Source organism: Blastococcus sp. SYSU D00813 (genome assembly GCF_054050735.1).
In genome coordinates, this window is the sequence record NZ_JBJGZX010000003.1 from 1 (window position 1) to 114,109 (window position 114,109).

Here is a 114,109-nt window from a genome sequence, read left to right on the forward strand (position 1 = left end):
CCCCACCCACGCACCCCCCCCCCCCCCCCCCCCCCCCCCCCCCCCGCCCCCCCCCCCCCCCCCCCCCCCCCCCCCCCCCCCCCCCCCCCCCCCCTCCGCTCAGCCGCGCAGCTCGGGGAAGTCGGTGTCCTTGAACTCGGCGCCGCTGCCGGCCGGCGCGAGCTGCTCCTCGCGCTCCCGCAGCTCGACCCGGCGGATCTTGCCCGAGATCGTCTTGGGCAGCTCCGCGAACTCCAGCCGGCGGACCCGCAGGTAGGGCGCCAGCCGCTCGCGGGCGTGCCGGAGCACCGCCAGGGCGGTGTCGGCGGTCGGCTCCCAGCCCGGCGCCAGGGTGACGTACGCCTTGGGGACGGCGGCGCGCACCGGGTCGGGCACCGGGACGACGGCCGCCTCCACGACCGCCGGGTGCTCGATCAGCACGCTCTCCAGCTCGAACGGGCTGATCTTGTAGTCGCTGGCCTTGAAGACGTCGTCGGTGCGCCCGACGTAGGTGATGTAGCCCTCGGCGTCGCGGGTCGCGACGTCGCCGGTGTGGTAGTACCCGCCGGCCATCGCCTCGGCCGCCCGCTCGGGGTCGCCCTGGTACCCGGTCATCAGGCTCAGCGGCCGCTGCGCCAGGTCCAGGCAGATCTCGCCCTCGTCGCCCGGCTCGCCGCTGACCGGGTCGACGAGCACGACCGGCACGCCGGGCAGCGCCCGGCCCATCGACCCCGGCTTCACCACCGAGCCCGGGGTGTTGCCGACCGACGCCGTCGTCTCGGTCTGGCCGTAGCCGTCGCGCAGGGTGAGCCCCCACGCCCGGCGCACCTGCTCGATCACCTCGGGGTTGAGCGGCTCCCCGGCGGCGACGACCTCGCGCAGCGAGCCCGCGCCGCCGGACAGGTCGGCCTGGATGAGCATCCGCCAGACGGTCGGCGGCGCGCAGAAGGTCGTGATGCCGGCCGAGCGGATCCGGTCGAGCATCGCCGGCGCGTCGAAGCGCCGGTAGTCCTGGAGGTACACCGTCGCCTCGGCCGCCCACGGGGCGAAGAAGCAGCTCCACGCGTGCTTGGCCCAGCCGGGCGAGCTGATGTTGAGGTGCACGTCGCCGGGGCGCAGGCCCAGCCAGTACATCGTCGACAGGTGCCCGACCGGGTAACTGACCTGCGTGTGCTCCACGAGCTTGGGCCGGCTGGTGGTGCCGCTGGTGAAGTACAGGAGCAGCGGGTCGGTCGCCGTCGTCCCCGGGTGGCCGGGCGGCTCGTCGGGCGCGCCGGCCGCGTCGGCGTAGGAGGCCCAGCCGTCGGCCGCGCCGCCCACGACGATCCGCCCGTAGTCGCCGGGGACGTCGGCGAACTTCGCCGTGTCCGCCGCGTTGGCGACGACGTGCCGGGCCCCGCCGCGGCCGATGCGGTCGGCGAGGTCGGCCGGACCCAGGGCCGTGGTGGTCGGCATGATCACCGCGCCGAGCTTCATCACGGCGAGCATCGACTCCCACAGCTCGACCTGGTTGCCGAGCATGAGGACGACGCGGTCGCCCTTGCACACCCCGCGGTCGCGCAGCCACGCGGCCACCTGGTCCGACCGGCGGGCCAGCGTGTCGAACGACCAGCTGCCCTCGCTGCCGTCCTCCCCGGCGATGACCAGCCCCGGCCGGTCGACGCCGCGGGCGATGACGTCGAACCAGTCGACGGCCCAGTTGAACGGGCCCTCGACCTCCGGCCAGCGGAACTCCGCGACCGCCTTCTCGTGGTCCCCGCTGAGCCCCAGCAACTGGTCTCGGGCGGCGCGGTAGCGGGCGGTGGCCGGGCTGTCGGGCATCGGTGCGGGTCCCCTCTCGTCGTCCCCGCATCCTGGGCAGCGGCCCGACCGGCCCGCCACCCCCGATCGCGCCGGGCCCCGGCCACCGTTGCACCGACGTTGCACGCCCGGACACCGGCGGCCCCCAGGGCGCCCGTGCTGCACTAGCGTGACCCGGGTCACTCGGCCGCCGTTGCGGGAGGGAGCTGCCGTGTCCGTCCCGGCCGCCGCCCGGCCCGACGACCGCGACGTGCTGCGCGCCGCGGTCCGCCAGGTGCACGCGCGGTCGGGGATGGGCGTCGTCTTCGGCGGTCCGGTGCGGGCCGACCGTGACGGCGCGGCGATCCGCATCGGCGAGCTGCTCGGCGCCCGGACGCAGCACCTGCGCGGCCTGGAGGTGCGGGCGGGCGCGGGGCTGGGCGGCCGGGTGATCGCCGAGGGCCGGCCGGCGGGGGTGGAGCACTACGAGCGCGCCCTCGACATCACGCACGAGTACGACGGCCCGGTGCTGGCCGAGGGGCTGTGCACGGTGGTCGCCGTCCCGGTGCTGGTGGCCGGCCGGCCCCGCGCCGTCGTCTACGCGGCCTCGCGCGAGCGCGGCTCGGTCGGCGACCGGGTCCGCGACGCGCTGGCCCGCTCGGCGCGGCGCATGGCCGCCGAGCTCGCCGTCCGCGACGAGGTGGACCGGCGGGTGGCGCTGCTCGCCGCGGCGTCCACCGGGCCGCGGGAGCACGAGGACCCGGCGCGCTGGGAGGAGGTGCGGGCGGTGCACGCCGACCTCCGGCTGGCCGCCCAGGCCACCGCCGACGAGGCGCTGCGGGAGCGCCTGCTCGACGCGTGCACGCGGCTGGCCGCCGTCGGCGCCCGGTCGGAGCCGGCCGCCGAGCAGCCGCCGGTGCACCTGTCCGCCCGCGAGCTCGACGTCCTGGCGCAGGTGGCGCTGGGCTGCAGCAACCGCGAGGCCGCCGCCCGGCTCTCGCTGCGGCCGGAGACGGTGAAGAGCTACCTCAGCGCGGCGATGGCCAAGCTGGACGCGCACACGAGGCTGGAGGCCGTGGTGCACGCCCGCCGGGCCGGCCTGCTCCCCTGAGACGGGCCGTTCAGCCGAGCAGCCGGGTGAGCGCCGGGCCGAGGTCGCGGATCGAGCGGACCATCTCCGCCGTCCCCCCGCCGCGGGCGGCCAGCGAGCGGGCCGCCGCCTCGGCCTCCGGGGTGGGGAGGGGGCACAGCACGTGCAGCCGGTCGATGCCGCCCAGCGCCGTCTCCGGCGGGTCGCCGGTGGTGTGCAGGCAGTCCGACAGGAGGACGGCGACCCGCTCGTCGGCCACCGCGGGCAGCAGCTGACCGCGGACCGCCCGCAGCGCCGCGGCGAGGTCGGTCATGCCGTGGCCGCGCAGGGTGACCAGGTGCTGCACGAGGTCCTCGGGCGCCCGCCGCTGCCCGTGCCGCTGCACCACGTCGACCTCGCGGCCGAAGGTGAGCACGCTGGTCTGCAGCCGCTCGTCGGCGGTCAGCACCACCCCCGCGGCGGCGACCGCGGCGATGGCCACCCCGAGGCCGGTCATCGAGCCGGAGGTGTCCACCGCCAGGCACACCGCACGGCGGGCGCCGGTCCAGGTGCGGGTGACCAGGTCCTCCGGCGCCAGGGCCCGGCCGGGGTCCCAGCGGTCCAGGGTGCGGTCGAGGTCCAGGTCGCCGTCCCCCCGGCGGTCGGGCACCAGCCGGCGGGTGCCCCGGGTCCGCGTCCGGCCCACGCGGCCGACCTGCACGAACACCCGGGCGGCCACCCGCTGGGCGGCCGCCCGCAGCTCCCGGTCGGTGGCCAGCGTCAGGTCGGTGAGCAGGGCCGCGGCGGCGTCGGCGTCCTGCGCCATCAGCGACGAGAACGCGTCCTCGTCGAACTCGCCGACCTCCGGGCTGACCTCGGCGAAGGCCTCGTGCCGGGCGGCCATCTCCCGCCGGCCGGTCTGCCGGCGGGCGCCGCCGCTGCGCCGGTCGCGGCGCAGGGACGACGCGGACTCCGGGCCCGCCTGCTCGGCAGGCGGGCCCTCACCTTTTCCCGAGGCTCCCGGGGGCTCCTGGTCGCCACCGCCGGGCGGCTCGCCGGCCTCGGGCGGCGCACCGTCCTCCGGCCAGATCTCGTCGAGCAGGTCGTCGACGACCGCCTCGGGGGTGCGCTCGACGCCGTCGGCGACCCGGATCCGCCCCGACAGCGCGGCGTGCGCGGCGTCGCGGGCGGTCTCCCGGGCGCCGGCGGCGAACAGGTGGCCGATGCCGCGCATCTCGAGCAGCCCGCCGAGCAGCAGCACCAGGTCGATGGCGCCGCGCACGGAGGACCCCATGCGCACGTCGCGGTGCTCGCGGCTGGCCCGGACCAGGCGGACGGCGAGCGCGGTCAGGTCGGCGGGGGCGGCGGTGACGGCACCGGTGATGGAGCGCTCGGCCTGCTCGTCCTGGTAGCCGAGGACCACCCGGCACATCCGGTCGGCGATGGCCTGGCCGACACGGGCGGTGCCGATGGCGTCGAAGGGGTTCATCGCCGCGATCAGCCGGAAGCCGGCGGCCGCGCGCACGTGACCCAGGCGCGGCACGGTGATCTCGCCCTCGGTGAGCACGGTGATGAGGACGTTGAGCGTCTCCTCGGGGATCCGGTTGAGCTCCTCGAGGTAGAGCAGGCCCGAGCCGCGCATCGCCGTCAGCAGCGGGCCGTCGGTGAAGCTCTCGGGCACGTAGCCGCCGGCGAGGACGGCGGCCGGGTCGTACTGGCCGATCAGCCGGGCCGGGGTGAGCTCGGCGTTGCCCTCGACGAAGACGACCTCCTGGCCGACGTCGGCGGCGATCGCCCGCAGCAGCGTCGACTTGCCCGTGCCCGGCGGCCCCTCGAGGACGACGTGCCGGTTGGTGCGCAGCGCGACGGTGAGCACCTCGCGCTCCCGGCGCAGGCCGATGACCGGGTGCGGCGGGGTGTCCGGCGTCGTGCCGGGTGGTGCCTGGGTCACGCGACCCCTCTCCTGCTCGGCGAGATCTGCACACTCGGGGTCTTCCGGGCTCCGAGAGGCCCGAGTGTGCAGATCTCGCGGGTGCCGACGGCGCGGGACCTCAGGCGGGTGCGCCCTCCAGCGGCGGGGTGTCGAAGAGGACGACGCCGCGGATGTTCTTCCCGTCCACCAGGTCCTTGTACCCCTGGTTGACCTCGTCGAGCGTGTAGGTCTGGGTGATCAGCTCGTCGAGCTTGAGGTCCCCGGACTGGTACAGCTCGACCATCTTCGGGATGTCGTGGAACGGGTCGCCGGAGCCGAACAGGCTGCCCTTCACCGTCTTCTCGAACAGGGTGAGCATCGCGCTGTTGAGCTCGATGTTGTTCTTGGTCGGGTCGGCCAACCCGGTGATGACGGCGACGCCGCCCTTGCGGATGGTGTTGACCGCGTCGCCGACGACCTTCGCGTCGACCACGCCGACGGTGATGATGGCCTTGTCCGCGCCGACCCCGCGGGTGAGCTGCTGGACGAGCTCGTGGGCCTCCTCGGCGGTCTCGCAGCTGTGCGTGGCGCCGAGCTGCTCGGCGGCCTCCCGCTTGTTGGGCAGCGGGTCCACGGCGACGACGTTGCGCGCCCCGGCCAGCGCCGCGCCCTGCACGCTGTTGATGCCGATCCCGCCGATCCCGTAGACCACGATGGTGTCGCCGGCCTCGGTCGCCGCGGCGTGCACCGCCGAGCCCCAGCCGGTGGGGACGCCGCACCCGATCAGCACGACCTTGTCCAGCGGCAGGTCGGAGTCGACCTTGACCGCGGAGTTCTCGCTGATGACGGCGCGCTCGCTGAACGTGCCGAGCATGCACATGCCGCCGTAGTCGTTGCCCTGCTCGTCGTGGAACCGGTAGGTGCCGTCGGGGAGCATCCCGTCGAGGATGGTCGCGCCCTGGTCGCAGAGGTTGGACTTGCCGGTGGAGCACCAGCGGCAGTGGCCGCAGACCGGCAGGAACGAGCAGATGACGTGGTCGCCGGGCTGCAGGCGGGTGACGCCCGGGCCCACCTTCTCGATGATCCCGGCGCCCTCGTGGCCGCCCACGATCGGGAACCGCGGCACGATGTCGCCGTGCCGCAGGTGCTCGTCGGAGTGGCACAGCCCGGCCGCGACGAAGCGGATGAGCACCTCGCCGGCCTTGGGTTCGTCGAGTTCCAGCTCGGTGATCTCGAACGGCTGCCCGACGTCGCGGAGTACCGCTGCCCTGGTCTTCATCGACCCTCCAGTCCCCGGCCGCCAGCGCGCGCCGGACGTGCTACACGGACGAGACCGGACGGTGCTGCTCGTGGAGCGCCCGACCGGGTGAGGGCCATCCTGCGGACGGGGGTGTGACCGCAGCCACCCCCGGACGGGGGGAGGCTGCCGCTCGCCCGGTCGGGCGAGCGACCTGGGCAGGGCGGAACGCGACCGGCCAGTATCCGGGCGTGCCGACGTCCTGCCGCTTCCCGACGTGACCTCGCCGACCGGGTGGGACGTCTCCTCGCCCCGTGCCGTCACCACGCCCGTCGACGTCCCGCCGCGGCAGCCGACCCTGGAGTGGACGCGGCCTCCCGCCGCCACGCACGTCGCTCCCCCGCCGGCCGAGCCGCTCCCGCCGGAGGACCGGCCGCGTGCCCAGGCCGGCCGGCTGGCGCCTGTGGTCGGGGCCGCCCTGGTCTCGGCCGCGACGGTGTGGGCCCTCATGACGGTGGGGCCGCTCGCCGGCGACCGCGCCGCCGGCCCGGCACAGGACGTCGCGAAGGCCGAGCCGGAGCGGACCGACACCGGCTGGCAGCCCCTCGCCGTCAGCGGCGGCTTCGTCGTGACCGGCGACGGCGCGCGCTACCGCGTGGTCGACGGCATCTGCTACCTGCAGGTCCACCTGCGCGACCCCGACGGCATCTGGGCGGCCAACGCCCCCATCGCGATGCTGCCGGCGGCAGCGCGGCCGGCCTGGAACCACGACTTCGTCGCCAGCCGCGACGGCGTGCCCTACAGCGAGGTGGGGGTGTACGACGACGGGCAGGTGCTGATGAGCCGTCCGGGGGACGGCGTCGTCGGCTGGCTCACCGTGTCGGCGTCCTTCCCCGTCGGGCACTGAGCCGGCCCGGGGGTCAGCCGCCGAGGTCGCCCAGGTCGAGGAAGTCGGCCGGGGGGACGACCGGCTCGACCGCGCCGAAGGCGCTGAACCGGGTCGAGCCCAGCCCCGGCGTCGTCATCTGGAGCGGGTAGGGCGTGCCCTCGGCCGCGATCGACAGGACGCTGCCGTCGGAGGACTCCACCTGCCACACCGGCTCGCCGTCCAGCTCCCCGGCGGTCACCTGCTCGGCGACGGTCGCCACGGTGGGCGACCGGATCTCGGCGGCGAGGACGGCGAGCGTCATCTCCTCCGCTCCCAGCAGGGGGTCCGGCGGGGTGAGCACCCAGGTGTCGGCCATCGAGTCGACCAGGGAGCCGGGCAGGCCCTGCTCCTCCCAGAACGAGGCCTCCGCCCGCAGGTAGAGGTCGCCGCCGCTGAGCAGCAGGCGCATCCACCGGCCGTCGACCACCATCTCGGCGTCGACGTCCGCACCCTGCAGGCGCATGTCGACGTCGGCCTTGCCCCCGCCCACGCCGACCGAGCCCTGCACGCGGACCGACCCCGCGGACTCCAGGGCGTCGGCGGCCGCGCCGGCCAGCGCGGGCCCCGACAGCTCGCCCGCCGCCGGGACGCTCGGCGTCGCCTCGGCGGCGGGGGACGCCTGCCCCGTCACGACGGTGGTCCCGCAGGCGCTCAGCAGGAGGGTGCAGAGCCCGGCGAGGGCGAGAGCACGCACGCGCACGGCTCCTCGTTCTCGGGTCGTCGCTCGCGGGCCGGTCAGCCCGCGAGCTCGCTGAGGTCGACGTAGTCCGCCGGCGGGGTGATCAGCGTGCTCTCACCGAACTCGCTGAAACGCACCACGCCGGCCTCGGCGCCCGTCCGGGTCATCTGCAGGAGGAGGGGGTCGCCCTCGGCGGCCACGTGCATGACCGCGCCCTCGGAGTCGCGGATCTCCCACACCGGCTCGCCGTCGAGGCTGGTGGCGACGACGTCCTCGGCCACGGTCACCCCGTCGGAGGGGGCCCTCAGCTCCTGGGCCAGGGCGGCGACCGAGAACTCGTCGAACCCGCTCCCCTCCTCGGCCGGGGACATGACCCACACGCCGCCCAGGCGTGCAGCCATCACCGCGGGTGCTCCCTGCGCCGCCCAGAACTCCTCAGGCGCCTGCATGTAGACGGCGCCGTCGAGGGCGACGATCTGGACGACCTGCCCGTCGAAGGTGAAGGTCCCGGCGACGTCGGCCCCCTGCAGGCGGAGGTCCACCTCGGCCTGCCCCGGCTCGATCGTCATCGAACCCTGCAGGCGCACCGCGCCGGCCCGCTCCAGCGCGTCGGCAGCCGCCGCAGCGACCTCCGGGCCGGACAGGTCGGCGGCCGACCGGGCGGCGTCCGAGCTGCTGGCGGCCGCGTCCGGCGTGGAGGTGGCCGGACCGCCGCCGGAGTCGTCTCCCCCGCACGCCGTGAGCAGGAGTGCGGTGAGGCCGGCCAGAGCCGCGGCACGGACGTGCATGGGGGTTCCGTTCGTCGAGGGGAGAGCCGGCCGGAGCCGGTCCCTCCCTCATCGGCAGCCGGCCGCCGTCGCGTGACCCGCCCGTCCCGGTTCCCGGTCAGGTCCTCCGCGGGGCCGGCCGCACGGCGTCCCCGGCCCGCGCGGGGTCGAGCGGGACGGCGCTGGTGAGCACGGCCGGTCCGACCCGCAGCACGCCGTCCGACAGCGCCGCGCAGCGGACCCCGCCGCGGCCGCGCATGCCGCGGTGCGCGCCGGGTGCCAGGACGACGTCCATCCAGGCGCACGGGTTGGCGGGCCGGCCGCCGCGCAGCCGGACGGCGCCCTCGCCGCAGTCGAGCGCGAACTCCACCCCGCGCAGGGCCTCCACCTCCGCGCCGCGCAGGACGACCGTGCGGCGGGCCAGCAGCGGGTCGAACGGCGGCACGCCGAGCTCGGCCGCCAGCGACTCCAGCGACTCGACGGCCAGCACGGTCAGCGCGGCGTCGCGGTGGGCCGGCTTCCCGGCGTAGCGGTCGCCGACGACGCCGTACCCGGCGCGCACCTCGGCCCGGGTCACCCGGTCGGCGGCCTGCGCGGGCACGGCGCCGGACGGCCGCCCGTCGTAGCGGTGCACCGGCGAGACGACCAGCCCGAGGACCTCGACGTCGTACCGGAGGGGGAGGTCTCCCGGGACGTCCGCGGGCGACGTGCTCCCGGCGAGGTGGCTCAGCGTTCGGCCGTCTTGTGGATCGGGCCCTCGACGCCGGTCAGCCGCTCCCCGGTGCCGCCCCAACGGCCGGCGATGATCTCCGCGGCGATCGAGACGGCGGTCTCCTCGGGCGTGCGGGCGCCCAGGTCCAGCCCGATCGGCGAGGAGAGCCGGGCCAGCTCGGCGTCGGTCATGCCCGCCTCGCGCAACCGGGCCATCCGCTCGTCGTGGGTGCGCCGCGAGCCCATCGCCCCGACGTAGGCCACCGGCAGCCGCAGCGCGACCTCCAGCAGCGGCACGTCGAACTTCGGGTCGTGGGTGAGCACGCACAGCACCGTGCGCTCGTCGATCCGGCCGGCGTCGACCTCCTCCTGCAGGTACCGGTGCGGCCAGTCGACGACGACCTCGTGCGCGTCGGGGAACCGCTTGGCGGTGGCGAACACCGGCCGGGCGTCGCACACGGTGACCCGGTAGCCGAGGAAGGCACCGACCCGCGCGACCGCCGCCGCGAAGTCGATCGCGCCGAAGACCACCATCCGCGCGGCGGGGGCGAAGGAGTTGACGAACAGGGTGAGGTCGTCGCCGCGGCGCTCGCCGTCGTGGCCCACGTGCAGCAGGCCGGTGCGGCCGGCGGCGAGCATGCCCCGGGCGTCGGCGGCCACGGCGTCGTCCAGCCGCTGCAGGCCGAGGGTGCCCGAGGCGCGGTCGGGCCACAGGACCAGCCGCTTGCCCAGCCGGTCCTCCGGCCCCTTCACGCAGGTGACGACGGCGACCGGCTCGTGCCGGCCGACCGACGCGGCGATCTCCCCCAGCTCGGGGAACGACTCCCGCGACACCTGCTCGACGAACACGTCGAGGATGCCGCCGCAGGTCAGCCCGACGGCGAACGCGTCGTCGTCGCTGACGCCGTAGCGCTCCAGCGTGGGGACGCCGGACTCGACGACGTCGCGGGCCTCCTCGTAGACCGCGCCCTCGACGCAGCCGCCCGAGACGCTGCCGACCGCCGTCCCGTCCGGGCCGACCAGCATCGAGGCGCCGGCCGGGCGCGGCGCCGAGCGCCAGGTGGCCACGACGGTCCCCATGCCGACCGTCTCCCCCGCCTGCCACCAGCCGACCAGGTCGTCGAGCACGTCACGCATCTACGCCTCCTCCAGTGGAGTGCAGGAGCGCAGGAGACCTGCGCTGTGGCACTCCGCACAACACCTCAACACCGCTGGATCACTCCCGTCAGCTCCTCGAACGCGGCCAGGCTGTGCCCGGCCACGAACGCGTCGAGCGACGGCAGCGCCGCCTGCATGCCGCCGGTCAGCGGCTCGTACCCCTCGCGGCCCTTGTGCGGGTTGACCCACACGACCGCGTGCGCGAGCCGCCGCAACCGCGCCATCTGCTCGGCGAGCAGCTCGGTGCCGCCGCGCTCCCAGCCGTCGCTGCACACGACGACGACCGCGCCGCGGGCGGTGCCGCGCTGCCCCCACCGGTCGAGGAAGGCCTTGAGGACCTCGCCCAGCCGGGTGCCGCCGGACCAGTCCGGGATCGCCGCCCCGCTGGCGGCCAGCGCCTTGTCCGGGTCGCGCAGCCGCAGCTCGCGGGTCACCCGCGTGAGCCGGGTGCCGATCGTGAACACCTCGGTCGCCGCCGGGTGGGCACGCACCGCCGCGTGGGCGTACCGCAGCAGCGCGTCGGCGTAGGGGCTCATGGAGCCGGAGACGTCGACGAGGAGGACGACGCGGCGCGGGCGGGGCCGGGCGCGCCGGTGCAGCAGCCGGGTGACCTCCCCGCCGTCGCGCAGCGCCCGCCGCACCGTGCGCGAGGCGTGCACCGAGCCGTGCGCGCTGGGCCGCCGCCGGCGGGAGGCGCGCATCGGCGAGGCCGGCCGCAGCAGCGTGAACAGCCGGCGCAGCTCCTCGCGCTCGGCCACGGTGAGCTCGGCGACGTCCCGGTGCCGCAGCACCTCGTCGGCGCTGGCCTGCCCGGCGACGTCGGAGGGCTCGTCGTCCTCCCCCTCGCCCGTGCCGGCCTCGAGCGGAGCGGACACGGCCACGACCGGCTTCGGGGTCGCCGCCGACGACCGCGCCCGCGGCGCCTCGCCGCCGAAGTACGCGGCGAAGGCGGCGTCGTAGCGGTCCAGGTCGTCCGGCCCGCCGCACAGGGTCAGCCGGCCGGCCCAGTACACGTCCGTGGCGTCGAGGACGTCGAGCGCGCCGACCGCCTCCAGCATCGCCTCGACGCGGTCCGGGGACGCGGCCACGCCGGCGACCCGCAGGGTGCGGGCGAAGCCGAGGACGGTGGCGACGACGTCCCGCGGCGGCGTCGCGCCCGCGGCCGCCGCCTCAGTTCCCACCGAAGAGCGCTCCGCGGGCCAGGGAGTGCACCCGGTCGGTGTCCTCCCGGTACTTGAGCACCGCGCCCAGGGTCCGGGCCGCCAGGTCCGGGTCGAGCTCCCGCGCGCCCAGGGCGTGCAGGGCGCTGGCCCAGTCCATCGCCTCGGCGACGCCCGGCGGCTTGAGCAGGTCGAGCCCGCGCAGCTTCGCCGTCGCCCCCGCCACCTCGCGCGCCAGCCGCTCGGTGACCTCCGGCAGGCGGGTCCGCAGGATCGCCACCTCGCGGTCGAAGTCGGGGTGCTGCAGCCAGTGGTAGAGGCAGCGGCGCTTGAGCGCGTCGTGCACCTCGCGGGTGCGGTTGGAGGTGAGCACGACCAGCGGCGGCACCTCCGCCCGGACCGTGCCCAGCTCCGGGATGGAGATGGTGAAGTCCGACAGCACCTCGAGCAGGAACGCCTCGAACTCGTCGTCGGCGCGGTCGACCTCGTCGACCAGCAGCACGCTCGGGGAGTCCTCCAGCGCCTGCAGCAGCGGGCGGGCCAGCAGGAAGCGCCGGTCGTAGAGCGATGCCTCCAGTGCCTGCGTGTCGCCGGTCGCGTGCGCGGCCTCGGCGGCGCGCAGGTGCAGCAGCTGCCGGCCGAAGTCCCAGTCGTAGAGCGCCTGGCTGGCCTCGAGGCCCTCGTAGCACTGCAGGCGGTACAGCGGGCGGCCCGTCACCTCGGCCAGCGCGCGGGCCAGCGCGGTCTTGCCCACCCCCGCCTCCCCCTCCAGGAACAGGGGACGGCGCATGACCAGCGCCAGGTACGCCGCGGTGGCCAGCCCCTCGTCGGGGAGGTAGCCGGTGGCGCGCAGCGCGTCGGCCAGCGCGTCGGGGTCGGCGAACCCCGTCGGCGACGCCGCCGGCGGCACGGTGGTCTCTGTCACGCCGCCGAGCATCCCACCTCGCGCCCGGGCCGGGTCGCCGCCCGTCAGGGCACGATGGCGGCATGCCCGACCCGCGATCCGGCGACGACCTGCGCGCCTTCGTCGACGCCGCCCCCAGCCCGTTCCACGCCGTCGCCGAGATGGCGCGCCGGCTCACCGCGGCCGGGTTCACCGAGCTCGCCGAGGGCGACCCCTGGGAGCCGGCACCGGGCGACCAGCGCTTCGTCGTCCGGCACGGCAGCCTCATCGCCTTCCGGGTGGGCAGCGCACCGCCGGCCGAGGCGGGGCTGCGCATGGTCGGCGCGCACACCGACTCGCCGACGTTCCGCGTGCGGCCCCGGCCCGACGTCCGGCAGGCCGGCTACCGGATGGTCGGCGTCGAGCCCTACGGCGGCGGCCTCTGGCACACCTGGCTGGACCGGGAGCTCACCGTCGCCGGCCGGGTGGTGCTGCGCGGCGGCGCCCAGGCGCTGGTCCGCCTGCCGGGCGCGCCGCTGCGGCTGCCCTCGCTGGCCATCCACCTCGACCGCGGCGTGCGCGACGGGCTGAAGCTCGACCCGCAGCGCGAGCTGGTGCCGGTGTGGTCGGCCGACCTCGCCGACACGGCCGACCTCAGCGCGGCCGTGGCGGAGGCCGCGGGCGTGGCTCCCGGCGACGTGCTGGCCCAGGACCTCGTGCTGGCCGACACGCAGCCCGCGGGCGTCACCGGCGCCGACGGCACCTGGGTCGCCGCACCGCGGCTGGACAACCTGGCCAGCTGCCACGCCGGCGTGACCGCGCTGGTCGCCGCGCCGGCCGGGCCGCGCACCCAGCTGCTCGTGGCCAACGACCACGAGGAGGTGGGCAGCGGGTCCATGTCGGGGGCACGCGGCAGCTTCCTCGAGGACGTCGTCGCCCGGCTGGTGGCCGCCGGCGGAGCCGGGGACGCGCAGGCGATGCCCCGGGCGCTGGCGCGGTCGCGGCTGGTGTCGGCCGACATGGCGCACGCCGTCCACCCCACCCGGTACGACCGGCACGAGCCGGCCCACCAGCCGCGGCTGGGCGGCGGCACCGTGGTCAAGGTCAACGCCAACCAGGCCTACGCGACCGACGCGGCGGGCGCCGCCTGGTTCGCGGAGCGGTGCGCGGAGGCGGAGGTGCCGTTCCAGTACTTCGTCTCCCGGGCCGACCTGCCGTGCGGCAGCACCATCGGCCCGCTGACCGCCACCCGGCTGGGCGTCCCCACCGTCGACGTCGGCGCGCCGATGCTGGGCATGCACTCCTGCCGCGAGCTGGCCTCGGCCCTCGACGTCCCCCTGTACGCCGACGCGCTCACCGCCTGCCTGGCCGACTGAACCCGCCACCGGACGGCAAACGGCCCCACTCCCGACGGGAGTGGGGCCGTTCGGCGGTGCGGGGAGGGTCAGCCGATGCGGCCGTCCCGGTCGCGGTCGAGGACGGTGTCGCCGCCCTCCATCTCGATCTGCTCCTTGCGGACGTTCTCGCTCACCGTCTCCTGGTCGGTCACGGTGGTCTTGTCGAGGCGGACGCGCTCGACCGGCACGGCCTCCTTCTGCACGACCGGACGCTCCGCGTGCAGCGTGACCTCGTGCTCCTCCTCGGAGATGGCCGGGCCGTCCATCGCGTTGCCGATGTTGGCGTCGGTGATCGGCTCGCGCTCGAGCCGGACCTCCTCGTGGGAGACCGGCACGGTCTCGGTCACGTTCTCGGAGACGACGTACTTGCGCAGCCGGGCGCGGCCGACCTCCTCGCTGCGGGTGCCGACCGACAGCCGCTCCTCGGAGCGGGTCATCGCGTTGTCGGTGGTGGGGCCGGAGGTGTCGTGGCCGACGGTGCCGCGCTCGTCGTACCCCGCCGTGCCCGTGGTGGCCATGCCGGAGGTGGCCATGCCGGAGGTCGTCTCCGTGCCGGTCGCCATGCCGGCCGTCTGCGTGGTCGTCTGCGTGGTCGTGGTGTCGGTCATCCCGGTGCCCGCCGTGCCGGTGTCCAGGCCGTAGTACCGGTACAGCTCCTGCTCCTCCTGCGGGGACAGGTGGCCGTCGGTGTCGATCTTGGGGGCGTCCTTCACCCGGTCCTTGCTCACGGGGACGCGGACGCCGTCGTCGGTCAGGTCGGCGTTGCGGATCGGGACGAAGGACTCCTTCGTGCCGAACAGGCCGGTGCGTACCGTCACCCACTCCGGCTGCCCGGTCTCGTCGTCGAGGTAGACCTCGGACGCCGAGCCGATCTTGCTGCCGGTCTCGTCGTAGACGTCCTGGCCGATCACTCGGCTGATGCTCTCGGTGCCGATCATGTGTGTGTCGCTCCCATCAGCTGGTCTCGCGGAATCGGTGAAGCGTTCGACACCGGGGGTTGCCACCCCGGGGACCACGAAACGGGAACGGCTTGATCGACACGCCCGGCACCGGCGTGTCGCCGGCCGCGCCGACGCGGCCGGCCCGTCCGCGGACGTCCGTCCGTACTGGTCAGCGCGCCAGCGGACCGCGGAACCAGACGCGGGGCGAGAAGTCCAACTCGATCGACTACTCTGCGTCACCTGAGCGCGACCCGGGCGTGTCCCAGGCCACTCCCCGGCGCGTCGCCCCGTCCCCGGCGGGCGTCCTGCACAGACTCGGTCCGTGCCACCTCGCTCCCCCTACGACGACCTGGTCCACCCACGGACGGTGAAGAAGCCCGCGCCCCAGGTGGAGGCCGAGCGCGACCTCGTCGTCGAGGACCCGAGCTCCGGGTTCGTCGGCGCCGTCGTCCGCTGCGAGAAGGACGTCGTCCACCTCGAGGACCGGAACGGCCGCGTCCGCGCCTACCCCCTCGGGCCGGGCTTCTGGGTCGACGGGCGCCCCGTCGTCCTCGTCCGGCCCAAGCCGGCCGCGCCGGTGACGCCCACCCGCAGCGCGTCCGGGTCGACCTACGTGGCCGGGGCGCGGGCGCGGGTCGCGCGCGAGGGCCGCATCTACGTCGAGGGCAAGCACGACGCCGAGCTCGTCGAGAAGGTGTGGGGCCACGACCTGCGCATCGAGGGCGTCGTCGTCGAGCCGCTGCACGGCGTCGACGACCTGCCCGGCATCGTGCGCGACTTCCGCCCGTCGGCGGGCCGGCGGCTCGGCGTCCTGGTCGACCACCTGGTGACGGGGTCGAAGGAGTCGCGGATCGCCGGGCAGGTGACCGGCGCGCACGCGCTCGTCGTCGGCCACCCGTTCATCGACATCTGGCAGGCGGTGAAGCCGCAGGTCGTCGGCATCCGCGCGTGGCCGACGGTCCCGAGGGGCGAGGACTGGAAGACCGGCGTCTGCCGCCGGCTGGGCTGGGAGGACGACACCGGTTACGTGTGGGCGCAGCGCGTCCTCGCCCGGGTGCGCACCTGGACCGATCTCGAGCCGGCCCTGATCGGCCGCGTCGAGGAACTGATCGACTTCGTCACGCTGGACTGAGCGGGGTCGCCCGGTGACGGTCTCCGCCACCGGGCGGCTCCGACGACTCAGCGGGGCACGTAGTCGAACGTGTCCGGGTCCGGGCCGGTGCGCTCGTTGCGGTCGAGCGCGGTGATGGCGGTCATCGCGTCCTGGTCGAGCTCGAAGTCGAAGAGCGCGAAGTTCTCCTCCATGCGGCTGCGCGTGACCGACTTGGGGAAGACGACGTCGCCGCGCTGCACGTGCCAGCGCAGCACGACCTGCGCCGGCGTCCGCCCGTAGCGCTCGGCCACCTGCACGATCGCCGGGTCGTCGAGCACCTTGCCCTGGGCGATCGGCGACCAGGCCTCGGTGACGATCTCGTGGTCGGCGCCGAAGGAGCGCAGGTCGTCCTGGACCAGGTAGGGGTGCACCTCGATCTGGTTCACCGCCGGCCGGATCCCGCCCTCGGCGAAGACCCGGCGCAGGTGGTGGGCGTTGAAGTTGGAGACGCCGATCGCCCGGCACCGGCCGCTGGCGTAGATCTCCTCCATCGCCTTCCACGTCTCGACGTAGTCGACGTCGATGGTCGGCAGCGGCCAGTGGACGAGGAACAGGTCCAGGGAGTCGAGGCCGAGGTCGGCCAGCGTCTGGTCGAAGGCGCGCAGGGCGTCGTCGCGGCGGTGGAACCCGTTGTTCAGCTTGCTGGTCACGAAGACCTCGCCGCGGTCGATGCCCGACCGGCGGACGGCCTCGCCGACCTCCTTCTCGTTGCCGTACATCTCGGCCGTGTCGATGTGCCGGTAGCCGATCTCCAGCGCGGCCGTGACCGCCTCGACGGTCTGGTCCGGCGGGATCTGGTACACGCCGAAGCCGAGCTGCGGGATCTCGACGCCGTTGTTCAGGCGGATGGTGGGCACGGTTGCCACGGGAGTTCCTCTCGGGATCGCGGTGGAGCGCGCGAACCGGTCGCGCACGTCCTTCCGCTCGGCCGCTACCCCGCGGCCCCGTGCTCAACCGGCGCCGGAGGTGAGGCCTGCGGCACCCCGGCGCGCTGCCGGAGCAGCGGCGCCCCGGCCAGGGCGAGCAGCGCCGCCAGGGCGGCGCCGAGCGCGGGGACGGCGAACGCGTCCTCCGCACCCCAGGCGTCCACGGCCGCGCCGGCCAGGGCCGAGCCCGCCGTCACGCCGATGGTGAGGCCGGTGATCGTCCAGGCCAGCGACTCGGTGAGGACGCCGGGCGCGACGCGGGACTCGACCAGCGACGTGCCGGCCACCAGCACGGGGGCGATGGTGAGCCCGGCGAGGAACCCGCAGCCGATGAGCACCGGCAGCGACCCCACGCCCCACAGCGGCTGCGCGGCCAGCCCGAACGCGACCGCCGTCCCGACCAGGCGGGCCGCCAGCGTGCCCGGCACCCGGACGACGCCGTAGACCAGGCCGGCCACCAGGCTGCCGCCGGCGAACACCGCCAGCGCCGCGCCGGAGAGGGCCGGGACGCCGAGGTCCTCGGCGAAGCCGACGACGACGACGTCCAGGGAGCCGAAGACCACGCCGACGGCCACGTACGTGACGACGACGACCAGGAGCGCCGGCGTCAGCACCGACCGCCACCGGCGCCGCGCCCCGGCCTCGACCGGCGTGGGCGGCGGCTCGGTCTCGCGCTGCGTGGCCAGCCACAGTCCCCCGACGACGCCGGAGACGATGCCGGTGAGGAACCCGACCGGCGGGGCGATCAGCGTGGCCAGGAGGGTGACCAGCGGCGGGCCGAGGACGAAGGTGACCTCGTCGGCGACCGCCTCGAAGGCGAAGGCGGTGTGCCGCCCGCCGGGGTCCAGCGCCGCCGACCACCGGGCGCGGACGAGCGAGCCGATGTTCGGGCCGCTCGCGCCGGTGGCCGCGGCCAGGACGAACCACGACCAGGTGGGCGCGTCGGCGACGACGGCCGCGACGAAGGCGACGCCGGTGACGGCGAAGGCGGCCATGGCCATCCGCAGCACCCGACCCTGGCCGCGGCGGTCCATGGCGCGTCCCCACTGGGGTCCGGCCAGGCCGTAGCAGAGCGCCAGCACGCCGGAGACGGCGCCGGCGAGGCCGTAGCTGCCGGTCTCGCCCTCCACGAGGAGCACGGCGCCGAGGCCGAGCATCGGGGCGGGGAGGCGGCCGACCCAGCCGGCGGCGGTGAACGCGCGCGCCCCGGGGAGGGCGAACAGGCGGGCGTAGGGGGCGAAGACGGTGCGGGGTGACACGGGGACTCTCGCGCTTCCTGGCCACAGGCGAGTGCGGGGACGGGACCCGCCGGACCCTCGGGTGGCCCGGCGACCGTAGCAACGACGCCCGTCTCCGCGCCGCCCCGTTTCCGCGTGCCGGCCTTGTGTTGTTTGAAGTTTCATGCATCAATCTGTGAGCCGACGCACACGCTCGGTGACCACAGCCCGGAGGGATCCCCGTGCCCCGCTCCTCCCCACGCCGCCTGCTGGCCGCACTGGCCCTGACCACCGCCGTCGCGCTCGTCCCCGGGGTGGCCGCGGCCTCCGGCGGGGACGACGGCGGCGCCGACGACAGCAGGGGCGGCACGGCCGTCGCCGCGGCCACGCCCGGCGACTTCGCCGTCACCGTCAACGGCACGACGACGAACCCCGCCGCCGGCCGCGACGCGCGGCTGCGCGGGGTGACCCCGGCCGGGCCGATCAGCGTCCGCGGCGTCCACGTCGCGTTCACGATCGACCCGGCCACCCTCGGCGTGTACGACTACACCCTGACCGGCGCCCCGGACCCGCAGCGGATGGTGACCGCGCCGACCGTCGTCTTCGCGTCCAAGGTCCCCGTGCTGACCGCCGACCAGCGCCGGAACGTGCGCATCGACCAGCTCCAGGTGCGCGACGACACGCTGGTGGTCACCTTCACGACCGCCCGCGGCAAGCTCAAGGTGCAGGCCAAGGACGCACCGCAGGGCGGCATCTTCCAGATGGAGCAGGAGTTCGGCACGGCCGTCGAGTACGTGCACACCCTGGGCCCGGGCCTCTACTACTTCGTGAACGAGTACACCGGCAAGGTCAACTTCGGGAACGGGCTGGCGGCCGACGCGACCCACCAGATGCTGCTGGGCAAGGACAGCCCCCAGGTCGCGACGCGGCTGGAGCAGACGGCCACGACGACCCGCTGGTCGGTCGCCTCGGGTGGCCGCATGGGCGGCGTCCTCGGCGAGGACGCGATCGAGCTGTCGGCCGGGGCGACCAGCTGCACGAGCGACTGCCAGGCCCGCAACCGGATCCAGGGCTCGGTGCCGGTGCCGCCGGACCCGGTCTCGCCGACCCCCATCGGCTGATCCACTCCGCCCGACAGGGGTGGCCGGGTGTCCCGGCCACCCCTGTCGCGCGTCCGGACGACGGCGCGACCCGGCCGCCCAGCACTACATTCGGTCCATGTCCTCGCCGAGCCCGCTCCCGGACCCGGTGCTGCGCCGTCCCGACCCGGTCCCGGGGACCGGTGGCCTGGTGGACCGGTACGGCCGGGTGGCGACCGACCTGCGGGTGTCGCTGACCGACCGGTGCAACCTGCGCTGCACCTACTGCATGCCGCCCGAGGGGCTGGACTGGCTGCCCAAGGTGGAGGTGCTGACCGACGACGAGATCGTCCGGTTGGTGCGCGTCGGAGTCGAGCTGCTCGGCATCCGCGAGGTCCGGTTCACCGGCGGTGAGCCGCTGCTGCGGCCCGGGCTGCCGGGCATCGTCGCGGCGGCCACCGCTCTGTCCCCGCGACCCGAGGTCAGCCTCACCACCAACGCCATCGGCCTCGCCCGGGTGGCGCCGGCGCTGGCCGAGGCGGGGCTCGACCGCATCAACGTCAGCCTCGACACCCTCGACCGGGCGCGGTTCGAGCAGCTCACGCACCGCGACCGGCTCGACGACGTCCTCGCCGGCCTCGCCGCCGCGCAGGCCGCCGGGCTGACCCCGGTCAAGGTCAACGCCGTCCTCCTGCACGGGATCAACGACGTCGACGCCGTCCCGCTGCTCGACTACTGCCTCGAGCACGGCTACCAGCTGCGCTTCATCGAGCAGATGCCGCTCGACGCCCACCACGCCTGGACCCGCGGCCGGATGGTGACCGCCGAGGACATCCTCGAACGCCTGTCGGCCGCGCACACGCTCACGCCCGACACCGAGGAGCGCGGCTCGGCCCCCGCCGAGCGCTGGCTGGTCGACGGCGGTCCGGCGACGGTGGGGATCATCGCCTCGGTGACCCGGTCGTTCTGCGGCAGCTGCGACCGCACCCGGCTCACCGCCGACGGCCAGGTCCGCAACTGCCTGTTCGCGCGCGAGGAGTCCGACCTGCGGACGGCGCTGCGTGCGGGTGCCACGGACGAGGAGCTGGCCGACCGGTGGCGGATCGCCACCCTCGGCAAGCTGCCCGGACACGGCATCGACGACCCGAGCTTCCTGCAGCCGAGCCGGCCGATGTCGGCGATCGGCGGCTGACCGTGGCCACCGCCGTGACCGTGCGCTACTTCGCCGGCGCCCGCGCCGCCGCCGGGGTGGAGACCGAGACGCGGACGGCGGCGACCCTCGAGGAGCTCGTCCGGCAGATGGCCGACGCGCACGGGGAGAGGCTGGAACGCGTCCTCACCGCCTGCTCGTTCCTGGTGGACGGGGCCCAGGCCCGGGACCCGGGTGCCGCCCTCGCCCCGGGAGCCGTCGTCGACGTGCTCCCCCCGTTCGCCGGAGGTTGAGGAAGGACCCCCGCCCCCCACCGCTCGCAGGCTCGCGGCGGGCCCCGGCGGCGGGCCAGGCGCCACAGGAAGGGACATGCACATGAGCGTCTTCGACAAGGCCAAGGCCAAGGCCGAGCAGCTGCTCGGCCGCGCCGAGGAGCTGTACGGCCAGTCGCACGGCGACGCCGCGGCCACCCTCGACGGCGAGGCCCGCCGGCTGGAGGGCGAGGTCGAGGAGGAGGCCGCCGAGCGCGGGGAGGCGGCCGACGAGGCCCGCCGGCACGGGGACGACGGGCTCGCCGGAGCCCGCTGACCGGCCCGCGGTACCCGGCACCCGCCCCGGCCGGATCCGTTCCGGCACGGGTCCGACCGGTGAATGTCCCCGCCCGGGGCGGGTAACGCACGCGGGTATGCAACTCCCAGGGATCGCGGACATGGCGCCCTGGCGCGACTGGTCGGCCGCAGCCAGCGGCGCCCTGGAGTACCTGCACACGCACACGTCGTGGGACGCCTGGCTGGTCACCCGCGTCGTGGGGGACCGGCAGGTCGTCCTCTGCTCGCAACCGGTGGGGGTCGTCCGCCCCGGCGCGAGCCTGCCGTGGGCGGAGAGCTTCTGCCGGCAGATGGTCAGCGGCGTGGCGCCGCGGGTCGCGACGGTCACCGCCGCCGTCCCCGAGTACGCCACCCGGACGCTCCCGAACGGGCTGGCGGTGGCCGCGTACATCGGCGTGCCCGTCGTCGGCCCCGGCCTGGAGCTCTTCGGCACCGTCTGCGGGGTCGGCTCACGGGCCCGCCCGCTCAGCGCGACCAAGGACCTGCCGCTGGTCGAGCTCGTGGCCCGGCTGCTGAGCTCGCTGCTGGCCGCGGGCATGGACCCGGGCCCGGTGCCGGAGCCGCCGGCGCGGGTGGGCCCCTAGGGGCAGGCCACCCACTCCTCCTCGCCGTCGGTGAAGACCTGCCGCTTCCAGATCGGCAGCCGCTTCTTCACCTCGTCGACGAGCTCCGCGCAGGCGGTGAAGGCCGCGCCGCGGTGGGCGGCGCTGACCGCGCAGGCCAGGGCGACGTCGCCGATGCCCAGCAGGCCGATGCGGTGCGAGACGGCCACGGCCTGGACGCCCGGCCGGGCCGCGAACTCCTCGGCCAGCTCCGTGATGACCTGGGCCGCGGTGGGGTGGCCGACGTACTCGAGCTCGGTCACCGACCGGCCGCCGTCGTGGTCGCGGACGACGCCGGCGAAGGAGACGACGGCGCCGGCGGCCTTGTCGGTCACCGCCTCCTCGTGCTCGGCGACCGAGAGCGGCTCGTCGACGACCCGGGCGATCATCGGGCTGGTCACGGCGCCGACGGTACCCCGCCCGGTGGCACGTCGAGGTCGACCGGATCCGCGAGACCGGTGCAGTCGACCTCGGTGACGGGGTGCGCCGCGAGGTAGCGGCGGGCGCCCTCGTCGCCGGTCGCCGTGGCGGCGACGCCGGCCCAGTGCTCCCGCCCGAGCAGCACCGGGTGCCCGCGGACGCCGTCGTAGGTGGCGACCGCCAGCGCGTCGGGGGCGGCGTGCTCCGCCACCCGCTGCAGGGCGGCGGGCGTCATGCCCGGCATGTCGACCAGCGTCACCACGGCGGCGTCGACCCGGCCGGGCCAGGAGCGCAGGCCGTCCAGCCCGGTGCGCAGCGAGGAGGCCATGCCGGTCGCCCACTCGGCGTTGGCCAGCACGGTCGCGCCGTCGAGGTCCGCCGTCCGCCAGACGTCGACCGCCCGGGCGCCGAGGACGACGAGCACCGGGTCGCACACCGCGCGCGCCGTCCGGACCGCCCGCTCCACCAGGAGGCTGCCCTCGTACTCGACCAGCGCCTTGGGCATGCCGTACCGGCGGCCGCCCCCGGCGGCCAGGACGAGGGCGGCGGTGGTCGGGGTGGGCGGGGCCATGGGACCAGCCTCTCAGCGCTGGTAGACGGCGACCTCGGAGGCCTTGACGCTCGCCCACAGCTCCGCACCGGGCGCCAGGCCCAGCTCGGCGAAGGCGGCGGCGGTGACGTCGGCGAGCAGCGGCACCTCGCCGTCGAGCTCGCAGCGCACCGTGGCGCCGTGCGGGGTGGCGCTGGCCAGCCGCACCGGCCAGACGTTGCGCGGGCTGCCGTGCGGCGGCTCACGGTAGAGCGCCACCGACTCGGGGCGGACGGCGGCGAAGACCGGTCCGGCCGCGGGCTCGGCCACCGCGACCCGGCCGCCGCCGTCCAGCCGCACCGTCGTCCCCTCGCCGGTGCCGGGCAGCAGGGCCAGCCCGACCAGGCGGGCGACGTAGTCGGTGCGGGGCCGGCGGGCCACCTCCCCGGGCGGGCCGGCCTGCACCACCCGGCCGTCCTCGACCACGACGACCCGGTCGGCCAGTGCCATGGCGTCGACCGGGTCGTGGGTGACCAGCACCGTGCTGCCGGGGAAGGCGCCGAGGTGGCGGCGCAGCTCGGCGCGCACGGTGAGCCGGGTGCGGGCGTCCAGCGCCGACAGCGGCTCGTCGAGCAGGAGCAGCGCCGGCTCGGCGGCCAGGGCGCGGGCGAGGGCGACCCGCTGGGCCTGGCCGCCGGAGAGCTGCCCGGGCCGGTGGCCGCCGAACTCCCCCAGCTCGACCCGCGCCAGCCACCGCGCGGCCGCCTCGCGGGCCTCCCGGCGGCCGGCGCCGCGGGTGCGCAGACCGAAGGCGACGTTGTCGGTCACGGTGAGGTGCGGGAACAGCAGGTGGTCCTGGAAGACCATGCCCAGCCGGCGGCCGTGCGGCGGGAGGCGCACGCCGGAGGCGACGTCGTCCCAGACCTCGCCGTCCACCTCGACGCGGCCTCCGTCCGGGGCCAGGAGCCCGGCGAGGACCCGGAGCAGGGTGGACTTGCCGGCCCCATTGGGCCCGAGGACGGCGAGCACCTCGCCGTCGGCCACCCGCACGTCGAGTTCCACGTGCAACGTCCCCCGCCGGACGCAGACCTCCGCGGCGAGCGTCACGGCGCGGCACCCGCGCGGCCGAGCCAGCGACCCCGGAGGAGGAGCAGCGTGGCCAGCGAGACCGTGAGGAGCACCAGGGAGAGGACGATCGCCGACTCCGGGTCGCGCTGCAGCGCCAGGTAGACGGCCAGCGGCATCGTCTGCGTCGTCCCCGGGAAGTTGCCGGCGAAGGTGATCGTGGCGCCGAACTCGCCCAGCGCGCGGGCCCAGCACAGGACGGCGCCGGCGGCGATCCCCGGGGCCACCAGCGGCAGGGTGACCCGGCGGAACGTCGTCCACCGGTCGGCGCCGAGGGTGGCCGCGGCCTCCTCGTAGCGGGCGTCGGCCGCGCGGAGGGCCCCCTCGACGCTGATGACGAGGAACGGCATCGCGACGAAGGTCTCGGCGATCACGACCGCGGTCGTGGTGAACGGGATGGTGATCCCGAAGGCGTCGTCCAGCCAGCTGCCGACGATGCCCTGCCGGCCGAGGACGAGGAACAGCGCGACGCCACCGACGACGGGGGGCAGCACCAGCGGCACGGTGACCAGGGCCCGGAGCACGCCGCGGCCGCGGATGCGGGAGCGGGCGAGCACCCAGGCCAGCGGCACACCGAGGACCAGCGAGACGGCCGTGGCCAGCGTGGCCGAGACCAGCGACAGCCGCAGTGCCTCGCCGACGCCCGGGCCGGTGAGCTGGGGCCAGAGGTCGCTCCACGGCGTCCGGACCAGCAGCCCCGCGAGCGGCAGGACGAGGAAGGCGACCGCCAGGACGGCGGGGACGAGCAGCGGGAGCGGGACCGCTCCCTCGCGGGGACGCCTCACGGGGCGCGGAAGCCGGCGTCGGCCAGCGCGGCCTGCCCCTCGCGGGAGAGCACCAGGTCGACGAAGGCCCGGGCCGCCTCGGGGTTGGGGGCCTCGGCGAGGACGCAGACCGGGTAGTCGTTGACGGCGTCCTCCGCCTCCGGGAAACCGATCCCCTCGACCGAGTCCCCGGCGGCGGCGACGTCGGTGGCGTAGACGAGCGCGGCGTCGACCTCACCGAGCTCGACCTTGGTGAGGGCCGCGCGGACGTCCTCCTCGAGGGTGTCCGGCACCGCACCGACGCCGGCTGCGGCGAAGACGTCCTCGGCAGCGGCGCCGCAGGGCACCTCGGGAGCGCAGACGGCGAGCGTGAGCTCCTCGCGGGCGAAGTCGGCCAGCCCGGTGACGTCGGCCGGGTTGCCCGCGGGGACCGCGATCTGCAGCACGTTGGACGTGAACACCTCCGGCTCACCGTCGGCCAGGCCGGCGTCGGTGACGACGGTCATCTGGCCGGGGTTGGCCGAGGCGAAGACGTCGGCCGGCGCGCCCTGGGTGATCTGGGTGGCGAGGGCGGAGCTGCCGGCGAAGTTGAACTGCACGTCGAGGCCGGGGTTCTCCGCCTCCAGCTGCTCGCCCAGGTCGGTGAAGACGTCGGTGAGCGAGGCGGCGGCGAAGACCGTCAGGGTGCCGTCGAGCCCGCCGTCCGGTCCACCGCCGGCGTCGGCCGCGCCGCCGGTCTCGTCGTCGGCTCCGCAGCCGGCGAGCAACGTCACCGCGAGCACGGCGGTCAGGACCCTCGGCGACGTCCGCATGCGCGGGACCATAGCGGTGGCCGGCCTCCGTACGTGCGGATGCCCGCCGCTCAGGGGACGTCGACGCTGACCTGGGTCGCCTTCACCGTGGCCACCGCCCGGACGCCCACCTCGAGACCCAGCTCGTCGGCCGCCTCGCGGGACATGAGGGAGACCAGCCGGAAGGGGCCGGCCTGGATCTCGACCTGCGCCATCACCGTGTCCCGGACGACGCGGGTGACGATGCCGGCCAGGCGGTTGCGGGCCGAGGACGAGCGCGTCGTGCCCGGCTCCGGGGCCTCGTGGAGCTGCGCGGCCAGGCCGGCGAGGGCCTCCCCGTCGATCACCGCCGGACCGCCGGTGTCGCGGGAGGCGGGCAGCCGGCCGCTGTCGACCCACCGCCGGACCGTGTCGTCGCTGACGCCGAGCAGCCCGGCCGCCTCGGCGATGCGGTAGCTGGCCACGGCCGAACGGTAGCGAGGGCCGTGGGGAGCGGACGGAGGGACGGGCTGTCGACGACGCCACCGCCGTGGACGGACGGACAGACGGATCGCGTCGGCCTCCTCGGCCGTCGTGAGCGCGTGCACCGGACCGCCGTCACGGCCGCCTGCCGCCCTCGGACCTCCGCGCCACCGGCGGACCGTTTGCCGCGGAGATCCTCAGGGGACGAGTGGCCGGTGCCTCCACGCTCCACCGAGAACCCAGCGGGGGCCTCGCCCTCCGTCCGCACCCGACGGCTCCGGGAGGTCGCCCGCGACGTCCTCGGCTACGAGGAGCTCCGGCCCGGCCAGGAGGAGGCCATGCAGGCGGTCCTGTCCGGCCGCGACACCCTCGGCGTGCTGCCGAGCGGCGCCGGCAAGACGGCGGTGTACCAGGTCGCCGGCCAGCTGCTCGACGGCCCGGTGCTCGTCGTCTCGCCGCTGATCGCCCTGCAACGGGACCAGGTGGAGCGGCTGACCGACGTCGAGGGGCTGACCGGGCGTCCCGCGCAGCTCAACTCGAGCATGTCGGCGGGCGACCAGCGCGGGGCGCTCGAGGGGCTGGCGGACGGAACGGTCCGCTTCCTGTTCCTCGCCCCGGAGCAGCTCGCCAAGCCGGACGTCGTCGAGGCCGTCGCCGCCGCCTCCCCCGCTCTCTTCGTCGTCGACGAGGCGCACTGCGTGTCGGCCTGGGGGCACGACTTCCGGCCCGACTACCTGCGCCTGGGATCGGTCGTCGAGCAGCTGGGCCACCCCACCGTCCTGGCACTGACCGCAACGGCGGCCCCGCCGGTCCGCGCCGAGATCGTCGAGCGGCTCGGCATGCGCGACCCGGCGGTGGTCGTGGCGGGGTTCGACCGGCCGGAGATCCGCCTGGAGGTCGAGCAGCACGCCGACGCGTCGGGCAAGCACCAGGCGGTGCTCGACCGGGTGCTCTCGGAGGTCGGCGAGGGCCGCGTGCCCGGCATCGTCTACAGCGCCACCCGCAAGGGCACCGAGGAGCTCGCGGCCGACCTGACCGACCGGGGGCTGCGGGCGCGGGCGTACCACGCGGGCCTCAGGAAGGCCGACCGCGAGGACACCCAGCGGGCCTTCATGGAGGACGAGCTGGACGTCGTCGTGGCCACCACGGCGTTCGGCATGGGCATCGACAAGCCCGACACCCGCTTCGTGGTGCACGCCGAGCCCGCCGACTCGATCGACAGCTACTACCAGGAGATCGGTCGCGCGGGGCGCGACGGCGAGCCGGCGCTGGCGGTCCTGGTCTACCGGCAGGAGGACCTCGGCCTGCGCCGGTTCTTCGCCGCCGGCGCACCGGCCGAGGAGGAGCTGCAGCAGGTCGCCGGCCTGGTCGCCGCCGCCCCGGCTGCCGGGGTCGAGGACGGCGTGGAGATCAAGCAGCTGCGCGAGGAGACCGGCCGAGGGGCCACGCCGCTGGCCCGCGACCTCAACCTGCTGGAACAGGTCTCCGCCGTCGTCCTCGACGAGGAGGGCGCCGCCCACCCGGCCGACGGCGCCCCGAGCCCGGCCGACGCCGCCGCCGCGGCCCGCGAGCTGGCCGAGCACCACGAGCGGGTCGACCAGAGCCGGGTCGAGATGATGCGTGGCTACGCCGAGACCACCGAGTGCCGGCGGCAGTTCCTCCTCGGCTACTTCGGCGAGCAGCTCGAGGAGCCCTGCGGCAACTGCGACAACTGCTCCGCGGGGCTGTCCCACGAGCAGCCGGCCACCGGTGACGACGGCAACCCGTTCCCCGCGCAGGCGCCGGTCGAGCACAGCGAGTGGGGCCCGGGCATCGTCATGCGGGTCGAGGACGACCGCGTCGTCGTCCTGTTCGAGGAGGTCGGCTACAAGACGCTGGCACTGGCCGCCGTCCTCGACAACGACCTCCTCCGGCCACGCGGCTCCGCCTGACCACCCTTTCGGGCGCTCGGCCTGCGGACTCGGCCCGGCGCCCCGATGATCAAGCCGACGAGCCGGGCGCGGCGCCCGGGAGTGAGGAGTGCACGCGTGAAGGTCCTCGGCATCAACGCGATCTACCACGACCCGGCCGCGGCGCTGGTCGTCGACGGCCGGATCGTGGCCGCCGCGGAGGAGGAGCGGTTCAGCCGCCGCAAGCACGGCAAGCGCCCCCTGCCCTGGAGCGCGTGGGAGCTCCCGGAGCTGTCGGCGGCGTGGTGCCTGGCCGAGGCCGGCCTGCACCCGGAGGACCTGGACGCCGTCGCCTACTCCTTCGACCCCGCGCTCATGGGGACGCCGGAGGAGTCGGGGCTGAACGACCCGGGCGACGTCATGCGCAAGATGTACGCCGAGAAGGCCCCGGAGTTCCTGGCCCACGCGCTGCCCGGCCTCGACCCGGCCAAGGTCCGCTTCGTCAAGCACCACGTGGCGCACGCCGCCTCGGCCGGCCTGGCCGCCCCCACGCAGGACAACTCCGTGCTCGTCCTCGACGGCCGCGGCGAGGCGCACAGCCACCTCGCCGGCCGCTACACCGACGGGCAGCTGGAGATCCTCGCCGGTCAGGCGCTGCCCCACTCGATCGGGCTGCTCTACGAGGACCTGACCGACCACCTCGGCTTCCTGCGCAGCAGCGACGAGTTCAAGGTCATGGCGATGGCCTCCTACGGGAAGCCGCGGTTCCTCGGCGAGCTGTCGGAGCTGATCGTGGCCACCGACGACGGCGGGTTCCGCACGCCGAAGATCGACTTCTCCGAGTACGCGCCCCGGCTGACCAAGGGCGACGACTGGACCGCCGACCACGCCGACCTCGCCGCCAGCGTGCAGCAGCGCGTCGAGGAGGTCCTGCTCGACCTGGCCCGGTGGCTGCACGAGCGCACCGGCGACCGCACCCTCACCCTGGCCGGCGGGGTCGCGCTGAACTGCGTCGCCAACACCCGGATCTTCGCCGAGACGCCCTTCGAGCAGGTCTGGGTCCAGCCGGCCGCCGGCGACTCCGGGACGGCGCTGGGCAGCGCGCTGCACGTCGCCCGAGGCCTGGGCGAGACGACCCAGCCGATGCCGGGCGCCGACCTCGGCCGCGGCTGGTCCGACGAGGAGATCCAGTCCTGGCTCGACACGGCGGCCATCGAGTACGAGCGCCCCCGCGACGTCGCCGACGCCGTCGCCGAGGTGCTGGCGGACAACGGGATCGTCGCCTGGTTCCAGGGGCGCAGCGAGTACGGCCCGCGGGCGCTCGGCCACCGCTCCCTGCTGGCGCACCCCGGCTACGAGGCCAACCTCGAGCGGATGAACAACGTCAAGGGCCGCGAGCAGTTCCGTCCGGTGGCGCCGATGGTGCTGGCCGAGCGGGCGTCGGAGATCTTCAGCCGCGGGCCCATCCCCTCGCGCTACATGCTCTTCGTCCACGACGTCGCGCAGGAGTGGAAGGACCGCATCCCCACGGTCACGCACGTCGACGGGACGGCGCGGATCCAGACCGTCGACCGCGCCGAGGAGCCCCTCGTGGCCCGCATGCTCGAGTGCTTCGAGCGGCGCACCGGCCTGCCGGTCGTGGTGAACACCAGCCTGAACACCGCCGGGCGGCCGATGGTCGACGACCCGCGCGACGCGCTGGAGTGCTTCGGCTCGGCGCCGGTGGACCTGCTGGCGATCGGGCCGTTCGTCGTCCGCCGGCGGCGCTCCACGCTGGCCGGCTGAACCGATCCGGCCGGGCGCCGCGAACCCAGGGGGACGCGGCCGGTCGGTGACGTCTCGGTAACGGTCGTCCCCCGAACGGGCGACGACCGTTACCGGGGCTCGCTGGCGGGTACCGCATCAACCGAGCGCTCGTCAAGACCCGGCGAGCCATTTCCCCTGGGAGGACCCATGGCTTCTTCGCGTGACACCGGCGCCGTGCGCTCCGGCATGACCTGGCCGCAGATGCTCGCGCTCGCCTTCGGCGTCGTGTACCTGCTGATCGGGATCATCGGCTTCTTCATCACCGGATTCGGCGACTTCTTCGGCAACGACAACGAGGCCGGCGCGCTCGCCGAGCACCACGAGACCCTGCTCGGGTTCATGATCAACCCCGCGCACAACATCGTGCACATCCTGATCGGTGCCGTCGGCATCGCGCTGTCCCGCACCCTGGCCGGCGCGCGGACCTACGGCTGGCTGCTGGCCGTGGGCTACGGCGCCGCGTTCGTCTACGGCCTGATCGCCGTGGGCGAGGACTGGGACTTCCTGAACCTGAACGGCGCGGACAACGTGCTGCACATCCTGACCGCGCTCGTCGGTCTGGTGATCGCGCTCGGCCCGGTGCGCACCGCGGTCGACCACCGCAGCCGCGTCTGACCGACCCTGCCCTGCCGCCGGCCGCGGCACGGCCCACCCGGAGCCGGGTCCCTCTCCCGAGGGGCCCGGCTCCGCTGTGTCCCGGGCCCGCGTCCGAGGCACCGCGTCCGAGGCACCGCGTCCGGAGCCCCGCGCCCGAGGCACCGCGTCCGGGGTCCTGCGCCTCCGGGGCCTGTGGCGGGGGCCACCCCCCGCTGCGCCGTCCCGCCGGGACCCCTCTACCGTCCGCTCATGGACTTCGCCCTCTCCGCCAAGGCCGAGGACGTCTGCGCCCGCGCCTGGGACTTCATGCGCGAGCACGTGTTCCCCGCCGAACCCGTCTACGACGCCTGGCGCGCCGAGCGCGGGCACGACAACCACGAGCACCCGCCGGTCCTCGAGGAGCTGAAGGCCGAGGCCCGCAAGCGCGGGCTGTGGAACCTCTTCCACCACGAGCTCGGCGGCCTGACCAACCTCGAGTACGCCTCCGTCGCCGAGATCACCGGCTGGTCGCCGGTCATCGCCCCCGAGGCGATGAACGTCGGCGCGCCCGACACGGGCAACATGGAGACCCTCATGCTGTTCGGCACGCCCGAGCAGAAGTCGCGGTGGCTCGAGCCGCTGCTGGAGGGCGAGATCCGGTCCGGCTTCGCCATGACCGAGCCCGACGTCGCCTCGTCCGACGCGCGCAACATCCAGACGTCGATCGTCCGCGACGGCGACGAGTACGTGATCAACGGCCGCAAGTGGTGGACCAGCGGCGCGGCCGACGAGCGCTGCCAGATCTTCATCGTGATGGGCAAGACCGACCCCGAGGGCGCCCCGCACCGGCAGCAGTCGATGGTCCTCGTGCCCCGCGACACCCCGGGCCTGGAGATCATCCGCCACCTGCCGGTCTTCGGGTACCAGGACCAGCACGGCCACTCCGAGCTGCGGTTCACCGACGTCCGCGTGCCGGTGACCAACATCCTCGCCGGCGAGGGCGACGGCTTCATGATCGCCCAGGCCCGGCTCGGCCCCGGCCGCATCCACCACTGCATGCGCGCCATCGGCATGGCCGAGCGCGCCCTGGCCCTCATGGTGGAGCGGACCAAGAACCGCGTGGCCTTCGGCCGCCCGCTGGCCGACCAGGGCACCGTCCGCGAGGCCATCGCCCTGTCGCGCATCGAGATCGACCAGGCCCGGCTGTACGTGCTCAAGACCGCCGACCTGATCGACCGCTACGGCGCCAAGGGCGCGAAGACCGAGATCTCCGCGATCAAGGTGGCCGCCCCGAAGGTCGCGCTGGACGTGATCGACCGGGCCATCCAGGTGCACGGCGGCGCCGGCGTCAGCAACGACACGGTGCTGGCCCGCTTCTACGCCAGCGCCCGCACCCTGCGGATCGTCGACGGGCCGGACGCCGTCCACATCCGGGGCGTCGCCAAGGAGGAGCTGGCCCGGGAGCGTCCCTACACCGGCTGAGCCGGCCCGTGGGGTGCCGGGGCACGACGCCCGCGGCACCCCACGGCGGTCAGCCGGCCCGGCTCACGGGCTGAGCGTCGACCCGAACGACCCGCCGGCCAGCTTGGCCATCAGCTGCGTGCGGTCCAGGCCCACCGCCTCCAGGGCCGCGGCGTCGCCGTCGGTGTCGATCTCGTCGGGCAGCTGCGCGGCCACCTTGTCGGCGGTGTCGTTGTCACCCTCCGTGCGCAGCGTCTCGATGAGCTCCTGCTTATTCAGCTTCACGCCGTCCTCCGTCCTCGCCGGGTGCTACCCGCCGGAGTGTGGCCCCGGTCACCGCGGGTCGCCACTCGCGCTCAGGGGCGCTGCGAGCGGCGGAGCAGCAGGAGGCCGAGCGCGGCGCCGAGCACCGCGACCGCCAGTTGCGCGACGCCGACCGCGGCCTGGTCGCTGGCGAACCAGGTGGCCGAGGTCAACAGCAGCACGGCGGCGATGCCGAGCAGCAGGAGACCGACGAGCCGCTGCCGGCGCGGGTCCGCGTGCAGGGGCACCTGCGTCTCCCTCCCGCCGGACGCCCGTCGCGACCGGCCGGAGCAGCGTCTCAGACCGGTAACAGCCGAGGCCGGGCGGGCTCCCGACCGGCGGCGGTGACGTAGCGTGACCGGACCTGGCCACGGCGCCCGCCGCGCCCGCGGCCGACCGCACGAGGGGGTCACATGAGCGATCCGTACGGTCAGCCCGCCTGGGGACCGCAGCCGGGCTGGGGCCCGCAGCAGCCGTCACAACCGCAGCAGCCGCAGCACCCCCAGCAACCGGCGTGGGGTCCCCAGCAGCCGCAGCAGCCCGCCTGGGGCACCCCGCCGCCCCCCGCCTGGAGCCCTCCGGCCGGGCCGCCTCCCCGCCGGTCCCGGAAGGGCCTCTGGTGGGCGCTCGGCGTCGCCCTGGTCGCCGTGCTGGTCGCGGCCGGCGTCACCGTCTTCCTGCTGACCCGTCCGGTCGACCCGCCGACCGGCGTGGCGGCGGCGAACGCCGAGGAGGGCGTGACCGTCAGCTGGGAGGGCGTCGAGGGCGCCGCCGAGTACGAGGTGCACCGCGGCGACGAGCTGCTGGGCACGACCGGGGAGACGAGCTACGTCGACACCGAGGCGCCGGGCGGCACCGAGCACCGGTACGCCGTCACGGCCCTGGACGACGACGGCGACCGCTCCGACCGCGTCGAGGCCGACCCCGTCGTCACCCCGCTCGACCCGCTCACCGAGTTCGGGGCGAGCAGCGAGGGCGCCGACGTGTACCTGGACTGGGAACCGGTCACCGGCGCCGACCGCTACGAGATCACCCGCGACGGCACCCTGCTCGACGACGCCGTGACCGAGAGCCCCTACCTCGACGAGGACGTCCCGCTCGGGGACCACACCTACGAGCTCACCGCCGTCGACGAGGACGGCGAGGGCAGCACCAGCTCGATCGACCTCGACTTCTTCACCCGCGGTCCGTGGCTGGAGGCCTACGAGATCGCCTCGGCCTTCCCCGACCTCGTCGCCGCCGAGCCGGGCGGCACCGGGTGGCAGGACTCGACCTGCGAGCGCGGCACCCCGGCCGGCCAGGAGGCCGTCGTCACCTGCACCTACCCGAACGGCATCCAGCTGCGCGTGCTCCAGTACGCCGACACCGGCCAGCGCGACGCCGAGGTGGGGGCCGCGCGCGGCTTCGGTGGCCCGGTCACCACGTGGTCGTACGGCGACGGCGCCGCGGAGGGTGACCTGGTGCTGAGCCCGCCCGGCCCGGCCACCTGGCGCTACATCACCTTCTACGACCCCGACCTGGAGCTGTTCGTCCTGCGGGTCGACTGGGACGGGCACAGCCAGGAGGAGCTCGACACGGTCTGGTTCGCCGACGCGCCCTTCTGACGCTCCGCCGCGGGGGGACCGCTCAGCTGGCCTTGCTCGGCGGCTCCCCCGCGGCCACCGCCGCGGCGGCCTGCTCCGGGTCGTAGGCGCAGGCGTCGCCGATCTCGGCGATCGGCTCGACGGGGGCCTCCTCGCCGGCGGCCGGCGGCGGGGCCGACGACGTCTCCGGGGCGGCGGAGGGGGACGGGACCGACGTCCCCGGCGACCCCGAGGTCGGCGAGGCGGGCTCGGACAGCGCGGAGAGCACGATCAGCCGCATCGCGTCGTAGTCGGGGTAGGCGGGGTCGATCACCGTGTTGTCGAAGACGACGCTGGTCACCTCGCCGTCCTTGACCAGGTCGCCGAGCTCGACGAAGTCCTGCAGCGCCGAGCGGGGGATGTCGGTGCTCACGATGTCGCTCGTGGCCGACGCCAGCTCCTGGTAGTCCTGCAGCAGGGTCAGCGGGTCCGCCTCGGCGATGATCGCGTCGATGGTGCAGCGCTGGCGGGCCATCCGGTCGTAGTCGGTCAGCCCGAAGCGGCCGCGGGCGAAGGCGAGCGCGCGCTGGCCGTCCATGTGCTGGTCCGGGCCGGGCTCGATGTAGTCGTCGGGCAGCTCGCCGGTACCGGGGTCGCCGTTGATCGGCACGTAGTAGTTGACGTTGACGGTGATGCCGCCCAGGGCGTCGACCAGCCGGGCGAAACCGTCCAGGTTGACGAGCACGTAGTAGTCGATGGTCAGGCCCAGGGCCTCGCCGACGCCGAGCTTGAGGAAGTCCGCGCCCGGGTCGTCGGTGGGGCCGAGGATGTCCGGGTGGGCGGCCGGGCCGTTGCGGTAGACGGCGTTGAGCAGGCCCTCGCTCTCGGTGCTCCCCTCGAAGCCGTCGGGGTAGACGGCGGCCAGCGGGCTGTCGGCCGGGAAGGGCAGGTCCTCGAGGTTGCGGGGCAGGCTGAACAGCGTCGTGTCGCCGGTGTCGGTGTCGATGCTGGCCACGATGACCGTGTCGGTCCGCACGCCCTCGCGGCCCTCGCCGCCGTCCCCGCCGAGGAGGAGGACGTTGACCCGCTCCTGGTCCCCGAACGGGTTCGGCTCGTCGACGACGGTCGCCGACTGCCGGTCCTCGGCGAACACCTCGTCGATGAGCCCCGTCTGCGCGACGGTGAACTGCCCGACCAGGTACGCCGGGTAGCCCACCGCGGCGACGAGCGCGGCCACGAGCACCGCCCCGACGACGTGCCGGCCGCGCGAGGCCGGCCGCGGCAGCAGCGCGCGGTAGCCGAGGACCACCACGAGCACCCACAGCACCGCGACGACGACGACGCCGGCGAGCACCCAACGGAGCTGGGCGGTGTCGACGGCGGCCCGCAGCGCCGTCCGCCGTCCTCCCGTGACCAGCCACGCGGCCCCGCCCACCAGCAGCAGGAAGACGGCGAGGACGGCGGCGCCGGAGCGCCGGCGGCCGGCCGCGAGGAAGGCGGTGCCGGGGACGACGGTGTTGGCGACTGTCCAGGCCAGGACCGAGCCGAAGGGCCGGGGACGGCGGGCCGCGGGGCCGGCGCCCGGTGGTGTGGCGCCCGCTGGTGTGGCGCCCGGGGGTGTGGCAGGCCGCGTCGCGCCCCGGCGGCCCCTCGTCCGCGGGGCGCCGGGCACCGGCGGCAGCCCGGCCCGCGGGGACCCGATCGGACGGGTCGCGTCGTCGGAGTCGCTCACGCACGCGCTCCCACGGGCCAGTTGCTCATCCCGCCATGGTCCCATCTGTCCAGGTCACGGGGGTCCCGCCCGCGTGCGACGAGGTGTGGTTACCCCCACCGTCGGCTTCCGTAAGCTCGGCAGTCGTGCGGCTGGCCACGTGGAACGTCAACTCGATCCGCTCCCGCGTCGACCGGGTGGTCGCCTGGTTGCAGCGCTCCGACGTCGACGTCCTGGCCCTCCAGGAGACGAAGTGCCGCGACGACCAGTTCCCCGAGGAGCGGTTCCGGGAGCTCGGGTACGAGACCGCGCACGTCGGCCACTCGCAGTGGAACGGCGTCGCCGTCCTCTCCCGCGTGGGCCTGACCGACGTGCAGGTCGGCTTCCCGGGCATGCCGTCCTGGGCGGCCAAGGAGGGCGTGGACCCCGCACCGGAGGCGCGCGCGCTGGGCGCGACCTGCGGCGGGGTGCGGGTGTGGAGCCTGTACGTGCCCAACGGCCGCCAGCTCGGCGACCCGCACCTGGACTACAAGCTCGCCTGGCTGGAGGCGCTGCGCGTCGCGGCCGGCGGGTGGCTGACGGAGGACGCCGAGGCGCAGATCGCGCTCGTCGGCGACTGGAACATCGCCCCGCAGGACGACGACGTGTGGGACATGTCGGTCTTCTCGCACTCCACGCACGTGTCGCCGCCGGAGCGGGAGGCGTTCCGCGCGGTCGTGGAGGCCGGCTACGCCGACGTCGTCCGCCCGTACACCCCGGGCCCCGGCGTCTACACCTACTGGGACTACACGCAGCTGCGCTTCCCGCGGCGCGAGGGCATGCGGATCGACTTCGTGCTCGGCTCCCCCGCCTTCGAGCGGCGGGTGACAAACGCCCTGATAGACCGGCAGGAACGCAAGGGCAAGGGCGCCAGCGACCACGCCCCGGTGGTGGTCGAGCTCACCTGAGCCGCGGGCCGGACCGGGCCCCGGAGGGTGTTGTACCCGGTGATGACCAGCCCGGCGCTCGCCCCCGTCGCTCCCCCGCCCTCCCGCCTCTGGACGCCGTCGCGCGTCCTCGTCACCCGCTCGGCCGCCGAGCGGCCGCACGGGCAGCGCGTCCTCGCCCGGCTCGAGGCCGCCGGGGTGGACGCCATCGAGCTCCTGCGCGGCGACCGGCTCCCGAACCTGCGCGGGGACGACGACCGCGCGGCGTTCATGGCCGCCAAGGACACGCTGGCCCTCGTCGTCCCGCCGCCGTCCAAGCGGGCGCTGCAGCCCATCCCGCCGTCGGCGGACTTCCGGCTCGACCTGGCCGAGGGCTGCCCCGCGCACTGCCAGTACTGCTACCTCGCCGGCTCCCTGTCCGGCCCGCCGATCACCCGCGTGTGGGCCGACCTCGACGAGGTGCTCGACGGGCTGGACGCCTACGTCGGGAGCGGCGCCGTCACCTCCGGCACCGCCGGGCGCGGCGCCGAGGGGACGACGTTCGAGGCCTCCTGCTACACCGACCCGCTCGCGATCGAGCACCTGACCGGCGGGCTGTCGCGGATGGTCGAGCACTTCGGCACCCACGACTGGCCCGGCCCCGTGCAGCTGCGCGCCACGACCAAGTTCGACGACGTCGCCGGCCTGCTCGGCCTCCCGCACGGCGGCCGCACCCGGCTGCGGTTCTCGGTCAACGCCGCCTCGGTCGACCGCCGGTTCGAGGGCGCGACGGCGAAGGTGCCCGCCCGGCTGCGCGCGCTGTCGGCGGTGGCCGCGGCCGGCTACCCGGTCGGCGTCACCATCGCGCCGATCATGCCGGTGGAGGGCTGGCAGGAGGAGTACGGCGCCCTGCTCGACGGCATCGCCGACGCCGTCCCGGCCGGGCACGACCTCACCGTCGAGTGCATCACGCACCGCTTCACGCCGGGCTCCAAGGAGACCCTCCTCGACTGGTACCCGCGGACGAGGCTGGAGATGGACGAGGAGCGGCGCACCACCAAGCGCGGGAAGTTCGGCTCGGTCAAGCACGTCTACCCGAAGGAGACGATGGCCGGGCTGCGCGGCTGGTTCGAGCGCGAGCTCCCCGCCCGTCTGCCCGGCGCCCGCCTCCTCTACTGGACCTAGACGGAGGGCCTCCCTGCCCCCACCGCTCGCAGGCTCGCGGCGGGCCCCTGCACGAGGCCCGCCCGCTCGGCTCCATAGGCTGGTTCCTCGTGCTCGTGCTGCTGCCGCCGTCGGAGACCAAGCACCCCGGCGGGGAGGGCGCCCCGCTCGACCTGGACGCGCTGGCCACGCCGGAGCTGACGCCCGTGCGCGAGCAGCTGGTCGGCGCGCTCGTCGACCTGGCCGCCGACCCGGCGCTGTCGTGCACGGTGCTCGGGCTGTCGGAGAAGCAGGCCGGCGAGGCTGCGCGCAACGCCGCGCTGCGGACGGCGCCGACGCTGCCCGCCCTGGAGCGCTACACCGGCGTGCTCTACGACGCCCTCGACGTGCGCTCGCTGACCCGCGCCCAGCGGGCCCGGGCCGACCGCCGGCTGGCGGTGGGTTCGGCCCTGTTCGGCCTGGTGCGCGGCGCGGACGCCATCCCGGCGTACCGCCTGTCGGCCGGGAGCGTGCTGCCCGGGCTGCCCACCCTCCGGACGCTGTGGAAGCCCGTCCTCGGTCCCGTGCTCGCCGGCGCCGGCGAGCTCGTCGTCGACCTGCGCAGCGGCTCCTACCAGGCGCTGGCGCCGGTGCCGGGCGCGGTCACCGTCGACGTCCTCAGCGAGCGCCCCGACGGGTCCCGCTCGGTGGTCAGCCACTTCAACAAGGCGCACAAGGGGCGGGTGGCGCGGCTGCTGGCCACCACCACGGCCGAACCCGCGGACGTCGTCCGGCTGCGGGCCCTGCTGCGACGGGCCGGGCTCCACGTCGAGCACGACGGCGGGACGGCGCTCACGCTCGTGGTGCCGGCCGACGAGGTCACGCGCCGCGGTTGACCGGGCGCCTCGTCGTCACTCCGTGTGTTCTTCCGTGCATTTTCCGTTGGGATCATTGCCCGCAACGGAGGCTCGTGTCATAACTGGTGGGGACACCGGGGGGCCCAGCAACCGTCCGCCGGCGCCGACACGTGCCCGCGAGGGCAGAGGAGCACTGTGCACGACGCCGCGCGGCCCGACGCAGCCGCCGACGGTCGGGCGACCGCCCGCGCCGCGGGCGTCCTCCGCTCCGACCCCGGACGTGTCCGGGCCGCCCTGCGGCTGCGGCCCGGCGAGGCGGGCAACCCCGCCCTCGACCGCGTCTCCGAGCTCGCCGCGCGCCTGCTGGGCGCGCGCTCGGCACAGGTCTCCCTGGTCGACGACGTGCTGGTCGTGGCCGGCGGCGCCGGCGACGCAGCGCCCACGGTGGGCAGCGAGATGCCGGTCGAGGAGTCCTTCTGCGGGCTGGCCGTGGCCCAGCGGGCACCGCTCGTCGTCCGGGACGCCGGGGCCGACGAACGCGTCCGGGACCTGCACTGGGTCACCGGCGGGCGGATCGGCGCCTACCTCGGGGCGCCGCTCACCGGGGCCGACGGCTCCTCGGTGGGCACCCTGTGCGTGTTCGACCCGCAGCCCCGGGAGTGGACCGACGCCGACACCGGGCTGCTCGCGCAGCTGGCCGCCTCGGCGGCCACGGAGCTGGAGCTGGCCGCGCTGGTCCGCGAGTACGAGCGGGTGCGGGTGAGCTGGCGGCTGGCGGTCGACGCCGGCGGGGTCGGCGCCTTCGACTACGACCTGCGCACCGGCGCCCTGGTCTGGGACGAGCGGTTAGTCGCGATGTTCGGCTACGAGCCCGGCGGGTTCGAGGCGAGCATGGAGGCCTTCGAGGCCCGGGTGCACCCCGACGACTGGCGCCGGGTCATGGAGGCCATGCAGGCCTCGATCGAGGCCCGCGGCGAGTTCGAGGCCGAGTACCGGGTGGTCCTGCCGGAGGGCGGGACCCGCTGGGTGCAGGCCCGCGGCCGGACCGTCGCCGACGCCGACGGCACGCCGGCGCGCTTCCTCGGCGCCGCCTACGACACCACCGACCTGCGCGCGGCGGACGTGCGGGTCACCCGGGTCCTGGAGGCCATGCCGGCCGGCTTCTACTCGCTGGACCGGGACTGGCGCTTCACCTACGTCAACACCGAGGCCGAGCGGCTGCTGTGGCACTCCCGCGACGAGCTGCTCGGCGAGCTGCTGTGGGACGCCTTCCCGGCCGCGGTCAACAGCGTCTTCGAGGAGCAGTACCGCGCCGCCGTCCGCACCGGCCGGCCGGTCGCCTTCGATGCCTACTACCCGCCGCCGCTGGACGGCTGGTTCGAGCTGCGCGCCTGGCCCAGCCCCGACGGGCTGTCGGTCTACTTCGTCGAGGTCACCGAGCGCCGCCGCGTGCAGGACCGCGCCGAGCGCAGCGCCCAGCGCCTGGCCCTGCTCGCCCAGGTCAGCTCCGAGCTCGCCAGCACCCTCGACGCCCAGGCCGCGACCGCGCACCTGCCCCGGCTCGTCGTCCCCGCGCTGGCCGACTGGTGCATCGTCTCGCTGATCGACGACGACGGCCGGGCCCGCGACGTCGGCCACTGGCACGCCGATCCCGCGCAGCGGCCGCTGGTCGCCCGCTACGCGGCGGCCCGGCTGGACGCCATGCCCGCCACCGGGCCGGTCGGGCGGGCGCTGCTGTCGGGCGAGCCGGTCCACGCGGCCTGCCGCGACGTGCTGGCGCTGCTGCCGCCGGGCGAGGCGCACGACGCCCTGGAGCTGCTCGGCCCCGAGGGCGGGGTGGCGCTGCCGCTGCGGGCCCGCGGGCGCACCGTCGGCGTCCTCACCCTGTTCTTCCGGACGGGCTGGGCACCCCGCCAGGAGGACCTGGCCACCGCGCAGGACGTCGCCGATCGCGCCGGCCTGGCGCTGGACAACGCCCGCCTGTACCGCCAGCAGCAGCAGCTGGCCGAGGGCCTGCAGCGCAGCCTGCTCACCGAGCCGCCCGAGCCCGACCACGCCGAGGTCGCCGTCCGCTACCTGCCGGCCGCCGAGGCCGCCCGGGTGGGCGGCGACTGGTACGACGCCTTCCTGCAGCCCTGCGGCGCGACGATGCTGGTGATCGGGGACGTCGTCGGCCACGACACCGAGGCGGCCGCCGCCATGGGCCACCTGCGCGGGCTGCTGCGCGGGATCGCGACCTACAGCGACGCCGCTCCGGCCGAGGTCCTGCGCGGCCTCGACGCGTCGATGGCGGTGCTCGGCACCGACGTGCTGGCGACCGCCGCCGTCGCCCGGCTGGAGCAGACCGACGACGAGCGCGCCCGCGGGGTGACCCGGCTGCGCTGGGCCAACGCCGGGCACCTGCCGCCGCTGGTGGTGCAGCCCGACGGCAGCGTCGCGGACCTGACCACCTGGCACGGCGACCTCATGCTCGGCGTCGACTCCGGGGCGGTGCGCCAGGAGTCGGTGGTCACCCTCGACCGCGGCGCGACCGTGCTGCTGTTCACCGACGGGCTCGTCGAGCGGCGCGACTCCGACCTCGACGCGGGCGTCCTGCGGCTGCGCGAGACCCTGACCGAGCTGGCCGGCCTGCCGCTCGAGCGGCTGCTCGACGAGGTCGTCGAGCGGCTGGTCGACGGCCGGCCCGAGGACGACGTCGCGATCGTCGCCGTCCGGTTGCACCCGCAGGACCGGCCGCGCCCGGCCGAGGCCGGTCCCAACCGGGTGCCCGACGTCGTCCCTGACGACCCGGCGGCGCCCTGACCCCTCAGGCGGCCACGGAGCGGACCGCGCGCAGGTGCGGGCCGTGCGCGGCCGCCTCGCGCTCGGCGGCCTCCTGGAGCTCGGCGGCCAGGTCGGTGAACGCGTCGAGGGCCGGGTTGACGCCGACGAGGGTGAACTCGCGCTCGACCACCCGCAGGTCGAGCTGCCAGACGTCGGCGAGGATCCGGCGCATCCACCCGGTGGCGTGGTCCCAGCCCTCACGCGGGGTGCCGGCGGAGTAGTTGCCGCCGCGCACGGTGACGAGCACCGCCGGGCGGCCGGCCAGCGGCGACTCCCCGCCGGGCGCCATGCGCGGGTCGGTGAGCACCAGGTCCACCCAGGTCTTGAAGTGCTGGGAGACGCCGAAGTTGTAGAGGGGGACGGCGAACAGCAGGGCCTCGGCGTCGAGCAGCTCGTCGGTCAGCGTCGCGGCGAGGGCGACCGCCTCGGCCTGCTCGGGGCTGCGGTCGGCCGGGAGGAGACCCGACCCGGCGACGGCCGCGCCCCATGCGGTGGCCGGGAGCGGCTCGGTGCCGAGATGGCGGCGGACCACCGCGGCGGACGGGTCCCCGGCCCGCCAGCCCGACTCGACGATGTCCGCGATCTCGCGGCTGGCCGACCCCTCGACCCGGATGCTGGCGTCCAGACGGAACAGCGACACGATAAGCACTCCTCGATTCGAAGTGACTAGCTCGGTGCTAGCACTTCGAGAAAGCTAGCACTTCGGAAACCGAAGCGCATGGCGCAGGGTGTGCCCGCCTACGATGGCGGCGTGTCCGAGGAGGTCCTGCACACCCCGCAGGCGTGCGACGACGCCCTCAGCCGGGCGTTCGGCTTCCTCGGCAAGCGCTGGAACGGCCTGATCATCGGCGTGCTCAGGACCGGGCCCGCCTCCTTCAGCGGGCTGCGCCGCGCCGTCGGCGGGATCAGCGACTCGGTGCTCTCCGACCGGCTGAGCGAACTCGCCGCCGCGGGGCTGGTGCACCGCGCGGTCGACGCCGGGCCGCCGGTCGCCGTCACCTACGCGCTCACCGACGCCGGGGCCGCGCTGTCACCGGTGCTCGACCAGCTCACCGCCTGGGCGCGGACCAACCTCCCCGTCGAGCGGTGCGCCGAGGAGACGCAGGCCGCCGGCTGAGGCGGTCGTGACGCCCCCGCCCGGCAGGCCCGCGCAGCGAGGACCGGCGAGCGCGCCGACCGGCTGTGGCAACCTCGTCCGGTGACTGCCGACGACGACCTGTGCCTGCGACCCGCGACCGAGCTGGCCGCCCTGCTGAGGGCCCGCGAGGTCTCCGCCCGCGAGCTGCTCGAGGCACACCTGGCGCGGATCGAGCGGGTGGACGGCGAGCTCAACGCGATCGTCACGCTCGACCCCGAGGGCGCGCGGGCGGCGGCCGACGTCGCCGACGCCGGGCTGGCCGCCGGCGACCCCGTCGGGCCGCTGCACGGTCTCCCGGTGGCGCACAAGGACACCCACGCCACCGGCGGGATGCGCACCACGTGGGGCTCGCCGCTGCACGCCGACCACGTCCCCGCCGCCGACGAGCTGGTCGTCGAGCGGCTGCGCCGGGCGGGCGCGATCCGGGTGGGCAAGACCAACACCCCCGAGTTCGCCGCGGGCTCGCACACCTTCAACACGCTCTTCGGCGCGACGCACAACCCGTACCGGCACGGCCTGTCCGCCGGCGGCTCCAGCGGCGGCGCCGCGGCCGCGCTCGCCGCGGGGCTGGTCCCGGTCGCCGAGGGCAGCGACATGGGCGGCTCGCTGCGCAACCCGGCCGCCTTCTGCGGCGTCGCCGGGCTGCGCCCCACCCCGGGCCGGGTGCCGACGTGGCCCGCTCCCATGGCCTGGTCGCAGCTGTCGGTGCAGGGACCGATGGGCCGGACCGTCGGCGACGTGGCGCTCACCCTGTCGGCGATCGCCGGCCCCGACCCCCGGGTGCCGATCTCCCTGGACGGGCCCGGCGCGGGCTTCGCCGCCCCGCTGCCCGAGGAGCTGGCCGGGCTGCGGGTGGCCTGGGCGCCCGACCTCGGCGGCCGGGTCGCCGTCGACCCGGTGGTCCGGGCGGCGCTGGCCCCGGCCGTGCGGCTGTTCGAGGGGCTCGGCGCGACCGTCGAGGAGGCCTGCCCGGACCTCGGCGGCGCCGACGACGTCTTCGGCACGCTGCGCGCCTGGCTGTTCGAGGCGGCCTACGGGGAGCTCGGGCGCCGCTCGCCGGACCTGGTCAAGGAGGCCATCCGGTGGAACGCCGAGCAGGGGGCCCGGCTGACCGGCGCCGACCTCGCGCGTGCCGAGCAGGAGCACACGCGGCTCTACGAGCGCGTCGTCGGGTTCTTCGAGCGGTACGACGTCCTCCTGGCGCCCACCACGCAGGTCCTGCCCTTCCCGGTCGAGCAGGAGTACCCCACCGAGATCGACGGGGTCGAGCTGACCAACTACCTGGAGTGGATGCGCTCCTGCACCCTGATCACGCCGACCGGGTGCCCGGCGCTGTCGGTGCCGGCCGGGCTGACCCCCGACGGGCTGCCGGTGGGGCTGCAGGTGGTCGGCCCCCCGCGCGCCGACCGGCGGGTGCTCGAGGTCGGGCACGCCTTCGAGCGGGCACGGGGCCCGCTCCCGGCGCCCGTCCTCTGACGCCGTCTGCCCCTCTCTAGCCCCTGCGCTAGAGAGGGGCAGACGACGGCATCGACCGAGATCCGCACAGATCCCGGCGGGGATCAGCCCTCGCGGTCGGCGTCGAGCCGGTGCAGGTCGAGGGCGACGAAGACCGCGAGCCGGCGGTCGGGGTCCCCGACGAAGTCGCCCACCTGCTGCTGGAGCTTGGCCAGGCGCTGGCGGAACGTGTTGTGGTGCAGGAACAGCAACCGCGCCGCCTCGGTGACGTTGCCGTTGGTCGACCGGAAGGCGCGCAGCACCCGACGGGCTTCCAGTGCCGTGGCGTCGGGCCCGGCGGCCGCGCCCAGGACGTCGCGCACGAACCCGCGCCGCTCGTGCTCGGGCAGCTGGTAGAGCAGCCGGGTCACGCCCAGGTCGTCGTAGCGGGTGACCCTGTTGGCCGCGCCGAGCGCGCGCCCGATCGCCGCCGCACGCTGGGCCTGCCGGTGCGCGCCCGGGAAGCTGCGGACGTCGTCGACCGGCCGGCCGGCACCCACCGACAGCGGCACCGTCGTCCGCCGGTACATCGCCCGCACCAGCCGGTCGAGGTCCAGCTCCGCGTCGGCCAGCACCACCACGGAGCCCTCGTGCACCAGCACGGTGGCGCGGTCGTCGGCGGCACGGACGGCCGGCTCGACGGCGCGGGCGAGCCTGGCCAGCCCGGCGCTGGAGACGTCGGCCCCGAACGGGACCAGGGCGAGGAACAGGGCCGGCCGGGCCGGGAAGGCGGCCAGCCGGCGGCTGCGCCGCATCGCGCTCTCCCGGGCCGCGAGGTCGTCGCCCAGGACGGCGGTCAGCAGGGCCTGCACGGGCGCCGCCGCCCGTTCCTCGGTGGTGTGCACCCGCAGTGCGAGCGTGAGCACCGGGGTGACGAGCTCGACCAGGCTGAGCTCCGCCGGCGTGAGCGGGGTCGCCCGCAGCACCCGCCAGGAGCCCAGCTGCCGCCCGGCGTGCAGGAGGGGCATGGCGGAGCCCTCGGCGTCGGCGGGGACCGCCGCCGGCCCCCGCAGGTCGACCAGGTCCCGGCCGGCGGCGTCGGTCACCCGGACGGCGGCCCCGAGCAGCTCGGCCACCCGCTCGGCCACGGCGGTGAGCCCGAGGTCGCCCTCCAGCACCCGGACCAGCCCCGGCGGCGGCCCGGCCTGCTCGTCCGGTGCCGCGTCCACCAGCCGCCGCAGGTGCTGCACCGAGAGGGGCTGTGCGTCCGGCCAGAGCAGCGCGACCCCGGACTCCCGGGCACGCTCCACCACCTCCGCCGGAGGACGCACGAACCGGCCCAGCGGCACCACGAGCACGGCCGAGGGCCGCGACGCCAGCACCGGGGCGAGCAGCGGGACCAGCGGGGGCAGCGGGGAGCCGCGCCGCGACGCCGCCCACGTGATGACGGCGAGCACCCCGGGCCCGAGCGTCTCGGGCAGGACGCCCTCGAGGACACGGACGGTGTCGACCCGCCGGTGCAGGCCCTCACCCGGCGTGACGACCTCCAGGTCCGCTGCCGAGGCCAGCTCCGCGACGGTCGGCCTCACCGGGGACGCCCCGGTGGGGCAGACTGCCCCGGATGCGGACCGTGCCGGTGATCGACCTGCGACCGCTCGACGGCGGCGAGGCCGGCGCGGCCGCGGTCGCCGCGCTGGTCGGCCAGGCCTGTGCGGAGGTGGGGTTCTTCCAGGTCACCGGGCACGGCGTGCCGCCCGCCCTGCTCGCCGAGCTCTTCGCCGTCACCCGCCGGTTCTTCGCCCTGCCGCACGACCGCAAGGCGAGGGTGGCCCAGCCGGCCCCCGACCAGGTGCGGGGCTGGTCCGGTGTCGGCAGCGAGGGGATCGCCTACTCGCTCGACGAGGAGTCGCCCGCCGACCTCAAGGAGAAGTTCGACATCGGCCCGGTCGACGTCGACCGGACCGACCCGGCCACCTCCCCGGAGCGTTCCGGGCCGCACTTCGTGCCCAACCTGTGGCCGGCCGAGCTGCCGGAGATGCGGGAGCCCTGGGAGGCGGCCTACCGCCACCTGTCCCGGGTGTCGGGCGCGCTCATGGGCTGCTGTGCCCGGGCCCTGGGCCTGCCGCCGGACTTCTTCGAGCCCCGGATCGACCGGGCGGTGAGCATGCTGCGCGCGCTGTACTACCCCCACCAGCCCGAGCCGCCACTGCCGGGCCAGATGCGCGCCGGCGTCCACTCGGACTACGGCACGCTCACGCTCGTGACCGCGGAGCCGCGCCCGGGCGGGCTCCAGGTGCTCGACCGCGGCGGCGAGTGGGTCGACGTCCCGGTGATCCCCGGGGCGCTCATGGTGATGATCGGGGACCTGCTCACGGAGTGGACCGGTGACCGGTGGCCGGCCACCCTGCACCGGGTCGTCAACCCCCGCCGGGAGCAGGCGATGGACTCCGACCGGCTGGCCTTCGCCTTCTACTCCCACCCCAACCACGACACCCTCGTGGACGTGCTGCCGGGGCTCCCCGGCGGCGGCGCCCCACCACGGGGGACGCCGACCGCCGGGGAGCACCTGCGCGAGAAGTTCCTGCGCCAGACCACCTTCGGTGCCCCCTGAGCGGAGGAGGAGGGACGCAGGACGCGCGGCCTCCTCCTCCACCGGAGGCCTCAGCTCGCCAGGGGCAGGTAGTTGATCCGGAACGCGTGCCCATCCGGGTCGCGGACCACCGACTGCCAGGCGCCGTAGTAGGTGTCGTACGGCTCCTTGACCACAGCGCCCCCCAGCTCGGCCGCCCGGGCCGTGAGCGCCGTGACGCCCTCGCGGTCGTCGGCCTCGAAGGTGAGGAAGGTGTCCACGCCGTCCTCCCCCGGGGCCGGCGCCGGCAGCTCGAGCAGCTCGTAGGCCTTCGGGCCGCTGAAGCCGAGCACCGTCGGGCCGATCCGCAGCCCACGGAAGTACGGGCTGGCCAGCTCCTCGACCTCGGGCAGGCCGAACAGCTCCTGGTAGAAGGCGACCGACCGGTCGGGGTCGGGGACCATCAGGCTCGCGAACGAGAGCGAGACCGCCATCAGATGGTCGCCGCCTGCTCGGCGAACTCCTCGTACCGGTACGGGTGGTCGGCCAGGATCTGGTCACGGTTCTCGGCGGTGATGATGTCCTGAAAGATCTCGTTCTCGAACGTCGCCTCGTCGCCGGCCAGCTGTGCGAGCACCGACTTGGTGACGAGGAAGCCGGTCTCCCCGGCCGAGTAGTAGCGCGAGGCGGCGAGGTACGGCGTGCCCAGCCACTCGAACATCTCGTCGTCGGCGTCGCTGGAGACGTGGGTGATGTTCGTGATGCCCTGCGCCTCGAGGAAGGAGGAGATCCCGTTCGACATGGACGCCGCATAGGCGACGATCGCCGTCACCCCCGGGTTGGCCTGCAGGCCGGACTCGACGATGTCGGTGGCCTGGTCGCGGTCGAAGAAGCCCTGCTCGCGGACGACGACCTCGAAGCCGCTGCCGGCCAGGGCCTCGTCCAGGCCCTCGTCGATGCGCTCCGAGAAGCCCTGGCCCACGATGCCCTGCACGACGATGACCGGGCCCGGCGTGGCGTTCGCCTTGAGCCACTCGCCGATCAGCCGGCCGCCCTCGACCGAGTCGAGCGCCGCGACACCGGTGAAGAACTGGTCGGCGTCGCTCTCCCCCGGCCACAGGGCGTTCCCGACCGGGATGTCCTGCTGCTGGGCGATCTCCGCGGCCCGGGCGAGGGTGGCCGCATCGGCCGGGAGCACCACCAGACCCGCGATCCCCTGGTTGATCAGGTTCTCGATGTTGCCCAGCTCCTGCGAGCTGTCGAAGTTGTTCTGGATGCCGGTGAAGTCGTAGTCCGTGCCGTCGAGCGCGGCGATGACGCCCTCGGCGACGTAGCTGGAGTAGGCGTTGTTGCCGTTCAGCGAGATGCCGATCGTGCCGCCGCCACCCCCGCCACCGCCGCCGCCACCGCCGGAGTCGCCGGAGTCGTCACCGCAGGCGGCCAGCAGCAGCCCACCCCCGACGAGACCGGAGAGGCGGAAGAAGCCGCGGCGGTCCATCGGCAGGACCGGGAGGCGGGGGGACGTGGGACGGGGGGTCATGGCTGCTCCGGGGGCTGAGGCGCCGGTCGGCGCGGGGGTGGGGGGTGGAACAGCCGTCGGCACGGCGCTGTCCGACGGTGGTCTGGAGGTCAGGCGTCCCCCTGCGGCGGGGCGGTGCGCGCGGAGGGGCGGGACAGGGGTGCGAGCAGTCCGCGCCAGGCGGCGCTCCCCCGTGCTCCGGTGGCCCGCGCGGCGCGCATGTCGGCCGCGGCGGTGACCACGACGGCCACGATGAGGATGCCGCCGGACACCAGGCTCTGGTAGGCGCCCGGCACCTTGAGGAAGGTCAGCGAGGAGCTGATCGTGCCGAAGACCAGCACACCGACGGCGGTGCCGATCATGGTGCCGCGGCCCCCGGCCAGCGCCGCGCCGCCCAGGACGGTCACCGCGATGACCGACAGCTCCAGCCCCTGGCCCGACCGCGGGTCACCGGCGGCGAGCCGGGCCATCATCACGAGCCCGGCGAACGCGGCGAGCGTGCTGTTGCCGACGAACAGCAGCACCAGGTGCCGCTTGACGGGGACGCCGGCGAGGAACGCCGTCGGCCGCGAGGACCCGAGCGCGTAGGTGGTGCGGCCGAACCGGGTCAGGTGCAGCAGGAGACCGGCCAGGACCAGGACGACGATGAGCATCACGGCGGGGGCGCGCAGGCCGAACCACTGCCCGAAGCCCCAGCTGTCCAGGCCGCTCTCGACCCGGATCGGCACGTTGTTGCTGGCCACCAGCGCCAGCGACCCCAGGACCGACAGGCCACCGAGGGTCAGGATGAACGGTGGGACGTCGAGGTAGGCGACGACGAGACCCCACACGAGCCCGACCAGCGCCCCGAGCGCCAGCGCGAACGCCACCACCGCGGGGGTGCTCCAGCCGGCCTCGAACTGCTTGGCCGCCAGCACCGCCACGAGGCTCACGAGGCTGCCGACGGACAGGTCCATCTGGCCGCCGATGAGCAGGAAGGTCTGCCCGGCCGCGAGGATCCCGAGCACCGCGACCTGGACGAGGATGTTCTCGATGTTGCCCGAGCGGATGAACGCCGGGTTCTGGCTGTCGGTGTAGAGCGCCAGCGCCACGAGCAGCACGACCAGCGGCAGGATCGTCCGCAGGGCCTGCGTGGTGGTGTGCTGCAACCGGGGGCCGCGGCCCGACGCCCGGCCGGCCGACGTCGGCACGGCGTTCGGCGACTGCTGCAGGGTCGAGCTCATCGGTCCTCCTCTGGGGTGAGCACGACGGCCTCGCCCACCTCGTGCGCGCCCTCGGTCTCGAGCTCGTAGAGCTTCTCGGGGGTGATCGCGTCGCCGTCCAGCGAGGCGGTGGCGACGCCACCGACCATGATCAGCGCGCGGTCGGCGAGGGCGGAGATCTCCTCGTAGTCGCTGGAGACCACGACGACCGCGACGCCCTCCGCGGTGAGGTCCAGCAGCTGCGCGTAGATGTCGAACTTCGCCGCGACGTCGACACCGGCCGTGGGCTGGTCCAGCACCAGCACCTTGCAGCCCGCCGACAGCCACCGGGCGAAGACCACCCGCTGCTGGTTGCCCCCCGAGAGCACGCGCACCGGCGCGCCCGGGGAGGCCGCACGCACCCGGCCCCGCTCGAGCGCGGTCGCCGCGTCGCGCAGCGACCTCCGCGGGCGGTACAGCGCGGAGCGGGCGGCCGCGCCCAGCTGCAGGTTCTCCACGATGGCGCGCTCCAGCAGCAGCGCCTGACGCTTGCGGTCGGCCGGGACGAAGCCGATGCCGGCGGCCGCCGCCGCGGACCGGCTGCGCAGCGGCCCCATGCCGGCCAGCTCGACCGTGCCCTCCGCCGGCTGGGACACCCCGGCCAGCAACTCGGCCAGCACCGACGTCCCCGATCCCGCGGGGCCGGACAGGGCGAGCACCTCGCCCGGGCGGACCGCGACGTCCAGGGGCGCCAGCCGGCCGGGGACCGCGACGCCCCGGGCCTCGAGGACCGGCGCCGGCGGCGTGGCCGGACGCGGCGCCCGCGGCAGGCGGGTGTGCTGGATCTCCCGGTCGAACATCGCCCGGAGCAGCCCGTCGGTGTCGGTCTCCGCCACCGCGACGTCCATGACGTGCCGCCCGTTGCGCAGCACGGTGGCCGTGTCGGCGACCTCGAAGACCTCGTGCAGGTGGTGGGAGATGTAGAGCAGCGTCGTGCCCCGTTCGCGCAGCGACCGGATGACCCGGAAGAGCACCTCGACCTCGTCGCCGGCCAGGGACGCGGTCGGCTCGTCGAGCACGATCACCTGGGCCGGCCGCGCCGTCGTGCGGGCGAGCTCGACCAGCTGCTGCTGCGCAGCGGTGAGGTCCCCGGCCCGGGCCCGGGCGTCCAGGTCGAGCCCCAGGCGGTCCAGGTGCTCCTGCGCACGGCGGGCGATGGCGCGGGCGCCGACCATCCCGAAGGCGTTGCGCGGGAGGTCGTCCAGCAGCACGTTGTGCCCGACGGTGAGCTCTCCGGCGACGTGCCGCTCCTGGGGCAGCACCCGCACGCCCAGCTTCCGGGCCGCCACCGGCGTGGCGTGGCGGAGCTGCTGGCCGCCGATGAACACCTGCCCGGTGTCGGGCTTCTCCGCCCCGGTCAGGATCCGGATGAGCGTCGACTTGCCGGCGCCGTTCTCCCCCAGCAGGGCGTGCACGGTGCCGGGGCGCAGGCCGAGGGAGACGTCGTCCAGGGCACGGACCCCGGGGAAGGACTTCGACACACCGACGCAGGAGATCGCCCATCCCGCTCCGGAGAGGTCGTCGACCTGTGGGTGGCCCATCGCCCGGACGTTAGTGCCGCCGGCCGCCGCCGGACCCAACAGTTCGGTCACAGGTCGAGCACCAGGACGGGGGTGTGCGAACGGTCGACGCACAGGGCGATGCGCCGCCCGGCGGCGCGTGCCCGCTCCGACAGCACGGTGTTGCGGTAGTCCGGGACGCCCTCGAGGACGGTGCTGACGCAGGACCCGCAGTCGCCACGCCGGCAGGTGAAGTCCACGGCGACGACCTCCTCCACCACCTCGATCAGGCTGCGGTCCGGGGGCACGTGGAGCGTGCGCCCGGAACGGCGCAACTCCACGTCGAACGCGCCGCCGGCACCGCCGTCCCCCGGGGTGCCCGCCTCGGGGGCACCGGCCTCCACCGTGGTCACACCCGCTGGTGCGTCTTCTCGAACTTCATGGTCAGGTGGTCGCCCGAGGTGGTGGGCGCGTAGCGGGGCTGCTCACCCGGGGCCACGCAGGTCGGCAGCGCCTCCACGACGGCGTCGTAGTTCGGCTGGTGGAAGAAGACGATGGACATCCGCTCGGTGTCAGCGACGACGTCGCGCGGCGGGTTCGCCACGCGGTGGCGGGTGGAGATCCACTGGTCGTTGGTCCACTGGGCCATCAGGTCGCCGATGTTGACCACCAGGGCGCCGGGGATGACCGGGACGTCCACCCAGTCGCCGTCCTGGGTGAACACCTGCAGCCCGCCGGGCGCCTCCTCCGGGCGCACGATCGTCAGGCTCCCGTAGTCGGTGTGCGCGCCGGCCCGCAGCTGCCCGGGCAGCGGCGGCTCCTCGCGGTGCGGGTAGTGGATGGCCCGCAGCATGGAGATGTCCTTGTCGATCTTGTCCTCGAAAAAGTCCTCGGGCAGGTCCAGCCCCAGCGCGAAGCCGCGCATGAGCAGCCGGCACAGGTCGTCGGCGGCCTCGAAGTAGCGCTCCCACGCCTGCTGCATGCCGGCGGGGCGCTCGGGCCACTGGTTGGGGATGAAGTGCGGCCCGGCGTTCTCGACGGCGAAGTACGGGTCGTCGGACACCACGTGCGGGCCGACGTCGAACTTCTCGTGCAGGTCCCCGGGCGCGCTCGTGTCGTCGTTGTAGGCGAACGCCTGCTCGCCGATCGCGGTGTAACCCCGCACGGTCTTCGGGTCGGGCTGGGCGACCCGGCGCTTCTCCTCCAGCGGCAGCGCGAAGAACTCCTTCGCCGTGTCGTACACACCGGCGATGAGCTCGTCGGGCAGGCCGTGACCGGTGATCGAGAAGAAGCCGATCTCGCGGCAGGCAGCGTCGATCTGCTTGCCCACGGCACGCCGGCGGGCCTGGTCGTCGCTCCGGAGATCCGTGATGTCGATGACCGGGACCGGACTGTCGGTGCTCATGGCGTCCTCCTCGCGCTGGCTGGGACGAGTCTGCGGAGGCCCGGGGACCCGGCTCAACGAGCGATCCTCACAGTGATCGGGGCGGAGATTGTGAGGACCGTACATCGGAAACACGGGTGAAGCCCGGCCGTGGCGCACGCGGCACGAACGCCGCCCCGGCCGGCCGTCCCGCGCCGTCAGCCGGGTCCTCGCGCCCCCGTCCGGCGGCGATCATGGGCAGGTCGCCGCCGACACGCGCGGACGCGCCGCCGCGGACGGCAACCCGCCCATGATCGCCGGCGCGGGGGATCGCCGGCAGGGGCGCAGGGGGTCAGCGGCGGCGCAGGCCGCGCAGGGTGCGGACGGCGACGAGCAGCTCGGCCAGCTCCTGCCGGTCGCCCGCGGCGAGGTCGGCGAGCTGCGCGGCGGCGCGGCGCTGGCCGGCGTCCCAGCCCTCGGCCCAGGCGGTGACCAGTCGCGTGGCGTCGGCACCGGCCGGGGCGCCGGCGACCACCTCGGCGGTGAGCGCGGCCTGCTCGGCGGACAGGTCGTCGCGCAGGGTCGCGCGGGCCAGCGAGGGCCACCGGCGGTCGCGCGGCAGGGCGGTGACCAGCTCGCGCAGCGGCACCAGCCCCAGCCGCTCGGCAAGGCACTGCATCACCCGGCCGGCCAGCTCGATGGGGGCGCCGGTCCGCTCGACGACGACGGCGAGGTCCAGCGCCGCCGGGACCAGCGGGGCGACCGCGGCCTCGGCGGCGAGCTCCGCCGGCACCCCGGCCGCGCGCAGCCGCTCCGACCGCTCGGCGTACGCGGCGGCCTCGGTGCCCAGCAGCCAGCCCGGCAGCCCGGCGCGCACGGCGGCCACCGGGGCGGCGAAGCGCGCGACCACCTCGCCGATCGGTGCCGGCCGGTCGCCGGCCAGCTCGGGCAGCCGCAGCAGCCAGCGGGTGGCCCGCTCGGCCAGCCGGGTGGCCTCCGTGCGGAGCCCGCCCTGGGTGGCCGCCGGCACCCGGTTGTCCAGGGACCGCGGGGCGTCCCACAGGTGGTCGACGCCGAACACCGCGCGGGCCACCGCGTGCGCCCGGACGACGCCCGCGAGCCCCACCCCGGTCTCCTCGGCCAGCCGGAACAGGCCCGTCACGCCCGCGGTGTTGACCGCCCGGTTGGTCAGGGCCGTGGCGACGATCTCCCGGCGCAGCGGGTGGCCGGCCACCGCGTCGGGGAACCGCTCGCGCAGCGCCGTGGGGAAGTACGCGGTCAGCAGCGGCGCCAGCGCCGGGTCGTCGGGCAGCGCGGACTGCAGGACGGCGTCGCCCGCCTCGAGCTTGGCGTAGGCGAGCAGCACCGAGAGCTCGGGCCCGGTGAGCGCCTGCCCGTCGCGGCGGCGCTCGCCCAGCGTCCGGTCGTCGGGCAGCGCCTCCACCGCCCGCACCAGCCGGCCCGAGCGCTCCAGGGCCCGGATGAACCGCTGGCCGGCGTCGAGGAGGCTGCGGGCGGACGCGACCTCCACGGCCAGGGCCGCGTTCTGGGCGTGGTTGTCGGCGAGGACGGCGACGGCGACCTCGTCGGTCATCTCCTGGAGCAGCGCCGCCCGGCCCTCGGCGTCCAGCCGCCCGGAGCCGACCACCCCGGTGAGCGCGATCTTGATGTTGACCTCGTGGTCGGAGGTGTCCACGCCCGCGGAGTTGTCGATCGCGTCGGTGTTCACCCGCCCGCCGGCCAGGGCGTACTCCACCCGCCCGCGCTGCGTGAGACCGAGGTTGCCGCCCTCCCCCACCACGCGCACCCGCAGCTCGGAGCCGTCGACCCGCACGGCGTCGTTGGCCTTGTCGCCGACGTCGAGGTGGCTCTCGGTGGAGGCCTTCACGTAGGTGCCGATCCCGCCGTTGAACAGCAGGTCGACCGGGGCGAGGAGGACGGCGCGGACGAGCTCCACCGGCGACAGCGCGTCGACGTCGGCCGGCAGACCCAGCGCGGCGCGCATCGGCTCGCTGACCGGCACCGCCTTCGCCGTCCGCGGCCACACGCCGCCGCCTGCGCTGATCAGCGACGGGTCGTAGTCGGCCCAGGAGGAGCGGGGCAGCTCGAACAGCCGGCGGCGCTCGGCGAAGGACGCCGCGGCGTCCGGCGTGGGGTCGACGAACACGTGCCGGTGGTCGAAGGCGGCCACCAGGCGGATGTGCTCGGACAGCAGCATCCCGTTGCCGAAGACGTCGCCGGACATGTCCCCGACGCCCACGACGGTGAACTCCTGGGTCTGCACGTCCACGCCGAGCTCGCGGAAGTGCCGGGTCACCGACTCCCAGGCGCCGCGGGCGGTGATGCCCATGGCCTTGTGGTCGTAGCCGACCGAGCCGCCGGAGGCGAAGGCGTCGCCCAGCCAGAACCCGCGCTCGAGGGCGACCTCGTTGGCCAGGTCGGAGAAGGTCGCCGTCCCCTTGTCGGCGGCGACGACGAGGTAGCTGTCGTCGCCGTCGTGCCGGACGACCCGCTCGGGCGGGACGACGGCGCCGGGGGCCACCCCGTCCTCGGTCGCCCGGTTGTCGGTGAGGGACAGCAGCGCGCCGATGAACAGCCGGTAGCAGGCCTGGCCCTCGGCGAGCTGGGCGTCCCGGTCGCCACCCGCGGGGGGACGGCGCACCACGAAGCCGCCCTTGGCGCCGGTCGGCACGATCACGGTGTTCTTCACCATCTGCGCCTTGACCAGGCCGAGCACCTCGGTGCGCAGGTCCTCGTGCCGGTCCGACCAGCGCAGCCCGCCGCGGGCGACGGCGCCGAACCGCAGGTGCACGCCCATCACCCGCGGCGAGCTCACCCAGACCTCGCGCTCGGGGCGCGGCTGCGGCACGTCGGGCACCTCGGCCGGGTGCAGCTTGAGGGCCAGCGGTCCGCCCGAGAAGTACGTCGTCCGCTGGGTGGCGAGGACGGCGGCGAGCAGCGCGGTGAGCACCCGGTCGGCGTCCAGCGACTCGACCTCGCCGATGGCGCGGCGCAGCGAGTCGGCCAGCGCCTCCTGCCGCTCGGCGCGGCCGGCCGCGCGCTCGGGGGAGAAGCGCGTCTCGAACAGCGCGACCAGCCGGGCGACCACGTCGGGGTGCGCGGCGAGCGTGGTCTCGACGTAGCCCTGTCCGAACGGCAGGCCGGCCTGGCGCAGCCACTGCACGTAGGCGCGGACGACGGTCACCTGCCGCCAGTTGAGCCCGGCCAGCAGCACCAGCGCGCCGAGGCCGTCGTCCTCGGCGTCACCGCGCCAGACCGCCAGCACCGCGTCGGTGAACCGCTCCGGCAGGCTGCCGGCGAACGGCAGCTCGCCGGTGGGCGCCGACAGCCCGAAGTCGTAGATCCAGGCGAGCGGTGCGCCGATCCGGTCGATCTCGTAGGGCCGCTCGTCGATGACGTCGACGCCCATGTGCTGCAGCACCGGCAGCACGTCGGACAGCAGCAGCCGCTCCCCCACCCGGTAGACCGACAGCCGCGCCTCCCCGCCCTCCCGCGGGCGGCGCAGCCGCAGGCCCAGGTCGCCGGGCGCCAGCGCGTCGAGGCGGGCGAGGTCGTCGACGGCGGTCGTCGCGTCGAAGTCCTCCTGGTAGGCGGCCGGGAAGGCGTCGGCCACCCGCGCGAGCAGCCGCTCGGCCTCCTCCGCGCCGGAGCGGGCGCGCAGGGCGTCGGTGAGCTCGTCGGCCCAGCTGCGGGCGGCGGCGGCGAGGTCGGCCTGCAGCGCCGGCACGTCGACGTCGGGCAGCGTGGGCCGGCCGCCCTTGCTGACCGGCGGCCGGACGACGAAGTGCAGCCGGGCCAGCACCGACTCGGTGACCCGGGCGGTGTACTCGATCCCGGTGCCGCCCAGCCGCTCCAGCAGGAGCTGCTGCATGCGGGTGCGGACCTCGGTCGTGTAGCGGTCGCGGGGCAGGTAGACCAGCGCCGACCAGTACCGGCCCTGCGGGTCCCGGCGCAGGAAGAGCCGGGTCTGCCGGCGCTCCTGCAGCTGCAGCACGCCGAGCGCGACCGGCAGCAGCTCGTCGGCGTCGACCTGGAACAGCTCGTCGCGGGGGTGGGTCTCCAGGAGGTCGACGAGCTCCTTGCCGGTGTGGCTGTCGACGGGGACGCCGGCGCGCGCCACCACCTGGGCCACCCGCCGGCGCACCACGGGCACGTCGCGCACGCTGCTGGCGTAGGCCGCGGTGGAGAACAGGCCGGTCAGCCGGTGCTGGTGCGGCACCCCGTCGGCGTCGGGCAGCGTGACCGTGACGAGGTCCAGCCAGGCGCGGCGGTGCACGGTGGCCCGGACGTCGGCCTTGTGCACGGTGAGCAGGCTCCCTGCGCGCAGGGCGTCGCCGTCGACGGTCCGGGCCTCGGGCGGCGCGGACCCGCCCGCCGGGTCGCTGCGGAGCATCCCCAGGCCGCTGCCCGGCACCGCGCGGACGGTGCGCGCGCGACCGGTGGGCAGGTCGACGTCGCGCGCACCGAGGAAGACGAAGTGGCCGTCGGTCAGCCAGCGCAGCAGGGCGGCGACCTCGGCCGGGTCGGAGGCCGGGTCGCCGTCCTCCACCGGGGGCAGCGCGTCCAGCCGCTCGGCCAGCGCCAGCGCGCGGGCACGCATCCGGTCGGCGTCCTCGTCGACCGCGCGGACGTCGGCCAGCACCGTGCGCAGGCCGCCCACCAGGTCGTCGCGGGCCTCGTCGTCCAGCGGCCCGTCGAGGACGACGGCCATCCAGGACTCCGACAGCGCGTCGGGCCCGCACTCGGCGGGGTCGGCGCTGTCGCAGAAGGCGCCGATCCGGCCCGTCACGTCCCGCCGCACGACCAGCACCGGGTGAACGACGTGCTCGAGCCGGAAGCCCTGCCGCACGACCTCGGCGGTGACCGAGTCGACGAGGTAGGGCATGTCGTCGGTGACGACGAAGACCACCGAGCGGCTGCGGTCGGCGCCGTCGCGCCGGGTGACCTCCACGGTCGCCGAGCCGCGCGGCCGGACGGCGGCCGTGCGCAGGTGGTCCAGGGCGAGGGCGGCGAGCTCGGCCGGGTGCTGCCGGAGCACCTCCGCCGCCGGCTCGCTCCAGTAGTAGCGGCGGAACAGCCCCGGCAGGTCGGCCGTCGTGCAGCCGGCGGGCAGCCCGCCCGGCTGCGGCGCCTGCTCGGCGGCCTCCAGCAGCAGCCGGCGCTTCGCGGCGCGGGCGGCCTCGAGGGCGGCCAGCTCCGGGTCGGCGAGCGGCTGCTCTGGGTCGGGACGGTCGGCCTCGGCGACGCTGCCGGTGGTGCGGGCCATGCGCCCGACGCTAGTCCCGGCGGGCACCCCCGGCCCGGCGGACATGCGCGGCCGGCCGGCCTCCCGGGCCCGCGCCGGGCCGACGAGCGTGGGAGGAGGGGTGGTCCTCCTAGTCGCGGTCGAGGACCTGGTCGGCCAGCCAGCCACCGACGGCCAGCAGCAGGCCGCCGAGCAGGGCGCTGCCGAAGCCGTCGACCGTCAGCCGGTCGGTGAGCGCCGCGGTCAGGCCGAGCAGCGCGGCGTTGATGACGAGCAGGAACAGCCCGAGGGTCAGGATCACGAACGGCAGCCCGATCAGCCGCAGGACCGGCCCGACCACCGCGTTCACCACCGCGAAGATCAGCGCGATCCACAGCCAGGTGCCGAACTCGCCCAGCGGACCGTCGGGGTTGGGCAGCACCTCGACCCCGTCGAGCAGGTAGGCGACGCCGTAGAAGACGCCGGCCATGAGCACGACCTTGAGCGCGAACTTGATCACGACGGCGACGCTAGCGGCGGCACCCGCCGGCCGCCGGGAGGTAGCGCCCTCTACGGCGGTCTAGTGCCTGCCCTAGACGGCTGCAGACGCCCCTCGATACCCTCGCTCCCCGCCGGCCCCGCGCGACACGCGCTACGCCGTTCTACGGATGTCTACGGCCGGGGCTAGAGACCGCCATACGGTGCTCGACGTGGACCCCGTCCGGAACCCCTACGCCCCCGGCGCCGGTCAGCGCCCGCCCGAGCTGGCCGGCCGGGACGACGAGCTGTCGGCCTTCGACGTCGTCCTCGAGCGGATCGCGCGGGGCCGGCCGGAGCGCTCCCTGGTGCTCACCGGGCTGCGCGGCGTCGGCAAGACCGTGCTGCTCAACCAGCTGCGCTCGGCCGCGATCGGCCGCGGCTGGGGCACCGGCAAGATCGAGGCCCGGCCGGACCAGTCGCTGCGCCGGCCGGTGTCCTCCGCGCTGCACATGGCGCTGCGCGAGCTGCGCCACCCCGACCAGGAGTCGATGGACGCCGTCCTGGCCACCGTGAAGGCCTTCGCCCAGCGCGCCGTCGGCGCCGACGCCAAGCTGCGCGACCGCTGGCAGCCGGGCATCGACGTCCCCGCGGCGAGCGGGCGGGCCGACTCCGGGGACATGGAGATCGACCTGGTCGAGCTGCTCAGCGACGCCGCCGGGCTCGCCGCCGACGTGGGCAAGGGCATCGCCCTGTTCATCGACGAGATGCAGGACGTGCAGACCCCCGACGTCTCGGCCATCTGCGCCGCCTGCCACGAGCTCTCGCAGCAGGGCGCCCCGCTCATCGTGGTCGGTGCGGGCCTCCCCCACCTGCCGGCCGTCCTCAGCGCCTCCAAGAGCTACTCCGAGCGGCTGTTCCGGTACCTGCGCATCGACCGGCTCGACCGCGCCGCCGCCGACCGCGCCCTGCTGGCGCCGGCCGAGCGGGAGGACGTCTCCTTCGAGCCGGAGGCCCTCGACGCGCTCTACGCCGCCGCCGACGGCTACCCGTACTTCGTGCAGGCCTACGGGAAGGTCACCTGGGACGTCGCCGCCGGCACCCCGATCACCGCCGCCGACGTCGCGATGGCCGCCCCCGTGGCCGAGGCCGAGCTCGCCGTCGGCTTCTTCGGCTCCCGCTACGACCGCGCGACCCCGGCCGAGCGGGAGTACATGCACGCGATGGCCGAGCTCGGCGGGCCGCAGGGCAACGCCGTGGCCACCTCCGAGGTGGCGGTCTCCCTCGGCCGCAAGCCGGCGTCGCTCTCCCCCGCGCGCGACGCGCTGATCAAGAAGGGGCTGGTCTACTCCGCCGAGCGCGGCCAGATCGCCTTCACCGTGCCGCACTTCGGCCGCTACCTGCTCAGCCACCCGGACTGAGCCACCCCGCGGCAGGGTTCGGCGCAGCGGCGCGGGGGCAGAGGGCCCCCCGTGCCGGAGTGGGTGGAAGCGGGGCTGTGGGGACTGCTGGGCGGGGCGGCGCTCGTGCTGGGCGCGCTGGTCGCCTGGTTCGTGCGGGTGCCCCGGGGTGTCATCGCCTCGGTGATGGCCTTCGGCTCCGGGGTGCTGATCTCCGCGGTCGCCTTCGACCTGGTGGCGGAGGCCGCCGACACCGGGGGGCTCGGGCCCACGGCGACCGGGTTCCTGGGCGGCGCCGTGGCCTACCTGGGCGCCAACGCCCTGCTGGCCCGCCGTGGCGCCCGGCACCGGAAGCGCTCGGGGGACCAGCAGCCGTCGGAGGACGAGCAGGCGGGCAGCGGCGCCGCCATCGCGGTCGGGGCGCTGCTGGACGGGGTGCCGGAGAGCGTCGTCCTCGGGCTGGGCCTGCTCAGCGGTGGCGGGGTGAGCGTCTCGGTGCTCGCCGCGGTCTTCATCTCCAACGTGCCCGAGGGGCTGTCGAGCGCGGCCGGCATGAAGCGCAGCGGGCGCTCGGCCGGCTACGTCTTCGGCATCTGGGGCGGCATCGCGGTGCTCAGCGGGCTGGCGGCGCTGGTGGGCTACCTGGCCCTGGGCGACGCCTCGCCGGAGCTGGTCGCCGTCATCACCGCCGTCGCGGCCGGGGCGATCCTGACCATGATCGCCGACACGATGATCCCCGAGGCGTTCGAGACCACGCGCACCTGGACCGGCCTGATCACCACCGTGGGCTTCCTCGTGGCCTTCGCCATCGAGCGCGCCGGCTGAGGGGTCAGCGGGCGGCGGCGCGGGTCCGCAGGGCCAGGACGGCGACGTCGTCCTCGGCGCCGTCGGCGAGCATCACGGCCAGCAGCCGGTCGCAGAGGTCCTCCAGCGGCCGGTCGCCGAACTGGGCGAGCAGCCGGCGCACCTGGTCGCGGCCGTCGTCCAGCGGGATACCGCGGCGCTCGAAGAGGCCGTCGGTGAACAGCAGCACGGTGGCGTCATCGGGCAGGTCGGCCGCGCCGTCGGCCCGCGGCCCCCGCCAGCCGATGCCCAGCGGCGGGCCGATCGGCGCCGTGAGGTCGGTGACCCGGCCGTCGGCGGTGAGCAGCATCGGCTCGGGGTGCCCGGCCGACGACCACCGCAGCGTGCGGCCACCGGCGCCGTCGTGCTCGACCCGGCAGACCAGCGCGGTCGCCATGGTGGGGACGGCGAGGCCGACCAGCGCGTGGTCCACCCGCCGCAGCACGCCCGCCGGCTCCTCCAGCCGGTCGAAGGCGATGCCGCGGACCAGCGTCTTGACCTGGCCCATCGCGGCCGCGGCCTCGATGTCGTGGCCCATCACGTCCCCGATGACGACGACCATGTCGCCGTCGGGCTGCAGGAAGCTGTCGTACCAGTCGCCGCCGATCGAGACCCCCCGGGTGGCGGCCCGGTAGCGGACGGCGGTCTCCAGGTGCGGCTGCTGCACCGGCGGCGAGAGCAGGGACAGCTGCAGCCGCTCGGCGACCTGCTGGTTGGCGGCCGCGAGGCGGGCGTTGTCCAGGGCGAGGGCGGCCCGCCGGGAGGCCACCTCGGCGGTGCGCAGCTCGACGTCGGTGTGCGGGCCCCGGTCCACGCCGTTGACCAGCGTCAGGGCACCGAACTGCTCACCGCGGGCCAGCAGCGGGAAGGTCGCGACGGCGGAGGGCTGCAGCGGCGCGAGCGCGTCCCGGGCGGCCTCGTTGGCCACCATCTGCTCGATGTGCGCGCTGGTCAGCTGCGGGATCACGACCGGCTGGCCGCTGCGCAGCGCCGTCGGCACCGGCGCCGTGGGCAGGTTGCTCCCCACCCGCGCGTCGGCGTAGCGGTGCATCGCCTCGACCATGGCCGGGTCGCGGTGCGCGCGGCCGACGTCCCGGCGGGTGCCGTCGGGGTCGACCACGCTCACCAGGCACCAGTCGGCCAGCAGCGGGACGACGAGGCGGGCGAAGCGGCTCACCGCCTCGTCGGTGTCGAACGTGGAGGTCATGGCCTGGCTGATGTCGCCGAGCAGCATCAGGTGCCGGCCGGCCAGCTCGGCGGTCGCGGCGGCCTCGGCGGCGCGCAGGGCGGCGTCCGCGGCGCGCTGGGCGGCCTCCTCGCGGGCGGCGACGGCGGCGGCGCGCTCCTCCTCGGTGCGCTGCCGGTCGGTGACGTCGTCGTAGGTGACCACCAGGCCCGCGTCGGTGAGGAAGGCGTCGACCTGGAACCACTTGCCCAGCGGCTCGAACCAGGCGACCGTCCGCCCGGGCTCCCCCGTCTTGCGGACGGCGGTGTAGAGCTCGTCGAACGGCCCGCCGACGGCCTCGGGGAACTCGTCCCAGACGCCCCGGCCGACCAGGCCCCCGACGCTGCGCCCGAGCACCGCGGCCCCGGCGGGGTTGACGTAGCTGAACCGCCAGTCCTCGTCGATGACGAGCAGCGGGCGTTCCATGCCCTCGACGGCCTGCGCCAGCAGGTCGCGCGGCTGGAACGCCCGGTCCTCGGTCACGGTGATCACTCTGCCCCATGGGTGCCCGCGGGCGGGTCACCCCGGTCCGCAGACCACCCCGACGGGGATCACACGGTTGAGCCGCGGCGGCACTGGGAACCCCGGAGGCATCCCAGAACCGGATGCTGACGGGGGCGAGATCATGAGTCGACTGGCGTGGCCACTGCGGCCGCTGCCGGACGGCCGGGGCGAGATGTGGCGCTGGGACCTCGGGTCGCTCGCCGAGCTGCCGGCGGTCCGGGCAGCTCTCCGAGCTCGTCTGGACGAGGTCGGGTTCCCTCGCGACCCCGACGACCCGGTGGCCGACCGGATGATCCTGGCCTTCGACGAGCTGGCGTCCAACGCGCTGCGGCACGGCGACCGCCCCGTGGTGGCCACGGTGATCGCCGGCAGCGGTGGCTGGATCCTCGACATCAGCGACCGGGCCCGCGACACCATGCCCGCGCCGGCCGTCGACCGCGACCCGGCCCAGGGCGGGCTCGGGCTCTACCTCGTGGCCCGGCTGTCGGTCGCGCACGGCTGGTACGTCGACGACGTCTGCAAGCACGTGTGGGCCTGCCTGCCCACGACGATCGAGGACCGCGAGCCGGCGTACTCGTAGTCGTGCGCCTGCGACGCCCGCTGCCACCTGCTCGGACGGCGGGTGGGGCTCGGCGCCGTTGGGGTACGGCACCTGGCCGCGGTGGTCACCGGCCCGAGTGGGGCCCGGAGGGCTCCGCGCAGGGACGGCGGGTGGGGCTCGGCGCCCCTGGGGTACGGCACCTGGCCGCGGTGTCGTCCGGTAGGACGACGACGTGGTCGCGCCCGGGGCGGCGGGGCACGGTGGGCCCTGCGCCGCCCCGGGGCAGCTCCTCACGCCGGGGGTCGCCCGGCTGCGCGAGGTGGTTCTCGTGCCGGCCCGGGTGGGGCCCGGAGGGCTCCGCGCAGGGACGGCAGGCGGGGCTCAACGCCCCTGGGGGTACGGCACCCGGCCGCGACGTCGTCCGGAGGACGACGGTGTCACGGGATGACCAGCGACATGGCCCCCTTGCCGTAGCCGGGGATGTCGACCGAGAGGTCGAGCCGGTTGAAGGCGGCGAGGCTGCCGGCGATGTCGCCCGGGAGGTCGTCGCCCGGGGCGTACAGCTTGTACAGCTTGGAGTGCGGCGCGCCCGGCACGTTGAACAGCGCCGAGAGGACGTTGACGACCTCGTGCAGCGCCTCGGTCAGCATCGACGTCAGCTCGCCGTCCTCCTCGACGGCGTCCTGGCAGCCGCCGGGGGGCAGCATGGCCAGCGCACCGCCGCTGTAGGCCGACAGCGCGAGGTCCATGACGCACAGCGCGTTGGTGTTCAGCTGCGGGTCGACGTAGACCGCGACCGACACCGGCGAGCGCTCGGTCGGGGTGACCGGGGCGCCGGGGGCGACGGTCACGGGCTTGCCCACCAGGCCGGACAGCATGTCCTTGACGTCCTTGTTGGTGGGCAGGACGACGGCGAGGGGCGTGGTCACGCGATCACCCCGGCCAGGGCCTCGGTGAACGTCTCCTCGTTGAACGGCTTGGCGATGAGGAACAGCGCGCCGGCGTCGGCGGCCTTGCCCCGCATCTCCTCCGAGCCCTCCGAGGTGACGAAGCCGAAGGGCACGCTCGAGCCCGAGGAGCGCAGCGCCTGCAGGCACTCGAGCCCGGTCATGTTCGGCATGTTCCAGTCGGACAGGACCAGGTCGGGGCTCTCCGACTGGACCTTGTCGTAGGCGTCGCGGCCGTCCTCGGCCTCGACGATGTCGTGGCCGTCGTAGCCGGCCTGGCGCAGGGTCCGGATGACGATCTGCCGCATGACACGGCTGTCGTCGGCGATCAGGATCTTCACAGTGGCGCTCCGTTCCGTGTCGTGCTGTCAGTACTGGGTGGCGGGCTCGACCGAGCCCTGGGCGGTGATGGTCAGGGGCTGGCCGCGCCACAGGACCTCGACGCGGCAGGTGTCCTCCGGCGAGCCGGCGACGGGTGGGGTGGCCCCGGTCTGGGGCAGGCCCAGGACCGAGGGGCCGGGGAGGACGGCCTTGACGTTGCCGCCCACCACGTTGGCGATCTCGCCGAGGGCGTCCTCGACGTCCTCGGCCTCGAGCTCGGCCGGGGCGTGCTCGCGCAGCAGGGCGCGGGTGAGCTCGTCGGCGGTGCCGGTGCCGCAGGTGACGACGACGACGCCGTTCCACGGGCCGGTGATCGTCACCCACGAGCTCAGCGTCTGCGCCGGGAGCGGGGCGGGCAGCGGGGCGAGGAACTCGTCCTCGCCCACGAGGGCCGACCACGCCTGCTCGGCGATCTCGGTGACCGTGGCCTCGTCGAGCAGCGAGGTGACCAGGGTGGCGTTCACAGGGTGACCTCCTGCGGGAGCAGGCCGAGCAGCGCGAGCTTGTCGGCGAGCGCGTCGGCGGTGAAGGGCTTGATCACGTACTCGTGGGCGCCGGCGGCCAGCGCGCGCACGATCTGGCCGTGCTCGCTCTCGGAGGTGACCATCATCAGCGTCACCGCGCGCCAGGCCGGGTTGCTGCGGACGGCGGAGACGAACTGCAGCCCGTCCATCACCGGCATGTTCCAGTCGATCGTGCACAGGTCGGGCACCCAGCCCTCGAGGAGCACGTCGAGCGCCTCCTGGCCGTGGCCGGCCTCACGGGTCTCGTAGCCGAACCCGGTGAGGGTCCCGCTCACGATGCGCCGCATGGCGCGTGAGTCGTCGATCACCAGAGCACGCACGTCAGGCCCCCTTCAGCGGGCGGTAGGCGGAGCTGCGGCCGAGCACGACCCGCTCCCAGGAGTCGTCGACGCCGAGGGTGGTCTCGGCGGCACCGAGGAAGAGCCACCCGTCCGGCCGCATGAGCGAGCGGACCCGGCGGAGGATCGCCTGCTTGGTCGACAGGTCGAAGTAGATGAGGACGTTGCGCAGGTAGACCACGTCGAAGGGGCCCATCCGCGGCAGCGGGGCGGCGAGGTTGCACTCGCTGGCCGTGACCATCCGGCGCAGCGAGGCGTTGACCTCCCACTCGGTGCCGGCCCGCGTGAAGTGGCGGACCAGCATCGGGGCGGGCAGGCCGCGGTTGACCTCGAGCTGGCTGAACCGGCCGGCGCGGGTGCGCTCGACCATCTCCCGGGAGATGTCGGTGGCCGTGATGGAGACGCGGGTGCCGGCACCGGGCATGGCGTCCTCGAGCAGCATCGCGATCGTGTACGGCTCCTGACCGCTGGAGCAGGCGGCCGACCAGATCTGCAACCGCTCGTGCGGCGAGCGCGCGGCCTGCAGCGCCGGCAGCACCGTCGTCGTCAGGGCGGAGAACGGGTCGCCGTCCCGGAACCACGACGTCTCGTTGGTGGTGAGCGCCTCGACGATCCTGCGGGTGTGCTCGGGGCTGGGGCGGCTGCGCACGTTGTCGACGAGCTGGCCGACGTCGGCCAGGCCCATCTGCCGGGCGATGGGCAGGAGGCGGGCCTCGACGAGGTACTCCTTGCCCGGCTGGAGCACGATCGCGCTCTCGCGGTGCACGACCTGGCGGACCCAGTCGAAGCTGGTGGCGGTGAGCGTCATCGGACTCCTCCGGTGGTCAGCACCGACGTGCGGCCGGAGGCGGTGGACAGGCCACCGGCCGGGCCGGTGAGACGACGCAGGATCGTCTCCGCGATCCGGTCGAGCGGGAGGACCTCGTCGGCGAGGCCGGCCGAGGCGACGGCGCCGGGCATGCCCCAGACGACCGAGGTGGCCTGGTCCTGGACGACGACCGAGCCGCCGGCCTCGCGGATGCGGGCGGCACCCAGCCGGCCGTCGGAGCCCATGCCGGTGAGGACGACGGCGAGCACGGCGCCGCGGTGGGCGTCCACCGCCGAGCGGAAGAGCGGGTCGACCGCGGGCCGGCAGAAGTTCTCCGGCGGGCCCTGGCTGAGCATCGTGGTGTCGCCGCGGGGCGTGCGGCGGATGGTCAGGTGGTGGTCACCGGGCGCCAGGTGCACGGTGCCGGGGGCCAGCGGCGTGCCGTCGACGGCCTCGACGACGCGCAGCGCGCAGAGGCGGTCCAGCCGCTGGGCGAACTGGCGGGTGAAGACCGGCGGCATGTGCTGGACGAGGAGCACCGGGACCGGCAGGGAGGCCGGCAGCGCGGGCAGGACCCTGGTCAGGGCCTCGGGGCCGCCGGTGGAGGAGCCGATCACGAGGATCTCGGGCCGCTCGGCCGGGGCGGTGCGGGGTGCGGCGGGGCGGGGCGCCGGCAGCGGGGCGGCCGCCGGCCGGGCCGGGCCGGGGGTGACCGGCCGGCCGAGGAGCGCCTTGATCTTGGGGATCAGCTGCTCGCGGACGCTCTCCATCGACTGCGCGACGCTGCCGACGTTGGCCGGCTTGGTGACGTAGTCGTTGGCGCCGGCGGACAGCGCGTCGAGGGTGGCGGAGGCACCGCGCTCGGTCAGCGTGCTGAACATGATGATCGGCACGCGGTTGCGGGTCGCGCGGATGCCGCGGACGGCCTGGATGCCGTTCATCTCCGGCATCTCGATGTCCATCGTGACCAGGTCGGGCTTCAGCTGCTCGACCTTGCCCAGGGCGATCTTGCCGTTGACGGCGGTGCCGACGACCTCGATCCCCGGGTCCTGGGAGAGCACGTCGGTCACGATCTTGCGGACGACGACGGAGTCGTCGACCACGAGTACCCGGATCGGGTTCATCCGTCCTCCTGCTCCTGCCGGACAGCCGACAGGGGCTGTTGCTCGGTGTATCGGCACCAGTGACGAGGCCTTGAGTTCGGCCGCGCGCAACGGGTCCCGGTCGGTACGGATGTCTCAGGTGCACCACCCGACACAGGAGTTGTCGGCCGTCCCAGCCGCCGGCTGAAGCGCTGCCGCGCACTCGTTACGCATGTGGCGGTGACCGGTCCCGGGGATGGCTCCTCGGCCACATGTCGACCCGGGTGGACGCCGACCGGAGCCACGGCGACCTGCGGTTTCCCCGTGCAGGCGCGGTCGCCGGCCGGGTCGCCGCGTCGGTCACGTCACCCCGTCGCCCTACGGTCGCCGGGTGCCGGACGACGTGGCTCCACCCGCCGACCTCGACGTGGTCCGCGACTCCTACGACCGCGTGGCCGACGCGTACGTGGCGACGGGCGCGGGCGAGCTGACCGGCCGCCCGTGGCTGCGGGCCGCGCTGGCCGCGTTCGCCGAGGAGGTCCGGGGCCGCGGACCGGTGCTCGACGTCGGCTGCGGCCCCGGGCACGTGACCGCGGCGCTGGCCGCCCTCGGCGTCGACGCGTCGGGCGTGGACCTGTCCCCACGGATGGTCGGGCAGGCCCGGCGGCTGCACCCGGGCCTCCGCTTCGAGGTCGGCTCGGCCACGGAGCTGCGCCCGCCCGACGCGTCGCTGGGCGGCGTGCTGGGCTGGTGGTCGCTGTTCGACCTGCCCCGCGCGGTGCTCCCCGGCGTCCTCGCCTCGCTGGCACGGGCGCTCGTCCCGGGCGGGCAGCTGCTCCTGGGCACCCACGTGGGCGACGGCGAGATCGTCCGCACGGAGGCCTACGGGGGTGTGCCCGTGGCGTGGACGACGTTCCTGTGGCGGCCCGAGCAGCTCGCCGACCTGCTGGCCGGGGCCGGGCTGGAGCCGGTGGCCGAGCTGCGGCTGCCCACCGATGTGGTGGGGCTCCCCCAGGTGCTGCTGGCGGCACGCCGGCCGCGCTGACCCCCGCTACGCCGAGCGGGATCCCGGCGCCGGGGTCCGGTCGCCCCGCTCGCGGTGACGGTGGAGCAGGACGGCGCCCGCGATCGTCGCGGCCGCGGCCCCGAAGAGGACGCCGGTGCCGTTGCCGTCGGCGGGCAGCTGGACCGTCGGCGGGCAGGCGGTGTCGGCCTTGCGCGCGGCGAGGTCGTCGCGGCCCAGGTGCCACATCGGCCCGCCGCCGCGCTCGACCGTGACCCGGAAGGCGCCGTGGACGACCCCGGCGCGGAAGGTGGTCGGCTGGGGCTGCCCGGACGAGGGCGGGGTCACCTGGTTGGCCGGCCCGACCGGGATCTCGACGACCGACCCGGTGCGGTTGTCGTAGCCGAAGACCGCCGTCCAGCTGCCGTCGGCGTGCTCGGTGACGCAGTCGACCAGGGGGACGACGTCCGGGGGCCCGGACCGGTTCGGGGCCGCGGCGGCGGCGCCGGGGGCCAGGGCGAGGGCGGCGCCGACGGCCGCGGTGGCGGCCAGCCGGCGGGCGCGATGTCGGCGGGATCGGGCGGGGGGCACGGTCGGTCCTCGGTGTCGGCGGGCTGTTTCACCTGACACCGGGACATCGGCCCGCCGGGCCGCCGTCTGGAGGGGAGTTCCGTGAACATCTGGTGTCGTTTCCCGCACCGACCTGCGGTTCCGGCACGGGAGCGGACGCGTGCGGACCGCTCGGGCCCACGGGCAGTCTGCGGTGGGTGACCGGTCTGCGGCCGGGACGGGTCGACGGCGCGCAGTGCCCGTGGCACGGCGCTCAGCCGGCGAGCAGCTCCGGCGGCGGCGCGAACGGCGTGATGCAGAACGGGTGGCCGGCGGGGTCGAGCAGCACCCGCCAGCGGGGGTCGGGCTGCGGATCGGCCAGCCGGGCGCCGAGGGTCAGCGCCCGCTGCACCGGCTCGTCGAGCGCCTCGCCGGCGGTCAGGTCCAGGTGGACGACGGAGGCGCCGGGCCACACCGGCGGCCGGTACCCCTCGACCCGCTGCGGGACCAGCAGCACGCCGGGCACCCTCACCCCGACGCTGCTCTCGCGCCGCCACAGCACGCGACCGCCCAGCAGCCGCACGTAGAAGTCCGCCAGCTCGCCGGGGTCGGCGCAGTCCAGCGACACCCCGACGAAGCGCACGTCGCCCGGCTCGGCCTCGTCCACGCCGGCGACGGTAGCGCCGGGTCGGGCGGCGGTCAGGCGGTGGTGACCCGCTCCCACGGAGCCAGCAGCACCGACAGCGCGGTCGTGTCGAGCAGGTCCCCCATGGTCAGCGCCTGGACGACGCCGGCGACGGCGTTCCACACGCCCTGCGCGCCGTCGCGGCCGTCGAAGCCGCCGTCGACGAACGCCTGCACCCCGAGCAGCTGCGCGGCGGCCAGCACCCGGATCCGGCCCGACACGTGCGCGGCCCAGGCGGCCTCGTGCATCGCCCGCGCCCAGGGGCGGCGCTCGAAGCGGCCCTCGTCGACCGCCCGGCGCCAGCGGGCGCGCGTGGCGTCGTCCTGGTCGCCCAGGGCGGCGAGGAAGGCGCGCACCTCGACCGCGGCCGGCCCCAGGTCGGGCTCGGCCGGCGCCACGAGGCCGGTGGCCGTGGCCAGCGCGAGCGGACCGGTGAGCTGCCGGCGCACCAGCGGCGGCAGCACGTCGGAGGCGAAGGAGCCGATCACCGCGTCGCCCAGGACGTCCGCGGCCGCGGCCCGGACGTCGTCGTCCAGGTCGGCGACGGCGGGGTGCTCGGGGCCGAGGACGTCGTCCCGCAGCACCCGCTCCACGGCCGCGGCGTCGCCGATCATCCCGCGCTCGAGCTGGTCGACCAGCACCGCGGCGCGGTCGCTGGTGCCGGCCGACCGTAGGTGCGGCACGCCGGCGGCGAGCTCGCGGGCCCGGCGCGCGCGGACGGCGAGGACGGCGCGCTCGTCGCGGTCGCGGCCGGCCGACGGGTGGGCGGCGGCGATGCCCTCGAGCGTGGCGGCGTCCGCGGTGAGCCCGGTGAGCAGGACCTCGGCCACCTGCCGGCCGAGCGGCAGGCGGACCAGGTCGAACCCGAGCGTGGCGGCACTGACCAGCGAATAGGGCATGACAGCGCCTCCAGGAGCCGGGACACGGGCTCGACCACTGTGACCGCGATCGGCGGCGAGCGCCACGTGCGGGTCACCCGTCGGTTGGAGACCGGCGCGCTCGCGCTTGCGTGTCCACGCCAGACGTGTCATCGAGCGCTCACCGACAGTGAGCGTACTGGCCCCGGACGCACCGCGGCCCCCGCACCGGCTAGGTGCAGGGGCCGCGCGGACGGCGTCCGGGGCTCAGGCGCTGACGGCCTTGTGGACGTCGAGCGCGAGCAGCAGCTGCCCGTCGAGCTTGAACGCGCCGCGGATCAGGTCGCGCGCCGTCCCGTCGAGCGTGTCCGGCGGGGCCTCGAAGTCGGCGGGGTCGACGTCGACGACGTCGGCGATGGCGTCGACCAGCAGGCTGACCGCCTCGCCGTGCAGCCGCACCACGATGACGACCGCGTCGGTGTCCTCCGGCCGCGGCGGCCGGCCGAGCCGCTCGCGCAGCTCGATGGCGGTGACCACCTGGCCGCGCAGGTTGATCAGGCCGGCGACGGCGGCCGGGGCCAGCGGCACCCGGGTCAGGCTCTGGCTGCGCAGCACCTCCTGCACGTGCGCCACCTCGACGCCGTACAGGTCGCCGTCCAGCCAGAAGGTGGCCAGCTGCCCGCCGATGGCGGGGGCAGCGGTCTCGGTCGCGGCAGTCACGTCAGACCTCCATCAGGGACGAGCGGACGCCCGCGGGCGTGTCGAGGTCGGAGCCGGCGCTGTAGAAGGCCGGGTCGGCGGCCAGGATGGCCGCGCGGACGTCGAGCAGCTCGGTGACCTTGTCGCCGAGGACGGCGGACCCGAGCAGGCCCATGTCGTCGATGTCGCTGCGGACGGCGGCCTCGCCGTCGACGATGTCGAGGATCTCCTCGACCACGATGGCCACGCTGCGGCCGTGGTCGCTGTAGACGATGACCTCGAGGACCTCGCGGTCGGCCTCGCCGTAGGCGCCCAGGTGCCGGTCGAGCCGGACGATCGGGAGGATCGCGCCGCGGTACTGCACGACCTCGCGGTTGCCCACCCGCTCGACGTTCTCCGTGCGCACCTGCTCGAGCCGGGTGACGGTGTCGAGCGGGATGGCGACCCGCCGGCCCCCGCCGATGGCGGCCAGCAGCATCCGCTGCCGCTGCGACTCGCTGTCGGCCGCGGCGACGGCGGCGGCCACGCGGGCCTCCTGCCGCTCGGCGCTCTCGGTGCGCAGGGCCCGCCGGGCGAGCGCCTGCACGTCCAGGATCAGCGCGACGGTCCCGTCGCCGAGCACGGTGGCGCCGGAGTAGAGGCCGATCGCCTTGAGCTGGCCGCCGACGGCCTTGACGACGATCTCCTCGGTGTTGATGACCCGGTCCACGACCAGCCCGAAGCGCCGGCCCTCCGACCGCAGCACGGCGATGACCACGTGACCGTCGTGCCGGTCGGAGGTGAGGCCGAGGACGTCGGTGAGCCGCACGAGCGGCAGCAGCTCGCCGCGCAGCCGGTAGACCGGCGCCCCGCCGACCTCCTCGACGGCGTTGGCGGCCTTCTCGGCGTCCAGGCTCACGAGCTCCTGCAGGCTGATCTGCGGGATGGCGTAGCGGTCACCGGCGCACTCGACGGTCAGCGCCGGGACGATCGCCAGGGTCAGCGGGATGCGCAGCCGGCAGACGGTGCCGGTGCCGGCGACCGACTCGACCTCGATGGTGCCGCCGATGGACTCGATGTTGGTCTTGACGACGTCCATGCCGACGCCCCGGCCGGAGACGTTGGTGACGGCGGCGGCGGTGGAGAAGCCGGGCGCGAAGATGAGCTGCAGCACGTCCGACGGGCTCATCCGCGCCAGCTGGGCGTCGGTGACCAGGCCCTTCTCGACGGCCTTGGCGCCGATCTTCGCCGGGTCGATGCCGGCGCCGTCGTCGGCGACCTCGACCACGACCTGCCCGCTCTCGTGCTTCGCGCGCAGGGTGAGCACGCCCTCGGCCGGCTTGCCGGCGGCGCGGCGCCGGTCGGGCGACTCGATGCCGTGGTCGACGGAGTTGCGGACCAGGTGGGTCAGCGGGTCCTTGACCGCCTCGAGCAGCGTCTTGTCGAGCTCGGTGTCCTTGCCCTCCATCTCCAGGCGGACGGTCTTGCCGCACTGGATGCCGAGGTCGCGCACGACGCGCGGCAGCTTCGACCAGATGTGGTCGATCGGCTGCATGCGCGTCTTCATGACGCCCTCCTGCAGCTCGCTGGCGATGAGGTTCAGCCGCTGCGAGGCGCGGACCAGGTCGGTGTCGTTGGAGCGGCCCACGTACTGGACGATCTGGTTGCGGGTCAGCACCAGCTCGCCGACCAGCAGCATGAGCTCGTCGAGCAGGTCGACGTCCACCCGGATGGTGCTGTCGGCGACGGCGCGGCGCGCGCCGCCGTCGGCGGCGGGGGCGTGCTCGGGCTCGGCGGCCTCGGCCGCCGGGGCCGGCCGCGGCGCGGGGACGGCGGGGGTCGCGGGCACCTCGGCGACCGGGGCGGGCTGCGGGACCCGGGGCGCGGGAGCGGGCTCCGGGGCCTCGGCGGCGGGCGCGTCGGCAGCCGGGACCTCCGCGACGGGCGCCTCGACGACGGGGGCGACGACGGCAGGGGCCTCGACGACGGGGACCTCGACGACGGGGACCTCCGCAGCAGGGGCCTGGACGGGCGCCTCGGCGGCGGGCGCCTCCTCGGCCGGGCGGTCCTCCATGGCGGCGCTGATGTCGGCGACGACGGCGGAGACGTCGACGGTGCCCTCCCCGCCGGTGGCCTCGATGGAGGCCAGCAGCGACCGGACCGTGTCGACCATGCGCAGCAGCACGCTGGTGCGGGCCGGGGTCAGCTCCAGGGCGCCGTCGCGCAGCCGGGAGAGCATGTTCTCGCCGACGTGGGTGACCTCCTCCAGGCGGTTGAACGCCAGGAAGCCGCTGGTCCCCTTGATGGTGTGGATCGTGCGGAAGATGCTCGACAGCCGCTCCCGGGAGTTCGGCTCCTGCTCGAGCGCGACCAGGTCGGTGTCGAGCTGGTCGAGGTTCTCGTGGCTCTCGACGAGGAACTCCTCGACGATGTCGTCCAGACCGTCCACGGTGCCTTCTCTCTGTCGTGCGCGTCCGGCCCACGCGGGGGCCCGGGAGTTCTCTCGGCGGCCGGGCTCGCGACTCAAGGCGAGTCGCCGGCCCTCGGGCCCCAGAAGCTAGGAGCCGTCCGCCGTCGTCATCGGCATCCGCGAGGCGTGTCGGGACCCGTCCGGCGAGAAAGACCGGCGACCGTCCCGCGGCGGTCGACAAGGCGATGCCCCGCCCGCCCGGCGGCCGCCGGTCCGGCCGGTGCGAGACTCCGGCACATGAGCAGGGAGAACGTGGACAGCCCCGTCGTGCCCCCCGGGGAGGCCCTCGCGGCCGCCCGGTCGGTCGCCGAGCGGCTGGCCGCCGACGTCGTCGCCCGGGACGCCGCGGGCGGCACCCCCGAGCCCGAGACCGCGCTGCTGCGCGGGTCGGGTCTGCTGCCCCTCCTGCTCCCCGCCGAGCGCGGCGGCACCGGCGCCGGGTGGGACACCGCCTACGCGGTCGTGCGCACGGTGACCGCCGTCGACCCCTCCATCGGCCAGCTGCTCGGCTACCACTACCTGCACTCGTGGCGGATCCGGCTCAACCGCAACGCCGACGCCGTGGCCCGGCTCGACGCCGAGGGCGCCGCCGCCGGCTGGTTCTGGGGCGGGGCGGGCAACCCGCGCGACGCCGGCCTGGAGCTCACCCCGGTCGAGGGCGGCTACCTGCTGAACGGCACCAAGCACTTCGCCACCGGCGCGGAGGTGGCCGACCGGATCAACGCCAGCGGCACCCGCACCGACACCGGCGAGAAGCTGTCGCTGGCCGTCGACGCCCACCAGGACGGCGTCCGGCACGGCCGGGACTGGGACGCGCTCGGCCAGCGCCGGTCGGCGTCGGGATCGGTGACCTTCACCGACGCGTTCGTCGCCGCCGACGACGTCCTCGGGCCCAACGAGCAGGCCACCCCCGGCGCCCCGGCCTACGCGACCCTGCACGTGCTGGCCTTCCAGGCGATGCTCGACCAGCTGCACGTCGGCATCGCCGAGGGCGCGCTGGCCGCCGGCGCCGACTACACCCGCACCCGGTCACGGGCCTGGGCCACGGCCGGGGTCGACGAGGCCGTGCAGGACCCGCTGGTGCGGCAGCGCTACGGGGAGCTGTCGGCGCGGGTGCAGGCGGCCGCGGCGCTCACCGACCGGGCGTGCGCGGCGCTGACCCGGGCGGCCGGACGCGGCTGGGACCTCACCGCGCAGGAGCGGGCCGAGGTCGCCGTCGGGCTGGCCTCGGCGAAGGTGGTGACCACCGAGGCGGTGCTGGAGGTGGCGAGCACCGTGTTCGAGCTGACCGGCGCGCGGGCCACGAAGACCGGCACCGGCCTGGACCGCTACTGGCGCGACGCCCGCACGCTGACGCTGCACGACCCGGTGGCGCACAAGGCCGTCGAGGTCGGCGACTGGCTGCTGAGCGGCACCGCGCCGGTGCCCAGCGCCTACAGCTGAGGTCCGGCGCGGGGCCGGACCCCCGGCTCAGCGGGCGGCGACGATCTCGTCGTACGTGGGGAAGGACCGCGAGACGTCGCTGCCGGTGAAGTCGCCGATCCAGCCGTCGTCGTCGTGGAAGAACCGCACCGACACGTAGTCGGGGCTGGTGCCCATGTCGAACCAGTGCGTCGTGCCGCCGGGCACCGAGAGCAGGTCACCGGCCTCGCACAGGACGGCGTGCACCTTCCCGTCGAGGTGCAGGTAGAAGACGCCCGAGCCGGTGGCGAAGAACCGGTCCTCGTCGTCGTCGTGGGTGTGCTCGTCGAGGAACTTGGCGCGGCTGGCGGCCACGGTCTCCGGCCAGGACGGGTCGTCGCTGGGGTGCATCTGCACGACGTCGACGAGCACGTAGCCCTCCGACCGGGTCACGCCGTCGATGCGCTCGCGGTACGCGGACAGGACGTCGTCCTGCGTCGGGCGCTCCGGGAGCTCCTGCACCGGCCACTGCTCGAACCGGACACCGATGCCCTTGAGGACGGCGGTGATCTCCGCGGCGTCCTCGGTGCGGAGCTCGGGGGTCGCGGGGGCGTCGTCTCGCCACACGGTCAGCAGGGTCACGTCGCACCTCTTCCTCGTCGGGTCGTCAGGGGCAGCGGGCAGGGCTGGTCCAGTATTCCCCGGGTTCCACGTGGAACCGGCGGTCAGCGGGCGGAGACCGAGCCCCCGGGCCGGGTCTCGGTGGCGAACTGCATGAGGAACTCGACGATCTCGGTGTGGTGCCGGGCCTGCTTCAGGTCGCGGCCCCACGCGTACATGCCGTGCCGCGCGACGATGAAGGCCGGCACCTGGCCGTCCCACACGGGCTCCCAGGCGGCGGCGATCTCGGCCATGTCCTGGCTGTTGGGGACGACGGGGATGGTCACCGTCTCGTCGTGCGCCCTGCGGCCGATGCCCTTGAGCATCTCCAGGTCGCGCAGCGGCAGGCCGTCGGGGTACCAGTGACCGGCGAGCACCGCGGCCATGCAGTGCACGTGCACGATCGCGTCGGCGCCGGCGTGCGCGGCGATCCGGGCGTGCAGGGCGGCCTCGGCCGAGGGCGGCAGGTCGGGGTCCGGCTGGTCGGGGACGGCCAGGCCGCGCTCGTCGACCACCACCACGTCGCCGCTGGTCAGCTCGCCCTTGTCCAGGCCGCTGACGGTGACCGCCAGCCGCAGCGGGTCGCGGGTGAGCACCACCGAGAGGTTGCCCGACGTGCCGCGCATCCAGCCCATGCCCGCGAAGCGGGCCGACTCGGCGGCCAACGCGCGGCCGGCCGCCTCGAGTGCCGCGCGCGGGATCCCGCCGGCCTCCACCAGCCCGGTCACTGCGCTGCCACCACGTCGAGCTCGGTGAACTCGGCGACGACCGGCACGTCGCCGAAGTCGGCGCCGGCGTTCGGCTCGCCCTCCCGCCGGACGCCGACGACCTGCCAGCCGGCCTCGCGGGCGGCGAAGAGCTCCGCCGGCAGGTCGGAGAGGAACAGCAGCTGCCCGGGCTCGTCGCCGAGGCCCGCCGCGATCGCCGCGTACGAGGACGCCTCGCGCTTCGGGCCGGCCTTGACCGTGTCGAAGTAGTCGGTGACGAGCGGGGTGAGGTCGCCGGCCGGGGCGTGCCGGAACCACGGCACCTGGCTGGCCACCGAGCCGGAGGAGAACACCGCCAGCCGCACTCCGCGGTCGTGCCAGGCCCGCAACCGCGGCACGACGTCGGCGAAGAAGTGCGAGGAGAGCTCGCCGGCGGCGTACCCGGCGGCCCAGATCTGGCCCTGCAGCGTCTTCAGCGGGGTGGCCTTGACGTCGTCGTCCATCCAGCCGTGCAGCACCCGGACCACCTCGTCGGTGCCCGCGTCGGCCGGCAGCCCGCCGTCGGCCTTGGTCTGCGCGACCGCCTCGGCCACGGCCGGGTCGTCGGCGTGCGCGTCGATCCACGGGCCGAGCCGCGGGCGGGCGTGGTCGTAGAGGGTGCCGTGGACGTACCCCGCCGCCCCGGTCGTGCCCTCGATGTCGAGGACGACGGTGCGCGCGGTCAGGCTCAGGGTCACGGAGGGCCAGCCTACCGAGCGGCCGCGTCCGCCCCGCTGGGCGGCGCGGCGTGGTACTCGGCCACGCGGTCGGGCTCGAAGGCCCCCCGGTCGGTGACGATCCGGGTGACGAAGCGCGGCGGGGTCACGTCGAAGGCCGGGTAGTGCCCGCGCTGCACCAGCGGCGACGCCGAGCGGACGCCCAGCACCGACAGCACCTCCTCGCCGTCGCGCTCCTCGATGACGACGTCGGCGCCGGTCGGCGCCTGCGGGTCGGGCGCCTGGACCATCGCGTAGAAGGGGACGTCGAACGCCGTGGCGACGACGGCGTGACCCAGCGTGCCCACCTTGTTGATCACGTGGCCGTCCATCGTCACCCGGTCGGCGGCGGTGACCAGCGCGTCGACGCGGCCCAGGGTGGACGTCGGCGCGAGGACCGCGGCGGCCATCCCGTCGGTGATGAGCGCGACCTCCTGGCCCATCTCGACCAGCGTGTGCGCCGTCAGCCGGGCGCCCTGCAGGTAGGGGCGGGTCTCGGTGGCCACCCAGGTGTAGCGGGTGCCGGCGGCGTCGGCGGCACGGACCAGTTCGATCAGGTAGGCGTCGGCCCAGCAGTGCGTGAGCACGCGGGCGCCGTCGGGCAGCAGCGCCACGGTGTGCGCGGCCAGGGCCGCGCTGCGCGCGCGGTACTCGGCGTCCAGCTCGTGCGCCCCGGCCGCGACGGCCTGGGCGAGTTCCCCGCCGGTCCGCGCGCCGGCGACGTCGGGGCGGACCAGCAGCGCGGCGACGGCGTCGCGGACGGCGTTGTTGGTCGGCCGCGCGCCGGTGAGCGCCGAGCCGGCGGCCAGCAGCGCCGCCCGCGCCTCCTCGACCGGCCGGCCGGCGTGCTGGCGGGCGTCCAGCGCCATCCCGGCCAGCGCGGCGTAGAAGGGGCCGGAGCTCTGGGTGACCATCGCGCGGATCGCCTCGGCCACCTCGACGGCGTCGCGGGCCAGCACCCACTCCTCGCGGGCCGGGAAGACCCGGCGGTCGAGGATGCGGACGCCGTCGTCGGTCAGCCGGACGCTGTCGTCGAGCACCGGCCGCGGCAGGGTGGAGGAGACGGTCACGGGCACCAGTCTCCCCCGCCGGTCAGCCGACGAGCGCGGCCACCGCGGCCGGGGACGGCCCGCCGGCCGCGTCGCGGAACGCCGGCCGGTCCAGCAGCAGGGTCCGCGCCGCACGGAGCACGACGGCGCTGGCGGGGCCGGGGTCGGGCAGCGTCTCCAGGTCGGCGGCGTGCGAGTAGCCGGCCACCCGGCGGACCATCTCGATCGCGGCGAAGCCCAGGGTGTCGTCCCAGACCGAAGCCAGCTGGCGGGCGAGCCAGCCGTCGTCGAGGAAGGTGTCGACCCGGCCGGGCCACCCGGCGTGCCAGGCGCCGGTGAACGCGTCCCACAGCACCCCGGCCTGCCCGGCCCGGTCGGCGGCCTCGGCCGCGTCCCCGAGCGCCGCGCTGCGGGCGGCGGCGACCAGCGCGTTGGCCAGGTACAGCCCGAGGTCCAGCCCGATCGGGCCGACGACGGCGAACTCCGGGTCGATGACCCGCACCACCGCGGCGCCGTCCCGCTCCCCCACCATCACGCTGCCCGAGTGCAGGTCGCCGTGCACCAGCGCCTCGCAGCGCGACCCGAACGCCGCGCGCAGCAGCGAGACCTCGGTGCGCACCGCCGGGTCCGCCCGCAGCGCGGCCACCTCGGCGTCGAGCAGCGGGTGGTTGCTGTTGTTCTCGTGCACGGTGAGCGGCTCCGACAGCAGGTACCGCTCGGTGACCTCTGCGAGCACCGGGTTCACCGAGGCGGCCAGCAGCGCGGCCCGGTCGGCCGCCGAGGAGCCGGCGACGCCGGTGGCGAAGGTGACCCGGCCGACGAGGTCGCCGACCTGCCGCGAGGTGTCGCCGAAGGAGGCGCCGGCGGTCAGCGCGGTGCGCAGCACGGTGAGGTCGGAGAGGTCCTCCATCGTGAACGCGAACCGCTCGGGGTCGACGTCCACCACGGCGGGGGTCTGCTCGGGCGCGAAGCGGGCGAAGGTGGCCAGCGCCCGCGCCTCGACCATCGCCCGCTCGGGGCTCATCGGCACCGACGGGCCCAGCGCCCGGATCCACGGCGGCGCCTGCTTGACCGCGAGCGATCGCCCGCCGCCGTCGGGGACGGCCACGAACACGCGGTTCATGTTCCCGTCGCCGACCTCGCGGACGGTGCCGGTGCTGCCGGGCGGGACGAGGCCGCGGCCGGCCAGGTAGGCCCAGACGTCGCCGGGCTCCAGCACGGTGCTCATCGGGCCGTCGCCGCCCGGGTGCCCGCCAGCACGCCGACGAAGTCGGCGAGGAAGCCGGGGACGTCGACGCCGGTGACCACGGTCGTCGCAGGCGCGGTGCGCGCCTCCTCCTGCGCGAACGGCACGGGCAGGCCGTCGGCCGTCTGCAGCAGGTGGGCCCGGGAGAGCAGCCCGTCGGGGACGACCGCGACCGGGCCGGCCACCGAGGCGGTGATCCAGCGGGGCTCGACGAGCAGCCCCGCGGCCAGGCCGTCCCAGGCCGGGGAGACCCGTCGCCCCCAGGCGTACTGGTAGAAGTCCATGTAGCTCTCCAGGGCCGCGGCGCAGAACTCCCCCACCGGCGTCCCGCTGCGGTGCAGCACCTGCACGGCGGACTCGTCGACGATCGTCTGCCCGCCCACGTTCACCCCGACCATGACCAGCTCGCTGCGCGGTGCGGCGAACACCGCGCGGGCCGCGGCCGGGTCGTTGCTCACGTTGGCGTCGACGGTCTGCGTGACCCCCAGCGGCGGGAACGGGCCCGAGCCGCCCATCAGCACCGTCGACCGGAACTTCGTGAGCACCAGCGGGTCGAGCTCCAGCGCCAGCGCGAGGTTCGTCAGCGGGCCGAGCGGCAGCAGGTCGTACTCCCCCGGCGCCGCGTTCGCGAGCTCCACCAGGTGCTCGGCCGACGTCCGCGCGACGACGTGCGGGCTCGGCCGGTCCAGGCCGAGGTCACCCATGCCGTCGTCCCCGTGCACGTAGGGCGCCAGGTGCGCGGGCCGGCCGTCGACCGGGCCGGCCGCGCCGGCGGCGACGGGCACCTCGGAGAGGCCGGCCAGGCGCATGACGTAGCCGATGTTGAGCAGCGCGTCGTCGACCGAGCAGTTGCCGAACACCGAGGTGACGGCGCTGATCTCGACGTCGGCGCGGCCGGCCAGCCACAGCAGGGCCAGGGCGTCGTCGATCCCGGTGTCGGTGTCGACGACGACCTTCCGGCGGGGTGCGGTCAACGGGTCTCCTCGGGGTGCGCGACGGCCTCGGGGTGGGCGGCGCTCTCCGCGGCGAGGGGGTCGGCGGCGCGCAGCCGGCGACGCACGCGGATACGGGAGAGCACCAGCACCACCAGGGTGACCAGGTAGGGGGCGGCGTCGGTGAGCTGCTGGGGCAGGCCGATGCCCTGCAGCCGGAAGCCCCACGCCTCCGCCGCGCCGAACAGCAGGCAGGCGCCGAGCACCCACAGCGGCCGGTTGACCGCGAGCATCACGGCGGCCACGGCCACCCAGCCGCGGCCGGCGGTCATGTTCTCGGTGAACGCGGTGACCGTGCCCAGCGACAGCTGCGCGCCGCCCAGCCCGCACAGGGCGCCGGCGACCAGCACCGTCACGCGCTGGTAGCGGCCCACGGGCACGCCCAGGCTCGTCGCGGCCTCGGGGTGCTCCCCCACCCCGCGCAGCCGCAGCCCCACCGCGGTGCGCGACAGGAACAGCGACAGGACGACGGCGAGCACGACCGCCAGCGGCACGAGCACGGTGGCCCGCCCGAGGACGTCGCCGAGCACCGGGACGCCGTCGAGCACGTCGAGGTCGGGCAGCCCCTGCAGGCCCTGCGGGGCGAAGGTGCCGGTGGCGTCGAGCGCCTCGCGCATGACGAACCCGGTCGCGCCCAGGGCGAGCAGGTTCATGCCGACCGCCACGATGATCGGGTCGGCCCGCCAGGTGACGGCGCCGACCGCGAGCACGAGGCTGAGCACGGCGCTGGACGCGGTCGCCGCCAGCACGCCCAGCCACGGGCAGCCGGTCCACCAGCTGACCGCCACGGCGGTGAAGGCGCCCCACAGCAGCTGGCCCTCGAGGGCGATGTTGAAGACGCCGGCCCGGCCGCACAGCGCCCCGCCGAGCGCGGCGTACAGCACCGGCGCCGCCGAGGTCAGGACGGCGGCGACGAACGCCAGGTTGAGCACGTCCACGTCAGGCCCTCCCCCCGGCCGCGCGCCGGGCCCGGGCGGCGAGCCAGCGGGCGGCCAGCACCCGCAGCGCCAGCACGAGGATGACGACGGCCTGCAGCACCTGGCCGAGCTGGCGCGGCACGTCGACGTCCCGCTCCATGCCCGCGGCACCCACCGACAGGACCGTGAACAGCGCCGCGGTGAGCGGCAGCAGCGCCGGCCGGCCGCCGGCCAGCAGCGCGGCGGCCACGCCGGCGAAGGTGTAGCCGGGCGCGGTCAGCGCGTCGTCGATGAACCGGAACGGCTGGCTCATCACGATCACCGCGCCGGCCAGGCCCGCGACGGCGCCGGCCGAGGCGAGCGTGCCCAGGGTGAGCCGGGGCACCGAGAGGCCGCCGTAGGCGGCGAAGCCGCGGTTGGCGCCGGCCACCCGGATCTCGTAGCCGACGGGCGTGCGGGCGTCGACGTAGACGGCGACCAGCAGGACGGCGACGACGAGCACCAGCCCGGCGTTGGTGTAGCTCATGCCGGGGAAGGCCGGCAGGTGCGCGGCGTCGGGCAGCCGCTCGGTCTGCGGGACCGGCGAGCCCTCCTCGGCCATCGGGTAGCGCACCAGGTACGAGGCGAGGGCGACCATCGGCGTGCTCAGCAGCAGCGTCGAGATGATCACCGGCACGCCGGCGCGGGTCGACAGCGGCGCGGAGACCGAGGCCAGCGCCCCGCCGGCCAGCATCCCGGCGACCACGCACAGCGGCAGGAGCAGCGCCGCGGGCCCGGGCACGTACAGGGCGACGGCGGCCGCGGCGATCCCGCCGGCCACCAGCTGCCCGTCGCCGCCGAGGTTGTACTCCCCCATCCGCGCCGGGACGGCGAACGCCAGCGACATCGCGAGGATCGCGGTGAACCCGGCGACGGCGAAGTCGATGTTGCTGACGCTCAGGGCGCCGCGGACCATCGCGTCGTAGCCGCGCACCGGGTCGACCCCGGCCGCGAGCATGACCACCGCGCCGACGAGCACGGCCACCGCCACCGCGCCGAGCGGGACCAGGGCGGCCGGGGCGACCAGCCGCAGCCGCTGCGCCAGCGCCGTCACGCCGCTCCCCCCGTGGCCGTCGCGCCCGCCGGGGCCGACGCCTGCACCATCGCCGCGCCCAGCACCTCCTCGGTGGCGTCGGCGGCGTCGAGCTCCGCCGTCACCGCGCCGTCCAGCATCACCAGCACCCGGTCCGCGAGCGCCCGCAGCTCGCTGATCTCGTAGGAGACCAGCAGCACCGCGCCGCCGCGGGCGCGGTAGTCCAGCAGCAGCCGGTGGATCTCCTCCCCCGCGCCGACGTCGACGCCCTGGGTCGGCTGCTCCACCACGAGCAGCGGCGCCTCGTGGTGCAGCTCGCGGGCGAGCACCACCTTCTGCGCGTTGCCGCCCGACAGCGAGCTCAGCGGCACGGCGGTGCCGGCGGTCTTCACGCCGAGGCGGGTGACCAGCTCGGCGGCCTGGCTGCGCAGGGCGCGGGGGGACAGCCGGCCGCGGCGGCCGATCGGCGCGCTGCGGTGGTGGCCGAGGGCGAGGTTGTCGGCCACCGACAGCGCCGCGGCGGTGCCCACGCCGGGCCGGTCCTCGGGCACGTAGGCGATCCCGAGCCGGCGCCGCTCGCGGACACCGAGGCCGGCGAGGTCCCGGCCGTGCAGCCGCACGGTGCCCGCCTCGGGGGTGCGCAGGCCGACGACGGACTCGACGAGCTCGCGCTGGCCGTTGCCCGAGACCCCGGCGATGCCGACGACCTCGCCGGGGCGCACCTGCAGGGAGACGTCCTGCACGCGGCTGGCGCCGGGCGCGGCCGACATCCGCAGGCCGCTCACCTGGAGCACCGGGTCGGCGGCGGCGACGCCGCGCGGGTTGACGGCGGGGACCAGCCCGCGCCCGATCATCGCCTCGACGACCTCGCCGGCGGTGGTCTGCGCCGTGGTGAGCCGGGCGGTCACGACGCCGTCGCGCAGCACCGTGACCCGGTCGGTGCCCTCGAGCACCTCGCGGACCTTGTGGGTGACCAGGGCGACCGTCGTCCCCTGCGCGGCCATCCGGCGGACGACGGCGAACAGCGAGTCGACCTCGCCGGGGGTCAGCACGGCGGTCGGCTCGTCGAGGATGAGCACCTCGGCCTGCCGGTGCAGGGCCTTGAGGATCTCCACCCGCTGCCGGACGCCGAGCGGGAGGGTGTCGACGCGGGCGGCGGGGTCGACGTCCAGGCCGATGCGGGCCGACAGCTCCTCCACCCGGCGCTCGGCGGCCCGCCGGTCCAGCACGCCGAAGCGGCGCGGCTCAGCGCGGTAGACGACGTTCTCGGCCACGCTCAGCGAGCCGAACAGCCGGAAGTGCTGGTGCACCATGCCCAGGCCCGCGCCGATGGCGTCGAGCGGGGAGGACAGCCGCACCTCGCGGCCGTCGCGCAGCACCTGGCCGGCGTCGGGCCGGTGCAGGCCGTAGAGCACCGACATCAGGGTGGACTTGCCGGCCCCGTTCTCCCCGACCACGGCGTGCACCGTGCCGCGCTCGAGGACGAGGTCCACGCCGTCGACGGCGACGACCGGGCCGAAGCGCTTGGTGATGCCGCGCAGCTCGGCCGCGGGGGGAGCCCCCGCGGCCGAGTGCGCGTCGGTCGTGCCGGTCATCCAGCGGCCGGGTCGTCCACGGTGATCGTGCCGTCGATGATCTGCTGCCGGACGCCCTCGAGCTGCTCGACGACCTCGGGCCGGTCGGCGATGAGGCAGCCGGACCCGGCGAGGTCGTCGGCGAAGGCGGTCAGGCCCACGCCGTCCTCGGCCAGGCCGTAGACCTGCGAGCCGCCGGTGTCGCCGTCCAGGATCGAGCGGACCGACTCGGCGAGCGCGACGTCGACGTTCTTCAGCACGTTGTCCACGACCTGGCCCGGGGCCGAGCCGCACTCGTTGACGTCGACGCCGTAGGCCTGGAAGCCGCCGGCCGCGGCGACCTCGAAGGCGCCGACGTTGCTGCCGGAGGCCGCGAGCAGCACCTGGTCGGCGCCGCCGTCGGCGAGCACCTGGGCCTGGGCGCCGCCGCGGGCCGGGTCACCGAAGGGGTTGTCGCCACCGACGAACAGCGGGGTGGAGGTCACCTGCGGGTTCACGCTCTGCGCGCCGGCGAGGAAGGGGTCGACCCAGCGGCGGATGAACGGCGTGTCCAGCGCCGCGACGACGCCGATCCGGTCGGTCTGGGTGAGCAGCCCGGCCTCGACACCCGCGAGGTAGGCCGCCTCGTGCTCGCGGAAGGCGGCGCAGGTGACGTTCTCCGGCTGCGGGTCCGGGCAGCCGTCGACGAGCAGGAACTGCTGGTCGGGGTTGTCGGTGGGCACCGTCGCGAAGGCGTCCTCGAGCGAGAAGGTCAGCCCGATGATGATGTCGGGCTGCTCGCGGACCGCGGCCTCGACGTTCTGCTGGATCGACGTCGGGTCCTGGCTCTCGAAGACGTCGAGCTCGAGCCCCTCCTCCTCGGCGACGCGCTCGGCGCCCTCGACGGCGAGCTCGAGGAAGTTGTTGCCCCCGACCGGGTTCGGGGTGATCACGATGATGGAGCCGGCGGAGTCGCCGCCGTCGCCGCTCCCCCCGCCGGAGTCGCTGTCGGCGCACGCGGTCAGGCCGGCGAGGGCCACGAGGGCGACGGCGGGCAGCCGTCCCCGGCGGCGGCTGTGGACGAGGGTCATCTCGGCTCTCCCTGGGAGCGGGCGCAGCGGTGTGCGCGGTCGGTCGGTGCGACACCGCGACCGGTCCGGCCGGAGGGGGGCGGCGTCGGCGACCACCGGAGACCTCCTCGTCCTTACCGGGACACGGTGCCCAGGTCTGGTCGTCACCCGGAGCACCCCGCGACGGAGAGGGTTGCCGGCCAGCGAGCCGGGGCTTGACGCTGGCACTCAGGACCGTCGGGGAGTCTAAGACACCGCCCCCGTGGCCTGGGAGACTGGCCACCGTGACCCTGCCGCGCGCCGCGCTGACCGAGCGCATGCAGCCGTTCGCCACCACGGTGTTCGCCGAGATGTCCGCGCTGGCCGTGCGCACCGGGGCGATCAACCTGGGGCAGGGCTTCCCCGACACCGACGGCCCGGCCTCGCTGCTCGAGGACGCCGTGGGCGCCATCCGCGGCGGCGTCAACCAGTACCCGCCGGGGCCGGGGGTCCTGGAGCTGCGCGAGGCGGTCGCCGCCCACCAGGCGCGCTTCCGCGGGCTGCGGGTCGACCCGGACGACGTCCTGGTGACCGTCGGCGCCACCGAGGCGATCGCCGCCGCGGTGCTGGCGCTGACCACCCCGGGCGACGAGGTGGTCACCTTCGAGCCCTACTACGACAGCTACGCCGCGACGGTCGCGCTGGCCGGGGCCACCCGCCGCACCGTCGTCCTCCGCTCGCCGGGCTTCGCCGTCGACGAGGCGGCGCTGCGGGCGGCGTTCTCCGACCGCACCCGCGTCGTCCTGCTGAACACCCCGCACAACCCCACCGGCAAGGTGTTCACCCGCGCCGAGCTGGAGCTGGTCGCGGAGCTGGCGGCCGAGCACGACGCGGTGGTGGTCGCCGACGAGGTCTACGAGCACATGACCTACGGCGTCCCGCACGTGCCGATCGCGTCGCTGCCGGGGATGGCCGAGCGGACGCTGACCATCTCCTCGGCCGGCAAGACGTTCTCGGTGACCGGCTGGAAGGTCGGCTGGGTGCACGGGCCGCGCGAGCTGGTGTCCGCCGTCCGGGCGGTGAAGCAGTTCCTGACCTTCGTGGGCAGCGGGCCCTTCCAGCCGGCGGTGGCCAGGGCGCTGGCGCTGCCCGACGAGTACTTCGACGGCCTGCGGGCCGACCTCGTCCGCAAGCGCGACCTGCTCGTCGCCGGCCTCGAGGCGGCAGGCTTCGCCGTCAACCGGCCCGACGGCACGTACTTCGTGACCGCCGACGCCGCTCCCCTCGGCTACACCGACTCGATGGCGCTGTGCTGGGACCTGCCGGAGCTGGCCGGCGTGGTCGGGGTGCCCGTGCGGGTCTTCCACGACGACCAGGACGCCGCGCCGTCGCTCGTGCGCTTCGCGTTCTGCAAGCAGGACGCCGTCCTCACCGAGGCCGCCGAGCGGCTGGCCGCGCTCGGCGCCCGCCTGGCGCGCTGACGGCGGGCCCCGGCGCCGTTGCCGGGGCCCGCCGCGCTCAGCGGCCCGCTCAGTAGGTGAAGCGGCCGACCGTGCTGCGCAGGTCCGAGGCCATCCGCGACAGCTCGTCGACGGCGGTGCGGGTCTGGGTGAGCGCCTGGGTGGTCGACTCCGCTGCGGTGGAGACGCCGGTGATGTTGTCGGCGATCTGCCCCGAGCCCTGCGCGGCCTCGGCCACCGAGCGGGCCATCTCGTTGGTCGTGGCCGTCTGCTCCTCCACCGCGCTGGCGATGGTGGTCTGCCGGTCGGAGATCTGGGCGACGATCTGCGAGATCTCCCCGATCGCCGCCACCGCCGCCGTGGTGTCGCCCTGGATGGCCTGCACCCGGCGGGCGATGTCCTCGGTCGCCTTCGCCGTCTCCTGGGCCAGCTCCTTGACCTCGTTGGCCACCACGGCGAAGCCCTTGCCCGCCTCGCCGGCGCGGGCGGCCTCGATCGTCGCGTTGAGCGCCAGCAGGTTCGTCTGCTCCGCGATGCTGGTGATGACCTTCACCACGTTGCCGATCTCGGCCGACGACTCGCCCAGCTTTGCCACCGTCGCCGTCGTCGTCTCCGCGGCGCTCACAGCCCGGGACGCGACCTCCGAGGCCTCCGCCGCGTTCGTGGCGATCTCCCGGATCGACGCGCCCATCTGCTCGGCACCGGCGGCCACGGTCGCGACGCTGCGCGACACCTCCTCCGCGGCGCCGGCCACGACGCCGGACTGGGCCGAGGTCTCGTTCGCCGACGCCGAGATCTGCGCCGAGGACGCCGACAGCTCCTCCGACGACGCCGCCACCGCGTCCGCGGCGCCCACGACCGTGGACATCACGCCGCGCAGGCTCTGCTGGGCGGAGTCGAGCGCCGCGGCCATGCGGCCCACCTCGTCCGCGCTGTCGACGTGGACCCGGACGGTGAGGTCGCCGGCGGCCAGGGCCTCGGCGGAGCGCTGCACGGACTGCACGTCGCGCACCAGGCGGCGCACCACGACGACGGTCAGCCCGACGGCGAGGACGACGGCGGTCAGCGCGGTGGCCAGGAGCAGCGTGATGGCGCTGCTCGCCTCGTCGGCGCTCGCGGCGTTGCGGGCGGCCGCCTCGGCGGACTGGGCGACGCCCTCCTCCTCCAGACCGTCGGCGATGTCGGTCAGCAGCGGGCTGGAGACCTCGCGGTAGACCTGGGCGTAGAGGGCCAGGTCGCCGCTGTCGGCGGCCGGGAACAGCTGGCCGGCGCTGGTGCTGAGGAACTCCTCGCGGGCGGTCTCGTACTTGTCGATCGCCGCCTGGTCCACCACGTAGGGCTGGTACTCGGCCAGGGCGGCCTCGACGTCGGCGTTCTTCTCCTCCATCTCGCCGAGCAGCTCGAGGCGGCGCTCGGGGTCGGAGACCGCGTACTCGAGGACCCGGGCACGGTGGGCGGCGGTGGCCCGCTGCACGGCCGAGAGGGCGTTGAGCGGCTGGAGGTTCTCGGCGTAGATGCGCTCCTGCCCGTCGCGCATCTCGCCGATGCGCTGCACGGCGAGCAGGTTGGTCCCGAGGACGACGACGGCGAGCAGACCGACGACCGCGCCGATCTTGACGCCGATCGGGCGGTCGGCGAACCAGCGGCCCCGGCGCCCGGGACGGGCGGAGGGCGGAGGAACGGACATCTCTCACTCCTGCTGAAGAAAATTGAACCGGCTGCCCGGTGCGCGTGGACCTGGTTCGCCGCGCAGGGAGAGGGTGAGCCATTCCGGCCCTCCCCGTGCAGGAATGGCGGGCGTGTCGTACGTGGTCCGCCCAGAATTGTCGGTGAACACATTCCCCGGGTCGACATGGCGCCATTCCCGGCCGCCGCGCCCGAGGGCGACGGAGGCGAGGACGCCGGACGGGAGGCCTTCCCGCGCGCACCGGCCCTGGTCGCGACGACCGATCCGGGTGCGGTCGAGACCACGGAGTGGTCCTCTCCCTGCGGAGCGCACAGGAGCGCCCGGCCGGGTGGCCGGGCGCTCCTGGGGGACCCCGTCGGTGAGACGGGCGGCGGCCATGCCGAGGGCTGTCGGCGCGGGTGCCGGGGACACGGCGGCGGGCGGCCGGCGGGACGTCCCCGCCGACCGCCCACCCGGTCCTCAGTAGGTGAAGCCGGCGACCGCGCTGCGCAGCTCGGCGGCCATGCGGGAGAGCTCGTCCACCGCGGTGCGCGTCTGGGTCAGCGCCTGCGTGGTGGAGTCGGCCGCGGCGGACACCCCGGTGATGTTCTCGGCGATCTGACCCGACCCCTGCGCGGCCTCACCGACCGACCGGCTCATCTCGCTGGTCGTGGCGGTCTGCTCCTCCACCGCGCTGGCGATGGTCAGCTGGAAGTCGTTGATCTGCCCGATGACCGTGCTGATCCGGCCGATGGCCGCCACGGCGCCGGTGGTGTCGTGCTGGATGGCGTCGACGCGGCGGGCGATGTCCTCGGTCGCCTTCGCCGTCTCCTGCGCCAGCTCCTTCACCTCGTTGGCCACCACGGCGAAGCCCTTGCCCGCCTCACCGGCCCGCGCCGCCTCGATGGTGGCGTTCAGCGCCAGCAGGTTGGTCTGCTCCGCGATCGAGGTGATGACCTTGACGACGTCGCCGATCTCGCGGGAGGACTCGCCCAGCTTGGTGATCTGCCCCGTCGTCGCCTCGGCCTCGGCCACCGCCGCGGCCGCCACGCGGGCCGCCTCGTTGGCGTTCTGCGAGATCTCGCGGATCGAGGCGCCCATCTGCTCCGCGCCGGCCGCCACGGTCTGCACGTTCCGGCTGACCTCCTCGGCCGCCGAGGAGACCACCCCGGACTGGGCCGAGGTCTCCTCCGCCGACGCCGAGATCTGCGCCGAGGACGCCGACAGCTCCTCCGACGACGCCGCGACCGCGTCGGCCGCGCCGGCCACGCCCGACAGCACGCCGCGCAGGCTGTCCTGCGCCGCCCCCAGCGCCTGCGCCATGCGGCCGAGCTCGTCCTGGCTGGTCACCTCGGGCGCGACGGTCAGGTCACCGCGGGCCAGGGCCTCCACCGAGCCCTGCACCGACCGGACGGTCCGGACGATCTGCCGGACGACGTACACGGCCAGGCCCGCGGCCAGCAGGACGCCCGCGGCCAGGAAGGCCCACAGCGTGGTGACGGCGGAGCCGGCGATGTCGCTCGCGTGGTCGGTGGCCTCCTGGCCGGCGCCGACGCGGCGCTCCTGCATGCCCGCGTAGGCGTCCATGATCACGTCCGAGGCCGCCTGCAGCGGGCCGGTGACGACCTGGCCGGCCAGCGCGACGTCCCCCGCCGCGGCGGCCGCGACGAGCTGGGTGTCGGCGACGGTGTAGTAGTCGTCGAGGTACCCGCGGAACTCCTCGAACGCCTCGCGGTTCACGGTGACCGCCGCGTAGGCGTCGAGCTGGGCGAGGAGGGTCTCCCGGCGCTCGGCCAGGTCGCCGCGGATCTCGGCCTGCGTCTCGGCGGGGACCAGCGCCAGGGAGTTGTACCGCGAGCGGTCGCCCTGCCAGGAGCGCTGGATGTCCGACAGGTCCGACAGCGTGCCGACGTTGTCGTTGATGTCGCCGGCGGCGCTCTCGAGGGTGTGGATCCGCGAGACGGCCAGGACGGTCATCGCGACGGCGACGAGCGCGAGCGCGGCGATGGCGGCGCCGATCTTGACCGCGACGGGCCGGTCGGCGAACCAGCGGGTGCGCCGGACGGCGCCGGGGAGGGGAGTGGCCTTCACGGGTGGTGCTCCTGGTGTCGTTCCGCGTGGGGGAGGAGCGCCGCCGGCCGCCGCGCTGCGGTTCTCGGGGCGCGGGGGAATGATGCGACACGGAAATGCCTCACCAGCAATTCCGCACGGCGTGTCCGACCGTGTTCCGGAATCAGTCCGGTGACCTCCCCGCACCCGTCTCCATGTCGACAGGCAATGTCGACAGGCAATGGCGGGACGGGCCGGTCGGAAATGGTCCGGGAATGGCGGGAGCGCGGAACCGGACGTCCGGTTCCGCGCTCCCGCGGTGTGCTCGTACCCGCCGACGGCGCCTCACCAGGTGAAGCGGCCCACCGCCCCCCGCAGGTCGGCGGCCATGCGCGACAGCTCGTCCACCGCGACCCGGGTCTGGGTCAGCGCCTGCGTCGTCGTCTCCGCGGCGGTGGAGACGCTGGTGATGTTGTCGGCGATCTGCTCCGACCCGCCGGCGGCCTCGGAGACCGACCGCGACATCTCGCTGGTGGTCGCCGTCTGCTCCTCCACCGCGCTGGCGATGGTGGTCTGCCGGTCGGAGATCTGGGCGACGATCTGCGAGATCTCCTCGATCGCGGTCACCGCGGCGGTCGTGTCGCCCTGGATGGCCTGCACGCGGCGGGCGATGTCCTCGGTCGCCTTCGCCGTCTCCTGCGCCAGCTCCTTGACCTCGTTCGCCACGACGGCGAAGCCCTTGCCCGCCTCCCCGGCGCGGGCGGCCTCGATCGTGGCGTTCAGGGCCAGCAGGTTCGTCTGCTCGGCGATGCTGGTGATCACCTTCACCACGTTGCCGATCTCGGCCGAGGACTCGCCCAGCTTGTTCACCGTCGCGGTGGTGGCCTCCGCGGCGCTCACCGCGCGCATGGCCACCTCCGAGGCCTCCGCCGCGTTCTGCGAGATCTCCCGGATCGAGGCACCCATCTGCTCGGCGCCCGCGGCGACGGTCGCCACGCTGCGCGAGACCTCCTCCGCGGCGGAGCTGACCACGCCGGACTGCGCCGAGGTCTCCTCCGCCGACGCCGAGATCTGCGCCGAGGACGCCGACAGCTCCTCCGACGACGCCGCCACCGCGTGCGCCGAGGCGGCCACGCCGGCCATCACCTCGCGCAGGTTGGCCTGCGCCGCGTCGAGGGCGCCGGCCATCTGACCGACCTCGTCGCGCGAGGTCACCTCGGCCGAGACGGTCAGGTCACCGGCCGACAGCGCCTGGAGGGCCAGCTTGACCCGCTGCAGCGGACGGGTGACCGACCGGCTGATCAGCCAGCTGATGGCGAGGATGGCGACGACCGCGGCGATCGCGACGCCCAGCGCGATGCGCTCGGACCGCGCGATGGTGTCGGTCAGGCCCTGCTCGGCGGCCGTCCGGGCCGCGGCCAGCTCGTCCTTGGCGGCGCTCACGGCACCGTCGGTGAGGTCGTTGGCGGCCTGGATGTCCTCCCAGCGCAGCCGGGTGGCGGCCTGGTCGGCGACCGCGCCGTCGACGAACACGGAGATGGCGGCGGTGTAGTCGCCGAAGCTCGACTCCAGGTCGGCCACGGCCTCGGCGGCCGCGCCCTCGAGCTCGATGGCCCCCAGCTCGGTGAGGATGCCCTCCGGGGTGGCGATGTCCTCGGCGAGCTCCGCGAGCTGCTCGGCGGGCACGTCGCGCACCAGCGCCTTGAAGCCGTCCACCTTCAGCTCGCTGGCCCGGGTGTCGAGCTGCAGCACGAGCGTCTCGGCGTCGGCGAGGTCCTGCAGCCGGGCCGTCGCGTCCCGAACGGTGCTGTTGCCGACGAGCACCGCGGTGAGCAGGCCGGCGAAGGCGAGGACGACGACGCCGACGAGGACGCCGAACTTGACGGCCAGCGGCCGGTCGGCGAACCAGCCGCCGGTGCGACGGGGAGGCGGGGGGAGGGCGGGAACGGTCATGGGGGCTCCAGGGCAGACGGCGGGTCGAGCCCGGTGATCGTTGTACGGACTCCACTCATCCCGACGCGTGCGCCCCCGTCAGTGACGGAATCGTCGTGTTTGCCCGGGCTCACCACCCGCGGGGCTGTCGACCTGTCGACGCGGACGACGGTGACCCCGCCGGGGCCCGCCGGCGTCCCCGCAGCTGAGCCGCGCGGGACCGGGGGAGGGGAGCGGACCGCGCGGTCCGAGTCGACAACGGGGGAGCGGTCACCCCGGGCGGCGCGGCGACACGCCCGGCCGGCTCAGCCGCCGGAGCGGGCCAGGGCGGCGTCGAGCGCGGTGAGCACGGCGAGGGCGCCGGGCAGGTCGTCGACGCGGGCGCGCGCCACGGTCTCCCCCGGGCCGACCTTGACGCCGACGTCGTCGGGCCCCAGCACGGCGAAGGCGTCCTCGTCCGTGACGTCGTCCCCCAGGTACAGCACCGCGGCGGCCCCGAGCTCCTCGCGCAGGCGGCGCACCGCGCTGCCCTTGTCCGCGTCGGTGACGGCGAGCTCGAGGACGTCCTTGCCGGGCTTGCGGGTGATGACCGGGTCGGCCAGCTCGTCGGCGCGGGCCAGCAGCGCGGCCGCGGCGACCCGGTCGGTGACCGGCCGGACGTGCACGGCCACGCTCGCCGGCTTCACCTCCAGCCGGGCCCCGGGCACTGCCGCGACCTCCGGGGCGAGCAGCGCGGCGAGGGCGTCGCGGCGCTCGGCCGGCTCCCCGGTGACGGGCCCGTCGAACTCGGCGCCGTGGCTGCCGACGAACCGGTAGGGCCCGGTGAGCCCGCTGGTGGCCCGCAGGTCGGCCACCCCCCGGCCGCTGACGAGTGCCACGGTGACGCCGTCGTGGGCGGCCAGCCGGGCCAGCGCCTCGGCGACCCCGGCCTCGGGGACGGCGGCGGAGGGGTCGTCGCGCAGGCGGGCCAGCACGCCGTCGTAGTCGCTGGCGACCAGCAGCGGGCGGCGGGCGGCCAGCCGGAGGAGGGCGGCGGCGAGCTCGCCGGGGAGGCCGTCGGGGCCCACGCTCAGACCTGCGCCTTCAGCGCGTCGAAGAACGACGACGCCCAGTGGTCGAGGTCGTTGCGGAACAGGTGCCGGCGCATGGCCTTCATCCGCTTGGCGCTCTCCTCCGGCTCGATCCGCAGCGCGCGGACCAGCTGGTTCTTCACCCCGGCGATGTCGTGCGGGTTGACCAGGAACGCCTGCTTCAGCTCGGCGGCGGCGCCGGCGAACTCCGACAGCACCAGGGCGCCGCCGAGGTCGCCGCGGGCGGCGACGTACTCCTTGGCCACGAGGTTCATGCCGTCGCGGTAGGGCGTCACGAGCATGACGTCGGCGGCGCGGTAGAGGGCCACCAGCTCCTCGCGCGGCACCGACTGGTTGATGTAGTGCACCGCCGGGCCGCCCAGGCTGCCGAAGACGCCGTTGATGTGGCCGACCTGCTGCTCGATGGTCTCGCGCATGTGCACGTAGTGCTCGACGCGCTCGCGGCTGGGCGTGGCCACCTGCACGAAGACGGTGCTCGGCGCCTCGACCACGCCGTCCTCCAGCAGCTCCTGGAAGGCGTTGAGCCGGACGGCGATGCCCTTGGTGTAGTCGAGCCGGTCGACCCCCAGGATGATCTTCTCCGGGTCGCCGAGCTCCTTGCGGATCTCCGCCGCCCGGGCGCCGACCTCGGGCGAGCTCGCCAGCCGGTCGAAGGCCTCGACGTCGATGGAGATGGGGAAGGCCCGCGCCGTGACGGTCCGCCCGTCGTACTGGATCACGTCCTTGCGGGTGGGCAGGTCGTGCAGCCGGCGGGCGAGCTGCACGAAGTTGCTCGCCGCGCTGGGCAGCTGGAAGCCGACCAGGTCGGCGCCGAGCAGGCCCTCCACGATCGCCGACCGCCAGGGCAGCTGGGTGAACAGCTCGTAGGGCGGGAACGGGATGTGCAGGAAGAACCCGATCGTCAGGTCGGGACGGCGCTGGCGCAGCATCGCCGGCACCAACTGCAGCTGGTAGTCGTGCACCCACACGATCGCGCCCTCGCCGGCCACCTCGGCGGCGCGGTCGGCGAACCGCTTGTTGACCTGCACGTAGGTGTCCCACCAGGTGCGGTGGTACTCGGGCTTCTCGACCACGTCGTGGTACAGCGGCCACAGCGAGGCGTTGGACATGCCCTCGTAGTAGCGGTCGACCTCCTCCTCGGAGAGCTCGACCGGGATGAGCGACATGCCGCCGGACTCGAACGGCTCCGGCGCCTCGCCGGCCGAGCCCGACCAGCCGACCCAGGCGCCGCCGCGGCCGGCGACGAAGGGCTCCAGCGCGGTGACCAGCCCGCCGGGGCTGCGCTGCCAGCGGACGGTGCCGTCGGCGTCGGTGACCTGGTCGACGGGGAGGCGGTTGGCCACGACGACCACCGGGCTCTCCGCCCGCGTCTGGTGCTCCGGGGATTCGGCCATACCGCCCGCGACCCTACCGACCCGGCACCGTCCAGGGAGCGGCGGCCACGGCGTACCCGGCGGCCGCGACGCCCAGCCCGAGGACGACGGTCGCGCCCACGTACGCGGCCGCGCGGCCGACGGCGCGCTCCTCGACCAGCCGGACGACGTCCCCGCCGAAGGTGGAGAAGGTGGTCAGCGTCCCGCAGAAGCCGGTGCCGACTAGGGCCACGAGCCAGGCCGGGGCGTCCCGGGCGCCGAGCAGCAGCCCGAGGACGAGCGACCCGGCCACGTTGACCGCGAGCGTCCCCAGCACGCTGCCGCGGCCCCGCCGGGCGACCGCCACCCGCTCGGCCAGCAGCCGCAGCGGCGCGCCCACGACGGCGCCGAGGACGACCAGCAGCACGGTCACGCGACCCCGCCTCCGGCCGCCGGCACCCGCCCGCGCCGGCCGATCGCGACCCCGGCGGCCGCGGCCAGGACCCCTCCGGCGACCGACGCGACCACGTAGCCCGCGGCTCCCGCCCACGCGCCGTCGTCGGCCAGCCGGACGGCGTCCACCGCGAAGGTCGAGTACGTGGTGTACCCGCCGAGCACGCCGGTGCCCAGCAGCGGACGCAGCCACGGGCGGCCGGGGAACCGGGGGAGGACCGCGCCGAGCAGCAGCCCGAGCAGCAGGCAGCCGGTCAGGTTGACCAGCAGCGTCGCCCAGGGCCAGCCGCCGGGGGAGGCGGGCAGCGCCGTCCCCACGCCCAGGCGCGCCAGCGCCCCGAGGGCCCCGCCCAGCGCCGCCAGCAGGTACGCGGTCACCGGAGCCGCCCGGGTGCGCGGAGCGGCCCCGGGCGACTCCCCGGGGGCCTCACCGGCGGCGGGTCTCGGGGAAGAGCAGGTCGACGAAGCGGGCGGCCGTCGGCTGCGGCTCGTGGTTGGCCAGCCCGGGGCGCTCGTTGGCCTCGATGAAGACGTAGTCGGGGCCGTCGACCGCGGGCACCAGGAAGTCGATGCCGGTCACCGGGATGCCCAGCGCCTCGGCCGCCCGGACCGCCGCCTCGGCGATCTCGGGGTGCAGCCGGTCGGTGACGTCCTCGATCGTGCCGCCGGTGTGCAGGTTCGCCGTCCGCCGGACCTGGACCCGCTCGCCTCGCGGGGGGACGTCGTCCATGGCGTACCCGGCCTCGGCGACGACCTCCGCGGTCGTGTCGTCCAGCGGGATGCTCGACTCCCCGCCGGTGGCGCGCTCCCGCCGCCGGCTGGTCGAGCGCACGAGGTCGGCCACCGGCTGGCGCCCGTCCCCGATCACCTCGGCGGGCCGCCGGACGGCGGCGGCCACCACCTGCCGGTCGATGACGACGACCCGCAGGTCCTCCCCGGGCACCAGCTCCTCGACCAGCACGTCGGGGCAGAACTGCAGCGCCAGCCGCACCGCCTTCTCGAGCGCGGCCTCGTCCTGCACGCCGACGGTGATGCCCCGCCCCTGCTCGCCGCGGGCCGGCTTCACCACGACCGCCTCGACCGCGCCCATGAGCGCGCGGGCGTCGTCCAGGTCCCCCTCGCGGGCGAGCGCGCCCTGGGCGACGCGGACGCCGGCCCGGCGCATGATCCGGCGGGTGACGCGCTTGTCGTCGCAGCGGCTCATGGCCACGGCGCTGGTGAACTCCGACAGCGACTCGCGGGTCAGCACCGAGCGGCCGCCCAGGGTCAGCCGCATCTCGCCCCACTCGGCGTCGGTCACCTCGACGCGGATCCCGCGGCGCAGCGCCTCCTCGGCGATGATCGTCGCGTAGGGGTTGAGCTTGTCCAGCCCCGGCGGCCGCGAGGCGAACAGCGGCGTGTTGATGGGGTTCTTGCTCTTGACGCAGACCGCGGGCACGCGGGCGAAGCCGAGCTTGCGGTAGAGCGTGATGGCGGGCTTGTTGTCGTGCATGACCGACAGGTCGAGGTACGCGCGGCCGCGGGCGACGTAGCGCTCGGCCAGCACGCGCACCAGCGCCTCGCCGGTGCCGGGAGGGGCGTCCTGCTTGTCGGCGACCAGGCACCAGAGGCTGGTGCCGCCCTCCGGGTCGCCGAAGGCCAGCACGTGGTCGACGCCGGTCACCGTGCCGACGATCCTGCCCGTGCGGGTGTCCTCGGCGACCAGGTACGTGAAGGTCCGGGTGCGGTGGTTGGCCCACATCAGGTCCGGGTCGGCGGCGACCATGCCGTTGCGGGCGTAGAGGTCGTCGATGACCTCCATCTCCGCCTGCGAGGTCACCGTCCGCACGAAGACGCCGCGGATGACGTCGGGCCGCGGCCGGTACCGGTGCAGGTCGAGCCGGTAGGTGAGCGAGGGGTCGATGAACAGCTCGTCGGGCGCCATCCCGACCAGCACCTGCGGGTCGCGCGGGTAGACGCAGATGTCGCGCCGGCCGGTCTCCTCGGCGCGCAGCGCGTGCACGATGTCGTCGAGCTCGCGGAACGTCTGCCCGAACACGAGCCGTCCCCAGCCCAGGTCGAGCACGACGTCGGTGGCCATGCCCTCCAGCTCGTGGGCGGAGGGCTGGTGCCAGGACCGGCTGGTGAGCTCGGGGGTGGACGGGACGGGACGGCGCCGGTGGCCGGCCAGCCGTGGAGTCACGGTGTCGGTTCCTCTCTCAGACCCCGTGGTTCTGCAGCCAGAGCTCCAGCAGCCCGAGCTGCCACAGCTTGTTCCCCCGCAGCGGCGTGAGCTCGCCGTTCGGGTCGCCGAGCAGGCCCTCGACGTACTCCGGCCGGAACAGGGCCCGCTCCCGGGCCGCGTCGCTGCTCAGCGCGTCGCGGACCAGGTCGAGCACCTTGCCCTCCAGGTGGGTGATCGCCGGCACCGGGAAGTAGCCCTTGGGCCGGTCGATGACCTCCGGCGGGATGATCCGGCGGCCGATGGCCTTGAGCACGCCCTTGCCGCCGTCGGCCAGCTTCAGCTCCGGGGGGCAGGCGGCGGCGAGCTCCACCAGGTCGTGGTCGAGGAAGGGCACGCGGGCCTCGAGGCCCCACGCCATGCTCATGTTGTCCACCCGCTTGACCGGGTCGTCGACGAGCATGACCTCGCTGTCCAGCCGCAGCCCGGCGTCCACCGCGGTCTCCGCACCCGGCGCCTCCATGTGCGCGGCCACGAACGCCCGGCTGACGTCCTCGTCGAGCGCGTACCGCTGCGAGACGACCTGCAGCAGCTCGGCGTGCGTGCGGTCGAAGAACGCCGCCGCGTAGCGGTCCACGGCCTCGCCGCGGGGGACGCCGGCCAGCGGCGGGTACCAGTGGTAGCCGGCGAAGACCTCGTCGGCGCCCTGACCGGACTGCACCACCCGGATGGACTGGCTGACCCGCTCCGACAGCAGGTCGAAGGCGACGACGTCGTGGCTGACCATCGGCTCGGCCATGGCACCGATCGCGTGGCCGAGCGCGCCGGCGAGCTCGTCGGAGCCGACGCGGATGCGGTGGTGGTCGGTGGCGAACCGCTCGGCGATGACGTCGGAGTACTGGAACTCGTCGCCCTCGCGGCCACCGACCGACTCGAAGCCGATGCTGTAGGTGGCCAGGCCGGTCTGCCCCTCCTGGGCGAGCAGGCCGACGATCAGGCTGGAGTCCAGGCCGCCGGACAGCAGCACGCCGACCGGGATGTCGGCCACCAGCCGCCGGCGGACGGCGACGCGCAGCGCCTCCTCGATGGCGTCCTCCCAGTCGCGGGAGGACCAGTTCGCGTGCTCGGCGCGGCGCTCGTAGGCCGGCGCCCAGTAGCGGTGCTCGCGGCTGGTGCCGTCGGCCTCGACGACCCGGACGGTGGCCGGGGGGAGCTTGCGGACGCCGTTGAGGATCGTCCGGGGCGCCGGGACGACGGCGTGCCAGGTCAGGTAGTGGTGCAGCGCGACCGGGTCGATGGAGGTGTCGATGTCAGGGGAGTGGCCCCCGGCGCGCAGCAGCGCGGGCAGCGTGGAGGCGAACCGCAGCCGGCCCGGCGTCTCGGCGAGGTAGAGCGGCTTGATGCCCAGCCGGTCGCGGGCCAGGACCACGCGGCCGGTGTCGCGCTCGTGGACGACGAACACGAACATGCCGTGCAGGTGGTCGACGACGTCGGTGCCCCAGTGGTGGTAGCCCTTGAGGATCACCTCGGTGTCGGAGGTGGAGAAGAAGCGGTAGCCGTGGCCCTCGAGCTCGGCGCGCAGCTCCTTGTAGTCGTAGATGCAGCCGTTGAAGACCGCGGTCAGGCCCAGCTCGTTGTCGACCATCGGCTGCCCGCCCGCGGCGGACAGGTCGATGACCGAGAGCCGGCGGTGCCCGAAGGCCACCCGGCCGGCGCTCCACATGCCCTGGCCGTCGGGTCCGCGGGGGACCAGCTGGTCCACCATCCGCGCGACGGCGGTGGTGTCGGCGAGGGTGCCGTCGAACCTGATCTCGCCGGAGAGGCCGCACATGCGAAACGATCTAACCCGCGTGTGCGCGCCCCCGCGACGCGAGCCCGGCGCGTCGTGAGCGGCGTCACGGCGGTTCCACGTGGAACGCCGTGACGCCGCTCGTGGCGCCGCTCCGGGATCAGCGCAGGGCCGCGACCGCCGCGACGACGTCGACCAGGCCGGCGCCCTTGTCGAACGACGTCGTCCGCCCGCCGACCGTGCTGTACGCGGCGCCGTCGGCGTAGCGGTGCGCCGTGGCGACCAGGGCCGCCTCGATCTCGGCCGGGGTCGCGGACGGGTCGGCCTGGAACATCTGGGCGACGACGCCGGCCACGTGCGGCGCGGCCATCGACGTCCCGCTGATGGTGTTGAACGTCCCGACGTCGAGCAGGCCGGGGCCGTTGCGCGGGTCCAGGCCGGTCGCGCAGACGGGCAGGTACAGCCGGCAGGAGGACGTGATGGTGTCACCCGGCGCGGAGAGGTCCGGCCAGGTCGACGGGTCGGCCGCCGCGCCGCGGGAGGAGAACTCGCTGACCACGCCGTCGCGGGTGCCGGTCTCCAGGTCGGAGTAGGAGGCCACGGAGATGATGCCGCCGGTGGGGTCCTGCCCCGGCGGGTTGGTCAGCGAGGCCGAGCCGTCGCCGCCGTCGTTGCCGGCCGCCCAGACGGTGACGACGCCCTCGGCGGCCAGCGCCCGCTGGAGCTTGACCGTGGCCGACTCCGGGTCGAACGCCCCGCCGCCCGAGGGGCCGTAGGAGTTGTTCGTGACCCTGATCGGCGGGCAGACGTCGGCGGGGACGCCGGCGCCGCACGGGGCCTCGTGGTTCTCCAGCACCCAGTTGAGCGCCGAGTCCGCCCCGACGATGAGCAGCGCCGCGCCCGTGGAGATCGACACGACGCTGGCGCCGGGTGCGGCGCCCTGGAGCCGGCTGCCGTCGGACAGCGTGGTCGCACGGCCGGCGACGATGCCGGTGACGTGCGTGCCGTGCCCGCCCACCGAGAGCGTGTCGGTGTCGACGACGCCCGGCACCGGCACGACGCAGTCCGCGGTGGTCACGGTCTCGACCAGGCACACGCTCTTCAGGCTGGCCACCACCGCGCCGGAGCCGTCGGGGTCACGCAGGTACGGGTGCGTGGGGTCGACGCCGGAGTCGATGACGGCGACCGAGACGCCGCGGCCGTCCAGCGGCTGCCCGTCCGCGCCGGTGAGGGTGGCGACCGCCTCGGCGCCGCGGGTGGCGGTGTTCGACGTCTCCTGCGCGAACTCGATGGGGGCGTTGCCCTCCAGGTAGGTCACGCCCGGCTCGGCCCGGACCGCCTCGACCTGGGCGGCCGTCCCGCGGGCGACGACGACGCCGATCCGCTCGAACTCGGTGACCGGGCGCAGGCCGGCGGCCGCGACGGCGTCCCGGGCGGCCGCCGCGTCCGTGCCGTGCACCAGCACCGTCGTCGGCGCCGCGGCGGCCAGCCCGGCGAGCTGGTCGGCGAGGAAGTCCTGGACGGGGGCGAGCGGGGCCGGGGCGGCCTGGGCGGGGGAGGCGGCGAACAGGGCGCCGGCGACGAGTGCCGCCAGGCTCCCTCCTGCCGCCAGCCGTCGGGTGGACCGGGTCATGGGCTCTCCTCGGCGCTGGGGCGAGCGGATCGGGTGCGCCCTGTCCGAACGAGCGGGCGTGCCCCAGGTCACGCCACGCCGTCGACGGCGTCCTCCCGCACGGCGCCTGACCTCCCTCCCCGCCCACCGCGAGGGCGGACGGCACGACCAGGTGACCTGGTCGTGGTGGACCTCAGCGCCAGGGGACGCCGATGCGCCGGCCGGCCAGCTCGTGGACCTCCACGTCGACGTCGAACACGTCCCGGAGCAGCTCCGGGGTCATGAGGTCCCCGGTCGGCCCGGCGGCGAGGACCCGGCCGTCGCGCATGGCCACGATCCGGTCGGAGTAGCAGGAGGCCACGTTGATGTCGTGGACCACCACCACGACGGTGCGCCCGAGCTCGTCGGCCAGCCGGCGCAGCATCCGCATCATCTGCACGGCGTGCCGCATGTCGAGGTTGTTCAGCGGCTCGTCGAGCAGCACGTAGTCGGTGCCCTGGCACATCACCATCGCCACGTGGGCGCGCTGCCGCTGGCCGCCGGAGAGCTGGTCGAGGTGCCGGTCGGCGAGGGGGCCGAGCTCGAAGTACTCGATGGCCTGCTCGACGTGCCGGCGGTCCTCGGCGGTCGGCCGGCCACCGGAGTGCGGGAACCGGCCGAAGGACACCAGCTCGCGCACGGTGAGGCGCACCGGCATGGCGTTCTCCTGGCGGAGGACGGCCAGCCGCCGGGCGAGCACCGGCGACGGCGTCGTCGCCACGTCCATCCCGTCGACGACGACCCGGCCCGCGTCGGCCGGCAGCAGCCGCGCGACGATCGACAGCAGCGTGGACTTGCCGGCGCCGTTGGCGCCGATCAGCGAGGTGATGCCGCCGGCCGGGACGGTGAGCGACACGTCGTCGACGACCCGCGTCCCGCCGTAGGACTTGCTGACGCCGTGGATCTCGATCACTGCCGGGGCTCTCTGATCAGGAGGGCGATGAACACGATCCCGCCCACGAAGTTGATGACGATGCTGAGGCTGGAGTCGAAGCCGAAGACCTGTTCGAGCACCAGCTGCCCGCCGACCAGCGCCAGCACCGCCAGCAGCGCGGCGCCGGGCAGCACCCACGCGTGGCGGTGGGTGCCGAGCAGCTGGCGGGCCAGGTTGGCGACCAGGAGGCCGAGGAAGGTGACCGGCCCGACGAGCGCGGTGGAGACGGCGACCAGGACGGCGACGGCCAGCAGCGCCTGGTTGACGACCCGCCGGTGGTCGACGCCCAGGCCGACCGCGGTGTCGCGGCCCAGCGCCACGACGTCCAGGCGGGGCAGCAGCCGCAGGACCCACGCCACCACGAGCACCACGACGACCGCCGAGAGCGCGAGCAGCTGCCGGTCCACGGAGGTGAAGCTGGCGAACAGCAGGTCCTGCAACGTGAGGAACTCGTTGGGGTCGATCAGCCGGGAGACCAGCAGCGTGAGGCTGGTGAACAGCGTGCCCATCACGACGCCGAGCAGCACCAGCACGTACACGTCGCGCTCGGTGCGGCCGAACAGCACGCGGTAGAGGCCGGCGCCGAACGCCACGAGGACGACGACCTCCACCGCGAAGCGGAGGCGGGGGTCGGCCGTCGTCACGGTCGAGGCGCCCAGGAGGAAGACGCCGAGGGTCTGGACGAGCACGAACAGCCGGTCGAAGCCCATGATCTCCGGCGTCAGGACCCGGTTGTTCGCGACCGTCTGGAACAGCACGGTGGAGACCGCGACGGCCACCCCGACCACGACCATCGCCGCCAGCCGGCGGCTGCGCTGCCGGAGCGCGTACTCCCAGTTGCCGACCAGGTCGTGGGTGAGGAAGACCGCGACGGCCACGGCGGCCAGGACGCCGAGGACCAGCAGCACGCGGCGCCGGCGGACGGCCCGCCGGGCGGCGGGGACGACGGCCGTCACGAGACGCCCCGGCTGCGGGCGCGCAGCAGCAGCCAGATGAACAGCACCCCGCCGACGACCCCGCCGATCATGCCGACCGGCACCTCGTACGGGTAGCGGACGACCCGGCCCAGGACGTCGCAGACGAGCACGAAGGCGGCCCCGGTCAGCGCCGTCACCGGCAGCACCCGGCGCAGGTCGTCCCCCATCGCCAGCGTGACGATGTTGGGCACCACGAGGCCGAGGAACGGGATCGAGCCGACGGTCACGACGACGACCGCGGTCACGACCGAGGCGATCGCCAGCCCGGTCATGACCACGCGCGTGTAGGCCACGCCCAGGTTGACCGCGAAGGTCTCGCCCATGCCGGCCACGGTGAAGCGGTCGGCGTACAGGTAGGCCACCACGGTCGCCGCGAGGACCAGGTAGAGCAGCTCGTAGCGGCCGGCGACGACACCGGAGAAGTCGCCGTTCATCCAGGCGTCCACCGTCTGGAGCAGGTCGAACCGGTAGGCCAGGAAGACCGCCGCCGCGCTGACCACGCCGCCGAGCAGGATGCCGACCAGCGGCACCACGACGACGTCGGTGAGCACCATCCGCTGGAGCAGCCAGACGAACAGGCCCGTGCCCACCAGCGCGAAGACGCTCGCCACCACCATCTTGCCCATCAGCGAGGTGCCGCCGGAGGCGAGGGTCGCCACCACCAGCCCCAGCCCCACCCACTCGGTGGTGCCGGCGGTCTGCGGCGAGACGAACCGGTTGCGGGTCAGCGACATCATCACCAGCCCGGCGACGGCCATCGCCGAGCCCGCGAGCAGGATCGCCAGCAGGCGGGGCACCCGGCTGGTCCAGAAGACGCGGGCCTGCGCCTCGTCGGCGTCGAGCAGGTCCAGCGGGGACAGGTCGCTGACACCGACGAACAGCGAGCCGAGGCCGGCGACGGTCAGCAGCGCCAGGGCGGCGGCGACGTGCCACCGCTGCACACCGCGGCGGCGCCGCACCGGCCCCTCGGGGGCAGGCGCGGCGCCGCGGCGGACGGGGGTGCGGGTCATGCCGGGGACGTCACTCGACGCTGGCCGCGATCTCCTCGAGCATCCGCTCGACCGCGGGCAGCGCGTTGGGCATGAGGTACCAGTCGGTGCCGTCCAGGTAGTACACGGCGTCCTCCTGCCAGGCGGTGGTGCCGGCGACGAGGTCGTTGTCCAGGACCTGCTCGGCGGCCTCGCCGGACTCGCCGATGGCGGCGTCGCGGTCGACGACGTAGAGGATGTCGGGGTCGGTGTCGGCGATGTACTCGAACGACACCGCGTCGCCGTGGGTCTCCTGGCTCAGACCCGTGTCGGCCGCCGCGACGCCGAGCGTGTCGTGGATCAGGCCGCCGAAGCGGGTGCCGGGGCCGTAGGCGCTGACCTCGCCGGCGGTGGTGAGCACGATCAGGCCCTCGCCGGCGTCGGCCGCAGCCTCCCTGACCTCCCCAGCGCGCCGGTCGATGGCGGCCAGCCGCTCGGCGACCGCGTCCTCCTCGCCGAAGACCTCGGCCAGCGCCGTCGTCCGCTCCTCGAAGGAGGCGAGGAAGTCGGTGTTGTCCACGGTGAGGTCGATGGTCGGGGCGATCTCGGCCAGGTCCGCGTAGACCGCCGCCGACCGGCCGCCGACGATGATCAGGTCCGGCTCGAGGGCGTTGACCGCCTCGTAGTCCGGCTCGAACAGGGAGCCGACCTTGGCGTAGCCGTCGCCGCCGTACTGCTCCAGCGAGGCCGGGTACGCCGTCTCCGGCACCCCGGTCACCTCCACCCCCAGGTCGTCGAGCGTCGCGAGGCTGCCCAGGTCGAACACGACGACGGTCTCCGGGTCGACCGGCACGGTCGTCTCGCCCTGCGCGTGGCTGACCGTCACCTCGGACCGGCCCGCGGAACCGTCCCCGCCCGCCGTGTCGGCCGCGGCGTCCTCCCCGCAGGCGCCGAGCCCGAGGACGAGGGCCAGAGGCAGGGACAGGGCAGCCAACGGCCGGGCGGCGGTGCGCATGGTTCTCCAGATCAGTAGGTCAGCCTTGCCTAAGTAAGCGGGGCCTAACCTGCCACAGCCGGATCTGATCCGGAATACCGGGGTCCGGAACGGTGTCGCGCGCGGCTGACCACGCCGGGTCCGGGCACGGGTTGGCGTCGCCCGCCGGTGGGCAGGAGCGCGCCATGCAGACACGCACGCTGGGTCAGCTGACCGTGCCCGCCATGGGGCTGGGCTGCATGGGGATGAGCGAGTTCTACGGGACCGCCGACGAGGCCGAGGCCGAGCGGACGATCTCCCGCGCCCTGGACCTGGGCGTCACCTTCCTCGACACCGCCGACATGTACGGGCCCTTCACGAACGAGCGGCTGGTCGGCCGGGCGATCGCCGGGCGCCGCGACGAGGTGGTGCTGGCGACCAAGTTCGGCAACGAGCGCGGCGAGGACGGGTCGCGGATCGGCATCAACGGCCGTCCCGAGTACGTCCGCCGGGCCTGCGACGCCTCGCTGCAGCGCCTCGGTGTCGACGTGATCGACCTCTACTACCAGCACCGCGTCGACACGACCGTGCCGGTCGAGGACACCTGGGGCGCCCTGCGGGAGCTGGTGGACGCCGGCAAGGTGCGGTTCACCGGCATCTCCGAGGCCGCGCCCGAGACGATCCGCCGGGCGCACTCGGTGCAGCCGGTGACGGCGGTGCAGACGGAGTACTCGCTGTGGACGCGCGACCCGGAGGACGACGGCGTCCTCGCCACCTGCGCGGAGCTCGGCATCGGGTTCGTCGCCTACTCGCCGATCGGCCGCGGCTTCCTCTCCGGGCAGATCCGCAGCGTCGAGGACCTGGCCCCCGACGACTTCCGCCGGCACAACCCCCGCTTCCAGGGCGAGAACTTCACCCGCAACCTCGAGCTCGTCGACCGGGTCCGGGAGATCGCCGAGGAGAAGGGGGTCACCGCCTCGCAGCTGGCGCTGGCGTGGGTCATGGCGCAGGGCGGCCGGGACGGCAACCCGGAGATCGTCCCCATCCCGGGGACCAAGCGGGTCTCCTACCTGGAGGAGAACGCCGCCGCGGCCGACGTCGAGCTGACCGGGGACGACCTGCGCCGGCTCGACGAGGCGGCGCCGCGCGGGGCGACGGCGGGGGAGCGCTACCCGGACATGTCCAGCGTGCACCGCTGACCGGCCCCTGCGGCGGGGGCGCTCACCGCGGGCGGGAGGATGGGGCCGTGCGGAGCGGAGCGGCCGGGTGAGCACCCCGCTCGTCGTCGCCGTCACCGTGGTGGCCGCGCTGCTCGCGTTCGCCGGGCTGGCCTCCACCGCGGCCCGGCGCCGGACCGGCCTGGTGCACCTGGGCCTGGCCGGCGTCCTGGAGGCGCTGCTGGTCGTCCAGGCGGTGCTGGCCGCCGTCCGCCTGCCCGGCGCCGACCTGCCGGAGACGGCGACCTTCCTCGGCTACCTCGCCGGCGCGCTGCTCCTGCCCGTCGCGGGCGTGCTGTTCTCCCGCACCGAGACCAGCCGCTGGGCGGGCACGGTGCTCGCGGTGCCGGCGGCGGCGGTCGCCGTCATGGTCTGGCGGCTGCTGCAGCTGTGGGAGGCCGGCGGTGGCTGAGGCCGTCCGTCCCGACGGCGCACCCGGTCCGGCCGCCGGCCTCGGGCGGGTGCTCGTCGCCGTCTACGGCGTGTTCGCCCTCGCCGCGGGCGCGCGGGCGGCGGTGCAGCTGGCCACCCGGTTCTCCGAGGCGCCGCTGGCCTACCTGCTGTCGGCGCTGGCGGCCCTGGTCTACGTGGTCGCCACCGTCGGCCTGGCCCGCGGCGGCCGGGGCGGACGGCGGACGGCGCTGGTCGCCTGCGCGGTGGAGCTGACCGGCGTGCTGGTGGTGGGCGTCCTGTCGCTGGCCGACCGGGCCGCCTTCCCCGACGAGACCGTCTGGTCGGGCTTCGGCCAGGGCTACGGCTACGTGCCGCTGGTGCTGCCGGTGCTCGGGCTGCTCTACCTGCGGAGCGCGGCCGGGACCGGTCAGGCGGGGGCTCAGAAGTCGCCGCCGCCGAAGTCCCCGCCGAAGTCGCCGCCGCCGAAGTCCCCGCCGCCGTCGTAGCCGCCGCCGAAGTCGCCGCCCCCGCCGTAGTCCCCGCCGTCCGCGGCGTAGTCGCCGCCGGGGTCGCCGCCGGGGTCGCCGCCGGGGTCGCCACCGGGGTCGCCACCGGGGTCGCCACCGTCGGCGCCGGCGCCGTCCTGGTAGCCCTCCGCGTACGCCTCCTCGTCGCCGCCGCCGAACAGGCCCCCGTCGCCGAGCCCGGTGTCGAACAGGGCGTCGGCCACGGCGGTGCCCACGACCAGGCCGCCGATCGTGCCGAGCATGGTCGCGCCGATGCCGGCGCCGATGCCGCCCATGCCGAAACCGCCCCCGCGGCCGTAGCCCCCGCCGTACCCGGGGCCGTACTGGGGGCCGTACTGGGGGCCGTAGCCGGGGCCGTAGCCGGGGCCGTAGCCGCCCGCGCCGGGTCCGAAGGCCCGCTCGAGCGTGCCGGGCTGGCGCAGCTCTGCCCGCGTGGCCGCCCGGGCCAGGCTGCGGGGGTCGTCCGAGCGCGGCCGCTCCCCGGAGGGGACCGCGGCCGCCAGCTGCACCAGCACCTGCTGCCGCTGGTCGGGCGTGAGCTGGGCGAAGGCCTCGGCGTGCGCCTCCTCGATCTGGTCCGGCGGCGCGGTGCGCAGGAGGTACCGGTAGCGCTCCACGGCCTGCTGGTCGGTCAGCGGCTGCCCGCCGGCGCGCGGCGGCGCGGGCTGCCGGTACCCGTCGTCGTATCCGCCCCGGTCGTCGTAGCGGTCGTCGTAGCGGTCGTCGTAGCGGTCGTGGTGGCGCTGGTCGTACCGGTCGTCGTGCCGGCGCGAGCGTCCGAAGAGGCGGTCGAGCAGTCCCATGGCGATGTCCTCCCTGACGGCGCGGACGGCGGGTGCCGGAGCGGCGGGCCGCCGGGGCGGTCCGCCCGGGAGTCGTTCCCGCTGCTCCGCCGCCCACACGTGCGCCGCTCAGACGAGCGGCAACGCCCAGGTCAGCCGGTCGCGCGTGGTCTCCGTCGTGCACGATCCATATGATCGGCCGGTGCCGTCCGCCGAGAACGACCTCCGCCACGCGGAGGCCGTGGCGCAGGCGGGCCCCGGCGCCGCGGGCTCCCAGGCCGGCGTCGTGGCCAGTGCCAGCGCGGCGGTGTCCGAGCACGGCGCCCCCGCGACCACCCTCCCCGGGGTGCTCGCCGACGCACCGGTCGCCGTCCTGCTCATCGACCGCGAACAGGGCACCGTCACCTTCGCCAACACCGTGGCCGTGGAGCTGGCCGGCAACGTGCACCTGCCGGTGCCGGTCGACGCCTGGGGCGCCGCAGCCGGGCTGACCGACCTGGGCGGGGCGCCGCTGGCCTCCACCAGCGGGCCGCTGTCGCTGGTCGCGCAGGGCCAGCCGGTGACCGGCGAGGCCGTCCGCCTCGTCCCCGGCCGGAGCACCGAGCAGGAGCGGGCGCGGTCCGACGACGGCACGAACGACCGGCTGCTCTGGGTGACCGGGTTCCCGCTCTCGCAGCCCGACACCGACGACGCCAAGCTGTCGCTCGTCGTCTTCCTCGAGGTCGAGACCCCGGACCAGGCCGGCGACCCCGAGGCCCAGCTGCAGGCCCTGCGCGAGCGGGCGGTCATCGCCACCGACATCGCCTTCACGATCAGCGACCCGCGCCAGGGGGACGACCCGCTGATCTGGGTCAACCCCTCGTTCACCCGGATCACCGGCTACGAGTACGGCGAGGCGGTGGGGCGCAACTGCCGGTTCCTGCAGGGCCCGTCGACCGACCCCGCCGCCGTGGCGGAGATCCGCGAGGCGCTCGCCGAGCGGCGCACGGTGACCACGACGCTGCTCAACCACCGCAAGGACGGCACGGCGTTCTGGAACCAGCTGTCGATCAGCCCGGTCTTCGACGGCGAGGGCGAGCTGGTGAGCTTCGTCGGCGTGCAGACCGACGTGACCGAGCGGGTGCGCGTCGAGCAGGAGCGGGAGGCGGCCTTCGCCGCCGAGCAGACCGCCCGGCAGGAGGCCGAGCTCGCCCGGGCCACCGCCGAGCAGGCGCGGGCCGACGCCGAGGGGGCGCGCGCCCAGGCCGAGCAGGCGACCAGCCGGCTGGCGCTCATGGCCGAGGCCACCAGCACGCTCATCGCGACGCTCGACATGACCGACCTGCTCGACCGGCTGGCCGGGCTGTGCGTGCCGCTGCTGGCCGACTGGGTCTTCCTCACCCTCGTCGACGAGCACGGCGACGTCGTGCAGACCGCCCACCGGCACCGGGACGGCCGCGAGGAGCAGCTGCGCACCTTCAGCACCGTGCACGCGCTGCACCTGCCCCCCGGCTCCCCGAGCCGGCAGAGCATGGCGAGCAGCCGGCCGGTGCTCGTCGACCGCGACCGGGCACGGATCGAGGCGGCCTTCGCCTCCGACGCCGCGCGGGAGGCGTTCGACGCCCTCGGCGGGCACTCGGTGCTCACCGTGCCGATGGTGGCCCGCCGCCGCACCCGCGGCGCCATGGCGCTGGTCCTCTCGAGCGACGACCGCGCGTTCACCCCGGCCGACGTCGAGCTGGCCGAGGACCTCTCCCGGCGCGCCGCCCTGGCGATGGACAACGTGCGGCTCTACCAGCAGGAGCACGCGGTCGCGGACATCCTCCAGCGGTCGCTGCTGCCCGACCTGCCGGAGATCCCCGGCGTCACCGCCGCCGCGCACTACGTGAGCGCCTCGGCGGCCACCGACGTCGGCGGGGACTTCTACGACCTGCTGCACCTGCCCGACGGGTCGGTGGGCCTGGTCATCGGGGACGTCGTCGGCCACGACATCGCCGCCGCCGCGGCCATGGGCCACCTGCGCGGGCTGATCCGCGCCTGCGTCTGGGACGCCCCCGACCCCGACCCGGGCGTCGTCCTCGGCCGCGTCGACCGGCTGGTGCAGGGCCTCGGCGTCGCGTCCATGGCCACGCTGGCCTACGTGCGCGCCGTCCCGCCCGCGACGCCGGGGCAGCCCTGGCGGGTGCACGTCGCCGACGCCGGCCACCCGCCGCTGCTGCTGCGCGGGCCCGACGGCGCGGTGCGGGTGCTCGACGAGGTCCGCGGGCTGGTGGTCGGGGTGGACGACGGCGCGCACCGGCCCACGACCGTCCTCGACGTCCCCTCGGGCTCGACCCTGCTGGCCTACACCGACGGGCTGATCGAGCGCCCGGGCGTCGACCTGGACCTGGGCATCAGCGAGCTGGTCCAGCGGATCGCCGGCACCGAGGTCGACGCCGACCCCCGGGCGCTGTGCGACGCCGCGGTCGCCGGCACCCTCGACGGGCGGGACGACGTCGCCCTGCTCGCCCTCCGCCTGGGCTGAGCCGGCCGGGGGCTCGCCCCTCACCGGCCCGTCGTCCACTCCAGGGCCGGGCGCCGCCCGGCCGCTCCGGAGGGGACGGCCCCGTCAGGCGATGCCGGCGTCGTCGGCGCGCGAGCCGTCGCCCAGCAGGCCGTAGCCGCCGCGGTGGAACAGCAGCGGGCGGCGGCGGGGGTCGGCGCCGAGGTCGAGCACCCGTCCGGCGACGAGCGTGTGGTCACCCCCGTCGTACTCGGCCCACAGGGCGCAGTCGATCCACGCCACGACGCCGTCCAGGACGGGCTGGCCCAGCCGGCTGGGCCGCCAGCCGACGCCGGCGAAGCGGTCGGCCGAGGAGCCGGCGAAGGTGGCCGACAGCCCGGGCTGGTCCTCGGCGAGGACGTTGACGCAGAACCGGCCCAGCTCGCGCAGCCGCGGCCAGGTGCGCGAGGAGCGCGCCGGGGCGATGACCACCAGCGGCGGGTCCAGCGACAGCGAGCTGAAGGACTGGCAGGTGAAGCCGGCCGGCCCCTCCGCACCCGCCGCGGTCACGACCGTGACCCCCGAGGCGAAGTGCCCCATGACGTCGCGCATGACGCGGGGGTCGACCCCCGCGCCCGGCCCGTCGGGGGAGGGGAGGGGGCGACTCACGCCCTCCAGTCCACCACGGGGTCCCTCACGACCCGGCGGCCGCCTGCTCGGCGACCCGGGGCACCGAACGCCCGCCGGCCCGGTACAGCGAGCTCGGGAGGTCGTGGCCGACGGCCCGCTCGGTGACCCGGGCCGCGGCCAGGACGGCATCGAGGTCGAGGCCGGTGTGCACGCCGGACTCCTCGAGCATGTACACCAGCTCCTCGGTGGCGATGTTGCCGCTGGCGCCCGGGGCGAAGGGGCAGCCGCCCAGCCCGCCCACCGAGGCGTCCAGCTGCGTGACGCCGGCCTGGATGGCGGTCAGCGCGTTGGCCTGCCCGGTGCCGCGGGTGTCGTGGAAGTGCACGCCGACCGGCGTCCCGGGGCAGACCCGGCGGACGGCCTCGAGCAGCTGGACCACCCGCAGCGGGGTGGTGCTGCCGATGGTGTCGCCCAGGCACAGCCGGTCGGCGCCGGCGGTCACGGCGGCACGGGCGACGTCGACGGTCCGGGCGACGGGGGTGCGGCCGTCGAAGGGGCAGTCCCAGGCGGTGGCGATGACCACCTCGAGGGTCCCGCCGGCGCCGTGCGCCAGGCCGGCGATCTCGCCGACCGCCGCGACCGCCTCCGCGGTGGGGCGTCCGGCGTTGGCCCGGCTGTGCCCGTCGGAGGCGGAGACGACGTACTCGAGGTCGGGGACGCCGGCGTCGACCGCCCGCACCGCTCCGCGGGCGTTGGCGACCAGCGCGGAGAAGGCCACGCCGCTCCACCGGCCGAGCTCGGCCGCCACCTGGTCGGCGTCGGCCAGGGCCGGGACGGCGCGGGGGGAGACGAAGGAGGTCGCCTCGATCCGGCGCACCCCGGTGGCCACGAGCGCCTCCAGCATGGCGAGCTTGTCGGCCAGGGGGAGCGGGGCCTCCAGCTGCAGCCCGTCGCGCATGCCCACCTCGCGGATGTCCACGGCGGTGGGCAGCACGAGGTCGAAGGGGTCGCGGTCCAGCACGTGGGTCTCCTCTGCTCGACGTCCGGCACCCATCCTCCCCCCGGGTGTATCGGATGCCGAGATCACGTTCCACGTGGAACGGGCGCGGGCACTACTAGAGGCGGAGTTGGGCCAGGACTGTCACGGGGGACGTCCAGGATGACCGGTGAGGGGGTGGGACCCGTGGCGGAGCGGAGCGGTGGCGCGGCCATGACCGAGGAGCGGCCGGTGGCCGCCTGGGACCCGTTCGGCTCCGCGCCGCTGGGGATGGCGGTCTGCCGGGTCGACAGCGTCCTGCTGGAGGTGAACCCGGCGCTCGAGCGGCTGCTCGGCCGGTCGGCCGGCGAGCTGCGGGGCACCTCGCTCTACGACCTCACCGACCCCGACGAGCTGCCCGGCATCCGGGACGCCTGCACCGCGGTGCACGCCACCCCCGGGCGGGTCTCCCGGGTCGAGGGCGGGCTGCTGCGCGGCGACGGCAGCCGCGTCCCGGTGCAGGTGACCGTCACGCGGGTCGCGGAGCAGCCGGGGACGCCGACGCACCTGGTGCTGGTCGTGGAGGACATCACCGACCGCAAGGCGCTCGAGGCCCAGCTGGTGCACCGGTCGCTGCACGACCCGCTCACGGGGCTGCCCAACCGCATCCTGTTCGGCGACCGCCTGCGGCACGCCCTCGAGCGCGGTCACCGCGAGCGGACGCCCACCTGCGTGCTCATCGTCGACCTCGACGGCTTCAAGGCGGTCAACGACCGCTACGGCCACCCCATGGGGGACGCCGTCCTCGTGGCGTTCGCCGAGCGGCTGACCTCGGTGCTGCGGGCCAGCGACACCGCGGCCCGGCTGGGCGGCGACGAGTTCAGCATCGTCTGCGAGAACACCGAGCCGCCGGAGGCGGAGGTGCTGGCCGAGCGGCTGCGCACCACGGTCACCGAGCCCCTGGACATCGACGGGACGCAGATCTCGCTGGGCATGAGCATCGGGATCGGCATCGCCGAGCCCGGCGCCGACCCGGACGAGGCGTGCGAGCGCGTGGTCCGCAGCGCCGACGACGCGATGTACGCCGACAAGAACCGCGCGCGCTGACGGGTCAGGCCGGCGGGGCGCTCCCCGTCCAGCCCGTCGTCGCGGGCAGCCGGGCGAACACCGCGGTGAGCACGGGCAGGACGCCTGCCAGCAGCACGAAGAAGGCGACGCCGACGGCGTCGTCGCCGTCGAGGGTCGTCGCGGCCACGACCAGGGCCAGCAGGAGCACCCCGACGGCGGCCAGCGAGGAGGCGAACAGCGGCACCGGGGAGCGGCGGGCCAGCAGCTGCACCGAGCCGTAGACCTGGCCGGCGGCGCAGGGCAGGCCCAGCGCGAGCACGCCCATGGTGGCGTCGCCCTCGCCGGTCAGCAGCGCGATGAGGAAGCCGAGCGAGGCGAGGGCGGTCAGGCCGGCGGTGACGAAGCCGAGCACCGCGGCGGCCGTCGTGACGCCGGGCCGCCCCGGGCCGTGCGGCCACGGGAGCGGCGCTCCCCAGGCCGGCGGCGGGCCGTACCCGTACGGCTGGCCGTACTGCTGCCCGTACGCCGGGACCGGCTGCCCGCCGTACCCGTGGCCGTACCCGGCGTCCTGGCCCGGGACCGTGCCGTACCCGGCGTCCCAGCCCGGCGCCGTGCCGTACCCGGGCGCCGGCCCGTACCCGGGCGGAGGGCCGTACCCGGGGGCGCCGTCGTACCCGGGGGTGCCGTCGTACCCGGGGGTGCCGCCGTACCCGGGGACGCCGCCGTACCCGGGGGCGCCGCCGTAGGCGGACCCCCACTGCTCCGAGGGACGGTGCTCGCTCATCACCGTCGAGTCTGCGGCACATGGGCGCTCCGCGTCCCCGCGCCGTGCCGGGTCGGCTTCCCGTTCACCACGACGGGGGACCCGACCCCGACCTCGCCGCCGGCGATCATGGGCGTGTTGCCGCTCCCGGCGGTGTGTCCGTGCGTGTCTGCGACAAGGCGCCCATGATCGCGACGGGGAGGAGGAGCGGCGAGGAGGGCCCGGACCGCCGCGGCTCAGCCGCCGAGGGCGGCGGTTACGACCTCGCGGGCCTCCTGCTGCACCTGCGCCAGGTGGTCGGGGCCGCGGAAGGACTCCGCGTACACCTTGTAGACGTCCTCGGTGCCCGACGGGCGGGCGGCGAACCAGGCGTTCTCCGTGGTCACCTTCAGCCCGCCGATCGGGGCGTCGTTGCCCGGCGCGCGGGTCAGCTTCGCCGTGATCGGCTCGCCGGCCAGCTCGGTCGCGGTCACGGCGTCGGGCGACAGCTTCCCCAGCGCCGCCTTCTGCTCCCGGGTCGCCGGGGCGTCCACCCGCGCGTAGGCGGACTCCCCGTGGCGCGCGGTCAGCTCGCCGTGCAGCTGGGACGGCGAGCGGCCGGTCACCGCCTGGATCTCCGACGCCAGCAGCGCGAGCAGGATCCCGTCCTTGTCCGTCGTCCACACCCCGCCGTCCCGGCGCAGGAAGGACGCGCCGGCCGACTCCTCCCCGCCGAAGCCGACCGACCCGTCGAGCAGCCCGGGCACGAACCACTTGAAGCCGACCGGCACCTCGACCAGCCGGCGGCCGAGCCCGGCCACCACCCGGTCGATGAGCGACGACGACACCAGCGTCTTGCCGACGGCGACGTCGGCGCCCCAGCCCTCGCGGTGCGCGAACAGGTACGAGATGGCCACGGCGAGGAAGTGGTTGGGGTTCAGCAGACCGCCGTCCGGGGTCACGATGCCGTGCCGGTCGGCGTCGGCGTCGTTCCCCGTGGCGATCGCGTAGTCGGCGCGCTTGCCGATGAGCGAGGCCATGGCCGACGGCGACGAGCAGTCCATGCGGATCTTCCCGTCCCAGTCCAGCGTCATGAACCGCCACGTGGGGTCGACCAGCGGGTTGACCACGGTGAGGTCGAGCCGGTGCCGCTCGGCGATCGCCGCCCAGTAGTCGACCGACGCGCCGCCGAGCGGGTCGGCGCCGATGCGGACGCCGGCGTCGCGGACGGCGTCCAGGTCCAGCACCTGCGGCAGGTCGTCGACGTAGGTGCCGACGAAGTCGTAGGACTGCGCCGCGGCCCGGGCCCGGGCGAACGGGATGCGGCGCACGCCGTCGAGCCCGGCGCGCAGCAGCTCGTTGGCCCGGTCGGCGATGGCCTTCGTGACGTCGGTGTCGGCCGGCCCGCCGTGCGGCGGGTTGTACTTGAACCCGCCGTCGCGGGGCGGGTTGTGCGACGGGGTGACGACGATGCCGTCGGCCCTGCCCGTGTCGCTGCCCGTCGTGCGCCCGCGGTTGGCCCGCAGGATCGCGTGGCTGACCGCGGGGGTGGGCGTGTACCGGTCGGCGGCGTCGACGAGGACGGCCACGTCGTTGGCCGCGAGCACCTCCAGCGCGCTGGCCCAGGCCGGCTCGCTCAGCGCGTGGGTGTCGCGGCCGAGGAACAGCGGCCCCTGGACCCCCTGGGCGGCGCGGTACTCGCAGATCGCCTGCGTGGTCGCCAGGATGTGCGCCTCGTTGAAGGCCGCGTCGAACGCCGAGCCGCGGTGCCCCGACGTCCCGAACGCCACCTGCTGCGCCGGCTCGGCCGGGTCGGGCTCGAGCGTGTAGTAGGCGGTGACCAGCGAGGCGACGTCGACCAGGTCGCTGGGCTGGGCGGGCTGACCGGCACGGACGTCGCTCATGCGCCGATCCTCGCGCCCCGACCGGGTCAGCGGCGACCCGGCCCCCGCTCGCGCAGCAGCCGGGCCGGGGCCCGCCGCGCCCAGGCCTCCTCGAGCAGCCCGGCCACCAGGTCCGGCGACGCCGCCGCGAGGTCGACGCGGACGCCGTACAGGCTCTTCCCCCACCACAGCAGCGCGCACGGGCCCCCCTCGGCCGCCCGGGCGGTGGACTCGTCGACCATCACGTTGAGCTGGGTGTCGGTCCACTGCGTGGCGAGCACCTTCGTGCCCAGCCGGTAGGCGGTGCGGCCGTGGTGGTCGCCCTCGGTCACCTCGGGCAGGGCCAGGGCGAGCGCCCGGACGTCGCCGGGCGTCACGACCTCGGTGCGCCGCGGTAGCTGCCGACGCTCCAGCTGTTGCCCTCGGGGTCCCGGACGGAGAACTCCAGGCCGCCGTGGTCGGGGGCGTGCAGGGGCCGGAGGACCTCGGCGCCGGAGGCCTCCACCCGCCCCCAGACTGTCTCGACGTCGTCGGTGACGAGGTAGGCGCCGCTGACGCCGGGCTTCACGTCCCAGCCGCCGTCGTCCCGGGCGGAGCCGAGCATGATCCCGCCGCCGGGCGGCCAGGCGAGCTCGGCGTGCACCACGAGGTCGCCGTCGCGGACGACGAGGGTCTCCTCGAAGCCGAGGACGTCGACCAGCCAGCGGACGAGGGCGGGGGCGTCGGCCGCGCGGAAGGCGGGCCAGACGGTGGGGACCGGGGCGTTCTGCGGGTTCGTCATGCCGCCGACC

The 114,109-nt window shown here is 75.3% G+C and carries 107 protein-coding genes, 1 pseudogene and 1 riboswitch (1 of these 109 cut by a window edge); of the genes and pseudogenes, 32 read left to right on the forward strand and 76 right to left on the reverse strand.

Features of this window, described 5'->3' with window-relative positions:
- Positions 1-99: 99 nt before the first annotated feature.
- On the reverse strand, positions 100-1,800 hold the full coding sequence (locus tag ACI8AX_RS02605; protein ID WP_456548234.1) for an AMP-binding protein: 1,701 nt from the start codon (positions 1,798-1,800) through the stop codon (positions 100-102).
- A 190-nt stretch (positions 1,801-1,990) separates the two neighbouring features.
- Between ACI8AX_RS02605 and ACI8AX_RS02610 the strand changes: the two genes are divergently transcribed.
- Positions 1,991-2,869: a response regulator transcription factor gene (locus tag ACI8AX_RS02610; RefSeq protein WP_456548235.1), complete on the forward strand. Its 879-nt coding sequence runs from the start codon at positions 1,991-1,993 to the stop codon at positions 2,867-2,869.
- Between the two features lie 10 nt (positions 2,870-2,879).
- On the opposite strand, the gene ACI8AX_RS02615 is transcribed toward ACI8AX_RS02610, so the two are convergent.
- Positions 2,880-4,778 carry an AAA family ATPase gene (locus ACI8AX_RS02615; RefSeq protein ID WP_456548236.1) on the reverse strand — a complete coding sequence of 633 codons (1,899 nt, stop codon included), beginning with the start codon at positions 4,776-4,778 and terminating at the stop codon, positions 2,880-2,882.
- Between the two features lie 100 nt (positions 4,779-4,878).
- The gene (locus tag ACI8AX_RS02620; protein WP_456548237.1) at positions 4,879-6,018 is read right to left on the reverse strand and encodes an NDMA-dependent alcohol dehydrogenase; all 1,140 of its coding nucleotides are present in this window, start codon (positions 6,016-6,018) and stop codon (positions 4,879-4,881) included.
- A 235-nt stretch (positions 6,019-6,253) separates the two neighbouring features.
- On the opposite strand from ACI8AX_RS02620, the gene ACI8AX_RS02625 reads away from it, so the two are divergent.
- Positions 6,254-6,883 carry a hypothetical protein gene (locus ACI8AX_RS02625; RefSeq protein ID WP_456548238.1) on the forward strand — a complete coding sequence of 210 codons (630 nt, stop codon included), beginning with the start codon at positions 6,254-6,256 and terminating at the stop codon, positions 6,881-6,883.
- 13 nt (positions 6,884-6,896) lie between these two features.
- Here ACI8AX_RS02625 and ACI8AX_RS02630 read toward each other — a convergent pair whose 3' ends face one another.
- The 6 genes from ACI8AX_RS02630 to ACI8AX_RS02655 form a co-directional block, all read right to left on the reverse strand.
- Complete coding sequence (locus ACI8AX_RS02630; protein ID WP_456548239.1) at positions 6,897-7,598, reverse strand: hypothetical protein; 702 nt, start codon at positions 7,596-7,598, stop codon at positions 6,897-6,899.
- Positions 7,599-7,639: 41 nt separating this feature from the next.
- Positions 7,640-8,371, reverse strand: a complete 732-nt coding sequence (locus ACI8AX_RS02635; RefSeq protein ID WP_456548240.1) for a hypothetical protein — start codon at positions 8,369-8,371, stop codon at positions 7,640-7,642.
- A gap of 97 nt (positions 8,372-8,468) precedes the next feature.
- On the reverse strand, positions 8,469-8,984 hold the full coding sequence (locus tag ACI8AX_RS02640) for an MOSC domain-containing protein (RefSeq protein ID WP_456548241.1): 516 nt from the start codon (positions 8,982-8,984) through the stop codon (positions 8,469-8,471).
- A 92-nt stretch (positions 8,985-9,076) separates the two neighbouring features.
- A complete protein-coding gene (locus ACI8AX_RS02645) occupies positions 9,077-10,198 on the reverse strand; it encodes an XdhC family protein (protein ID WP_456548242.1) in 1,122 nt (373 codons plus the stop codon).
- Between the two features lie 65 nt (positions 10,199-10,263).
- Positions 10,264-11,400 carry a vWA domain-containing protein gene (locus ACI8AX_RS02650; protein WP_456548243.1) on the reverse strand — a complete coding sequence of 379 codons (1,137 nt, stop codon included), beginning with the start codon at positions 11,398-11,400 and terminating at the stop codon, positions 10,264-10,266.
- Positions 11,390-12,304, reverse strand: coding sequence for an AAA family ATPase (locus tag ACI8AX_RS02655; protein WP_456548244.1), 915 nt, complete (start codon positions 12,302-12,304; stop codon positions 11,390-11,392). The genes ACI8AX_RS02650 and ACI8AX_RS02655 overlap by 11 nt, the downstream gene beginning before the upstream one ends.
- 62 nt (positions 12,305-12,366) lie before the next feature.
- Here ACI8AX_RS02655 and ACI8AX_RS02660 point away from each other — a divergent pair, with 62 nt between their 5' ends.
- Complete coding sequence (locus tag ACI8AX_RS02660) at positions 12,367-13,638, forward strand: M18 family aminopeptidase (protein WP_456548245.1); 1,272 nt, start codon at positions 12,367-12,369, stop codon at positions 13,636-13,638.
- Between the two features lie 68 nt (positions 13,639-13,706).
- On the opposite strand, the gene ACI8AX_RS02665 is transcribed toward ACI8AX_RS02660, so the two are convergent.
- Complete coding sequence (locus tag ACI8AX_RS02665) at positions 13,707-14,597, reverse strand: DUF2382 domain-containing protein (protein ID WP_456548246.1); 891 nt, start codon at positions 14,595-14,597, stop codon at positions 13,707-13,709.
- Between the two features lie 325 nt (positions 14,598-14,922).
- Here ACI8AX_RS02665 and ACI8AX_RS02670 point away from each other — a divergent pair, with 325 nt between their 5' ends.
- Positions 14,923-15,732, forward strand: a complete 810-nt coding sequence (locus ACI8AX_RS02670; protein ID WP_456548247.1) for a DUF3097 domain-containing protein — start codon at positions 14,923-14,925, stop codon at positions 15,730-15,732.
- A 47-nt stretch (positions 15,733-15,779) separates the two neighbouring features.
- Here ACI8AX_RS02670 and ACI8AX_RS02675 read toward each other — a convergent pair whose 3' ends face one another.
- Positions 15,780-16,619, reverse strand: coding sequence for an aldo/keto reductase (locus tag ACI8AX_RS02675; RefSeq protein WP_456548248.1), 840 nt, complete (start codon positions 16,617-16,619; stop codon positions 15,780-15,782).
- Between the two features lie 65 nt (positions 16,620-16,684).
- The gene (locus ACI8AX_RS02680; RefSeq protein ID WP_456548249.1) at positions 16,685-17,938 is read right to left on the reverse strand and encodes an MFS transporter; all 1,254 of its coding nucleotides are present in this window, start codon (positions 17,936-17,938) and stop codon (positions 16,685-16,687) included.
- Positions 17,939-18,138: 200 nt separating this feature from the next.
- On the opposite strand from ACI8AX_RS02680, the gene ACI8AX_RS02685 reads away from it, so the two are divergent.
- The 5 genes from ACI8AX_RS02685 to ACI8AX_RS02705 all read left to right on the forward strand — a co-directional run bounded on the left by ACI8AX_RS02685 (position 18,139) and on the right by ACI8AX_RS02705 (position 21,317).
- Positions 18,139-19,017, forward strand: coding sequence for a hypothetical protein (locus ACI8AX_RS02685; RefSeq protein WP_456548250.1), 879 nt, complete (start codon positions 18,139-18,141; stop codon positions 19,015-19,017).
- A 97-nt stretch (positions 19,018-19,114) separates the two neighbouring features.
- A complete protein-coding gene (moaA, locus tag ACI8AX_RS02690) occupies positions 19,115-20,167 on the forward strand; it encodes a GTP 3',8-cyclase MoaA (protein ID WP_456548251.1) in 1,053 nt (350 codons plus the stop codon).
- 2 nt (positions 20,168-20,169) lie between these two features.
- A complete protein-coding gene (locus ACI8AX_RS02695; RefSeq protein WP_456548252.1) occupies positions 20,170-20,418 on the forward strand; it encodes a MoaD/ThiS family protein in 249 nt (82 codons plus the stop codon).
- Positions 20,419-20,500: 82 nt separating this feature from the next.
- A complete protein-coding gene (locus ACI8AX_RS02700) occupies positions 20,501-20,713 on the forward strand; it encodes a hypothetical protein (RefSeq protein WP_456548253.1) in 213 nt (70 codons plus the stop codon).
- 121 nt (positions 20,714-20,834) lie between these two features.
- Positions 20,835-21,317, forward strand: coding sequence for a GAF domain-containing protein (locus ACI8AX_RS02705; RefSeq protein ID WP_456548254.1), 483 nt, complete (start codon positions 20,835-20,837; stop codon positions 21,315-21,317).
- Here the strand turns inward: ACI8AX_RS02705 and ACI8AX_RS02710 are convergent.
- From ACI8AX_RS02710 to ACI8AX_RS02740, 7 genes and pseudogenes are all read right to left on the reverse strand, one after another.
- Entirely contained in the window at positions 21,314-21,736 is a 423-nt protein-coding gene (locus tag ACI8AX_RS02710) for a molybdenum cofactor biosynthesis protein MoaE (protein WP_456548255.1), read from the reverse strand. The genes ACI8AX_RS02705 and ACI8AX_RS02710 overlap by 4 nt on opposite strands.
- Positions 21,733-22,326, reverse strand: coding sequence for a nucleotidyltransferase family protein (locus ACI8AX_RS02715; protein ID WP_456548256.1), 594 nt, complete (start codon positions 22,324-22,326; stop codon positions 21,733-21,735). The genes ACI8AX_RS02710 and ACI8AX_RS02715 overlap by 4 nt, the downstream gene beginning before the upstream one ends.
- A gap of 12 nt (positions 22,327-22,338) precedes the next feature.
- Positions 22,339-22,794, reverse strand: coding sequence for a TOBE domain-containing protein (locus ACI8AX_RS02720; protein ID WP_456548442.1), 456 nt, complete (start codon positions 22,792-22,794; stop codon positions 22,339-22,341).
- Positions 22,795-22,914: 120 nt separating this feature from the next.
- Positions 22,915-23,391: pseudogene (locus ACI8AX_RS02725) on the reverse strand (ATP-binding cassette domain-containing protein); the annotation flags it as partial.
- Positions 23,388-24,194 (reverse strand): ABC transporter permease, encoded by an 807-nt coding sequence (locus tag ACI8AX_RS02730; protein WP_456548257.1) that lies wholly within the window; start codon positions 24,192-24,194, stop codon positions 23,388-23,390. The pseudogene ACI8AX_RS02725 and the gene ACI8AX_RS02730, both read right to left, overlap by 4 nt.
- Complete coding sequence (modA, locus tag ACI8AX_RS02735; RefSeq protein WP_456548258.1) at positions 24,191-24,985, reverse strand: molybdate ABC transporter substrate-binding protein; 795 nt, start codon at positions 24,983-24,985, stop codon at positions 24,191-24,193. Before modA ends, ACI8AX_RS02730 begins: the two co-directional genes overlap by 4 nt.
- Positions 24,986-25,035: 50 nt before the next feature.
- Complete coding sequence (locus ACI8AX_RS02740; protein ID WP_456548259.1) at positions 25,036-25,428, reverse strand: TOBE domain-containing protein; 393 nt, start codon at positions 25,426-25,428, stop codon at positions 25,036-25,038.
- A 213-nt stretch (positions 25,429-25,641) separates the two neighbouring features.
- Between ACI8AX_RS02740 and ACI8AX_RS02745 the strand changes: the two genes are divergently transcribed.
- The 4 genes from ACI8AX_RS02745 to ACI8AX_RS02760 all read left to right on the forward strand — a co-directional run bounded on the left by ACI8AX_RS02745 (position 25,642) and on the right by ACI8AX_RS02760 (position 31,179).
- The gene (locus ACI8AX_RS02745) at positions 25,642-27,357 is read left to right on the forward strand and encodes a RecQ family ATP-dependent DNA helicase (RefSeq protein ID WP_456548260.1); all 1,716 of its coding nucleotides are present in this window, start codon (positions 25,642-25,644) and stop codon (positions 27,355-27,357) included.
- 96 nt (positions 27,358-27,453) lie between these two features.
- Positions 27,454-29,100, forward strand: a complete 1,647-nt coding sequence (locus tag ACI8AX_RS02750; RefSeq protein WP_456548261.1) for a carbamoyltransferase family protein — start codon at positions 27,454-27,456, stop codon at positions 29,098-29,100.
- Between the two features lie 168 nt (positions 29,101-29,268).
- Positions 29,269-29,736, forward strand: a complete 468-nt coding sequence (locus ACI8AX_RS02755; RefSeq protein ID WP_456548262.1) for a DUF4383 domain-containing protein — start codon at positions 29,269-29,271, stop codon at positions 29,734-29,736.
- Positions 29,737-29,967: 231 nt separating this feature from the next.
- Complete coding sequence (locus ACI8AX_RS02760) at positions 29,968-31,179, forward strand: acyl-CoA dehydrogenase family protein (RefSeq protein WP_456548263.1); 1,212 nt, start codon at positions 29,968-29,970, stop codon at positions 31,177-31,179.
- Between the two features lie 63 nt (positions 31,180-31,242).
- Here the strand turns inward: ACI8AX_RS02760 and ACI8AX_RS02765 are convergent, their stop codons facing one another.
- Both ACI8AX_RS02765 and ACI8AX_RS02770 read right to left on the reverse strand, forming a co-directional pair.
- A complete protein-coding gene (locus tag ACI8AX_RS02765; RefSeq protein ID WP_456548264.1) occupies positions 31,243-31,443 on the reverse strand; it encodes a hypothetical protein in 201 nt (66 codons plus the stop codon).
- A 71-nt stretch (positions 31,444-31,514) separates the two neighbouring features.
- A complete protein-coding gene (locus ACI8AX_RS02770; RefSeq protein WP_456548265.1) occupies positions 31,515-31,709 on the reverse strand; it encodes a hypothetical protein in 195 nt (64 codons plus the stop codon).
- Between the two features lie 165 nt (positions 31,710-31,874).
- Here ACI8AX_RS02770 and ACI8AX_RS02775 point away from each other — a divergent pair, with 165 nt between their 5' ends.
- Positions 31,875-33,065, forward strand: a complete 1,191-nt coding sequence (locus ACI8AX_RS02775) for a fibronectin type III domain-containing protein (RefSeq protein WP_456548266.1) — start codon at positions 31,875-31,877, stop codon at positions 33,063-33,065.
- 22 nt (positions 33,066-33,087) lie between these two features.
- Here ACI8AX_RS02775 and ACI8AX_RS02780 read toward each other — a convergent pair whose 3' ends face one another.
- On the reverse strand, positions 33,088-34,755 hold the full coding sequence (locus ACI8AX_RS02780; protein WP_456548267.1) for an LCP family protein: 1,668 nt from the start codon (positions 34,753-34,755) through the stop codon (positions 33,088-33,090).
- Positions 34,756-34,880: 125 nt separating this feature from the next.
- Here ACI8AX_RS02780 and ACI8AX_RS02785 point away from each other — a divergent pair, with 125 nt between their 5' ends.
- The 4 genes from ACI8AX_RS02785 (at position 34,881) to ACI8AX_RS02800 (ending at position 40,441) form a co-directional block, all read left to right on the forward strand.
- Positions 34,881-35,681: an exodeoxyribonuclease III gene (locus tag ACI8AX_RS02785; protein ID WP_456548268.1), complete on the forward strand. Its 801-nt coding sequence runs from the start codon at positions 34,881-34,883 to the stop codon at positions 35,679-35,681.
- A gap of 42 nt (positions 35,682-35,723) precedes the next feature.
- On the forward strand, positions 35,724-36,824 hold the full coding sequence (locus ACI8AX_RS02790) for a spore photoproduct lyase family protein (protein ID WP_456548269.1): 1,101 nt from the start codon (positions 35,724-35,726) through the stop codon (positions 36,822-36,824).
- An 89-nt stretch (positions 36,825-36,913) separates the two neighbouring features.
- A complete protein-coding gene (yaaA, locus tag ACI8AX_RS02795) occupies positions 36,914-37,678 on the forward strand; it encodes a peroxide stress protein YaaA (protein WP_456548270.1) in 765 nt (254 codons plus the stop codon).
- A gap of 156 nt (positions 37,679-37,834) precedes the next feature.
- On the forward strand, positions 37,835-40,441 hold the full coding sequence (locus ACI8AX_RS02800) for a SpoIIE family protein phosphatase (protein ID WP_456548271.1): 2,607 nt from the start codon (positions 37,835-37,837) through the stop codon (positions 40,439-40,441).
- Positions 40,442-40,445: 4 nt separating this feature from the next.
- Here ACI8AX_RS02800 and ACI8AX_RS02805 read toward each other — a convergent pair whose 3' ends face one another.
- Positions 40,446-41,102, reverse strand: a complete 657-nt coding sequence (locus ACI8AX_RS02805; protein ID WP_456548272.1) for an FMN-dependent NADH-azoreductase — start codon at positions 41,100-41,102, stop codon at positions 40,446-40,448.
- 111 nt (positions 41,103-41,213) lie between these two features.
- On the opposite strand from ACI8AX_RS02805, the gene ACI8AX_RS02810 reads away from it, so the two are divergent.
- Positions 41,214-41,579 carry a winged helix-turn-helix transcriptional regulator gene (locus ACI8AX_RS02810; protein WP_456548273.1) on the forward strand — a complete coding sequence of 122 codons (366 nt, stop codon included), beginning with the start codon at positions 41,214-41,216 and terminating at the stop codon, positions 41,577-41,579.
- 81 nt (positions 41,580-41,660) lie between these two features.
- Positions 41,661-43,076: an amidase gene (locus tag ACI8AX_RS02815; RefSeq protein ID WP_456548274.1), complete on the forward strand. Its 1,416-nt coding sequence runs from the start codon at positions 41,661-41,663 to the stop codon at positions 43,074-43,076.
- Between the two features lie 83 nt (positions 43,077-43,159).
- Here the strand turns inward: ACI8AX_RS02815 and ACI8AX_RS02820 are convergent, their stop codons facing one another.
- The gene (locus ACI8AX_RS02820; RefSeq protein ID WP_456548275.1) at positions 43,160-44,623 is read right to left on the reverse strand and encodes a PucR family transcriptional regulator; all 1,464 of its coding nucleotides are present in this window, start codon (positions 44,621-44,623) and stop codon (positions 43,160-43,162) included.
- A gap of 32 nt (positions 44,624-44,655) precedes the next feature.
- Between ACI8AX_RS02820 and ACI8AX_RS02825 the strand changes: the two genes are divergently transcribed.
- Entirely contained in the window at positions 44,656-45,645 is a 990-nt protein-coding gene (locus ACI8AX_RS02825; RefSeq protein ID WP_456548276.1) for an isopenicillin N synthase family dioxygenase, read from the forward strand.
- Positions 45,646-45,695: 50 nt separating this feature from the next.
- On the opposite strand, the gene ACI8AX_RS02830 is transcribed toward ACI8AX_RS02825, so the two are convergent.
- The 8 genes from ACI8AX_RS02830 to ACI8AX_RS02865 form a co-directional block, all read right to left on the reverse strand.
- A complete protein-coding gene (locus tag ACI8AX_RS02830) occupies positions 45,696-46,097 on the reverse strand; it encodes a VOC family protein (RefSeq protein WP_456548277.1) in 402 nt (133 codons plus the stop codon).
- Positions 46,097-47,143 (reverse strand): sugar ABC transporter substrate-binding protein, encoded by a 1,047-nt coding sequence (locus tag ACI8AX_RS02835; protein ID WP_456548278.1) that lies wholly within the window; start codon positions 47,141-47,143, stop codon positions 46,097-46,099. The genes ACI8AX_RS02830 and ACI8AX_RS02835 overlap by 1 nt, the downstream gene beginning before the upstream one ends.
- An 89-nt stretch (positions 47,144-47,232) precedes the next feature.
- Positions 47,233-48,345 carry an ABC transporter permease gene (locus tag ACI8AX_RS02840; RefSeq protein ID WP_456548279.1) on the reverse strand — a complete coding sequence of 371 codons (1,113 nt, stop codon included), beginning with the start codon at positions 48,343-48,345 and terminating at the stop codon, positions 47,233-47,235.
- A complete protein-coding gene (locus tag ACI8AX_RS02845; RefSeq protein ID WP_456548280.1) occupies positions 48,342-49,904 on the reverse strand; it encodes a sugar ABC transporter ATP-binding protein in 1,563 nt (520 codons plus the stop codon). The genes ACI8AX_RS02840 and ACI8AX_RS02845 overlap by 4 nt, the downstream gene beginning before the upstream one ends.
- Positions 49,905-49,951: 47 nt before the next feature.
- The gene (locus ACI8AX_RS02850) at positions 49,952-50,275 is read right to left on the reverse strand and encodes a 2Fe-2S iron-sulfur cluster-binding protein (protein ID WP_456548281.1); all 324 of its coding nucleotides are present in this window, start codon (positions 50,273-50,275) and stop codon (positions 49,952-49,954) included.
- Positions 50,272-51,267 (reverse strand): isopenicillin N synthase family dioxygenase, encoded by a 996-nt coding sequence (locus ACI8AX_RS02855; RefSeq protein WP_456548282.1) that lies wholly within the window; start codon positions 51,265-51,267, stop codon positions 50,272-50,274. Before ACI8AX_RS02855 ends, ACI8AX_RS02850 begins: the two co-directional genes overlap by 4 nt.
- Before the next feature lie 310 nt (positions 51,268-51,577).
- Complete coding sequence (locus tag ACI8AX_RS02860; protein ID WP_456548283.1) at positions 51,578-56,512, reverse strand: NAD-glutamate dehydrogenase; 4,935 nt, start codon at positions 56,510-56,512, stop codon at positions 51,578-51,580.
- Between the two features lie 109 nt (positions 56,513-56,621).
- Complete coding sequence (locus ACI8AX_RS02865; RefSeq protein WP_456548284.1) at positions 56,622-56,990, reverse strand: phage holin family protein; 369 nt, start codon at positions 56,988-56,990, stop codon at positions 56,622-56,624.
- A gap of 190 nt (positions 56,991-57,180) precedes the next feature.
- Here ACI8AX_RS02865 and ACI8AX_RS02870 point away from each other — a divergent pair, with 190 nt between their 5' ends.
- Together ACI8AX_RS02870 and ACI8AX_RS02875 are read left to right on the forward strand one after the other, a co-directional pair.
- Positions 57,181-58,368: an ATP-binding protein gene (locus tag ACI8AX_RS02870; RefSeq protein WP_456548285.1), complete on the forward strand. Its 1,188-nt coding sequence runs from the start codon at positions 57,181-57,183 to the stop codon at positions 58,366-58,368.
- A 51-nt stretch (positions 58,369-58,419) separates the two neighbouring features.
- Positions 58,420-59,172 (forward strand): ZIP family metal transporter, encoded by a 753-nt coding sequence (locus ACI8AX_RS02875; RefSeq protein WP_456548286.1) that lies wholly within the window; start codon positions 58,420-58,422, stop codon positions 59,170-59,172.
- 4 nt (positions 59,173-59,176) lie between these two features.
- On the opposite strand, the gene ACI8AX_RS02880 is transcribed toward ACI8AX_RS02875, so the two are convergent.
- Positions 59,177-60,898 (reverse strand): SpoIIE family protein phosphatase, encoded by a 1,722-nt coding sequence (locus tag ACI8AX_RS02880; RefSeq protein ID WP_456548287.1) that lies wholly within the window; start codon positions 60,896-60,898, stop codon positions 59,177-59,179.
- Positions 60,899-61,040: 142 nt separating this feature from the next.
- Here ACI8AX_RS02880 and ACI8AX_RS02885 point away from each other — a divergent pair, with 142 nt between their 5' ends.
- A complete protein-coding gene (locus tag ACI8AX_RS02885; protein ID WP_456548288.1) occupies positions 61,041-61,499 on the forward strand; it encodes an ATP-binding protein in 459 nt (152 codons plus the stop codon).
- Between the two features lie 398 nt (positions 61,500-61,897).
- Here the strand turns inward: ACI8AX_RS02885 and ACI8AX_RS02890 are convergent, their stop codons facing one another.
- Genes ACI8AX_RS02890 through ACI8AX_RS02915 form a run of 6 tightly spaced genes read right to left on the reverse strand, consistent with a single transcriptional unit; the run spans position 61,898 to position 65,582 of the window.
- Positions 61,898-62,389 carry a hypothetical protein gene (locus ACI8AX_RS02890; protein WP_456548289.1) on the reverse strand — a complete coding sequence of 164 codons (492 nt, stop codon included), beginning with the start codon at positions 62,387-62,389 and terminating at the stop codon, positions 61,898-61,900.
- Positions 62,386-62,748 (reverse strand): response regulator, encoded by a 363-nt coding sequence (locus ACI8AX_RS02895; RefSeq protein ID WP_456548290.1) that lies wholly within the window; start codon positions 62,746-62,748, stop codon positions 62,386-62,388. The genes ACI8AX_RS02890 and ACI8AX_RS02895 overlap by 4 nt, the downstream gene beginning before the upstream one ends.
- A gap of 27 nt (positions 62,749-62,775) precedes the next feature.
- On the reverse strand, positions 62,776-63,252 hold the full coding sequence (locus ACI8AX_RS02900; RefSeq protein WP_456548291.1) for a chemotaxis protein CheX: 477 nt from the start codon (positions 63,250-63,252) through the stop codon (positions 62,776-62,778).
- The gene (locus ACI8AX_RS02905) at positions 63,249-63,632 is read right to left on the reverse strand and encodes a response regulator (RefSeq protein ID WP_456548292.1); all 384 of its coding nucleotides are present in this window, start codon (positions 63,630-63,632) and stop codon (positions 63,249-63,251) included. The genes ACI8AX_RS02900 and ACI8AX_RS02905 overlap by 4 nt, the downstream gene beginning before the upstream one ends.
- A 1-nt stretch (position 63,633) precedes the next feature.
- A complete protein-coding gene (locus ACI8AX_RS02910) occupies positions 63,634-64,458 on the reverse strand; it encodes a CheR family methyltransferase (RefSeq protein ID WP_456548293.1) in 825 nt (274 codons plus the stop codon).
- The gene (locus tag ACI8AX_RS02915; protein ID WP_456548294.1) at positions 64,455-65,582 is read right to left on the reverse strand and encodes a protein-glutamate methylesterase/protein-glutamine glutaminase; all 1,128 of its coding nucleotides are present in this window, start codon (positions 65,580-65,582) and stop codon (positions 64,455-64,457) included. Before ACI8AX_RS02915 ends, ACI8AX_RS02910 begins: the two co-directional genes overlap by 4 nt.
- A 349-nt stretch (positions 65,583-65,931) precedes the next feature.
- On the opposite strand from ACI8AX_RS02915, the gene ACI8AX_RS02920 reads away from it, so the two are divergent.
- Positions 65,932-66,585 carry a class I SAM-dependent DNA methyltransferase gene (locus ACI8AX_RS02920; RefSeq protein WP_456548295.1) on the forward strand — a complete coding sequence of 218 codons (654 nt, stop codon included), beginning with the start codon at positions 65,932-65,934 and terminating at the stop codon, positions 66,583-66,585.
- 6 nt (positions 66,586-66,591) lie between these two features.
- Here ACI8AX_RS02920 and ACI8AX_RS02925 read toward each other — a convergent pair whose 3' ends face one another.
- The 5 genes from ACI8AX_RS02925 to ACI8AX_RS02945 form a co-directional block, all read right to left on the reverse strand.
- On the reverse strand, positions 66,592-67,134 hold the full coding sequence (locus ACI8AX_RS02925) for a hypothetical protein (RefSeq protein WP_456548296.1): 543 nt from the start codon (positions 67,132-67,134) through the stop codon (positions 66,592-66,594).
- Positions 67,135-67,366: 232 nt separating this feature from the next.
- Positions 67,367-67,759, reverse strand: coding sequence for a VOC family protein (locus ACI8AX_RS02930; protein ID WP_456548297.1), 393 nt, complete (start codon positions 67,757-67,759; stop codon positions 67,367-67,369).
- A 32-nt stretch (positions 67,760-67,791) separates the two neighbouring features.
- Complete coding sequence (locus ACI8AX_RS02935; protein WP_456548298.1) at positions 67,792-68,676, reverse strand: hypothetical protein; 885 nt, start codon at positions 68,674-68,676, stop codon at positions 67,792-67,794.
- 225 nt (positions 68,677-68,901) lie between these two features.
- A complete protein-coding gene (locus ACI8AX_RS02940) occupies positions 68,902-69,354 on the reverse strand; it encodes a chemotaxis protein CheW (protein WP_456548299.1) in 453 nt (150 codons plus the stop codon).
- Between the two features lies 1 nt (position 69,355).
- The gene (locus ACI8AX_RS02945) at positions 69,356-71,761 is read right to left on the reverse strand and encodes a chemotaxis protein CheW (protein ID WP_456548300.1); all 2,406 of its coding nucleotides are present in this window, start codon (positions 71,759-71,761) and stop codon (positions 69,356-69,358) included.
- Between the two features lie 258 nt (positions 71,762-72,019).
- On the opposite strand from ACI8AX_RS02945, the gene ACI8AX_RS02950 reads away from it, so the two are divergent.
- Positions 72,020-73,225 carry an acyl-CoA dehydrogenase family protein gene (locus ACI8AX_RS02950; RefSeq protein ID WP_456548301.1) on the forward strand — a complete coding sequence of 402 codons (1,206 nt, stop codon included), beginning with the start codon at positions 72,020-72,022 and terminating at the stop codon, positions 73,223-73,225.
- 27 nt (positions 73,226-73,252) lie between these two features.
- On the opposite strand, the gene ACI8AX_RS02955 is transcribed toward ACI8AX_RS02950, so the two are convergent.
- From ACI8AX_RS02955 to ACI8AX_RS03000, 10 genes are all read right to left on the reverse strand, one after another.
- Complete coding sequence (locus ACI8AX_RS02955; RefSeq protein ID WP_456548302.1) at positions 73,253-73,825, reverse strand: 1,2-dihydroxy-3-keto-5-methylthiopentene dioxygenase; 573 nt, start codon at positions 73,823-73,825, stop codon at positions 73,253-73,255.
- Between the two features lie 83 nt (positions 73,826-73,908).
- Positions 73,909-74,571 (reverse strand): methylthioribulose 1-phosphate dehydratase, encoded by a 663-nt coding sequence (gene mtnB / locus ACI8AX_RS02960; RefSeq protein ID WP_456548303.1) that lies wholly within the window; start codon positions 74,569-74,571, stop codon positions 73,909-73,911.
- Entirely contained in the window at positions 74,568-75,287 is a 720-nt protein-coding gene (gene mtnC / locus ACI8AX_RS02965) for an acireductone synthase (RefSeq protein WP_456548304.1), read from the reverse strand. Before mtnC ends, mtnB begins: the two co-directional genes overlap by 4 nt.
- A gap of 11 nt (positions 75,288-75,298) precedes the next feature.
- Positions 75,299-76,375, reverse strand: coding sequence for a methylthioribose-1-phosphate isomerase (locus ACI8AX_RS02970; RefSeq protein ID WP_456548305.1), 1,077 nt, complete (start codon positions 76,373-76,375; stop codon positions 75,299-75,301).
- Positions 76,376-76,397: 22 nt separating this feature from the next.
- Positions 76,398-77,582 (reverse strand): S-methyl-5-thioribose kinase, encoded by a 1,185-nt coding sequence (mtnK, locus tag ACI8AX_RS02975; protein WP_456548306.1) that lies wholly within the window; start codon positions 77,580-77,582, stop codon positions 76,398-76,400.
- A complete protein-coding gene (locus tag ACI8AX_RS02980) occupies positions 77,579-78,574 on the reverse strand; it encodes a nucleoside hydrolase (RefSeq protein WP_456548307.1) in 996 nt (331 codons plus the stop codon). Before ACI8AX_RS02980 ends, mtnK begins: the two co-directional genes overlap by 4 nt.
- Positions 78,571-79,530, reverse strand: coding sequence for an ABC transporter permease (locus ACI8AX_RS02985; RefSeq protein WP_456548308.1), 960 nt, complete (start codon positions 79,528-79,530; stop codon positions 78,571-78,573). The genes ACI8AX_RS02980 and ACI8AX_RS02985 overlap by 4 nt, the downstream gene beginning before the upstream one ends.
- A 1-nt stretch (position 79,531) precedes the next feature.
- Positions 79,532-80,602 (reverse strand): ABC transporter permease, encoded by a 1,071-nt coding sequence (locus ACI8AX_RS02990; protein WP_456548309.1) that lies wholly within the window; start codon positions 80,600-80,602, stop codon positions 79,532-79,534.
- Positions 80,599-82,176, reverse strand: coding sequence for an ABC transporter ATP-binding protein (locus tag ACI8AX_RS02995; RefSeq protein WP_456548310.1), 1,578 nt, complete (start codon positions 82,174-82,176; stop codon positions 80,599-80,601). Before ACI8AX_RS02995 ends, ACI8AX_RS02990 begins: the two co-directional genes overlap by 4 nt.
- The gene (locus ACI8AX_RS03000; RefSeq protein WP_456548311.1) at positions 82,173-83,225 is read right to left on the reverse strand and encodes a BMP family ABC transporter substrate-binding protein; all 1,053 of its coding nucleotides are present in this window, start codon (positions 83,223-83,225) and stop codon (positions 82,173-82,175) included. Before ACI8AX_RS03000 ends, ACI8AX_RS02995 begins: the two co-directional genes overlap by 4 nt.
- A gap of 104 nt (positions 83,226-83,329) precedes the next feature.
- Positions 83,330-83,440, reverse strand: a riboswitch (SAM riboswitch).
- Between the two features lie 48 nt (positions 83,441-83,488).
- Between ACI8AX_RS03000 and ACI8AX_RS03005 the strand changes: the two genes are divergently transcribed.
- Positions 83,489-84,664, forward strand: a complete 1,176-nt coding sequence (locus ACI8AX_RS03005) for a pyridoxal phosphate-dependent aminotransferase (RefSeq protein WP_456548312.1) — start codon at positions 83,489-83,491, stop codon at positions 84,662-84,664.
- 49 nt (positions 84,665-84,713) lie between these two features.
- On the opposite strand, the gene ACI8AX_RS03010 is transcribed toward ACI8AX_RS03005, so the two are convergent.
- The 14 genes from ACI8AX_RS03010 to ACI8AX_RS03075 all read right to left on the reverse strand — a co-directional run bounded on the left by ACI8AX_RS03010 (position 84,714) and on the right by ACI8AX_RS03075 (position 102,681).
- Positions 84,714-86,330, reverse strand: a complete 1,617-nt coding sequence (locus tag ACI8AX_RS03010; protein WP_456548313.1) for a methyl-accepting chemotaxis protein — start codon at positions 86,328-86,330, stop codon at positions 84,714-84,716.
- A 459-nt stretch (positions 86,331-86,789) separates the two neighbouring features.
- A complete protein-coding gene (locus tag ACI8AX_RS03015; protein WP_456548314.1) occupies positions 86,790-88,400 on the reverse strand; it encodes a methyl-accepting chemotaxis protein in 1,611 nt (536 codons plus the stop codon).
- A 303-nt stretch (positions 88,401-88,703) separates the two neighbouring features.
- Positions 88,704-90,311 (reverse strand): methyl-accepting chemotaxis protein, encoded by a 1,608-nt coding sequence (locus tag ACI8AX_RS03020; protein WP_456548315.1) that lies wholly within the window; start codon positions 90,309-90,311, stop codon positions 88,704-88,706.
- A gap of 284 nt (positions 90,312-90,595) precedes the next feature.
- Positions 90,596-91,357, reverse strand: a complete 762-nt coding sequence (gene otsB, locus ACI8AX_RS03025) for a trehalose-phosphatase (protein WP_456548316.1) — start codon at positions 91,355-91,357, stop codon at positions 90,596-90,598.
- Positions 91,358-91,359: 2 nt separating this feature from the next.
- A complete protein-coding gene (locus ACI8AX_RS03030; protein ID WP_456548317.1) occupies positions 91,360-92,775 on the reverse strand; it encodes an alpha,alpha-trehalose-phosphate synthase (UDP-forming) in 1,416 nt (471 codons plus the stop codon).
- Positions 92,776-92,788: 13 nt separating this feature from the next.
- Positions 92,789-93,166: a fluoride efflux transporter FluC gene (locus ACI8AX_RS03035; RefSeq protein WP_456548318.1), complete on the reverse strand. Its 378-nt coding sequence runs from the start codon at positions 93,164-93,166 to the stop codon at positions 92,789-92,791.
- On the reverse strand, positions 93,163-93,564 hold the full coding sequence (locus ACI8AX_RS03040; RefSeq protein ID WP_456548319.1) for a CrcB family protein: 402 nt from the start codon (positions 93,562-93,564) through the stop codon (positions 93,163-93,165). Before ACI8AX_RS03040 ends, ACI8AX_RS03035 begins: the two co-directional genes overlap by 4 nt.
- A gap of 49 nt (positions 93,565-93,613) precedes the next feature.
- On the reverse strand, positions 93,614-95,368 hold the full coding sequence (gene ngg / locus ACI8AX_RS03045) for an N-acetylglutaminylglutamine synthetase (RefSeq protein WP_456548320.1): 1,755 nt from the start codon (positions 95,366-95,368) through the stop codon (positions 93,614-93,616).
- Between the two features lie 16 nt (positions 95,369-95,384).
- Complete coding sequence (locus tag ACI8AX_RS03050) at positions 95,385-97,178, reverse strand: N-acetylglutaminylglutamine amidotransferase (protein WP_456548321.1); 1,794 nt, start codon at positions 97,176-97,178, stop codon at positions 95,385-95,387.
- A gap of 118 nt (positions 97,179-97,296) precedes the next feature.
- Positions 97,297-98,769 carry a S8 family serine peptidase gene (locus ACI8AX_RS03055; protein ID WP_456548322.1) on the reverse strand — a complete coding sequence of 491 codons (1,473 nt, stop codon included), beginning with the start codon at positions 98,767-98,769 and terminating at the stop codon, positions 97,297-97,299.
- Between the two features lie 172 nt (positions 98,770-98,941).
- Positions 98,942-99,700, reverse strand: coding sequence for an iron ABC transporter ATP-binding protein (locus tag ACI8AX_RS03060; protein WP_456548323.1), 759 nt, complete (start codon positions 99,698-99,700; stop codon positions 98,942-98,944).
- Positions 99,697-100,677 (reverse strand): iron chelate uptake ABC transporter family permease subunit, encoded by a 981-nt coding sequence (locus tag ACI8AX_RS03065; RefSeq protein WP_456548324.1) that lies wholly within the window; start codon positions 100,675-100,677, stop codon positions 99,697-99,699. The genes ACI8AX_RS03060 and ACI8AX_RS03065 overlap by 4 nt, the downstream gene beginning before the upstream one ends.
- Positions 100,674-101,708 (reverse strand): ABC transporter permease, encoded by a 1,035-nt coding sequence (locus ACI8AX_RS03070; RefSeq protein WP_456548325.1) that lies wholly within the window; start codon positions 101,706-101,708, stop codon positions 100,674-100,676. Before ACI8AX_RS03070 ends, ACI8AX_RS03065 begins: the two co-directional genes overlap by 4 nt.
- A gap of 10 nt (positions 101,709-101,718) precedes the next feature.
- Positions 101,719-102,681: a siderophore ABC transporter substrate-binding protein gene (locus tag ACI8AX_RS03075; protein ID WP_456548326.1), complete on the reverse strand. Its 963-nt coding sequence runs from the start codon at positions 102,679-102,681 to the stop codon at positions 101,719-101,721.
- A gap of 164 nt (positions 102,682-102,845) precedes the next feature.
- Here ACI8AX_RS03075 and ACI8AX_RS03080 point away from each other — a divergent pair, with 164 nt between their 5' ends.
- The 3 genes from ACI8AX_RS03080 to ACI8AX_RS03090 all read left to right on the forward strand — a co-directional run bounded on the left by ACI8AX_RS03080 (position 102,846) and on the right by ACI8AX_RS03090 (position 104,755).
- The gene (locus ACI8AX_RS03080) at positions 102,846-103,838 is read left to right on the forward strand and encodes an aldo/keto reductase (RefSeq protein ID WP_456548327.1); all 993 of its coding nucleotides are present in this window, start codon (positions 102,846-102,848) and stop codon (positions 103,836-103,838) included.
- 67 nt (positions 103,839-103,905) lie between these two features.
- Positions 103,906-104,268, forward strand: a complete 363-nt coding sequence (locus tag ACI8AX_RS03085; RefSeq protein ID WP_456548328.1) for a hypothetical protein — start codon at positions 103,906-103,908, stop codon at positions 104,266-104,268.
- Positions 104,261-104,755, forward strand: coding sequence for a hypothetical protein (locus ACI8AX_RS03090; RefSeq protein ID WP_456548329.1), 495 nt, complete (start codon positions 104,261-104,263; stop codon positions 104,753-104,755). Before ACI8AX_RS03085 ends, ACI8AX_RS03090 begins: the two co-directional genes overlap by 8 nt.
- Here the strand turns inward: ACI8AX_RS03090 and ACI8AX_RS03095 are convergent.
- Positions 104,689-105,579: a hypothetical protein gene (locus tag ACI8AX_RS03095; protein ID WP_456548330.1), complete on the reverse strand. Its 891-nt coding sequence runs from the start codon at positions 105,577-105,579 to the stop codon at positions 104,689-104,691. The two genes, ACI8AX_RS03090 and ACI8AX_RS03095, sit on opposite strands and share 67 nt — an antisense overlap.
- 181 nt (positions 105,580-105,760) lie before the next feature.
- On the opposite strand from ACI8AX_RS03095, the gene ACI8AX_RS03100 reads away from it, so the two are divergent.
- Positions 105,761-108,061: a SpoIIE family protein phosphatase gene (locus ACI8AX_RS03100; protein WP_456548331.1), complete on the forward strand. Its 2,301-nt coding sequence runs from the start codon at positions 105,761-105,763 to the stop codon at positions 108,059-108,061.
- An 84-nt stretch (positions 108,062-108,145) separates the two neighbouring features.
- On the opposite strand, the gene ACI8AX_RS03105 is transcribed toward ACI8AX_RS03100, so the two are convergent.
- Both ACI8AX_RS03105 and ACI8AX_RS03110 read right to left on the reverse strand, forming a co-directional pair.
- Positions 108,146-108,688, reverse strand: coding sequence for a flavin reductase family protein (locus tag ACI8AX_RS03105; RefSeq protein WP_456548332.1), 543 nt, complete (start codon positions 108,686-108,688; stop codon positions 108,146-108,148).
- A gap of 25 nt (positions 108,689-108,713) precedes the next feature.
- Positions 108,714-109,670, reverse strand: a complete 957-nt coding sequence (locus tag ACI8AX_RS03110) for a hydroxymethylglutaryl-CoA lyase (protein WP_456548333.1) — start codon at positions 109,668-109,670, stop codon at positions 108,714-108,716.
- Positions 109,671-109,832: 162 nt separating this feature from the next.
- Here ACI8AX_RS03110 and ACI8AX_RS03115 point away from each other — a divergent pair, with 162 nt between their 5' ends.
- A complete protein-coding gene (locus tag ACI8AX_RS03115) occupies positions 109,833-110,732 on the forward strand; it encodes a diguanylate cyclase domain-containing protein (protein ID WP_456548334.1) in 900 nt (299 codons plus the stop codon).
- 4 nt (positions 110,733-110,736) lie between these two features.
- Here ACI8AX_RS03115 and ACI8AX_RS03120 read toward each other — a convergent pair whose 3' ends face one another.
- The 5 genes from ACI8AX_RS03120 to ACI8AX_RS03140 form a co-directional block, all read right to left on the reverse strand.
- A complete protein-coding gene (locus ACI8AX_RS03120) occupies positions 110,737-111,477 on the reverse strand; it encodes a hypothetical protein (protein WP_456548335.1) in 741 nt (246 codons plus the stop codon).
- Between the two features lie 215 nt (positions 111,478-111,692).
- Positions 111,693-113,339 carry a phosphoglucomutase (alpha-D-glucose-1,6-bisphosphate-dependent) gene (pgm, locus tag ACI8AX_RS03125; protein ID WP_456548336.1) on the reverse strand — a complete coding sequence of 549 codons (1,647 nt, stop codon included), beginning with the start codon at positions 113,337-113,339 and terminating at the stop codon, positions 111,693-111,695.
- A gap of 26 nt (positions 113,340-113,365) precedes the next feature.
- On the reverse strand, positions 113,366-113,695 hold the full coding sequence (locus ACI8AX_RS03130; RefSeq protein ID WP_456548337.1) for a hypothetical protein: 330 nt from the start codon (positions 113,693-113,695) through the stop codon (positions 113,366-113,368).
- Entirely contained in the window at positions 113,692-114,099 is a 408-nt protein-coding gene (locus tag ACI8AX_RS03135; RefSeq protein WP_456548338.1) for a VOC family protein, read from the reverse strand. The genes ACI8AX_RS03130 and ACI8AX_RS03135 overlap by 4 nt, the downstream gene beginning before the upstream one ends.
- On the reverse strand, positions 114,096-114,109 hold the end of the coding sequence (locus ACI8AX_RS03140; RefSeq protein WP_456548339.1) for a helix-turn-helix domain-containing protein. Its footprint extends 841 nt past the window's final position; 14 of the gene's 855 nt are visible here — the last part of the coding sequence; its start codon lies beyond the right edge, outside the window — the gene reads right to left on this strand; the stop codon is at positions 114,096-114,098. The genes ACI8AX_RS03135 and ACI8AX_RS03140 overlap by 4 nt, the downstream gene beginning before the upstream one ends.

What these genes read in the sequence shown, in the direction of transcription:
- ACI8AX_RS02605 (WP_456548234.1), bottom strand. Translation starts at nt 1,800, where the DNA reads ATGCCCGACAGCCCGGCCACCGCCCGCTACCGCGCCGCCCGAGACCAG.
- ACI8AX_RS02620 (WP_456548237.1), bottom strand. Translation starts at nt 6,018, where the DNA reads ATGAAGACCAGGGCAGCGGTACTCCGCGACGTCGGGCAGCCGTTCGAG.
- ACI8AX_RS02635 (WP_456548240.1), bottom strand. Translation starts at nt 8,371, where the DNA reads ATGCACGTCCGTGCCGCGGCTCTGGCCGGCCTCACCGCACTCCTGCTC.
- ACI8AX_RS02645 (WP_456548242.1), bottom strand. Translation starts at nt 10,198, where the DNA reads ATGCGTGACGTGCTCGACGACCTGGTCGGCTGGTGGCAGGCGGGGGAG.
- ACI8AX_RS02660 (WP_456548245.1), top strand. Translation starts at nt 12,367, where the DNA reads ATGCCCGACCCGCGATCCGGCGACGACCTGCGCGCCTTCGTCGACGCC.
- ACI8AX_RS02665 (WP_456548246.1), bottom strand. Translation starts at nt 14,597, where the DNA reads ATGATCGGCACCGAGAGCATCAGCCGAGTGATCGGCCAGGACGTCTAC.
- moaA (WP_456548251.1), top strand. Translation starts at nt 19,115, where the DNA reads ATGTCCTCGCCGAGCCCGCTCCCGGACCCGGTGCTGCGCCGTCCCGAC.
- ACI8AX_RS02700 (WP_456548253.1), top strand. Translation starts at nt 20,501, where the DNA reads ATGAGCGTCTTCGACAAGGCCAAGGCCAAGGCCGAGCAGCTGCTCGGC.
- ACI8AX_RS02705 (WP_456548254.1), top strand. Translation starts at nt 20,835, where the DNA reads ATGGCGCCCTGGCGCGACTGGTCGGCCGCAGCCAGCGGCGCCCTGGAG.
- ACI8AX_RS02715 (WP_456548256.1), bottom strand. Translation starts at nt 22,326, where the DNA reads ATGGCCCCGCCCACCCCGACCACCGCCGCCCTCGTCCTGGCCGCCGGG.
- ACI8AX_RS02720 (WP_456548442.1), bottom strand. Translation starts at nt 22,794, where the DNA reads ATGGCACTGGCCGACCGGGTCGTCGTGGTCGAGGACGGCCGGGTGGTG.
- modA (WP_456548258.1), bottom strand. Translation starts at nt 24,985, where the DNA reads ATGCGGACGTCGCCGAGGGTCCTGACCGCCGTGCTCGCGGTGACGTTG.
- ACI8AX_RS02755 (WP_456548262.1), top strand. Translation starts at nt 29,269, where the DNA reads ATGGCTTCTTCGCGTGACACCGGCGCCGTGCGCTCCGGCATGACCTGG.
- ACI8AX_RS02760 (WP_456548263.1), top strand. Translation starts at nt 29,968, where the DNA reads ATGGACTTCGCCCTCTCCGCCAAGGCCGAGGACGTCTGCGCCCGCGCC.
- ACI8AX_RS02775 (WP_456548266.1), top strand. Translation starts at nt 31,875, where the DNA reads ATGAGCGATCCGTACGGTCAGCCCGCCTGGGGACCGCAGCCGGGCTGG.
- ACI8AX_RS02790 (WP_456548269.1), top strand. Translation starts at nt 35,724, where the DNA reads ATGACCAGCCCGGCGCTCGCCCCCGTCGCTCCCCCGCCCTCCCGCCTC.
- ACI8AX_RS02825 (WP_456548276.1), top strand. Translation starts at nt 44,656, where the DNA reads ATGCGGACCGTGCCGGTGATCGACCTGCGACCGCTCGACGGCGGCGAG.
- ACI8AX_RS02830 (WP_456548277.1), bottom strand. Translation starts at nt 46,097, where the DNA reads ATGGCGGTCTCGCTCTCGTTCGCGAGCCTGATGGTCCCCGACCCCGAC.
- ACI8AX_RS02835 (WP_456548278.1), bottom strand. Translation starts at nt 47,143, where the DNA reads ATGACCCCCCGTCCCACGTCCCCCCGCCTCCCGGTCCTGCCGATGGAC.
- ACI8AX_RS02840 (WP_456548279.1), bottom strand. Translation starts at nt 48,345, where the DNA reads ATGAGCTCGACCCTGCAGCAGTCGCCGAACGCCGTGCCGACGTCGGCC.
- ACI8AX_RS02845 (WP_456548280.1), bottom strand. Translation starts at nt 49,904, where the DNA reads ATGGGCCACCCACAGGTCGACGACCTCTCCGGAGCGGGATGGGCGATC.
- ACI8AX_RS02855 (WP_456548282.1), bottom strand. Translation starts at nt 51,267, where the DNA reads ATGAGCACCGACAGTCCGGTCCCGGTCATCGACATCACGGATCTCCGG.
- ACI8AX_RS02860 (WP_456548283.1), bottom strand. Translation starts at nt 56,512, where the DNA reads ATGGCCCGCACCACCGGCAGCGTCGCCGAGGCCGACCGTCCCGACCCA.
- ACI8AX_RS02885 (WP_456548288.1), top strand. Translation starts at nt 61,041, where the DNA reads ATGAGTCGACTGGCGTGGCCACTGCGGCCGCTGCCGGACGGCCGGGGC.
- ACI8AX_RS02910 (WP_456548293.1), bottom strand. Translation starts at nt 64,458, where the DNA reads ATGACGCTCACCGCCACCAGCTTCGACTGGGTCCGCCAGGTCGTGCAC.
- ACI8AX_RS02915 (WP_456548294.1), bottom strand. Translation starts at nt 65,582, where the DNA reads ATGAACCCGATCCGGGTACTCGTGGTCGACGACTCCGTCGTCGTCCGC.
- ACI8AX_RS02935 (WP_456548298.1), bottom strand. Translation starts at nt 68,676, where the DNA reads ATGCCCTATTCGCTGGTCAGTGCCGCCACGCTCGGGTTCGACCTGGTC.
- ACI8AX_RS02950 (WP_456548301.1), top strand. Translation starts at nt 72,020, where the DNA reads ATGAGCAGGGAGAACGTGGACAGCCCCGTCGTGCCCCCCGGGGAGGCC.
- mtnK (WP_456548306.1), bottom strand. Translation starts at nt 77,582, where the DNA reads ATGAGCACCGTGCTGGAGCCCGGCGACGTCTGGGCCTACCTGGCCGGC.
- ACI8AX_RS02995 (WP_456548310.1), bottom strand. Translation starts at nt 82,176, where the DNA reads ATGACCGGCACGACCGACGCGCACTCGGCCGCGGGGGCTCCCCCCGCG.
- ACI8AX_RS03000 (WP_456548311.1), bottom strand. Translation starts at nt 83,225, where the DNA reads ATGACCCTCGTCCACAGCCGCCGCCGGGGACGGCTGCCCGCCGTCGCC.
- ACI8AX_RS03010 (WP_456548313.1), bottom strand. Translation starts at nt 86,330, where the DNA reads ATGTCCGTTCCTCCGCCCTCCGCCCGTCCCGGGCGCCGGGGCCGCTGG.
- ACI8AX_RS03020 (WP_456548315.1), bottom strand. Translation starts at nt 90,311, where the DNA reads ATGACCGTTCCCGCCCTCCCCCCGCCTCCCCGTCGCACCGGCGGCTGG.
- ACI8AX_RS03030 (WP_456548317.1), bottom strand. Translation starts at nt 92,775, where the DNA reads ATGGCCGAATCCCCGGAGCACCAGACGCGGGCGGAGAGCCCGGTGGTC.
- ACI8AX_RS03050 (WP_456548321.1), bottom strand. Translation starts at nt 97,178, where the DNA reads ATGTGCGGCCTCTCCGGCGAGATCAGGTTCGACGGCACCCTCGCCGAC.
- ACI8AX_RS03055 (WP_456548322.1), bottom strand. Translation starts at nt 98,769, where the DNA reads ATGACCCGGTCCACCCGACGGCTGGCGGCAGGAGGGAGCCTGGCGGCA.
- ACI8AX_RS03070 (WP_456548325.1), bottom strand. Translation starts at nt 101,708, where the DNA reads ATGACCCGCACCCCCGTCCGCCGCGGCGCCGCGCCTGCCCCCGAGGGG.
- ACI8AX_RS03075 (WP_456548326.1), bottom strand. Translation starts at nt 102,681, where the DNA reads ATGCGCACCGCCGCCCGGCCGTTGGCTGCCCTGTCCCTGCCTCTGGCC.
- ACI8AX_RS03080 (WP_456548327.1), top strand. Translation starts at nt 102,846, where the DNA reads ATGCAGACACGCACGCTGGGTCAGCTGACCGTGCCCGCCATGGGGCTG.
- ACI8AX_RS03095 (WP_456548330.1), bottom strand. Translation starts at nt 105,579, where the DNA reads ATGGGACTGCTCGACCGCCTCTTCGGACGCTCGCGCCGGCACGACGAC.
- ACI8AX_RS03120 (WP_456548335.1), bottom strand. Translation starts at nt 111,477, where the DNA reads ATGAGCGAGCACCGTCCCTCGGAGCAGTGGGGGTCCGCCTACGGCGGC.
- pgm (WP_456548336.1), bottom strand. Translation starts at nt 113,339, where the DNA reads ATGAGCGACGTCCGTGCCGGTCAGCCCGCCCAGCCCAGCGACCTGGTC.
- ACI8AX_RS03135 (WP_456548338.1), bottom strand. Translation starts at nt 114,099, where the DNA reads ATGACGAACCCGCAGAACGCCCCGGTCCCCACCGTCTGGCCCGCCTTC.